The 115,343-nt window shown below is 71.3% G+C and carries 79 protein-coding genes, 6 pseudogenes and 1 riboswitch (2 of these 86 cut by a window edge); of the genes and pseudogenes, 47 read left to right on the forward strand and 38 right to left on the reverse strand.

Going from position 1 to position 115,343, the window contains the following annotated elements; translation table 11 throughout:
* Positions 1-2,020 carry the 5' portion of a type VII secretion protein EccCa gene (gene eccCa / locus ACSHXN_RS08175; RefSeq protein WP_356294920.1) on the reverse strand. 1,901 nt of this gene lie to the left of the window's left edge, so the window shows 2,020 of its 3,921 coding nt (coding positions 1-2,020); it begins with the start codon at positions 2,018-2,020; its stop codon lies off the left edge, out of view.
* A gap of 225 nt (positions 2,021-2,245) precedes the next feature.
* Between eccCa and eccD the strand changes: the two genes are divergently transcribed.
* The 11 genes from eccD to ACSHXN_RS08230 all read left to right on the forward strand — a co-directional run bounded on the left by eccD (position 2,246) and on the right by ACSHXN_RS08230 (position 28,657).
* Positions 2,246-3,646, forward strand: a complete 1,401-nt coding sequence (gene eccD, locus ACSHXN_RS08180) for a type VII secretion integral membrane protein EccD (RefSeq protein WP_356111321.1) — start codon at positions 2,246-2,248, stop codon at positions 3,644-3,646.
* Positions 3,647-3,677: 31 nt separating this feature from the next.
* Complete coding sequence (gene eccB, locus ACSHXN_RS08185) at positions 3,678-5,261, forward strand: type VII secretion protein EccB (RefSeq protein ID WP_356294891.1); 1,584 nt, start codon at positions 3,678-3,680, stop codon at positions 5,259-5,261.
* Positions 5,262-5,376: 115 nt separating this feature from the next.
* On the forward strand, positions 5,377-5,718 hold the full coding sequence (locus ACSHXN_RS08190; protein WP_059128586.1) for a hypothetical protein: 342 nt from the start codon (positions 5,377-5,379) through the stop codon (positions 5,716-5,718).
* 49 nt (positions 5,719-5,767) lie between these two features.
* Complete coding sequence (locus ACSHXN_RS08195) at positions 5,768-6,091, forward strand: WXG100 family type VII secretion target (protein ID WP_059128587.1); 324 nt, start codon at positions 5,768-5,770, stop codon at positions 6,089-6,091.
* A 97-nt stretch (positions 6,092-6,188) separates the two neighbouring features.
* Positions 6,189-6,641: a type VII secretion system-associated protein gene (locus tag ACSHXN_RS08200; protein WP_355138891.1), complete on the forward strand. Its 453-nt coding sequence runs from the start codon at positions 6,189-6,191 to the stop codon at positions 6,639-6,641.
* A gap of 64 nt (positions 6,642-6,705) precedes the next feature.
* On the forward strand, positions 6,706-9,303 hold the full coding sequence (locus ACSHXN_RS08205; RefSeq protein WP_356294894.1) for an AAWKG family protein: 2,598 nt from the start codon (positions 6,706-6,708) through the stop codon (positions 9,301-9,303).
* Positions 9,300-9,812: a YbaB/EbfC family nucleoid-associated protein gene (locus ACSHXN_RS08210; RefSeq protein ID WP_356294897.1), complete on the forward strand. Its 513-nt coding sequence runs from the start codon at positions 9,300-9,302 to the stop codon at positions 9,810-9,812. The genes ACSHXN_RS08205 and ACSHXN_RS08210 overlap by 4 nt, the downstream gene beginning before the upstream one ends.
* The gene (locus ACSHXN_RS08215) at positions 9,805-10,158 is read left to right on the forward strand and encodes a hypothetical protein (protein ID WP_355138897.1); all 354 of its coding nucleotides are present in this window, start codon (positions 9,805-9,807) and stop codon (positions 10,156-10,158) included. Before ACSHXN_RS08210 ends, ACSHXN_RS08215 begins: the two co-directional genes overlap by 8 nt.
* 6 nt (positions 10,159-10,164) lie before the next feature.
* Entirely contained in the window at positions 10,165-26,502 is a 16,338-nt protein-coding gene (locus ACSHXN_RS08220) for a hypothetical protein (RefSeq protein ID WP_438302856.1), read from the forward strand.
* A 165-nt stretch (positions 26,503-26,667) separates the two neighbouring features.
* The gene (locus ACSHXN_RS08225; RefSeq protein ID WP_438302857.1) at positions 26,668-27,372 is read left to right on the forward strand and encodes a type VII secretion system-associated protein; all 705 of its coding nucleotides are present in this window, start codon (positions 26,668-26,670) and stop codon (positions 27,370-27,372) included.
* Positions 27,373-27,460: 88 nt separating this feature from the next.
* Entirely contained in the window at positions 27,461-28,657 is a 1,197-nt protein-coding gene (locus ACSHXN_RS08230; RefSeq protein ID WP_356294903.1) for an RICIN domain-containing protein, read from the forward strand.
* Positions 28,658-28,820: 163 nt separating this feature from the next.
* Here ACSHXN_RS08230 and ACSHXN_RS08235 read toward each other — a convergent pair whose 3' ends face one another.
* Positions 28,821-32,162 carry a GH92 family glycosyl hydrolase gene (locus tag ACSHXN_RS08235; RefSeq protein ID WP_356294905.1) on the reverse strand — a complete coding sequence of 1,114 codons (3,342 nt, stop codon included), beginning with the start codon at positions 32,160-32,162 and terminating at the stop codon, positions 28,821-28,823.
* A gap of 824 nt (positions 32,163-32,986) precedes the next feature.
* On the opposite strand from ACSHXN_RS08235, the gene ACSHXN_RS08240 reads away from it, so the two are divergent.
* Positions 32,987-33,613 (forward strand): DUF1345 domain-containing protein, encoded by a 627-nt coding sequence (locus ACSHXN_RS08240; RefSeq protein ID WP_355138905.1) that lies wholly within the window; start codon positions 32,987-32,989, stop codon positions 33,611-33,613.
* A 344-nt stretch (positions 33,614-33,957) separates the two neighbouring features.
* Positions 33,958-35,561: pseudogene (locus ACSHXN_RS08245) on the forward strand (hypothetical protein).
* Between the two features lie 60 nt (positions 35,562-35,621).
* Here the strand turns inward: ACSHXN_RS08245 and ACSHXN_RS08250 are convergent.
* A complete protein-coding gene (locus ACSHXN_RS08250) occupies positions 35,622-37,409 on the reverse strand; it encodes an FUSC family protein (protein ID WP_356294907.1) in 1,788 nt (595 codons plus the stop codon).
* A gap of 715 nt (positions 37,410-38,124) precedes the next feature.
* On the opposite strand from ACSHXN_RS08250, the gene ACSHXN_RS08255 reads away from it, so the two are divergent.
* Entirely contained in the window at positions 38,125-40,416 is a 2,292-nt protein-coding gene (locus tag ACSHXN_RS08255; protein WP_355142217.1) for an FdhF/YdeP family oxidoreductase, read from the forward strand.
* 127 nt (positions 40,417-40,543) lie between these two features.
* Positions 40,544-41,470, forward strand: a complete 927-nt coding sequence (locus ACSHXN_RS08260) for a LysR family transcriptional regulator (protein ID WP_355142227.1) — start codon at positions 40,544-40,546, stop codon at positions 41,468-41,470.
* A gap of 120 nt (positions 41,471-41,590) precedes the next feature.
* On the opposite strand, the pseudogene ACSHXN_RS08265 reads toward ACSHXN_RS08260, so the two are convergent.
* Positions 41,591-42,160, reverse strand: a pseudogene (locus tag ACSHXN_RS08265) (M20/M25/M40 family metallo-hydrolase); the annotation flags it as partial.
* A gap of 172 nt (positions 42,161-42,332) precedes the next feature.
* On the opposite strand from ACSHXN_RS08265, the gene tmpA reads away from it, so the two are divergent.
* Positions 42,333-43,970 carry a 2-trimethylaminoethylphosphonate dioxygenase gene (gene tmpA / locus ACSHXN_RS08270; RefSeq protein WP_438302858.1) on the forward strand — a complete coding sequence of 546 codons (1,638 nt, stop codon included), beginning with the start codon at positions 42,333-42,335 and terminating at the stop codon, positions 43,968-43,970.
* Here the strand turns inward: tmpA and ACSHXN_RS08275 are convergent.
* The 6 genes from ACSHXN_RS08275 to ACSHXN_RS08300 all read right to left on the reverse strand — a co-directional run bounded on the left by ACSHXN_RS08275 (position 43,967) and on the right by ACSHXN_RS08300 (position 50,642).
* Positions 43,967-44,167, reverse strand: a complete 201-nt coding sequence (locus ACSHXN_RS08275; protein WP_356294913.1) for a hypothetical protein — start codon at positions 44,165-44,167, stop codon at positions 43,967-43,969. The genes tmpA and ACSHXN_RS08275 overlap by 4 nt on opposite strands.
* Positions 44,168-44,176: 9 nt before the next feature.
* Positions 44,177-44,683 (reverse strand): hypothetical protein, encoded by a 507-nt coding sequence (locus tag ACSHXN_RS08280; RefSeq protein WP_355142223.1) that lies wholly within the window; start codon positions 44,681-44,683, stop codon positions 44,177-44,179.
* Positions 44,683-45,462 (reverse strand): GntR family transcriptional regulator, encoded by a 780-nt coding sequence (locus tag ACSHXN_RS08285; protein ID WP_356111297.1) that lies wholly within the window; start codon positions 45,460-45,462, stop codon positions 44,683-44,685. Before ACSHXN_RS08285 ends, ACSHXN_RS08280 begins: the two co-directional genes overlap by 1 nt.
* A 114-nt stretch (positions 45,463-45,576) precedes the next feature.
* Positions 45,577-47,547: a phosphocholine-specific phospholipase C gene (locus ACSHXN_RS08290; RefSeq protein ID WP_438302859.1), complete on the reverse strand. Its 1,971-nt coding sequence runs from the start codon at positions 47,545-47,547 to the stop codon at positions 45,577-45,579.
* Between the two features lie 31 nt (positions 47,548-47,578).
* A complete protein-coding gene (locus ACSHXN_RS08295) occupies positions 47,579-49,342 on the reverse strand; it encodes an endonuclease/exonuclease/phosphatase family protein (RefSeq protein WP_438302860.1) in 1,764 nt (587 codons plus the stop codon).
* Between the two features lie 748 nt (positions 49,343-50,090).
* Entirely contained in the window at positions 50,091-50,642 is a 552-nt protein-coding gene (locus ACSHXN_RS08300; protein ID WP_438302861.1) for an HPP family protein, read from the reverse strand.
* 2 nt (positions 50,643-50,644) lie between these two features.
* On the opposite strand from ACSHXN_RS08300, the gene ACSHXN_RS08305 reads away from it, so the two are divergent.
* Together ACSHXN_RS08305 and ACSHXN_RS08310 are read left to right on the forward strand one after the other, a co-directional pair.
* Positions 50,645-50,875, forward strand: a complete 231-nt coding sequence (locus ACSHXN_RS08305) for a hypothetical protein (RefSeq protein ID WP_355133882.1) — start codon at positions 50,645-50,647, stop codon at positions 50,873-50,875.
* Between the two features lie 102 nt (positions 50,876-50,977).
* Positions 50,978-51,646, forward strand: a pseudogene (locus tag ACSHXN_RS08310) (phospholipase domain-containing protein); the annotation flags it as partial.
* A gap of 81 nt (positions 51,647-51,727) precedes the next feature.
* On the opposite strand, the gene ACSHXN_RS08315 reads toward ACSHXN_RS08310, so the two are convergent.
* The 4 genes from ACSHXN_RS08315 to ACSHXN_RS08330 form a co-directional block, all read right to left on the reverse strand.
* Positions 51,728-53,014 (reverse strand): nucleotidyl transferase AbiEii/AbiGii toxin family protein, encoded by a 1,287-nt coding sequence (locus ACSHXN_RS08315; RefSeq protein WP_438302862.1) that lies wholly within the window; start codon positions 53,012-53,014, stop codon positions 51,728-51,730.
* Between the two features lie 69 nt (positions 53,015-53,083).
* A complete protein-coding gene (locus ACSHXN_RS08320) occupies positions 53,084-54,019 on the reverse strand; it encodes a nucleotidyl transferase AbiEii/AbiGii toxin family protein (protein ID WP_438302863.1) in 936 nt (311 codons plus the stop codon).
* A gap of 245 nt (positions 54,020-54,264) precedes the next feature.
* Positions 54,265-54,942, reverse strand: a complete 678-nt coding sequence (locus tag ACSHXN_RS08325; RefSeq protein ID WP_438302864.1) for a hypothetical protein — start codon at positions 54,940-54,942, stop codon at positions 54,265-54,267.
* A gap of 159 nt (positions 54,943-55,101) precedes the next feature.
* On the reverse strand, positions 55,102-56,403 hold the full coding sequence (locus ACSHXN_RS08330) for an epoxide hydrolase family protein (RefSeq protein WP_438302865.1): 1,302 nt from the start codon (positions 56,401-56,403) through the stop codon (positions 55,102-55,104).
* Between the two features lie 732 nt (positions 56,404-57,135).
* On the opposite strand from ACSHXN_RS08330, the gene ACSHXN_RS08335 reads away from it, so the two are divergent.
* The 8 genes from ACSHXN_RS08335 to ACSHXN_RS08370 all read left to right on the forward strand — a co-directional run bounded on the left by ACSHXN_RS08335 (position 57,136) and on the right by ACSHXN_RS08370 (position 66,783).
* Positions 57,136-58,164, forward strand: a complete 1,029-nt coding sequence (locus tag ACSHXN_RS08335; RefSeq protein ID WP_438302866.1) for a LacI family DNA-binding transcriptional regulator — start codon at positions 57,136-57,138, stop codon at positions 58,162-58,164.
* A gap of 116 nt (positions 58,165-58,280) precedes the next feature.
* The gene (locus ACSHXN_RS08340; RefSeq protein ID WP_355133894.1) at positions 58,281-59,552 is read left to right on the forward strand and encodes an extracellular solute-binding protein; all 1,272 of its coding nucleotides are present in this window, start codon (positions 58,281-58,283) and stop codon (positions 59,550-59,552) included.
* A 9-nt stretch (positions 59,553-59,561) separates the two neighbouring features.
* The gene (locus ACSHXN_RS08345; RefSeq protein WP_355133896.1) at positions 59,562-60,518 is read left to right on the forward strand and encodes a carbohydrate ABC transporter permease; all 957 of its coding nucleotides are present in this window, start codon (positions 59,562-59,564) and stop codon (positions 60,516-60,518) included.
* Between the two features lies 1 nt (position 60,519).
* The gene (locus ACSHXN_RS08350; RefSeq protein WP_355133898.1) at positions 60,520-61,413 is read left to right on the forward strand and encodes a carbohydrate ABC transporter permease; all 894 of its coding nucleotides are present in this window, start codon (positions 60,520-60,522) and stop codon (positions 61,411-61,413) included.
* A 6-nt stretch (positions 61,414-61,419) separates the two neighbouring features.
* The gene (locus ACSHXN_RS08355) at positions 61,420-62,493 is read left to right on the forward strand and encodes a glycoside hydrolase family 130 protein (protein WP_355133900.1); all 1,074 of its coding nucleotides are present in this window, start codon (positions 61,420-61,422) and stop codon (positions 62,491-62,493) included.
* Positions 62,490-63,710, forward strand: a complete 1,221-nt coding sequence (locus ACSHXN_RS08360) for a Gfo/Idh/MocA family protein (protein ID WP_356112231.1) — start codon at positions 62,490-62,492, stop codon at positions 63,708-63,710. Before ACSHXN_RS08355 ends, ACSHXN_RS08360 begins: the two co-directional genes overlap by 4 nt.
* Positions 63,707-65,413 carry a glycoside hydrolase family 13 protein gene (locus ACSHXN_RS08365; RefSeq protein WP_438302867.1) on the forward strand — a complete coding sequence of 569 codons (1,707 nt, stop codon included), beginning with the start codon at positions 63,707-63,709 and terminating at the stop codon, positions 65,411-65,413. The genes ACSHXN_RS08360 and ACSHXN_RS08365 overlap by 4 nt, the downstream gene beginning before the upstream one ends.
* Positions 65,410-66,783: a phosphomannomutase/phosphoglucomutase gene (locus ACSHXN_RS08370; RefSeq protein ID WP_383355577.1), complete on the forward strand. Its 1,374-nt coding sequence runs from the start codon at positions 65,410-65,412 to the stop codon at positions 66,781-66,783. Before ACSHXN_RS08365 ends, ACSHXN_RS08370 begins: the two co-directional genes overlap by 4 nt.
* A gap of 95 nt (positions 66,784-66,878) precedes the next feature.
* Here the strand turns inward: ACSHXN_RS08370 and ACSHXN_RS08375 are convergent, their stop codons facing one another.
* The 6 genes from ACSHXN_RS08375 to ACSHXN_RS08400 all read right to left on the reverse strand — a co-directional run bounded on the left by ACSHXN_RS08375 (position 66,879) and on the right by ACSHXN_RS08400 (position 71,735).
* Positions 66,879-67,589 (reverse strand): alpha/beta fold hydrolase, encoded by a 711-nt coding sequence (locus tag ACSHXN_RS08375; protein WP_355133908.1) that lies wholly within the window; start codon positions 67,587-67,589, stop codon positions 66,879-66,881.
* 27 nt (positions 67,590-67,616) lie between these two features.
* The gene (locus ACSHXN_RS08380) at positions 67,617-68,486 is read right to left on the reverse strand and encodes an alpha/beta fold hydrolase (protein ID WP_355133910.1); all 870 of its coding nucleotides are present in this window, start codon (positions 68,484-68,486) and stop codon (positions 67,617-67,619) included.
* A gap of 878 nt (positions 68,487-69,364) precedes the next feature.
* The gene (locus tag ACSHXN_RS08385) at positions 69,365-69,916 is read right to left on the reverse strand and encodes an SRPBCC family protein (RefSeq protein WP_438302868.1); all 552 of its coding nucleotides are present in this window, start codon (positions 69,914-69,916) and stop codon (positions 69,365-69,367) included.
* Complete coding sequence (locus tag ACSHXN_RS08390) at positions 69,913-70,545, reverse strand: TetR/AcrR family transcriptional regulator (RefSeq protein WP_355133914.1); 633 nt, start codon at positions 70,543-70,545, stop codon at positions 69,913-69,915. Before ACSHXN_RS08390 ends, ACSHXN_RS08385 begins: the two co-directional genes overlap by 4 nt.
* Positions 70,545-71,234 (reverse strand): hemerythrin domain-containing protein, encoded by a 690-nt coding sequence (locus ACSHXN_RS08395; protein ID WP_355133916.1) that lies wholly within the window; start codon positions 71,232-71,234, stop codon positions 70,545-70,547. The genes ACSHXN_RS08390 and ACSHXN_RS08395 overlap by 1 nt, the downstream gene beginning before the upstream one ends.
* 162 nt (positions 71,235-71,396) lie before the next feature.
* Complete coding sequence (locus ACSHXN_RS08400) at positions 71,397-71,735, reverse strand: hypothetical protein (protein WP_355133918.1); 339 nt, start codon at positions 71,733-71,735, stop codon at positions 71,397-71,399.
* A 508-nt stretch (positions 71,736-72,243) separates the two neighbouring features.
* Here ACSHXN_RS08400 and ACSHXN_RS08405 point away from each other — a divergent pair.
* Positions 72,244-73,446 carry a cytochrome P450 gene (locus tag ACSHXN_RS08405; RefSeq protein WP_355805417.1) on the forward strand — a complete coding sequence of 401 codons (1,203 nt, stop codon included), beginning with the start codon at positions 72,244-72,246 and terminating at the stop codon, positions 73,444-73,446.
* 169 nt (positions 73,447-73,615) lie between these two features.
* On the opposite strand, the gene ACSHXN_RS08410 is transcribed toward ACSHXN_RS08405, so the two are convergent.
* A complete protein-coding gene (locus tag ACSHXN_RS08410) occupies positions 73,616-74,836 on the reverse strand; it encodes a cytochrome P450 family protein (protein WP_355133922.1) in 1,221 nt (406 codons plus the stop codon).
* 324 nt (positions 74,837-75,160) lie between these two features.
* Between ACSHXN_RS08410 and ACSHXN_RS08415 the strand changes: the two genes are divergently transcribed.
* From ACSHXN_RS08415 to ACSHXN_RS08445, 7 genes are all read left to right on the forward strand, one after another.
* A complete protein-coding gene (locus ACSHXN_RS08415) occupies positions 75,161-77,266 on the forward strand; it encodes an MMPL family transporter (protein WP_355133924.1) in 2,106 nt (701 codons plus the stop codon).
* 36 nt (positions 77,267-77,302) lie between these two features.
* Entirely contained in the window at positions 77,303-78,559 is a 1,257-nt protein-coding gene (locus ACSHXN_RS08420; RefSeq protein WP_355133926.1) for a sensor histidine kinase, read from the forward strand.
* Positions 78,556-79,221, forward strand: coding sequence for a response regulator transcription factor (locus ACSHXN_RS08425; RefSeq protein WP_355133928.1), 666 nt, complete (start codon positions 78,556-78,558; stop codon positions 79,219-79,221). The genes ACSHXN_RS08420 and ACSHXN_RS08425 overlap by 4 nt, the downstream gene beginning before the upstream one ends.
* A gap of 216 nt (positions 79,222-79,437) precedes the next feature.
* Entirely contained in the window at positions 79,438-80,295 is an 858-nt protein-coding gene (locus ACSHXN_RS08430; RefSeq protein WP_355133930.1) for an alpha/beta hydrolase, read from the forward strand.
* Positions 80,296-80,407: 112 nt separating this feature from the next.
* A complete protein-coding gene (locus tag ACSHXN_RS08435; protein ID WP_438302869.1) occupies positions 80,408-81,217 on the forward strand; it encodes a serine/threonine protein kinase in 810 nt (269 codons plus the stop codon).
* 134 nt (positions 81,218-81,351) lie between these two features.
* Complete coding sequence (locus ACSHXN_RS08440; RefSeq protein ID WP_438302870.1) at positions 81,352-81,753, forward strand: PPOX class F420-dependent oxidoreductase; 402 nt, start codon at positions 81,352-81,354, stop codon at positions 81,751-81,753.
* A gap of 277 nt (positions 81,754-82,030) precedes the next feature.
* Complete coding sequence (locus tag ACSHXN_RS08445) at positions 82,031-82,612, forward strand: histidine phosphatase family protein (RefSeq protein ID WP_355133936.1); 582 nt, start codon at positions 82,031-82,033, stop codon at positions 82,610-82,612.
* Between the two features lie 87 nt (positions 82,613-82,699).
* On the opposite strand, the gene ACSHXN_RS08450 is transcribed toward ACSHXN_RS08445, so the two are convergent.
* Both ACSHXN_RS08450 and ACSHXN_RS08455 read right to left on the reverse strand, forming a co-directional pair.
* Positions 82,700-83,452: a CbtA family protein gene (locus tag ACSHXN_RS08450; protein WP_438302871.1), complete on the reverse strand. Its 753-nt coding sequence runs from the start codon at positions 83,450-83,452 to the stop codon at positions 82,700-82,702.
* Between the two features lie 20 nt (positions 83,453-83,472).
* Entirely contained in the window at positions 83,473-83,694 is a 222-nt protein-coding gene (locus ACSHXN_RS08455) for a CbtB domain-containing protein (RefSeq protein WP_355133940.1), read from the reverse strand.
* A gap of 36 nt (positions 83,695-83,730) precedes the next feature.
* A riboswitch (cobalamin riboswitch) is annotated at positions 83,731-83,853 on the reverse strand.
* A 560-nt stretch (positions 83,854-84,413) separates the two neighbouring features.
* Here ACSHXN_RS08455 and ACSHXN_RS08460 point away from each other — a divergent pair.
* Together ACSHXN_RS08460 and ACSHXN_RS08465 are read left to right on the forward strand one after the other, a co-directional pair.
* A complete protein-coding gene (locus tag ACSHXN_RS08460) occupies positions 84,414-85,376 on the forward strand; it encodes an alpha/beta fold hydrolase (RefSeq protein WP_438302872.1) in 963 nt (320 codons plus the stop codon).
* 182 nt (positions 85,377-85,558) lie between these two features.
* Entirely contained in the window at positions 85,559-86,047 is a 489-nt protein-coding gene (locus tag ACSHXN_RS08465; RefSeq protein WP_355133944.1) for a cupin domain-containing protein, read from the forward strand.
* 114 nt (positions 86,048-86,161) lie between these two features.
* On the opposite strand, the gene ACSHXN_RS08470 is transcribed toward ACSHXN_RS08465, so the two are convergent.
* Entirely contained in the window at positions 86,162-86,554 is a 393-nt protein-coding gene (locus ACSHXN_RS08470) for a cupin domain-containing protein (RefSeq protein WP_355134136.1), read from the reverse strand.
* Between the two features lie 487 nt (positions 86,555-87,041).
* Here ACSHXN_RS08470 and aceE point away from each other — a divergent pair, with 487 nt between their 5' ends.
* Together aceE and ACSHXN_RS08480 are read left to right on the forward strand one after the other, a co-directional pair.
* Positions 87,042-89,729, forward strand: coding sequence for a pyruvate dehydrogenase (acetyl-transferring), homodimeric type (gene aceE / locus ACSHXN_RS08475; protein ID WP_355133946.1), 2,688 nt, complete (start codon positions 87,042-87,044; stop codon positions 89,727-89,729).
* Positions 89,730-90,245: 516 nt separating this feature from the next.
* Positions 90,246-91,142, forward strand: coding sequence for an RNA polymerase sigma-70 factor (locus ACSHXN_RS08480; RefSeq protein ID WP_355133948.1), 897 nt, complete (start codon positions 90,246-90,248; stop codon positions 91,140-91,142).
* A gap of 490 nt (positions 91,143-91,632) precedes the next feature.
* Here ACSHXN_RS08480 and ACSHXN_RS08485 read toward each other — a convergent pair whose 3' ends face one another.
* The gene (locus ACSHXN_RS08485; protein WP_356112205.1) at positions 91,633-91,908 is read right to left on the reverse strand and encodes a hypothetical protein; all 276 of its coding nucleotides are present in this window, start codon (positions 91,906-91,908) and stop codon (positions 91,633-91,635) included.
* A gap of 464 nt (positions 91,909-92,372) precedes the next feature.
* Between ACSHXN_RS08485 and ACSHXN_RS08490 the strand changes: the two genes are divergently transcribed.
* Complete coding sequence (locus ACSHXN_RS08490) at positions 92,373-92,795, forward strand: OsmC family protein (RefSeq protein WP_355133952.1); 423 nt, start codon at positions 92,373-92,375, stop codon at positions 92,793-92,795.
* A 110-nt stretch (positions 92,796-92,905) separates the two neighbouring features.
* On the opposite strand, the pseudogene fdxA reads toward ACSHXN_RS08490, so the two are convergent.
* A pseudogene (gene fdxA, locus ACSHXN_RS08495) lies at positions 92,906-93,267 on the reverse strand (ferredoxin); the annotation flags it as partial.
* 322 nt (positions 93,268-93,589) lie between these two features.
* Between fdxA and ACSHXN_RS08500 the strand changes: the two are divergent.
* The 3 genes from ACSHXN_RS08500 (at position 93,590) to ACSHXN_RS08510 (ending at position 96,827) form a co-directional block, all read left to right on the forward strand.
* On the forward strand, positions 93,590-95,290 hold the full coding sequence (locus tag ACSHXN_RS08500) for an L-aspartate oxidase (RefSeq protein ID WP_355134138.1): 1,701 nt from the start codon (positions 93,590-93,592) through the stop codon (positions 95,288-95,290).
* Positions 95,291-95,654: 364 nt separating this feature from the next.
* Entirely contained in the window at positions 95,655-96,251 is a 597-nt protein-coding gene (locus tag ACSHXN_RS08505; RefSeq protein ID WP_383355536.1) for a YceI family protein, read from the forward strand.
* A gap of 174 nt (positions 96,252-96,425) precedes the next feature.
* Positions 96,426-96,827, forward strand: coding sequence for a hypothetical protein (locus ACSHXN_RS08510; protein WP_383355533.1), 402 nt, complete (start codon positions 96,426-96,428; stop codon positions 96,825-96,827).
* A gap of 125 nt (positions 96,828-96,952) precedes the next feature.
* Here the strand turns inward: ACSHXN_RS08510 and ACSHXN_RS08515 are convergent, their stop codons facing one another.
* The 5 genes and pseudogenes from ACSHXN_RS08515 to ACSHXN_RS08535 all read right to left on the reverse strand — a co-directional run bounded on the left by ACSHXN_RS08515 (position 96,953) and on the right by ACSHXN_RS08535 (position 101,618).
* Entirely contained in the window at positions 96,953-97,795 is an 843-nt protein-coding gene (locus ACSHXN_RS08515) for an alpha/beta fold hydrolase (RefSeq protein ID WP_438302873.1), read from the reverse strand.
* A gap of 186 nt (positions 97,796-97,981) precedes the next feature.
* Positions 97,982-98,933, reverse strand: a pseudogene (locus tag ACSHXN_RS08520) (alpha/beta hydrolase).
* A gap of 173 nt (positions 98,934-99,106) precedes the next feature.
* Entirely contained in the window at positions 99,107-100,732 is a 1,626-nt protein-coding gene (gene qcrB, locus ACSHXN_RS08525; protein WP_438302874.1) for a cytochrome bc1 complex cytochrome b subunit, read from the reverse strand.
* A 56-nt stretch (positions 100,733-100,788) separates the two neighbouring features.
* Positions 100,789-101,259: a hypothetical protein gene (locus ACSHXN_RS08530; protein ID WP_438302875.1), complete on the reverse strand. Its 471-nt coding sequence runs from the start codon at positions 101,257-101,259 to the stop codon at positions 100,789-100,791.
* Between the two features lie 71 nt (positions 101,260-101,330).
* The gene (locus ACSHXN_RS08535; protein ID WP_355133964.1) at positions 101,331-101,618 is read right to left on the reverse strand and encodes a WhiB family transcriptional regulator; all 288 of its coding nucleotides are present in this window, start codon (positions 101,616-101,618) and stop codon (positions 101,331-101,333) included.
* A gap of 477 nt (positions 101,619-102,095) precedes the next feature.
* On the opposite strand from ACSHXN_RS08535, the gene ACSHXN_RS08540 reads away from it, so the two are divergent.
* The 5 genes and pseudogenes from ACSHXN_RS08540 to ACSHXN_RS08560 all read left to right on the forward strand — a co-directional run bounded on the left by ACSHXN_RS08540 (position 102,096) and on the right by ACSHXN_RS08560 (position 108,715).
* Complete coding sequence (locus ACSHXN_RS08540) at positions 102,096-102,965, forward strand: sigma factor-like helix-turn-helix DNA-binding protein (RefSeq protein ID WP_355133966.1); 870 nt, start codon at positions 102,096-102,098, stop codon at positions 102,963-102,965.
* A 557-nt stretch (positions 102,966-103,522) separates the two neighbouring features.
* A pseudogene (locus tag ACSHXN_RS08545) lies at positions 103,523-104,401 on the forward strand (sigma-70 family RNA polymerase sigma factor).
* Between the two features lie 362 nt (positions 104,402-104,763).
* Complete coding sequence (locus tag ACSHXN_RS08550) at positions 104,764-104,961, forward strand: hypothetical protein (RefSeq protein WP_355133968.1); 198 nt, start codon at positions 104,764-104,766, stop codon at positions 104,959-104,961.
* Positions 104,962-105,182: 221 nt separating this feature from the next.
* On the forward strand, positions 105,183-105,770 hold the full coding sequence (locus ACSHXN_RS08555; protein ID WP_355133970.1) for a hypothetical protein: 588 nt from the start codon (positions 105,183-105,185) through the stop codon (positions 105,768-105,770).
* Between the two features lie 485 nt (positions 105,771-106,255).
* Positions 106,256-108,715 carry a SpoIIE family protein phosphatase gene (locus tag ACSHXN_RS08560; RefSeq protein WP_355133972.1) on the forward strand — a complete coding sequence of 820 codons (2,460 nt, stop codon included), beginning with the start codon at positions 106,256-106,258 and terminating at the stop codon, positions 108,713-108,715.
* Positions 108,716-108,807: 92 nt separating this feature from the next.
* Here ACSHXN_RS08560 and ACSHXN_RS08565 read toward each other — a convergent pair whose 3' ends face one another.
* From ACSHXN_RS08565 to dgoD, 7 genes are all read right to left on the reverse strand, one after another.
* Positions 108,808-109,152 (reverse strand): hypothetical protein, encoded by a 345-nt coding sequence (locus tag ACSHXN_RS08565; protein WP_438302876.1) that lies wholly within the window; start codon positions 109,150-109,152, stop codon positions 108,808-108,810.
* Between the two features lie 387 nt (positions 109,153-109,539).
* Positions 109,540-110,895, reverse strand: a complete 1,356-nt coding sequence (locus ACSHXN_RS08570) for an NAD(P)/FAD-dependent oxidoreductase (protein WP_355133976.1) — start codon at positions 110,893-110,895, stop codon at positions 109,540-109,542.
* Between the two features lie 305 nt (positions 110,896-111,200).
* A complete protein-coding gene (locus ACSHXN_RS08575; RefSeq protein WP_355133978.1) occupies positions 111,201-112,178 on the reverse strand; it encodes a sugar kinase in 978 nt (325 codons plus the stop codon).
* A gap of 10 nt (positions 112,179-112,188) precedes the next feature.
* Positions 112,189-113,094 carry an SMP-30/gluconolactonase/LRE family protein gene (locus ACSHXN_RS08580; RefSeq protein WP_355133980.1) on the reverse strand — a complete coding sequence of 302 codons (906 nt, stop codon included), beginning with the start codon at positions 113,092-113,094 and terminating at the stop codon, positions 112,189-112,191.
* Positions 113,091-113,726, reverse strand: a complete 636-nt coding sequence (locus ACSHXN_RS08585; RefSeq protein WP_355133982.1) for a bifunctional 4-hydroxy-2-oxoglutarate aldolase/2-dehydro-3-deoxy-phosphogluconate aldolase — start codon at positions 113,724-113,726, stop codon at positions 113,091-113,093. The genes ACSHXN_RS08580 and ACSHXN_RS08585 overlap by 4 nt, the downstream gene beginning before the upstream one ends.
* A gap of 26 nt (positions 113,727-113,752) precedes the next feature.
* Positions 113,753-114,550 (reverse strand): hypothetical protein, encoded by a 798-nt coding sequence (locus ACSHXN_RS08590; RefSeq protein WP_438302877.1) that lies wholly within the window; start codon positions 114,548-114,550, stop codon positions 113,753-113,755.
* A protein-coding gene (gene dgoD, locus ACSHXN_RS08595) for a galactonate dehydratase (RefSeq protein ID WP_355133986.1) crosses the window boundary here: on the reverse strand, positions 114,544-115,343 show its 3' portion. Its footprint extends 346 nt past the window's final position; 800 of the gene's 1,146 nt are visible here — the last part of the coding sequence; its start codon lies beyond the right edge, outside the window; its stop codon occupies positions 114,544-114,546. The genes ACSHXN_RS08590 and dgoD overlap by 7 nt, the downstream gene beginning before the upstream one ends.

A 115,343-nucleotide genomic window follows, 5' to 3' on the forward strand; every position in this document is an offset into this window, starting at 1 on the left:
GGAACCGGGTGAGCGCCTCGACACCGCTCTTCAGGAAGCCCGAGCCGGGCTGTGAGGGCAGCTGGTAGGCGTCCGGCACACCGAGCACACCACGGCTCTCCATCGCCGAGAAGGTGCGCAGGCCGATGCGGTACGACAGATGGCTCTCCAGCTGGTGCATGCGCCCTTCGTCCAGGCGCTGCGAGGCCAGCAGCAGATGCACTCCGAGGGACCGTCCGAGGCGGCCGATCATGACGAACAGGTCCATGAACTCGCGGTGTGCGGCGAGCAGTTCGCTGAACTCGTCGACGACCACGAACAGGCTCGGCAGCGGGTCGAGAGCGGCCCCGGCCGCGCGCGCCTTCTCGTACTCCAGCGCCGAGGTGTAGTTGCCCGCCGCCCGCAGCAGCTCCTGACGGCGTATCAGCTCACCGTGCAGGGCGTCCTGCATGCGCTCCACGAGGGCGACCTCGTCCGCCAGGTTGGTGATCACCGCTGAGGTGTGCGGGAGTTCGTCCAGGCCGAGGAAGGTCGCGCCGCCCTTGAAGTCGACCAGGACGAAGTTGAGGGTCTCGGAGGAGTTGGTGAGGGCGAGGCCGAGGACCAGGGTGCGCAGCAGTTCGCTCTTGCCGGAGCCGGTCGCCCCGATCAGCATGCCGTGAGGGCCCATACCGCCCTGCGCGGACTCCTTGATGTCCAGTTCGACGGGGGCGCCGTCGGCACCGACGGCGACCGGCACCCGCAGCCGGGCCGCCCCGATGCTGCGCCGCCACAGCGTCTCCGGATCGTGGCGGTGCAGATCGGGGATGCCCAGCAGGGTGGTCAGTTCCACGTCCGTGGCCAGCGGCTCCGCCGCCTCGGCGGTCAGGCTCATCCGGTACGGCGCCAGCATCCTGGCGAGCGCCTCGGCGCCCTTGGGTCCGACCCCGTCGGGCCGGCCCAGCGTCGTGGTCTGCTCCTTGCGGCTGCTGTCGGTGCGCACCAGGCGCAGCGAGTCGGGCCGCACGTCGAGCCGCAGCGTGGTGCGGCCCGGACGCCAGCGCAGGGCGCCCGAGAGGTCGACGACGACGGTGTTGCGGAATCCGGGCCCGTCCAGCCGATGCCCCGCCGGCACGGTGACACCGTCCACCACGATCACGGTGAACGGCTCGTCACGGCCCGGCAGCGCGTCGGGGTCGAAGACGGGACGTTCGGTGAACTCCGCCCCGAGCAGGTCCTCCAGGTCGTTGAAGGCCGACGCCACCATACGGGCGGGTCCGGCACCGTCCTGCTCCTGCGGATGCAGATTGTGCGGCAGCCACTTGACCCACTCCCACTCCGCCCGCCGCTCGTCCGCGACGCACAGCGCGATCCACAGCTCCTCCGGCGGATGGAAGAGCGCCAGTTGGCACAGCGCGGCGCGCACCGCGGACCGTACGGCCTTCTCGTCGCCGCGCAGCAGCACCCGTGCCCAGGACCGCAGGTAGAGCGCGATCGGCTGGTCCGGGACGGTGCTGTAGGCCCGTACGAACCGGCGCAGCGCATGCGCCGACAGCGGGTCGAGGTCCTCCACCGGCTTGGTGGACAGCGGGGTCAGCCGCATACCCAACTGCTGGTCGCCCACGGCGATGCGGACCTCGGCGAAGTCGTCGTCCTTGGGCCGGCGCTCCCACAGCCGGGTGGTGCGCACCATCGAGCGCAGGGCCGTGGGGGCCGGGTGGCGCCAGGCCAGCGCTTGTTGCTGTTCGATCACGGCCCGATGAACTTTGCGGCGGGTCTGGGACAAGTAGCGCAAATAGTCACGCCGTTCGCCACGCAGTCGCTGTTTGCGATCGCTCCCCTTGCGCATCACCTGCCCGACCATCATGGCCCCCGCGGCCAGCACCATCATGCCGAGCGCCATGTAGGTGAAGACGCTGGCCGAGGCGCCGGGCCTGACGAAGATCAGCATCATGGAGACGGACATCATCGCCATGGGCAGATAGGTCCACACGGCCGCGTTGTCCGGCACCGTCTCCGGAAGCGTGGGTGGCTCCTGGAGGTTCAGCTCTCCCTGCGGCATCTGAGGCCCGCGGCGGCGGGCGGGGCGGCGGAACAGGACAACGCTCAACGAACCGGCTCCTTAAACGGCGATGCCGTGTGCGGACGGTGTGCCCGATCGGGCAGGCGACCAGCGGATGACCCCCGGGCAGTTCACAGCCACCACGGCGGCCCCAGTAGTCTGCATGGGCAACACACGTACGTCCAAGTCGTCTCGGATGCCTCCCGGGAAGCGTGGCCCCCTTTCATGACTGACAGCTCGGTGGCCGGTCTGTGCCGCCTCACCGTCCGTGCCCCCGCCAAAGTGCTCGACCTCGCGGTGCCCGCCGACGTCCCCGTCGCCGATCTCCTTCCGATCCTGCTGCAGTACGCGGGCGAGGAACTGGAGGAGAGCGGCCTCGAACACGGCGGCTGGGTGCTGCAACGCCCCGGCGGCCGCCCGCTGGACGAGGAAGGCACGCTGGAGACCCTGGATCTCAAGGACGGCGAGGTCCTCCATCTGCGCCCGCACACCGAGGCACTGCCCGAGGTGCGTCTGGACGATCTGGTCGACGGCATCGCCGGTGTCACCCGGGACACGCTGCACGGCTGGAGCACCGAGTCGAGCCGCCGTCTGCTGCGCGCCCTGGTCGTCGTCACCGTACTGACCGGCCTGGGAGTCCTGGCCTGGCCCGCCGGCCCGGCCGCGGCCCGGGCCGTCACGGCGGGCATGGCCGGTCTGCTGCTGCTCGCCGGTGCCGCCTCCGCCGGGCGCGCGGTGGGCGACGCGGCGGGCGGGGCGACGCTCGGGTTCCTGGCCGCGCCCAGCCTGGCGCTGGCCGGCTGGCTGCTGCCGGGCGGTGAGATAGCCGGCCCCGACGCCCACCATGTGCTCGGCGCCCGGCTGCTGGCCGCGGGCGCCGCGGGCGCCGGTGGCGCGGTGCTCGCCCTGGCGGCGGTGGCCGTGTACACCCCGTTCTTCCTCGCCGGTGCCGTGGTGTCGGTCACCGCCGCGGTCGCGGGCGTCCTGATGAGCGTGCTGGACCTGTCCGTCGACGCAGCCGCGGCGGCGGTCGCGGCGGTCGTCGTGCTCTTCGGCGGTTTTGTGCCGGCCCTGTCCTTCCGGCTGTCGGGCATGCGGATGCCCGCCCTGCCGACGAGCCCTCAGCAACTCCAGGAGGGCATCGAGCCCTACCGCGGCTCGGACGTCGCCACCCGCACGGAACTGGCGAGCGGCTGGATGACCGCGCTGTACGGGGCAACCGGTGTCGTGTGCGCGGGCTGCCTGGTCGCGCTGGCCCGGCGGCCCAGCCTGCCCGAGGCACTCACCGCGCTCGCCCTGTCGCTGCTTCTGCTGCTGCACGGGCGGGGCATGGTCAACGCCGGGCAGCGGCTCACGCTGCTGGTGCCGGGCGCCTGGGGCGTGTTCCTGCTGGCCGTTCAGGGCGCCGCCACGCTGGATGCGGCCGAGCGGCCCACCCTCGTCGCGGGGCTGCTCGCCCTCGCCGCCGTACTGGCGATCGCCTCCTGGACGATCCCGGGCCGGCGCATGGCCCCGTACTGGGGCCGCGCCGCCGAACTGTTCCATTCCCTGCTGGCGATCGGCCTGTTGCCGCTGACGCTGTGGGTGCTCGGCGTCTTCGGCGCACTGCGCGCGATCAACGGCTGACCGGCGGACCAGAGGGGATCGGAGAGGCACCATGCAGTCCAAGCGCGACCAGGTGCAGGCGCACGCCTTCGTCATGAGCCGGCTGACCTCCGGCATGCTGCTGGCCGACCCGGACGCCCCGGAGAGCCCGCTCGGGCGGACCACCCGCGGCGTTGTCATCGGCACCGTCATCGCCGTGGTGATCGCGGCGGCCGCCGTGGTCTACGGGCTGATCAACCCCGGGGGCAACGACTCCTGGCGCACCGCGAACAGCCTCATCGTCAACAAGGAGACCGGGGGCCGCTTCCTGTACGTGGGCGGCCGGCTCAGGCCGGTGCGCAACTATGCCTCGGCGCTGCTGATCGGCGGCGCCGACCTCAAGACGACCGATGTGCGCACCGCCTCACTGCGCGACACCCCGGTCGGCGCGCCCGTCGGCATCCCGGGTGCCCCGGACTCCGTACCGGAAGCCGGTGACCTGGACGGCGGCCCCTGGCAGGTCTGTTCGGCCGTCGCCACGGTGGACAGCAACGCGGGCACGGGCACGGCCGCGCTGACCACGCTGGTGGCCGGCGCCCCCACGGACGGCACGGGGATGGGCGCGGACCGGGGCATCGTGGTGGCGGGGCCCGACAGGGCGACGTACCTCGTGTGGCGGGGCAGCCGGCTGCGGCTGGACAAGACGTCGGGCGCCGCCGTGTCCCTCGGCTACGGATCGGTGACCCCGCGCCCGGTGTCCGCGGCCTTCCTCGACGCCCTCGTCTCCGGACCCGACCTGGCCGCGCCCGCGGTGCCGGGCCGCGGGTCCTCGGGGCCGTCGCTGGACGGCCGGACCGGCAGGGTGGGCCAGGTGTTCCAGGTGCGGGTGCCCGGCTCCGACTCCCAGTACTACCTGCTGCGCAGCGAGGGCCTGGTGCCGCTGACCGACACGGGCGCCGCGCTCGTGCTCGGCGACCCGGCCACCCGCAAGGAGGCCTACGGCGGGTCGGCGCCCACGGCCGCCGTCATCGGTGCGGCGGCGCTCAAGGAGCACGCCGCACCGGGCAGCGAGGGGCGCTCCCCCGCATCGGCGGGCCTCCCGGACTCCCCGCCGCACGCGGTCGACGTGCCGGAGGGCTCGTCGGCCTGTGCCAGGGTGCAGCCCGGTGACGGCGGTACCCGGGTCACCACGGTGCTGGTGCCGGCGGGCTCGCTCGCCCCGGTCGTCCAGGTGGACTCCCAGCAGGTGACGGCGGCCTGTGTGCGGGTGGACGCCACCGTCGTGCGTCCGGGCCACGGTGTGCTGGTGCGGGCGCTCGGCGGGAACGGCACGGCGGTCGGCGACACGACGTACCTGGTCGCGGACAACGGTGTGAAGTACCGCGTGCCGACGCCGGCGGCGCTCCAGGCACTCGGGTACGCACAGGGCGATGTGGAGGCGCTGCCCTCGCCCCTGCTGTCGATGCTGCCCTCGGGGCCGGACCTCAGTCAGCAAGCGGCCGTCGGCGGGACCGGCGCGGTGACCACTCCGCCGGGCTGCGCGCCGGGCGGAGATCACCTCGGCGTGACGCCGGGCGGTCGCCTCGGCGCGGCGGTCGGCGGTGGACTCGGCACGGCGGCCGGGGGTTCTCTGGCCGCCGCATTGCCGGAACGTTAAGGAAGTTGAACAACGACATGCGCAAGGAACACATTTTCGCGGTGCGTTGCTCCACAACCTGAAGCAACTCTAATCTCACCAGAAGCAGATCATTCGTTCGACGGAAAGGCGAACCATGGCAGGCGATGGCCAGCAGTCAAGCGAACAGGCCACTCGGAACGGCATCCAGGCTCTGGAGTCGGCCTTCTCCGGGATCATGAAGTCACGGCAGGACGTGGACGGCACCCGCGCCACCCTGTCCAGCGGCTACCAGGGCAGCGACGGCGGCCAGTACGGACAGCTCCTGCAGCAGTGGGACGAACAGGTCAACGTCATCCTGCGGAACCTGGAGGACATGGTCGACAAGCTCAACACGAGCCTGGTGGAGCACGGCAAGACGCAGGGCTCCTCCAACGACGCGATCAACCAGGCGTACAACTCCTCCGACGCGGTCTTCCACCAGCTCACCGGGTCCTGACCCGGCCCCGCACCACGTCCCTGCACCGACGACCGAGACGAGACCCCCCATGTCCGACAACCTGACCGACGGCTACATCTACGTCGACTACCGCCACATGGAGAACGCGGCCGACGACATGGTCCAGCAGACCAGGGCGATCGCGACCACGCTGTCCTCGCTCGAGGCGGAACTGAGTGAGCTGAAGAAGACCTGGTACGGCTCGGACGCCGAGGTCTACACGCAGAAGCAGGCGGCCTGGGACCAGGCGGTCAAGAACATGGAGCAGCTGCTGAACTCGCACGCGAGCCTCCTGACGGACATCTCCGGCAACTACAAGTACAGCGAGAACTCGCTGTCGCAGATGTGGTCCGAGGTCCAGATCGGCCGCTGAGCCGCCGCACGCACCGACACCCCGCCGTTCGCCGTCCGGCCCCAGCGTCGCGACGGCGGACCCGGCACATCAGCAGCACGCAGAGCAGGAGGATGCCGTGGCGGACCTGACACATCTGGATTCCCGGGGACTCCAGGCGTTCCTCGACGGGGACGTGGCCGATTTCGTCACCGCGCTGGAGCAGATCCGCAAGGACGACCCCGCGGGCGCACAGGCGCTCAAGAGCCTCCTGGACGGCCGCAACACGCCCGACACCCTCCAGGAGAACCCCTTCCTGGCCATCGGGCTCATGGCCGGCACCGACGACGTGCACGGCGCCAGCCTGATCTCCAAGGTGAAGGACGAGGCCCAGTCCGTCGACGACATCTTCGCGGCGCAGCGGACCCTGTTCAAGGACATCGACTCCGACGTACGGGAAACCATCAGGACGCTGCTGAAGACCCAGGGCAGCAGCCTGACGTCGATCGACGGGGAGAAACTGCTCGACATCTTCTCCGACGTCGACAGCGACCTGAGCGACACGGGTGGTTCGCAGAGCAACACCCACTAGTCACCCGGCCTCTGCCGGGCGGCGCCCGCCCACCCGTCCCCCCACCTCCGCGGAGCCATGAGCGATGCCAGCCACCAACGACGCCGACGACTACTGGGGCAAGGCCGTCACCCTCTACACCGGCTTCCCCATGCCCAGCCGGAAGACGCTGTTCGACAAGCTCAAGAGCAAGGAGGGCATCCCGCTCTTCCGCATGGACATCCAGTCCATGGGCGTCAGGGCGGTGACCGCCGAGGACTACTCGGCCATCAGCGGCTGGATGAAGCACGACGGCGAGGACTACGACCTCGTCTTCTACACCGCGGGCGGCGACGGGGCGCACAGCGGTGTCGAGATGCACCGGGCGAGGATCGTCCTGATCGGCGTGCCGGTCGACTCCAACAGCAGGGCGCGGCTGCTGGACGCCGGTGAGATGATCTCGGGCGGCGCGTTCACCGGCCACTACGGCGACCAGTGGGACTCGGGGCCCATGTCGCAGTACGTCAGCGGCGCCAAGGCGGCGCTCGACAAGCTGCTCGCGGACCACACGACCCGCGGCTTCTCGTACTCCGGGCTGCCGGTGGCGGACGCCGAGGCGGTGGATCTGAACTCGTTCGAGCGGACCGCTCTCGCCTTCGACCGTGCGGCCAAGTTCTTCATCGACCACGCGAAGATACTCGAGCAGTGGGAGACCTCGCTCGGCAGCGAGCAGGCATCATGGAAGGGCCAGGCGGCGGGCGTCTTCTGGCACCTGGTCCATCAGTTGCGCAAGAACTACGACAGTTATGTGGAACAGCTCGGCGGCGCCGACTACCACGCCGCCCACACCACGGTGAACGGCGTCTCCCCCAAGTCGAAGTTCGGCGACACCCTGGCGATGGCCCAGCAGCAGCTGGTCGCGGAGATCACCAACCTGCAGAACGCCTGGACCACGTGGGCGGGCTCCCGGGAGCACGATCCGCACCGGTCGGTGCTGGAACTGCTGGACGAGCTGTCCGCATGGGTGCTGACCAACAACGTGCCCTACATCGACGAGACCACCTCGTACGGCGGCGAGACGACCGTCACCAGCTACTCGACGCGTGCGGGGTTCCTGGAGAACCACCCCGTCTACGGCAACCTCAACGACATCCAGTCCTGGAAGAAGCTCGGCGAGACCGCGGTCACGCGCTGGAACAACTATGTCAACCAGCAGTTGGTGCCGGTCGCCACGCAGTCGCTGTCGACGCTCAACGGCAACTGGATCGATGCGGGGACCGAGTTCGAGGACCCGCTGAAGACCAAGGACACCACGTCCCTGTCGGAGTCCTACCAGCAGGAGCAGAACCAGCTCAACCAGGAGCAGCTCAACCAGAATCAGCAGAACCTCAACGACATCCTGAACAACAACCAGCAGAACCTCAACGACGGTCTCAACAACCTCGGAAACAACCTCAACAACCTCGGAAACAATCTCAACGACGGGCTCGGCAACATAGGCGACGGGCTGAACAACGGCCTGGGCAATTTCACCAACGGGCTCAACAACAGCCTGGGGGACCTCGGGAACAACCTCGGGAACAACCTCCACAATCTGAGCTCCAACCTCAACGGGCCGCCCGGCTCGGGGCTGACCCTCAACGGCGATCCCGGGGGCCCGAACCCCCTGCTGAACAACCCGCTCAACCACCTGGGCCTCAACGACGGTGGGAACCCCCTCACCAACCCGGGCGGCGGCACCACGCGGCTCAACGCCGACGGCACGCTCACCACCGACTACCCGGACGGCAGCAGCACCACGTTCAACCCGGCGACCGGCGCGATGACCACCACCTCTCCCGGCGGCAAGGTCACCACCTCCCGGCTCAACGCGGGCGACAGCTTCACCAACCCGGACGGCTCGACGACGACGCTGAACGCCGACGGCACGCTCACCACGAAGTTCCCGGACGGGACGAGCACCACGGTCGACCCGGCCACCGGCTCGGCGACCACCACCCATCCCGACGGCTCGGTGACCACGACCGACCTCAACGCGGGCCTCGGCTCGGGCGCCGACGACCTCTCCCACCTCACGGACGGGCACTCCACGGGCGGCCTCAACGGGCTCGACGGTCTCAACGCCCCGTCGTCCCTGCACTCCGGCGGCCTGAACCCGGGATCCCTCGACTCCGCGTCCCTGCACTCCGGCTCCCTCAACTCGGGGTCCCTGAACTCGGGCCTGGACGGTCTCCACGGTGACGACCTCGCCTTCGAGGACTACGACAGCACCCCCTTCACCGGCGGCGCCCTCGGCGCTCCGGGCGGATCGGCCCTCGCCGCGGGCAGCGCCGCCGCCCCGCCCACCGGCGGCACCCCGCTCAACCCGGGCGGTCTCGGCGGGATGGGCGGCGCCGGCAACCAGTCGAACAACGAGCGCGTCCGCAAGGTGCTGGACGAGACCGGTGGCGCCTCGCTGCGCCGTCCGACCGTCTCCCGGGCGGCGTCGGGCGGGGAAGAGGAGGAGCGGGAGATGGTCCTGACCCGCGGCTCGACCCCCACCACCAGTTCGCCGTACTACCCGATGGGCGGCGGCGGTTCCCCGGCGGGTCAGGGGGCCCAGAGCACCGAGAGCGGTGACCGCGAGCGGTCCAGCTGGGTGCCCGAGGACGAGGACGTCTGGGGCACCGACGAGGGCGGCGCCCCGGCGGTGATCGGCCGATGACGGGGACGCGGGACGCGGGGGGCGCCGGCCGCAGGGAGTCTGCCGGGCCCCTGTCGGTGCAGCAACGCCTGGCCGAGGCGATGGCCGAGTTGGAGACCGTGCAGGCCGGTGTGGCGCGTGCGGAGGAGGAACTGCGCAACGCCACGGTCACCGTGCGGTCCCGGGACCGTGCGGTGGAGGTCACCGTCGGCCCGCAGGGCGAGCTGACCGGACTGAAGTTCCTGGACGGCAAGTACCGCACCATGGCCGCGGCCGAACTCGCCGCCAGCGTGCTGGACTCCGCCGGACAGGCCCGGACGCAGATGTCCCGCCGTGTGATGGAGACGTTCAAGCCCTTCACCGAACCCAGCACCACGGTGCCGGAGCTCACGGGGGTCGACGTCGACTGGGCGCGGATCTTCGGGCCCGGGGTGCTGGAGGAGCCGGAGGCCGCCGCGGGCCGCGGCGGCGACCGCCGGCTGCGGGACGAGATCGACGAGGACGCGGAGGACGAGGCGACCCATGGCTGACGAGAACTCCTACTTCGCCGACCCTGCCCGCATCCAGGGCGGGGTCCGGCAGATCGACCAGATCAGCTCCATCGCCCGGGAGATGATGAGGGACTTCGTGAACGAGGTGAACCTGACCCGGGACTGGCCGGGCACCAGTGACAGCTTCGCCAAGGAAGTCGTCCCGCAGGAGCACAAGGAGCGCGAGAGCACGAGCGACACCGGGCAGGCACTTGCCGATGCCGTCGTCTCCGTCGCCGACGGCACGACGGCCAACCTGAAGAACATCCTCACCACCCAGGGCGGGAACCTCGACGCCATCCACGAGTCGTCCGGCCGCGGGAACACCTCGGGTGGAAGGCACTGAGCCTCCATGGCGATCGAGGCCTCGCCCCAGCTCAACAACCTGCTGTTCGTCCTGATCGGCGAACGGCTGCTCCAGGCGAACGAGGACCAGGCGTACGCCAGCCATCTGCCGTACAAGCGGCTCGGCAAGCGGGTCCTGGAACTGTCCGACATCATCGAGCAGTCCGTCGTCGGCACGGGCAGGGCGCTGCCGCCCCGGGTCGGGAACGACTACGTGCGGGCGATGAACCTGTTCGTCAACGACGGCGGAACGAACTACCTCAAGGAGTTCGCCGACCAGCTGGACGAGATCGCGCAGGGGCGCGTCCAGACGTCGATGAACATCACCGAGTCCAAGTGGCAGATCATCGCCGAGCTGATCCGGCTGCTCATCGAACTCGCCATCATCCTCGTGATGTCCATCTTCAGCGGCGGCTCCTCCGCCGGTGATGCGGCCGTCGCCAGGGCCCGCAGCCGTGTGGTGATCCTCACGGTCATGGACACGCTGCTCAAGCGGACGCATCTGATGCCCACCCTGAGCGAGGCGTTCGAAGAGGCGTTCATGACCTTCGCGGTCCGGCTCGCCATGATGGTCGCAGGACCGGAGGGCCGCCGTCCCAAGGGCTTCGACTGGGCGCAGATCGCGCAGGACGGCGCCTTCGGCGCCTTCGCCTCGATCTTCCACGGGGCGTTCTCGAACGTCGGGAACGTCATCAGCAAGTTCTTCAAGAACAACCCCTTCGGGAAGGGCTTCGACAAGGACTTCGCCAACGACGTGGTCTCGAAGGTCGGCAAGAACGACGTCCGTGACCTCGGCGGCAGGAACTCCCACTTCTCACCGGACAAGGTGGCGCGGGACGTCGGCCGGGACGGCCGCGACTTCGTCGTGGAGGGCGGCTCGGAGGCCGCCGCCGAGTTCCTCGGCAGCGGCCTGTTCACGGGGAACTGGTCGACCAGTTGGGACACCTTCCTCGGCGCGGGCATCAGCGGCAAGGTCGAGAACACACTCAGCGCGGGAGCCGCGGGCTCCGGGAACTGGATCAGGAACACCTTCGGCCCGAACACGCCCGCATCGAACGGTGCGTCGGACGGCGGAGCGGACGGTGCCCGTGGAGGTTCCGAAGACCACGCAGGAGGGACCCGCGGCACGTCCGGAAACGGCCCCGGGACTTCGGTGCCGCTGTCCACGGGGGGTGCCTCGCTCCCACGATCCGGCTCCGGCACCCGTACGAACTCCCTGACCGGCACGCACTCCGACACCTCCGAGGACTCCGCGTTCACACCGCCGCCCACGCACACCAACACGGTCGGCACCGGGAACAACCCCGCCACGGGCGGTCGTACCGGCACGGTGGGGCACGGCGACACACACGACGAGCGCAGCGACGAGCACCGGCAGACGCGTGCAGATCAGGGCGACGGCGCCGAACGTGAAGAGGGATCCGACCACAGCGGCGAGGAGAGCCCCACCACCGGCGTCCTCACCGAGAGCGGCGACACCACCGCACCGCACAGCGCCACGACGCACAGCGACCAGCCGGCCGTCGACCACGCACCCGGCACCACGGGCTCGGCGTCCCCGCACCCCTCGTCCGCCGCGCACGGACCGCGTACGACGTCCTCCGACGAGGCCTCCCCGCACCCCGTCACCACCGAGGCCGCGGACGACCGGGGGGACACGACGCTCACCCCGGCGCCCCCGGTCGACTCGGCACCCCCGGTCACCCCGGCGTCCGCCGTCGGTCCGCCCCCGTCCGTCACGGCTCCGTCCCCGCCGACCGCGCACCCGGCGGCCGCACCGGCCGCCGGCAACACCACCCCGAGCGAACACGACGCCTGGCGGCGGCTGTTCACGCCCGACACCTCGCAAGCGTCACCACAGCAGCTGCTCGACGAGATCGCGGCCCACCGCGGCGGGGACCTGCCCTCGCCGGCCGAACTGGAGCTGCGCAGGACCGTGCACGAGCAGCTGGCCTCGCTGCCCGGGGTGACGGTGGTGGTGGACGACGCCGCGAACTTCGGCCACCAGGCGGCGGCCACCATGCTGATGGACTCGCTGCACGAGCTGGGCTACGAGGGGCGCATCACGGTCGTCGCCCCGGAGAGTGTCCAGGACCGGCTCCAGTTGCTGGTGCCGGCCGCCATGAACCAGCGGATCGACTGGCGCACGGGCACGTTCGGGTCGGGCACGGCGGGGTCGGGAGTCCAGGCCGAAGGCATCAAGGACTCCCTGGTCCTGGTGGCCGCGAGCGACCGTCTCGACCCGGACCCCAAAACCGCCAAGGAGTTCCTCGACTTCGTCGGCGCGGACCGGGCGATCGTCCTCAAACCGTACGCGTGGGGCCAGTCGCACCGGCTGCTCTACACCCGCCCCGGCGCGGAGGGGCCGGTCACGGTCCATAACCTGGAGGACGACGGAACCGGTACCCCGCCGATCCCCGGCGGCGCCCTGTACCGCTTCCATGTGCCGAAGCTGACCAGGCCCGAGCTGGACAGCCTGATCGCCGACCAGGTCGGCGGCGCACGCGGTGCGGGTCTGCGGGCCGTGGTGGACGCGGTCCTGAAAAGCCGGGCCGATCTGATGCCGGTCTACGGCCTGCACAACGTGGCCGCACCCGGCCGTGCCTCCGCCGTGAACACGCTGGCCTCCGGAGCGCATGCGGCCGGGCTCGGCAAGCCTTCGGTGGTGATCACCTTCGGCGACGCCACCGTGCCGTTCGCTCCGCGCCACACCGCGGACTGGCTGGATCACGCCGACCTCGACGACGAAGACCTGGCGGACCGTATCGCCGCCCTCGGCCCGGACCAGGTCCTGATCGTGAACGGCGGGAAGCTGCCGCAGGACGTGTTCCGGCAGGTGTACCAGCTCGGCACCCTGCCCGCCGTCCTGGAGGGTGCCAACACCAGCAACCTGGCACAGCTTCTCGGGCGCCCGTTCTTCTCCGTACTGACCCACCACACGCCGTACGACCGTCACGATCCGGACGCCGCCGACCGGCTCCAGGGCGTCACCGAGGCGATCGTGCGCGAGAGCGAGTGGGGTACCCGCTTGGAGAGCGCCCCGGGCTGGGAGGACCTCCAGACGACTCATACCGCACGGTCGGTGCTGGGCGCGCTCCCCTCGCAGGACGGGGGGCGGCTGCTGACCCAGGACGAGATGCTGCGGCTGACCGACGCCCTGCCGAAGGAACGCATCACCGGCATCCTCGGGGACGGCGACACCGTCCGGCGGATGGTGGACTTCGACTCGAACGATCTCGCGCAGGTCAAGCGGCAGATGCGGGATCCGGCCGAGCTCGTCCTCAACACGGACCGGCACAGGCAGCTGCAGGACGTGGTGGACGAGTTCCACTCCGGTCACGAGAAGACCGTGCGGGACGCGACCCGCACACTCTCGGTGGGTCCGACGGCGGAGCAGACGCAGGCCGTGGCGGACGCGATCAGGGACTCCGTGACCGAAGGAGCTCCGCTCCACGGCTACTTCCGGAACCTGGCGGCACAGGCCCGGGACCCGCGCAACGACCAGGTGCTCCAGGCGCTGAGGATCGCCTTCTCCGGCGCCCGCACCGACGCCTCCTCCGGCCCGCCGCGCCCCTTGCCGGCGGTCTCCGCCCATGACCCGGCACCGGGCCAGGAACAGCGGAGCGCGCCGCCGAGCCCTGTCCGTACGGAGTCGACGATCCCGCCCGGCCCGGCCACCGTCTCCGACGGCACCGTCGGCACCGTCGGCACCGGTTCGACACGGACACAGGGGCCGTCCCCCGTGTCCACCGTGTCGGGGGCCTCCGACGGTCCCGGTGATTCCCGTCTTTCCGGCGATTCCGATGATTCCGATGATTCCGACGAGGACTTCGGCGACTTCACCGATCTGCTCGGCTCGTCCGATGATTCCGACGAGGACTTCGGGGACTTCACCGATCTGCTGGGCTCGTCGGAGCCCACGGGAGACGTCACCGATCCGCTCGACTCCTCCGAGCCGACCACGGGCGTCCTCGTCGAGAGCGGCAGCGGCAGCACCGCGCACCAGGACACGTCCGACCACCCGGCTCCCTTCCTCGCCTCCCACCCCGTCGCGAACAGCGGGGACTTCGCCGCCGAGCAGTCGCTGACGGCCGCCCCGGCGGACTTCCTGGGGGCGAACGTCCTGTCCATGGACCTCGACGAGGGTCTGGCGCTGCATGCCCCCGGGCTCGACACGAACGCCCGCCGTGCGTTCGTCAGGGCCCTGGCCGATCCGGCCCTGGACCAGCACCGGTTCGTGCTGGTCCAGGACAGCCGCCGGGACCCCGGCGGGCGGCCCGTGTATGTGCTGGCACCGGCGGTCGAGTGGTACGCGCACCACTACGCGGACGTCAGGTCCTTCGATCTGCCCACGGACGCGCTGCCTCCGCTCCGTGCGGAACACGGCTATGTGGAGGCCGCCTTCGCCCCCTACCTCACGGGAGGGACATCCGACCCCGCGCGCAGCATCGGCCACACCTCGGTACCCCGCGACCCTCGCGACGGCTCCGGTCCCGGGCTGGTGGTGACGCCGGCCATGAACGGCTGTGCGTTCGTGGTGTCGGGCCACGCGGCACCCGACCGTTTCACCGTATGGCACTACCAGTCGCCGGAGTCGAACTTCCATCACACCGTCGACTTCCGGCGCGACATACGGCCCACCGACTGGTTCGGGCACGACGAGTACTACGGAGGCGACCACGCGGACGGCGGCGACCGGCTCTTCGAGGTCGCGAACATGCTGTGGCACGGTCCGAACGGCTGGGAGATCCTCAGCCAGGAGAACCACACCAGTGCCCGGGCGAAGGACTCCATCTCCTTCGGGGAGTTCCGCAGACGTCCGCTGGTGCTCGACCCCGGCCGGGAACTCCAGCACACGGTGCGGTTCTACCAGGCGATGGCGCGCAGCGAGCGCGAGCAGCACAACTGGCCGCTGCGGCAGCTGCGCAGAAAGATCCTCGACGTACGCCCGGCGGGCGGCGACCCGCAGCTGCCGGCCAACCTGTTCGACGCCGTGGATACGCAGATCGACCGCGAGGTGGCGGCGCTCGGGCGGGTCACCGACTTCGCCTCCCTCCGTGACCTCGCGGACCAGTTCAAGGCGCAGCGCGCCACGCTGCGCGATCAGCTCGAGAGCCTGATCGGCCAGGCGAGCGTCGTCGGCGGCAATGCCTCCAGGGAGCAGCGCGAGGCCGCCGTCAAGGTGCGTGATCTCGCTCAGCAGTTGGTGAACGAGTTCATCCACAACCCCGCGAAGAACTGGACGGAGCTGCTGCGCGACGAGGGCGCGGCACCGCACCCCCGGACGGTCGCCGGGCTCCATGTGGCCAAGGCCCGGGCCGAACGGGACGCCCCGGGTTCGCTCCTGAACGTACGTCGTGACGGCCTCGCCCGGACGAAGCCCTCCGGTGCGGAGGCGACGGCGGTGCAACAGGTCGTCAGCCGCCTCCAGAGCCATATCACCGACGAGATCAGGCGACTGGAGCAGGTCACCGACCTCGCGGCCCTGCAGCAGTTGGCGACGAGCCTCTCCCAGGGGCGCCGGAGTCTCCAGCGGGAGCTCGTGGGGGAGTACGCCGGCATGATGGCCGCGGCCGCCCAGCAGCGCATGTCGACGGCCGCGAGGCAGGCCATGACGGAGCGCCAGAAGCTGACGTCGCAGATGCTGGAAGTCTTCGTCAACAAGCCGTTCGACGACTGGATCACCAGCCTGAACCGTGCGACGTCGGCCCTCGCGGGTCCGGGTCCGGCGGACCCCACGGGAACGGCGGGGACCAGCGCACACCCCACGTCCGACGTCCTCACCGAGGGCAGGGGCACCGGCGGCCGCTCCGTTGCACCCACCCGTCTGGTGACCCGTCCCGTCACCCCCGAGGACCCGCCGGCCCCCGTCCCTGCCGTCCCTACGTCCTCTGTCCGCACCCTCGACGACCGCACGGTGGCCGACTCCTCGCTGCGCCGGATCACGCTCACGGGGAGCGACGGACGGCAGGTGGGCCAGGCCTCCTACACACCGGGTGACTGGGCGCGGCGCGAGCAGCGCATGCCCACCGTGCTCGCGGGCGGCACCTACTCCGACCACCGCACCGACCGTGCCGTCCTCGTCGGTGCACCGCACGCCCTGCCGTGGCGGGACGGCGGCGCCACCTTCTTCGCCGGACACGGCACGCCGACCCGGGTCACCCTTGCCCTTGCGGACGGGACCACCGTGCAGGTCACGGGCCGGGAACTCGCCCGCTATCTGGAACGCGGGGACCTCGGACCCAAGGACCGGCCGATCGTGCTGTACTCGTGCTCCACCGGCCGGCCGCCGGAGCACGGCGGGCTGTCCGTCGCCCAGCACGTGGCCAATCTGACCGGCCGCGTGGTCCACGCCCCCACCACCGAGGCCGGTACGGCCGTGGACAGCAAGGGGCAGATACGGACGATCCTCTATCTGGACCCGGACGGCACGCCGGGCGCCTGGACGGCCTTCACCCCCGAACCGTCGGGTGACGCCCTGGACGACCTGGCGCGGCACGCCGGACTGCACGACGGCCCGGAGGCCGCGGACCCCTGGGCCCGCAACCACACCCTCCAGCTGATCCGGACGCTGCGCGGCACCTTCGGCACCGGCATCGAGGGCTCCGCCGAGCACCATGCGCTGCTGCGCGACCTCGCGGCACTGGACGCGCTTCGCTGGAACCCGGGCCAGGACGGCTCCGCCGCCGGCCACACCGACGGCCGGATGACACCCGGCCTGCTGCGCCGGATCACCCGCGACCTGCTCGGTCTGCCCGGCACCGCGACGCCGGACGCGGGGCAGTACAGGACCGTGCTGTCCGAGGCGGGCAGGACCCACGACGCCGACCCCGCCGCGGCACTGCTCCGGCTGTCCGCGTCCCCCGTCCCCGCCGCCTCCCCGTCCGCGCCTCGTCCACCGGGCGAGAGCGCACCGGCATCCGACGCCCTGCCCGACGGCGGCGGGAACGGATCGCCCGAGGCGACCGCGGTCCGCACGGTGGCCCGGCAGCTCCCCGCGGCCGGCGGCCGGCCCCGGCTCGACGTGCTGAACGTGGCGGGCGACGGCGACTGCTTCTTCACCTCGGTGCTGGCGAGCGCCGCCCGGCAGCAACCGGCCTCCGAGGTGCGGAACATGACCGTGCGCAGGCTCCGCGACCATGCGGCGGACTGGTTCGCCGGCTCCGGACTGCGGGACGAGGAGCCCATGCGGATGGATCCGCTGGACGTCCTCGTGGGCGACCTGGACACCGCCACGCTGCGACGCGTACTGGGCGGCGTACCGCTGCCCGCCCTCACCCCGGGCCGGCAGGCCCGGGTGGACGGCGCGCCCCTGCAGGACCGGCACCGGATCGCCGACCAGCACCACGCCGAGCTTCTGCGCACTCGACTCCTGGCCGGCCTGTGTGCCGGTGACGCGACGGCGCAGGACCATTGGCGGCGTCTGCTGCAGACCGCCTATCCGCGCTGGGCGCGGACGGCTCCGGACCTCGCCGAGATCACCGGCACCACGACCGCCGGCCTGGTGGAGCGTGCCATCCGTGACGTGCGGCTGTGGGCGACGCCGTTCTTCGACCGCGCGCTGCCCGCGGTCGCGCAGAGCATCGGGCTCGACGTGGTCGTGGTCCAGGACGGACGCCAGGACCACCATCTGGCCGAGGGCGCCACCGGCCCGGTGTACGTCCACTACAACGGCCGGGACCACTACTCGGCCGTCGCGCCGGCCGCGGCTCCCGGCACACCGTCCTCGTCGCCGCCGAAGAAGAAGGTGCACTTCGCAACCGGTACCAAGGGCGGCCCGGCGGGCCGGTCCCCCACGTCCTCACCGGCGCAGAACCCGCCCGGGCCGCACGGGGCGAAGCCGGACGGAACCGGACCGCAGCAGCCCGGACCGGGCGAGAGCAAGCCGGGCAAGCCCAAGCCCGCCTTCTTCCGTATCGACACCGAGCTCGACACCCATCGTCCGCCCCGGCTCGACCGCTCGCTGCTGCCGCCTCCCCGGGACGGCCGCCCGGTGGTCTTCAGCGACGGCAGCCGGCTCCCCGCCCATCTGACGGGCGACGGCGAGGACGGCACGGCCGCGGGCAGTTACGGGCAGGCCCGGGTCACCCTGCGCGGCACCGACCAGGTCGCACGCGAGATCGGCGCGCGGACGGGACTCGACGAGTCGGCGGATCCCGGCGCGGGCGAGGCCCTGGCCGATCTGGAGCGGGCCCTGCGGAACACCCCCTGGGCCTTCCACGGCGACGGCTACGAGTCCCCGGCGTTCCGGGACGCCCGGGGCCGGGTGCGGGTGCTGCGGGTCACCACCCGGCCGCACGGCAACTGGGAGCGGTTCACCGACGGCTACGGCGCTCCGTTCAAGTTCGACGGGGTCCAGCGCAGTCAGGTCACCACCGGCGCGGGCAAGAACCTCAGCACCTCCGTGCGGATCGCCCCGAGTTTCGCCATCGGACCGCCCACGGGCGGGGCGCTCGCCGCCTACGGCCGCGTCGGTGGCGCCCTGGGTTATCACCGCTCGTACGACTACGGCATGCAGGAGCAGACCCTCAGCCAGGTCGAGACGCGGATGGGTGACGGGTCCCATCTGCACCTGGACGACGTCCAGTACGAGGTGCAGGTGGTCGGCCCGCGCTCCGGCGTCGCGCGCAGCGGGCTGCCACGGGCGTTCTTCACCGGCGAGAGCCACTTCACCTTCGGCGTGCGCAACGGGCTGTCCGTCCGGCTGTCGGACGGGGAGACCTCACCGTCGCAGGCGGGGCGCGTGCCCCGCACCATGACGCTCGGACCGTCGTCGGACTACCGCCTGGTGCACACCGAGGGCTACGGGCCGGTCAAGAAGATGCGGGACTGGGCCCTGAGACGGGCCGGCGCGGAACCGGGCACCGCCGCCTACGACGAGATCGCGGGGTTCTTCACGACGGAGAACTTCCACCGGATGGCCGACCGTCTCGCCCGGGACAAGGTGACCACACGCCAGTTGGTCGCCGACGACCCGCAACGCTCCCCCGTGGGCGCCTTCGTGGTCGAGCGGGTGGTGCCCGGCGAAGCGCGGCTGCTGACCGAGTCCGCCGCCGCGGAGATGCGCAACACCGTCCAGCGGGCGGTCAGGAACGAGCGCTCGCTGGGCAAGTCCTACAGCCAGGAGATCAACGCGGCCGTCGGTCCCAGCGCCACCTTCGCCGACTTCTTCGGCATGCGTGCCGGGCTGCGGGCCATGGCAGGGCTGGCCGGACGGTATGCGCGCACCACCACGCACACCGGCGTCTTCGGCGGCACCGGCAGTCGCAAGATCGTCGGTCAGGCCAAGAAGGTCCCCACCGACCTGTATCTGGTCCGCAAGACGGTCTATGTGCGCATGACCGGGGACACGGAGCCCACGCCGTTCACCACCTGGAGCCTCGACCGGATGACGCGCACCGAGGCGCGCCGCCACGCGGGCTGGGACGACGGCACCACCCTGCGCAAGCGCCACCGGAACGAGCCGCACGCCCCGGTCTATCTGACCAAGGAGGACCCGGCGGTCCTCGGGATGAGCCGCCCCGAGGCGTTCACCCACGCCGACGGTGCCCTGACCCGCAAGGACGGAACCGAGGGACCCGAGCGCACCCTGCTGGACACCTTCACCGATCAGGTCGTCCGGGCGGCGGCCCGCGCGTACCCCGGAATGGTCGCGCCCCTGGAGGACTTCGGCGATCCGTCCGATCCCCGCTGGCGTGACACCGAGCACTACCGGATGGCGCTCCAGAACACCCTGAACGTCATCAACACGCTGTCCCACCACAGCATGGCAGGCCATCTCGAGACGCTCGTCACCACCGGCCTGCGGATCGCTCTGGTCGTCCCCGGACGCTTCACCCGGTCCTACCGCTGGATCTGGATCGACGGCCGGCTGACCGACCGGCGCTACGAGGGCACCCAGAACGACCTGATCGTGCGCGGCAGCGCCCCGGGCACCGAGCGCCTGGACGGACAGCAGAACGTCGTGCGCGGTTACGAGGCCGGGGTGGACGTCTCCGTGTCGGTGCGGGACTCCGCCAAGGACGTCATCGGCCTGCCCCCCAACACCGGCACCCTCCAGGCGGGTCCGCGCTGGGGCCGGCAGACGGGCCGCAGGACCGGCTACGGCGCCACCGTCTCGTACGAGTCGCTGAGCATCGGGGCATCGCCGTCCCACCTGCACAGCTATCGACTCGAGTTGTCCGCGGTCAGCGGCGGCCACTGGCGCTTCCGCAACCTGTGGCGCGGCGTCGCCTCCCTCGGCGTGCTCGGCACGCACCATTTCGTACGGCGTGAACAGGAGAGCCCACTCGTCGGCGGCCCCGCGGGGAACCCGGTGACCGGCCGGGTGCTCCTCGCCGTGCCCGCCGAACACACCCCTGCCACCGATCCGCGCGCGGGGGCCGGGACCCCGAAGCCCGTCGAGGTCGAGCGGATGGACCCGGCTCGGGCCAAGGCACTTGCGACGGGAGACGTGCGCGGCGCCGGCCGGGAGCACGGCCCGAACCCCTTCGGGGACCTTCCGCACTATCCGCTGAGCGTGGGCGCCCACGGCGAACTGACCAAGGCCGCGGAGGACGTCATGCGTGACGCCTCGGGCGGTTCCTGGCACTTCGGGGAGGCCGGCGCCCCCGCCCATGACGCCATGCTGCGGCCGTTCCAGGCGCAGTACCTGACGGCCGACTTCGACCAGGCCTCGGGACCGGCCGGTTCGCGGATCACCGGCCTGTTCGGGAAGGGGCCCTACCTCAACCGGCTCGGCACACTCGTGCACCGCATGCGTGTGGTCAGTCCGCGGGTCGTCTCCAAGCCGGCCAAGATCGAGACGGAGCAGACGCTCGGCAGCGACCTCCAGGCGTCCGGCGCCGTCACCACCACCCAGAGCTTCACGGTCATCGGCAGCGCCGCGTTCCTCCACACTCATCCCACCGGCCCCTCGATCGCCGGTTCCTACGGGCTCGTCGGCCGCCGGGGCCGGTTGCGCGCGGTGACGCACAGCGTGAACCGCACCGTCACCGCCGACATCAACCCCGTCGACGAGAGCCACAAGGTCCTTGTGGCGGGCGACACCGAGCACGACGTCGCCGGCTCGGTGCGGGCCGACGGGCTGCTGTCCCCGCTGCACTCCCTGGCCACGTGGACGCGGGCTCACTGGGCGGGGCGCCGGCTGACCTTCTCCGGGGACTGGCTCGGCCATGTGTCGGAGAAGGCCGCCCACCGACTCGGCCTCCTCAGGGACCGGCTGGGAGAGGTCCCCCGGTACGCCGCGAGGGCCTGGAGCCAGCCCAAGTGGCTGCGCGACCATCCCTTCGGCTCGTACCCGGTGAACTCCCTGGACACCACCGCGGTGCTCGCCGACTTCGACGGCAAGCTGCGCGAACTGGGCGTCGACGACGCCAGCCGCGACCGTGTGCACTCCCTCGTCACCCCACGGGCCGTACGCGCCCTGCGGGAACAGCTGACCTCCACCGGCGCCGCGGCACGGACCCGGGTCGGCGGACCCGGGTGGCGCAGCGTCCGCGTCGGCGGGCGCACCGCCGCTCTCAAGGTGGAACTGGTCGCGGCGGAGCCGGAGTTCGACGGGCTCGGCCACAGCGCGGTCCTGAAGGACGGACGGCACGCCACCGAGACCACCGAGGACGCCGTGAGCAGCAGCGGCACCAAGGCCGTGGGCATGAGTGTCGGCGAGGCGGTGCGCACCGGCGACCCCGTCGCCCGGGCCGCCGGACCGACCTACGGCGAGCTGGGGTCGAGCACCCAGCAGACCACGACCGCGCGCTCCACGACCCGCTGGCGGTCCTCGATCTTCTACGCCAACGAGCCCTACGCCGAATACCTCACCGGCTACACCCTGCGGCTCACCCTGGATCTGGGCGGCGGCCGTACCGTCCACGCCGAGGGCGCGGTCGGCAGGATGCGCGAGCAGCTGCCGTTGAGCCTCAGCGTCCCGGCCACCGCCCCGGTGGACGGAGCCGCACAGGATCCCCTGGCGCCACCGGAGCCGGCCGCACCGCCGAAGACGGTCACCGTCTCGGCACTGGGCGGCACCACCGCGCAGGGCTTGGGGAAGGCCGTCGAAGCGTGGCGGGCCACCCCCCACCCGGACGGCACCAGCCGCCCGTTCCGGAAGCCGCCGATCGGCTTCGACGTGCGCCGGATCGTGGGCCTGACCGGCCTGCACGCCGCGGGGGACCTCGCCGTCGCCAGGGCGTACGGCGCCTCGGCCGGCCCCGGGGCCGGCAAGCGGCGGAAGCTGTCAGGCGCCGATCTGGACCGGGCCGTCGACAGGGCCCGCCGCACCCCGCTGACCAGGCCGGGCACCGCCTCGGCACTGGCGCTGCACGACGGCACGAGCAACGCCTCCCTGGCCGCCTTCTTCGGCGACACCACCACCGACGACGGATTCCAGGTGGCGGGGCTGACCGAGGACAGCTTCGTCGGGGGCGCGCAGGGCGAGTACCGGCTCTACTCGCGGCCGGACCTCGCCGGGGCCCGGCTGCTGGCGGTGGCTCCGGACGCCACGATGGAGAGCGCCGAACGGGACACCGCCGGAAGCGACGGTTCCGTGGCCCGCAGCGGCGCGCACGATCCCGCGCTGGGCGGCGGACCGCTGCTGGCCACCGGTGTGGCGGGCACGGCCGTCCCGGCCGTCGCGGGTTCAGACGCCACGGCCGCCGAGGCCGACGCCGCGCGGCTCGGCAGTGCCGAGGGCGCGCAGATCACGATCAAACCGAAGACCGGCCGCGCCTTCCTGTTCGCGATACCGACGAGTTGGCTCGGTGTCGCGGATGTGGAGCGCAGCTTCAAGGACAGCAGGCCCGGCGCCTGGCTCGGAGAGCACCTGGGCCCCTTCGGTTACGTCAAGCCCCGTCCGCAGGCGGTGGAGGCCGAGACGCAGGTGATCGCCTGGGTCCGCGAGGACGTCGCCCGTGAGCTGGGCCTCGTCTCGGACGAGACCTTCCCGCCCCAGGTCGCGGACGCCTGGTCCAAGGTCACCCGGGCGAGCGACACATGGGTGGGCGCGGACAAGAAGTACTGGCAGCACCGCCGGGCGATGCCGGAACTGCGCGAACGTCTCGGCGCCGGACGGCGTGAGCTGACCGCCGCCAAGCTCCGGCTCGCGACGGCGCTCGAGGCGGACCGCACCCGCGGGGCACAGCCGGACTCCGGACCGCGCCCCGCCGCGGCGGAGCGGCGGGAGGTACGCGAGACGGCCGCCGCATTGCAGGCGATCCGGCGCGAACTGCGTGTCACATACGACGCCATGAAGGCCGAGCTGGGCAAGGCGGAGTCGGCGGCCGAGGACTTCCACCGGGTCAGGGCCGCCACGGACCGGCTCACCCGCTGGCACCGGCTGCCCGCCGGGCCGCACGGTACCGACCAGCCGGAACGGCGCGCCGGTCTGACCGAACCGCCGGCCGTGGTGTTCGACAAGCCGCCCGCGAAGTCCGCCCCGGCACGCGAGCGTTACACCGAGACCGAGAGCGCCGGTGACGCCCCGGCGACGCTGACCTCGCCGACCGGTGCGGTGTACACGCTGCACGATGTGCCCGCCGACGGTGACGCCTTCCCTCATGCGCTGGCGGAAGGACTCCACCAGGCCGGCCCGGAACTGCTCGGTGGCCTGGCGGCGGCGGCAGACCGGCAGCAGATCGTGACCGGACTCCGCGCTCGGCTGGCCGCAGGCCTCGACGACCCGGGCAACGCGGACCTGCTCGCCTTCGTCTCCCCCGACACCCGGGACACCTTCAGCGCGGCCGAACTGGTGACCGCCGGGGTCGCGTTCGCACCGGTGGGACCCGAGCAGCAGGAGTTCGACGACACCGGCCATCTGCCCCTGCACGCGGATCTGCCCGAGGCACAGCGCGGGGCACTCGCCGCGGCCCAGGTGCGCCGCGGTGGCGACAGCGCGGACGACGCCGGCTGGGACCATGGCGCCGCCGACCTGCTTCCGGCCCTCGCCGCCCGGACCTTCGGGGTCCGGGTGACGGTGGTCCGGGCGGACGGCGGCTTCCTGGACTTCACTCCACCCGGGGTCGAGAAGGACGAGAAACTCCCGCACGTCGTACTGCATCTGAAGGACCGTCATTACCGGTTCGCGGTCCCTGACCGCGAGCCGGCCCGGGAGCCCGCACTGCCCGCGCCGCTGCCCCGGGACGAGCAGAGAGCACCGGCCGACGACGGGCCGCGGCGGCCCGCCCACGCCAAGGCACCCTGGACCACCGCGGAAACCGGCGCCTGGCAGCACGGCAGCGGACGCGACGGGCACGCGCTGACGGCTCCGGACGGCACCGTCCACGACCTCATGGAACCGTCGGGCGACGGCAACGGCTTCTGGTCCGCGCTCGCGTCGGCCGTCCACCCGAACCGGGAGGGCGACCCGGTCGCCCTCGTCGGCGGCTCCCCGCTGCCGCCGTCCGCCGTACTGGATCGTGATGCGGCCTTCACCCACGACGAGTTGGAGCGCGCCGGAGTCGCCCTGGACGCGGCGCGGGCCGAGGAGTTCCGGCGCTCCGGCGGAAGACTGCCCGGCGACCACGAACTGACACCACGTCAGGAGCGGGCGCTGATCCGTACCCAGCTTCACACGGGCCGCCGCTGGGACGATGCGACCGCCCGTACCGCGGTGGAGGTGGCGGCCGTCGCCCACCGGGTCCGCATCACCGTCGTCTCCGAGGACGGCCGCGCCGAGACCCATGTCCCGCCCCAGGCGCAGCCGGACCGCACGGTGACGCTGTACCGGCGCGGTGGGGAGTATCTGGCGGCCCTCCCGAGAACCACGGTGGCGCCGGTGGTCGACGCCACTCCCCGCGACGCCGACACGCACGAGGAGCCGAGCAGCAGCCCCCTCACCGAGAACGGCGACATCACCGAGGCGGACCTCACCGACGCCTTCAAGGAGCGGCTGAGCGCCCCCGCTCTCCTGGGCGCCGAGGTCACCCATGAGGACGTGGCTGGTCTCGGCCACGACGGCGCCGCCCGGGTCGCCTTCCAGCTCACCCGCGCCATCCCGCTCCGGGAGGCCGGACTCGGCGAACTCGACCGGGCCCGCCTGGTGCTGCGCAAACCGGAACTGGACCCCGAGTTGGCGGCGGCTCTGGGCAAGCGGCTGGAGGACACCGGGACGGAGCCGAAGCGGCTGCTCTGGCAGCCCGGATACGCCACCGGCGACCAGTTCGGCATCGCTGCCGCACTCATCGCGGACGAGAACCTCCATGTCGCGGTGATCACCGGTATCGCCGACCGGGCGCAGCAGGACAAGGGTCCGGACATCCACGACTTCTACCTGACCGGCGGCATCCCGGACGAGCGGGTCCACCTGGTGCGGCTCGCCGGGGGTGAGAAGCCGGCGAAGGCGGCCGAGGCCAAGGCCGCAGACATCATCGGCCGAAAGCTCACCGCCGACGACAGGAGGAACCTCCTGATCCCGGTGGGCTCCGGGACGACCTGGATCGGCAAGCATTTCACCGTGGAGGTCCGGCGCAAGGTGCGCGCCGCATGGCGGCTGGACGACGAGGGCTTCCCGGCCGCGGCCGGTGAGGCGGCCCGGAAGTGGCTCGCCGAGCGGCACATCGAGCCGTCCCCGGAGCGGGACACCGTCATCCTGTGGTCGCGCTTCAGCGGCAAGAAGGGCGACGTCCACGTCGAGCACGACACCGGCTACAGGGGTGTCCGGCAGATCCTGACCCGGCTGCGGGAGGAGTCGCGCACGGCCGGGCACGGTCCGCTCGTCATCATCGCCGGCGACGCCTACGCCGACCCGGCCCACGCCGGGAAGTACCCCGCGATGGAGGCGGAGTTCCGTGCGGAGGGGCTCGACGTGCACGACCTCACCGGGTTCTGGGCCAAGGGCGAGGCGAGCGAGCGGCAGGCGTGGGGCGGACACACCCGCATCGGTCAGATGCGGCTGTACGAGTACCTGCGGCGCGGCAGTCGCTCCACCCGCCATCTCGGCTTCCGCAGCGGCAATCTGGAGGCTCTGGCCCTGGCCGGCCACACGGTCCGGTACATGGAGGAACCCGGCAGCGAAGGCGGCGACCGGATGCAGAAATGGCACGCCGTGGAGAACTCCCTGCTCACCGAGGCGGGCGGTCTTGCCCCCGGCTATGAGCGGCTTCTCGTGCAGGCACCGCCGACCCGCTCGGGCAAATTCCTGGTCGGCCTCCGCCCGCCGCCCGGCGAGCGCAACGGCAATCCCGACCTGAAGCGGCCGCCGTGGGTGTACGGCGCCCCGAACCGTACCGGCAAGCCCGATGACCTCCGGAACAAGTTCAAGGGCTTCGAGCAGGGGGACCTCGACCGGATCGTGCGCTATCTGCTCGGCCGGGAGCCGGAGCCGCGGCGGACCGGAGAGGGGACCGGGTGAGGCTTCAGTGGCCCGGTTCCTGGGTGACACCACTGGCCATATGGTGTTCACCTCCACAACTTATGTATCAGGAGCACCACTTCGGAGGGGGACACCGGACGGCCGCTGCGGCCGGCCCCGGCCCGAGTCCGGCCCCGTCCCTCCCGACCGTGAAGGAGCCACGCAGTGAGCGACAGCCCAGCGCCGCGGCCCTCGTCCCCGGACTGCGCGGCACCCGGGCGAGCGGCGGACGGCCGAACACCGGAGCCGCCGGTCACGGCCCCGTCGTTGCCCGAGATACCGGCTGAGGTACGGGAGGCGGCCCGGCTCGCGCCCGATCACTGGCTCGGCATGGTCGATCCCGCCTGGCGCGGCGAAGGCCCCCCGCCCCGCTGGGCCTTGGTCGGGGAGTGGCGCTCCGGGATGAGCGGCGAGATCGAGGAGTGGCGTGACAACGAGGACTACCGTCCCTCGCCCACGGCACTGGGCTGGCCGGAGCCGACGGACGATGTGGACGAGGCGGTCCAGCGGGCCTCCACCGGATACGGCCCGGTCGACGAGGTCCCCCGGCTGCTGGCGGCCGCGGAGGTATCGGTGCTGCTCGGACCCGCAGGCGAACCGCTGGCCGCGCGCACACCGGACGGCGACGCGGTGATCCCGGTCTTCACCTCCGCCGGACATCTGCGGGCGGCCGGCCTGCTCGCCTCCCAGACCCTGCGGGTCGCCGAACTCGTCGGCCGGTTGCCGCAGGGACATCGGCTGTACCTCAATCCGACCGGCGCCGTCGGCATGGTGATCGAGACGGAGACGCTCCTCGCGGCACTCGCATCGGGCCACCCGGAAGCCGCTTCGGGGATCCCGGGGCCGACGCCGCAGCCGGCTGCGCGATGATCAGCACGCTCGACCCGCCGCACCCGCCCGCGGGTCACGTCGTACCGCCCACCACCTCCCACACCACCGTCTTCACCGGAAGGACGCCATGACGGCCTCCCAGCGCCCCAGTTCCCCGAACGAGCCGACGCAGGCCGAGACCGAGGAACCCCAGCAGACCGCCACGGCCACCGCGACCCCCGAGGCCCGGACCGAGCCGGAGCCGCAGGCCCGGGCGGCGGAGGCGGAGTCGGCGCGGAAGACGGCGCAGGCACCCGAGTCGGCACCGACCGGGTCCGACGAGGGCGGCGAACCGGAGCCCGGCGGCGCGGAAACCGCTGCCGGCACCGCCGAGGCCGAGGAGACCAGGTCCGAGGAGGAGCAGGCCACCGCCACTGCCACCGCCACCGCCGAGGAGGAGGCGACCGACGCCACGGCCGCCGAGACGGCGACCGCCGTCGCACCCGGGCGGCCCCACAAGAGCCTGCTGGCGGCGGCCGCCATCGTCGGCACGCTGCTGGTGTCCGTTCCGTTCCTGGTGACGACCGGCGGCGACGGCGGCAAGGACCGGGCCGCCCGGACCGGCGCCGCACCCGGCACCGTCCTCGGTGGCGAACAACCGGGTGGTGGTGTTCCCGGCGCATTCGACTCGGCGTCCCCGTCTCCCGACGGCTCGCCCAGCGGAGCCCACGTCACGAAGCCCGGAAAGCACATCACGGGATCGGGTACGACCGGCGGCTCCGGTGGTGCCGGCGGCTCTGCCGCTGGTGCGAAGCCCTCGTCCGGAACGTCGGAACACCATGCCTCGGCGTCCTCGTCCGGCGGCAAGAAGTCCACGACCACGGGCACGTCGTCGACCGGTCACAAGACGTCCACCGGATCCTCGGGTTCCTCCGGCTCCTCGGGGGGTTCCCCCGTCGTCGCCGGTGTCTCGATCTGGAGCCACGCCTCCGGCCGCTGTATCGACGTGTCCGGCGGCCGGGGCAACGACGGCACGCCCCTGGACATCTGGGACTGCAGTGGAACCGCCCGGATGAAGTGGCAGTTCATGTCCGACGGCACGGTGCGCGCCATGGGCAAGTGCATGGACGTGGCCTGGGGTTCCGGCGCCAATGGCGCGGTGATCCAGCTCGCGAACTGCAGCGGCAACCCCGCTCAGCAGTTCCGCCTCAATTCCGCCCACGACCTGGTGAACCCGCAGGCCGACAAGTGCGTGGACGTGAAGGACGAGGGCACGGGCAACGGCACCCGACTTCAGCTGTGGTCCTGCAACGGCCAGGACAACCAGAAGTGGAGCAGCGGCTGACGGGCACCGGACGGGCCTTGCACCCGGCTCGCCGGGCTCGCACGTCCGGGACGAAGTCCTGCCGATGCGCCTCCAAGAGCGGAAGGTTCCGCCCCGGTCGTGAGGACCGGGGCAAAACCCCCTCACGCCGTCGCTCCAGCGGCGTGCGGCGCCCTACGGCGGATCAGCCGCCGAAGCCGACGGCGAAGACGTGGTTCGTGCCGTCGTCCGCCGCCGCGAGCTCGACCGAAGCGACCTGCTTGGCCGGGTCGACCGGGATCCTGGTGGCGAAGACGTAGGTCGTCACCGAGTCCTGACCTCCGGAACCGGTGACGCGGTACGGCGTGGAGACCACTGTGGTGTCCTGGGACACCGGCTTGCTGCTTCCCGCGTTGAGCGTCCAGTCGGAGAACACAGCCGTCCCGGTCGACGTGGTGCCGTCCTCGTAGGTCACGGTCACCTGGCTCGAGGAGCCGGTCGACGGGGCGTTGGTGGCCGCACCGAGCAGGCCGAGCCAGGAGGCTCCGCTCGGCCCGGCGAGCGGAATGCGCTGGCCGGCGAGCTCGATCTCGTCGTCCTTGCCGCTGCCGAAGGCGGGCCAGGTGTACGTGATGCCGTCCGCGGTGCTCTGCGCACCGCCGTTGACACCCGCGGCCGCCAGCGCGTCCTTCGAGTAGGCCCATCCACCGCCGTCGAAGCCGCCGGTGAACCGGGTTCCGTCCGGATAGACCCCCTGCGTCGTGTAGTACGGCCACAGTTCGCCCGGTCGGGCCACCACCACGCGCAGCGCCACCGAGCCAAGGCTCGTGCCGGCGCCGTCGGTGAGCGAGAAGAGCACCGGGTAGACCCCCTCGGTGCCGCCCGCGGTCACCTTGATCTGCTGCTGCGCCGTGCCGTTCGCGCCGACGTCGAACGAGCCCGACGAGGCCGGAAGGCTCACCCCCGAGGGCGCCTGGGCGGTCCAGTGCACCGTCTGGGCTCGGCTGCCGATGTTCGAGACGTCGAGCGTCCCCGTGCCGCTGCCGTCGGGCGACAGGACCAGGCCGACGCCGGAGGGACCGGCCGAGGCGAGGACGTCCCGCTGGCCGGTGGAGTCCGACGGCGGGGCCGAGCCGTCCGCGGCGGCCCATCCGGTGTCGGCGTGCGTGCCGAGCGTGTAGTCGAGCGTGCCGCCGTTCTTCAGTGCGCCGAAGGTCGTCCAGGCCTTGTTCCACGCCTTTCCGTTCACCGCCAGCGACTGCACGTACGGCGCGTCGGACGCGGCCTGCGGGGCGTTGATGTTCAGCGTGCGCCCGCTCGGCAGCGCCACCTGGGCCCGGGTGAAGACCGGGCTGCCCAACGCGAGGACGTCCGTGCCCGGCGTCTGCGGGTACATGCCCAGCTCCGACCACACGTACCAGGAGCTCATCGCCCCCAGGTCGTCGTTGCCGAACGAGCCGACGGGCGCGTTGAAGTACAGCTTCTGCTGCGCCTCACGCACCGCCTGCTGGGTCTTCCAGGGCTGTCCGACGTAGTCGTACTCCCAGGGGATCTCCAGGCTCGGCTCGTTGCTCAGATTGGCGTCGGTCGCCGACGGGTCCGCGATGTCGCTCAGCAGGCTGTCGAGGTAGGAACTCCAGGCCTGCGCGCCGCCGCGGGCCGCGATGAGCGCCTTGAGGTTGAACGGAACCATCGGCGTGTACTGCGCCGAGGTCCCCTCGACGAAGCCGTTGGACGTGCCCGGCGCGAAGCCGGTCGCCCATTCGCCGTCGGCCTTCTTCGCCTGGAGGTAGCCGGTCTGCGGGTTGAAGACGTTCTGCCAGTCCTGCGCCCGGCTCGCGAACGTCGTGTAGACGTCGTTCCTGCCGAGCGACTTGGCGAGTGCCGCGATGGCGTAGTCCGCGCTGTCGTACTCCAGTTGCGTCGAGACCGGGCCGTAGAAGTTGCAGCAGCCCCAGTCGGCGCCGTCGATCGGCAGATAGCCCTTGGTGTCCCGCAGGGACTCGCCCGGCCGGTCGTTGTTGGGCCTGGTCGCCTCGTGGACCATCGCGTCCAGTGCGTGCGACACGTCGAAGTTCTGCGCGCCGAAGGCGCGGGCGCCCGCGATGATGCCGTCCGCCGGGTCGCCGACCATCACATAGCTCTCGCCGTTGTTCTGCGCCCACTTCGGCAGCAGCCCTGTCTGGTCGTAGCCGTTGAGCATCGAGGTGACGACGTCACTCGTGACCTTCGGCTCGACCATCGCCATCAACTGGGTCTGCGACCGGTAGGTGTCCCAGCCGGAGTAGTTGGCGTACTGCGCCTGCTGCCCCTTGGCCACCGTGTGGATCTGGTCGTCCATCCCCATGTACTGGCCGTTGTCGTCGGAGAAGACGTTCGGGTGGAGCAGCGCGTGGTAGAGCGCGGTGTAGAACTGCGTCTGCTGGTCGCGGGTGCCGCCCGCGATCCGCACCCGGTCGAACACCGCGTTCCACGCGGCGTGGTTGGCGGCGCGCATCGTGTCGAAGTCCCAGCCCTTGACCTCTTTGGTGAGGTTGGCACGGGCGTTGGCGTCGGAGGTGTACGAGATGCCGACCGCGGCCGTCACGGTCCGTGCGCTGGTGGTGTCGAAGGTGAGGTACATGCCGTTGGCGCCGGTGACCGGCGGGCCGGACTGCGTGCCGCCCTGCGTGCCCGCACCGCCGTGCACACTCGGGGAGGGGGCGGCCGGCACGGTGAAGTGCCGCTCGGCCAGCGAGTCCGGCGAACCCTTGCTCAGCGTCTGCTTCGGGCGCCCGAGTCGCAGCGCCTTGGCGTCGGGGTTGACCGTCGAGCCGACCCAGGTCCCACTGCCGGTGAAGGGATGGTCGAACTTGATGTCGAAATGGATCGTGTAGGTGTTGGCGGCACCGCAGAAGTGGCCGCTCTGGACCGCGCCGATGACCTCATGGTCGTTCACCACCTGGGCACGGGTGCCGTCGATCTGCGTGGCTCCGCCACTCAGCTTGAGCAGCAGGTGCGAGTCGTCGCTGCCGGGGAAGGTGAACCGGCCCAGCCCGGCACGGGTGGTGGTGGTCAGCTCCGTGGAGACGCCGTTGTCGTCCTTCACGCCGTAGGAGCCGAGGGCGGCATGCTCGTTGTCGTGGCTGAATCCCACGCTCGTGCCGCCCAGGTCGCCGGAGAGGGAGCCGGTGAGGGGCAGCAGGGGCACGTCCCCACCCGCCGAACAGCCGGGCCCGGACATATGGGTGAGGCTGAAGCCGGAGATCTTGGAGTCGTTGTACTCGTAACCTCCGCCCAGGGCGCGGTGCGGCGTGGTGTCCGGCCCCCACTGCATCATGCCGAAGGGCATGTCGGGCCCGGGGAAGGTGTCGACCTCGCCCGACGTACCGATGAGCGGGTTGACCAAGGATGCCGGATCCCCCACGAAGGCGGGAGCGGCGAAGGCGGACACGGCGCCGAGCGCCTGGAGCGGCAGGGCGGCCATGGCCAGTACGGACACGGCGGCGAGACGTCTGCGGAAACGGCTACGGAATCTGGGCGGTCGCAGGGACCTGGGATTTGCCATCACGTGCCTCCACGGCGGGGGTTGTGACCTCACGGATGACGTGCAGGTGCGTTTCCGCACCACATGGCGGTTGACATCGTTGTCAGAACCGATGGGCGAACCACCCTGACAACGTTGCCAGCGCATGCGGACACCGATCCAACGCCCCGGCTGACCCTGTGTCAACCAAGGCAACATCCTGTTAAGGCAAACCGATTCGGCCACTCGGGCCACCTGGGGCGCCCGGCCCGACGCGAACCCACATGGCGGCCCGTCGGCCGCCACCGGGCTCGGCACCTTCCGCCGCACCCCGGTCCGCCCGGCACCCGGAAGAGTGGCGCGCCGGTCCGGGCCGCCCCGTCGCACTCATACCTGACGAGGCTGTGCAGGAGTGCGACGTTCAGCCCGTAGCCGGCGATCTTCTTCATGTGCGCCCCGACGGTGTCCCCCCTCGGCCCTTCCCGACACGGCGTTGTCGCCGGGCAGACACCGGACGGCTTCGTCGTGGAGCAGGGACCGCAGCCGCTCCCGGTCCACGGTGGCCAGGGCGGTGTGGAACCGCCGCCCGATCCCGTACTTCTCGTCGCCGGAGAGGGACATGGCTCTTCTCGCGGATTCCCGCGGTCTGCCGCACCGACCGGAGGGCGGCACGCGTGGACCGGCTCGGGGTCACGCATCCCCGGCATGCCGGCCGGGTCACGCACGCGGAGCGCACCGGTGCCCCGCCCGGCACAGCGCCCTCCGCGTGCGTCGGGCACGGGGATCGCCCTCTCCGCGCCGTCCGCTACGCCGACTGCTTCGGCGTCCGGGTGCCGGGCTCGACGAAGCCGCTACGGTCGGGACGTATGAGCACGTGCTTGCCGGTCTCGGCCATTCCACGGCTCGCCTGCGCCGTGGTCGTCGGAGCGGTGGCGGGTGCCGCCGTCGGTGTGCCGACCGACGCACCGCTGGGTGTCCTGGCGGGCATCGCCGTGACGGCGGCGTTCTTCGTGGTGGCGGGCTGGATCGTCCTGTGGCCGATGGACGCCGCGGCGACTCGCCGCCATGCCCGCCGCGAGGATCTGCGGCCGGTCGCCGAGGAACTCGCCGTGGTCGCGGCCGCCGTCTGCGGGCTGGTCGGCATCGTGGTGCTGCTCCTCGGCAGTTCGGACCCCGCCCATGCCGCGACGGCGCTCGGCGGCGTGTTCATGGCCTGGGCGGCACTGCACCTGATGTACGCCACCCGCTACGCGTACCTCTACTACCCGGAGTCGGCGGGCGGGATCGACTTCAACTCCGAGCAGCCGCCCGCGTACCGGGACTTTCTCTACTTCAGCTACAACCTGGGGATGACGTACCAGGTCTCGGACACCGGTGTGTCCGGCTCGGCCATCCGCGCGATGGTGCTGCGCCACTGCCTCCTGTCCTACGTCTTCGGCACCAGCATCCTCGCCACGGCCATCAACCTCGTCGCGGGAATCGTCACCCACTGATCCGGACGCCGCGCGCCGTCGGTGATCGACCCCGGCCGGCCGGTCGCTGCCGCTCACCCTCCGTCACCCGGTGCTCCCCGATCGAGTGGCGGGCCCTGATCACCCGGCATAGCCTGCCGAAAGGCCCCTGTTGCCCTCGTATACCCGAATGGCTGAAAGGGTGGAGAGCCTTGAGCACCGACAAGGACGAGCGGGAAGCGCTGGAGCCCTCCGTAGGGCCGGTCCCCACGGAGGACCCGGAGTTCCACCCGTACCACCATCCGGCCGCGGGCTGGGGCGCGGCCAAGAGCGTGAGCCGTGTCCTCGTGCGCGAGCACGCGCTGCTGGACGGGCCTCGGGCGATCATGCGGATGAACCACGAGAACACCGGTTTCGACTGCCCCGGATGCGCATGGCCGGACGACACCAAGGGCCTGAAGCTGGACATCTGCGAGAACGGGATCAAGCACGTCACCTGGGAGATGACACCCAAGCGTGCCGGGCGCGAGTTCTTCGCCGCGCACTCGGTGACCGAGCTGTCCCGGTGGAGCGACTACGCGCTGGAGGACCAGGGCCGGCTGACCGAGCCGATGATGTACGACCCGGACACGGACCACCACGTCCCGACCCGGTGGAAGGACGCGTTCGAGCTGATCGGCAGTGCCCTGCGCGGGCTGGACAACCCCGGCCGGGCCTCATTCTACACCTCGACCGCCCTGCCGTAGGGGGCAGTCGGGAGCATAAACAAAGCCGTATCGAACCGAGTCAACAAGCTCGGTCGTTCACGGCCGAGTAGTTGACCTGGTGTCTGGGCCTCACACGGCACGGTGTCGACACCGTCCGGGAGATCGTCAATCTGCTTCTGCTGCGCGGCAACCTGGGGCGGGAGGGGGCGGGTCCCTCCCCCGTGCGCGGGCACAGCAACGTCCAGGGCAACCGGACCTGCGGCATCGACCACCGGCCCACCACGGAGTTCCTGGACCGGCTGGCCGAGGTCTGCCGGATCGATCCGCCCCGTGAGCACGGCCTGGACACCGTCGGCACCATCCAGGCGATGCTCCGCGGCGATGTGAAGGTGTTCGTGGGTATGGGCGGCAACTTCGCCCTGGCCGCGCCCGACACCCCGGTCACCCGGGCGGCGCTGCGCAACTGCGATCTGACCGTGCAGGTGAGCACCGAGCTGAACCGCAGTCACCTCGTGCACGGACGCCGGGCCCTCATCCTGCCGTACCTCGCCCGCACCGAGAAGGACCATCAGCGCAAGGGCGTCCAGAGCACGTCCGTCGAGGACTCGATGAGTATGGTGCACCTGTCCATCGGTATGAAGCGCCCCGCCTCGCCGCATCTGCTGTCCGAGCCGGCGATCGTCGCGGGCATGGCCCGTGCCCCCCTGCCCGCCAGTTCCACACCGTGGGAGTGGTACGTCGAGGACTACGACCGGATCCGCGACACCATGGCTCAAGTCCTGGACGGCTTCGAGGACTTCAACCGCCGAGTGCGGCTGCCCCTCGGCTTCCGCATCAAGCAGCCCGCCCGCGAGCCGGTCTTCCTCACCTCCTCGGGCGCCGCCGAGTTCTCCGCGGCCCGTCTGCCCGACGTCGTCCCCGCCCCCGGCACCCTGGCACTGGGCACCATGCGGTCCCACGACCAGTGGAACACCACCATCTACTCCGACAACGACCACTACCGCGGCATCAAGAACCTCCGCACGCTCGTCTTCATGAACCGGGGCGACATGCGCGAACGCGGAATCGCCGACCTCGGTCCCGTCGACATCACCAGCACCGCCAGGGACGGCAGCACCCGTTCCCTGAGCGGCCACCTCGCCATCCCCTACGACATCCCCCGGGGCTGCGCGGCCGGGTACATGCCCGAGATGAACGTGCTGTGCGCGCTCGCCGACCACAGCACCCAGAGCGACCAACCGATCATGAAACACGTCAAGGTCACCATCACCCCCGCCGGCTGAGCGAGGAGCCCGCGAGAGCGTAAGGCGGGCCCGGCGACGGCCCTGGCACCGCCCACGCCGTCACCGTCCCCGGGCGAGCCGTTCGAGCAGGCGATAGGCACGCTGCTCCACGGCGACGAGTTCGGCGGGATCGATCTCCGCCGACCACAGCTCCCCCGCCGCGGCGTCGTCGGCCTCACGCAGTTCCACCACCGCCATGGCGAGATGCGTCTGCACGACCGGGAACGCCGGCGCCGAGCGCTCGTCCAGCGCCCGCTCCGCATGCTCGGCGGCCTCCGTGCACGCGGCCAGCGCACGCTCGGCCCGGACCGCGGCACGGTCGTGGACCACCAGGAGTCCGCAGACCAGCCCGATGACGATCCCCAGAATGCTGCCGACCGCCCGGTCGAGGACGAGGGTCCCGGGAGGTTCCGGTGGTGCCGCCAGTTCGGTCAGGAGCAGTGCCAGCGGCGTGAGGAAGACGACGCCGAGACCGTAGTTGCGGGACACGACGTACTCCAGCAGGAACTCCAGAAGGACGATCACGAGGACGAGCGTTGCCGCATCCGGCCGCAGGGCCAGTACGGCCAGGGCGACGACCAGCCCGGCGACCGTGCCCACCGTGCGCTGGACGGCGCGCTGCGCCGCGGTGCGGACGTTGATGGAGTGCAGCACCGCCGCGGCGGAGATCGCCGCCCAGTATCCGTGCCCGAGGTTCAGGGCCACGGCCAGTCCGCCCGCCAGCCCGGTCCCGAGGACGATCCGCAGTGCGGGTACCACCAGCACCGAGACGTGGCTCGGACGGCCCTGGTGCCGCCCCACCAGCAGTTCGGCGGCGCGTGTCTCGGCGGCGCGGCCGGCGGCGGGATCGATCGGTTCCGGTGCGGTCCCCGTCGTGTCCCCGGCGGCTCCGGTCCGGGCGGCCGCGACGGGCATCAGCAGCTCCGGCAGCAGCGGGGGTACGCGGCGGCGCCGGTCCGTCAGAAGCCGGACCTGTCGGCGCAGGTGCCGCGCCAGGTCCGCGTGGTCAACGGGCGACCGGCGTGCGGAGCCGATCAGCAACGACCAGGAGAGGTCGGCGAGGCGCGCGCACACCCCGCCGCGGACACCTTGCCCGGCGCCGGTGGGCGGCGGCAGTCCGAGGGACACGTACGCCTGCAGGACGGCGGCGGTCGCCCGGTTCCGGGCCGGGCCGGCCCCGTGCCGCGCCTCACCGGACTCCAGCAGCCCGGCGAGCCGGCGCAGGGCCGCGGCCACGGCGAGGCGTTGCGGCCGGTCGGGCTGTACGAGCCGGCCCGACATGGCCAGCGCCCAGGCCACGGCGGCTCCCACCGCGGCCAGTGCGGTCTGCGGGAGGACATCGGCGACGTCGGGCGAGGCGTTGGCGGCCACGGCGAACGAGAAGAGCAGCAGCACCGCGCCGAGGCCGCTCTGCCGTGCGGCGTCACAGGCGAACTTCGCCGAACCGGCGACCACGGCCGTGGCCGCGACGACCACGACCGCGCCGCTTCCCCCCTCGCGGGGATGGGCCCAGGCGGCGAGCGTCGAACCACCGGCCACACACGCGGTCATGGCCAGCGCGGCCAGTGCGAGGACCCTGGCGCGCCGCGGGTAGGGCAGGTTGTGCCCGAACGTGGTGGTGAAGGCGCCGAGCATGACGTAGACGGCTTGGTCGGCCCGCCCGGTCAGCACCAACGGCAGCGCCGGCAGTGCCATGGCGAGTGCGGCGTGCAGGGCGCAGGCGAACGCCCCGTCCACCTGGTGCAGGGAGAGCGCGCCGCGCGGGGTCAGTACGCGCGCCAAGTCGGCCGCCGGACGCCGCCGGCCGCTCCCGGTCACCAGGAGGTGTGAAAGCTGCAGACGGGGCATGATCGGGGTATATCACTTGCTTCTGATGGTGGACTGTTCATCGTTCGCCGACTCCGCGGACGCCCGGTGGTGTGGGGCGCCGACCCGGATCGCGGTGAGCGTGGGGTGCACGTCGGGGGATCGTTCCGCCGATGTCGCCGATATCGATGGCCGGGCTTCCAAAAATCGGGAAAATTCAAGAAAAGACAATCGGCGCCGTTTCCCGAACCGCCCGCACGGAATTGTTCACCCCTCGATCACCATGCACGAATTTACCATGGCAGCCGGAACAGGAATTGCCTGTGACGCGATCGGCGGCGCCTGTCAGGACGTGTGCTCGCCCCCGCGGCCCGTCGCTCGGTCGCAGGACCGCTCGGCGCCATCCGCCCGGCCGCGCCCGGGCAGGAATGCCGCGTATTGCCCTGCCGGGCCGCCCCGGCCCGTGCCGTCGCCGCCCCCGTGGAGGAGACCGCCGCCGTGATAAGCGGCGCCGATCGGATCATCGAAGAGCCCTCTTTGACTTCCGGCCGGGTAGCGGCGGAAGCTGCACTCGCAGTGGGAGTCGGATATGCGCAGACGGCGCACGTGAATACGCACGTCCATGGCCCGTACGTCCGGCGCACTTTCCCGTTTCGGTGAAGGGGGAAAAGGTCGCCGCGGCACGGCCTGGGACGCGCACGCGCCGGATACGCACGGCCCGGCCGGTGGCCCAGCGTGGAAAGAGGCAGCCCGGATCATGAGCAGCATCGAGGACCCCAGCGACGATCTGTCGGTCACCCCGCCCAAGACCTGGGCGACGGGTCTGCCCGCGGTGACGCACGCCCTGGAGTACTCCCTCGGCCAGACGTCCGTGCGGCGCACCGCGCTGACGCTGCTGAACGTCAACCAGGCCAAGGGCATCGACTGCCCCGGCTGCGCCTGGCCCGAGCCCGCGCCGGGCAAACGCCACAGGAACGAGTACTGCGAGAACGGCGCCAAGCACATCAACGACGAGGCCACCTCACGGCGCGTCACCCGCGACTTCTTCCGCGAGCACTCGATCGCCGAGCTGGGCGGCATGTCCGACTACTGGCTCAACCAGCAGGGCCGGCTGACCGAGCCGATGGTGAGGCGACCCGGCGCGACGCACTACGAGCCGATCGGCTGGGACGAGGCGATCGGTCTGCTCGCCCGGGAACTGCGCGGTCTGGACTCCCCCGACGAGGCCCTCTTCTACGTGTCCGGCCGGCTGAACAACGAGGCCGCCTTCCTCCTCCAGCTCTTCGCCCGCGCGTTCGGCACCAACAATCTGCCGGACTGCTCCAACATGTGCCACGAGTCCAGCGGGTCCGCGCTGCAGGAGACCCTGGGCATCGGCAAGGGCAGCGTCTCGCTGGACGACATCCACGATGCCGACCTGGTCTTCGTCGTGGGACAGAACCCGGGGACCAACCACCCGCGGATGCTGTCGGCACTGGAGGAGACCAAACGCAACGGCGGCCGCGTGGTGGCGGTGAACACGCTGCCCGAGGCCGGGTTGATGCGCTTCAAGCACCCGCAGCGGGTGCGCGGCGTGATCGGCCGCGGCACGCCCATCGCCGACCAGTTCCTGCACATACGCGCCGGCGGCGATCTCGCCCTGTTCCAGGCCCTCAACCGGCTGCTGCTGGACGCCGAGGAGGCCGCGCCGGGCACCGTGCTCGACCACTCCTTCATCAAGAGCAGCACCACCGGCTTCGAGGACTTCGCCGCACAGGCCGAGAAGACCTCCTGGGACGATGTGCTGACGGCGACCGGGCTGTCCCGCGAGGAGATCGAGCGGGTGCACGCGAGCGTCCTGCGGAGCAAGAAGATCATCGTGTGCTGGGCGATGGGGCTGACCCAGCACAAGCACGGGGTTCCCACCATCCGGGAAATCGTCAACTTCCTGATGCTGCGCGGCAATATCGGCAGGCCCGGCGCCGGAGTGTGCCCGGTGCGCGGCCACAGCAACGTCCAGGGGGACCGCACCATGGGGGTGTGGGAGCGGATGCCGCAGAGGTTCCTGGACGCCCTGGAGCGCGAGTTCGGCTTCACCCCGCCCACCCGGCACGGCCTCGACTCGGTGAACGGCATCCGTGCCATGCGCGACGGGAGCGCCAAGGTCTTCGTCGGCGTCGCGGGGAACTTCGTACGGGCCACTCCCGACAGTGCGGTCACCGAGGCGGCGATGCGCAGCTGCCGGCTGACCGCGCATGTCTCCACCAAGCTCAACCGCTCGCACACGGTCTGCGGCGACACCGCACTGATCCTCCCCACGTTGGGCCGCAGCGACCGTGACGTCCAGGCCACGGGCGAGCAGTTCATCACCGTCGAGGACTCCATGAGCGAGGTGCACGCCTCCCGGGGGAAGCTGTCACCGGCCTCACCGCACCTGCTGAGCGAGGTGGCGATCGTCAGCCGGCTGGCGCGCAGCACGCTGGGGGACGAACCCTCCATCCCCTGGGAGGACTTCGAGGCGGACTACGGCACGATCCGCGACCGGATCTCCCGTGTCGTACCGGGCTTCGAGGACTTCAACACCAGGGTGGCGCGGCCCGGCGGCTTCACGCTGCCCAACCCGGTGAACGAGCGGGTCTTCCGCACCCCTAGCGGCAAGGCGGTCTTCACCTGCAACGAGTTCACCATGCCGCACGTCCCCGAGGGGCATCTGCTGCTGCAGACCCTGCGCTCGCACGACCAGTGGAACACCGTCCCGTACGCCCCGAACGACCGGTACCGCGGCATCCACAACGCCCGCCGGGTCGTGCTCGTCAACCCCGCCGACCTGGAGGCCCTCGGCATCGCCGACCGCGCCGAGGTGGACCTGGTGAGCGTCTGGCACGACGGAACGGAACGCCGGGCGGAGAACTTCCGGGCCGTCGGCTACCCCACCAGCCCCGGCTCCGCCGCGTCCTACTACCCCGAGACCAACGTACTGGTCCCGCTGGACAGCGTCGCCGACATCAGCAACTGCCCGACGTCCAAGGGTGTGGTGGTCCGTCTGGAGGCGGCACGCACACCCGCCTGACACGGACGCCGGCCACGGCCCCGTCCGGTACTGGCCCGGGCCTCGTCGGCCGACGCCGACGACGCGCGGCACGACGGGACGCGGGCCGTGTTTGGCGTTCGGTCCCGCCGTCCGGTACATCCATGAGGTGCTGTTCCGCCAACTCGAGTACCTGGTCGCCCTCTCGCGCGAGCGTCACTTCGCCCGCGCCGCGCAGGCCTGTTTCGTCTCCCAGCCCGCTCTCTCCGAGGCCGTCAGAAAGCTGGAGGAAGAACTGGACGTGCCGCTGGTCCGCCGCGGCCGGAAGTACGAGGGCCTCACGCCCGAGGGCGAACGCATCGTGGTGTGGGCGCAGCGGATCCTCGCCGACCGCGACGCCCTCAAGAACGAGGTCGGCGCCCTGCGCACCGGGCTGAGCGGCCGGATGCGGATCGGCTCGGTGCCCACCGCGTCCGGTGCCGTCTCGCTGCTGACGGGCCCGTTCTGCGCGGCACACCCGCTGGTGACCGTGGAGGTGATAGCGGACCTCCAGTCGGAGGAAATTCTCCGCCAGTTGCAGAACTTCGAGATAGACGCCGGCATCACGTATCTGCACAACGGCCTCTCGGAGCATTTCCAGGCGGTCCCGATGTACGAGGAACGGTATGTGCTGCTGACCACCGCCGCGGACGGCGCCGCCCGTTCGACGGCCACCTGGGCGGACGCCTCGAGGCTCCCGCTGTGCCTGCTGACCGAGGCCATGCAGGGGCGCAAGGTCCTGGACGGGGTGTTCGCGGAGGCCGGACTGCGGCCCTCGCCACGGCTCGAGACCGATTCGGTGGCCACCCTGTTCGCCCATGTCAGGACGGGCCGGTGGGCGAGCATCGTGCCGCACACATGGCTGCACGTCTTCGGGGTCCCGCAGGGGATGCGCGCGGTGCCGATGGTCGAGCCGGCCCGTTCGGTGCCGGTCGGTCTGGTGATCACCACCCGGGAGCCGGGATCGGTCATGGCCCGCGCCCTGGCGGACATCGCCCGGCACACCGATGTCGCCGCCGCGCTGGAGCGCCTTCCCGGGGAGTCCGGGACCCGGTAGCGCCGCCCGGCTTGCGCAAGGGCATGTACCCGCAGGGACCGCGGAAACCGCGTACGACGGCCGTCGGTACCGGTGTGTGCCCGCCGCGCCGGGGCGCCGGGCCGGGGGCCCGGACACGGCTCACCGCGTACCGGCCGTCCGGAGCACGGCGAGCACGAGGGTCCGTGCCACATCGACGATGTCCGGGATCCGTACCCGCTCCCGGGCGCCGTGGGCCAGCCGTACGTCGCCGGGACCGAACTGCAGGGTCGGAACGCCCGCCGCCGTGTACAGCCTCGGATCGCTTCCGTACGGCGCTCCGCGCTCGCGCGGTCCCGGGTTGCCGGTGGCGTCGGCGAAGGCGTCCCGGACGAGGTCGCGCAGCGGGTGGCCGGCCGGGAGCCGTCCTGGGGCGAACTGACCGCCGGGCCAGGTCACCTCCACCGGGTGGTCGCGCAGCCACGGGTCGGCCGCGCACACCTTGGCGACGTGCTCCTCCAGTTGGGCACGTGCGGCCTCGGGATCCTCGTCCGGACGAACCCCCAACCGCCCCTCGGCGACGAGGAGGTCGGGCACGCTGCTCGCCCGGTCGCCCGAGCGCAGGGTGCCCACCGAGAGTGCGTAGGGGACGCGGTACTCAGCCATCAGCGGGTCCGGGGAGGTGTTGCGCTCGGCCTCCAGCCCGGCCAGTGCCCGGTGCACCGGAAGGTAGAGGGCCGGGCGACGGCACCTTCAATCTCCCCGACCGGCCGTCGACTCCGGCGCCCGCGTGCCGCGGCGAGAGCGGGGTTCGCCGCATCGCCACCTTCCGGTCATCTTCCCGACGTGTGCGCCTGTGACCGTCGCAGAAGTTGGCTATACAACTTTTCCTCGAGGAGTGAACGTGTCCGCCCTGCCCACCTACCCGATCGGCGATCTGCCGGCGATGTGGCTCCGCGACAACTGCCCCTGCGCCGAGTGCCGCGATCCCCGCTCCGGACAGAAGCTGTTCCAGATCACCGCCCTGCCCGCCGGGCTGCGGGTGGGCTCGGCAAGCGCCGCCGTCGGCACCGCCGAGCCCGCCGTCGAGGTCGTCTGGGAGCCCGACGGGCACCGTTCCGTGTACCCGTCGGCCTGGCTGGCAGCCAACCGCCCCGGCCGTACCGACCACGGCGACCTGCGCACCGAGCACGGCAAGGAGCTGTGGACGGCCGGTGACATCGCGGGACGGCTGCCCGCGGCCGACTGGGCGGACTACCTCGGCAAGCCGGGCGTGCGGGCGCGGATGCTGGAGTCCGTGCTGCGGCTGGGTTTCATGCTGCTGCGTGCGGTGCCGCAGCGCGAGGACCAGGTGCTCGAGGTGGCGGAGACCTTCGGCTACGTCCGCGAGACCAACTACGGGAAGCTCTTCGACGTCCGCGTCGAGCCCGACCCGAACAACCTCGCCTTCACCTCGGTCGCCATCACCCCGCACACCGACAACCCGTACCGCGACCCGGTGCCGACGCTTCAGCTGCTGCACTGCCTGGTCAACGACGCGGACGGCGGCGACTCCGGTCTCGTCGACGGCTTCGCGGCGGCCGCGATGCTGCGCCGCGAGGACCCCGAGGCGTTCGAGGTGCTCACCCGCACGCCCGTCCCCTTCGTCTTCCGCGACGCGGGGACGGAGCTGCGCGCCGACCGCCCGCTGATCGCCACCGACTCACTGGGCCGGGTGCGCGAGGTGCGCTTCAACAACCGTTCGATCAGCACCCTGAGGCTGCCTTCCGAAGCGCTGGAGTCCTTCTACGCGGCCTACCGCACCTTCGCCGAGCTGCTGCTCCGCCCGGAGCTCCAGCTCGACCTGCGCCTCACCCCGGGCGACTGCCTGGTCTTCGACAACACCCGGCTGCTGCACGCCCGCACGGCGTTCGCCCAGGACGGGGCCCGCCACCTCCAGGGCTGCTACGCCGACCTGGACGGGCTGGCCGGCACGCTGGCGGTACTGCGCCGCGCGGACACCCTGGAGCCGCTGGTCGAGATGTTCGCCGGGGCGGGGACGGCGGAGTACCTGGGCGAGCCCGTCACCATGGCCCAGCACATGCTGCAGGCGGGGGCCAGGGCGGAGGCCGCCGGTGCGCCGCCGCACCTGGTCGCCGCCGCGCTGCTGCACGACCTCGGACACGTCGACGGCGAGGTCGTCACCGGTCTGGACCTGATGGCAGGGACGGACAACCGGCACAGCCACACCGGCGCCGACCTGCTGGGCCGCTGGTTCGGGCCCGAGGTCACCGAGCCCGTGCGGCTGCACGTGGCAGCCAAGCGCTATCTGTGCGCGGTGGAGCCGGACTACTACGACCAGCTGTCCGAGGCGTCGAAGTACACGCTGAAGGTCCAGGGCGGTGTGATGACTGCGGAGCAGGCGGCCGAGTTCGCCGCACTGCCCGGCGCCGCCGACGCGGTCGCCGTCCGCCGCTGGGACGAGGAGGCGAAGGACCCGAACGCCGACACACCTCCGTTCGAGCACTTCCTTCCCCTGCTCACGGCGCTGGCGCGCGGCTAGCGGGAGGCGAGGCGACGCGTCTCGGCGAGGTGGCAGCCGGCGTACCGGGCAAGGGCGAGCGCGTCCTCCGGTTCGTCCGCCCGCACGCGGATCCGGCGCACCAGGCCGACGCCGTTCAGCGCGACGCCCTCGCGGGCGAGGACGAACAGGAAGGCGAGGAAGGCTGACCGGGCGGGACGCGGCCGGGAAGGAACCACCGAACCCGCTCAGGACGCGCCGGGATCGCGGCGCTCCAGCGTGCGGATCCGTTCGGACGCGAGCCGGCGGATGCGCTTCGTGCGTCCCTTCGTGGCGAGGCGGTGGAGGACCGCGGGTTCGTCCGAGGAGTCCGCGAGGCCCAACTGGAGCCAGTCCGACCAGGAATCCTGGACGGACGGGTCGTCGAGCAGCGTGGTCACCGAGTCGCCCTGGAGTACGGCGAGTTCCCGAGCGCGGCGTGTGGCGTAGGCGCGACCGCGGTCGGCACCCAGCCGGTCGATCCAGGACGGACGGTCGGAGGGCGGAAGAGTGGCGAGAAGGTGCAGGACGATGCCGAGGGAAATGCTGTCGTCGGGCTCGACGGCCACGACGTCGAACAGATCCGGCAGCTGGGCGGGGTCGTCCAGGGCCCGGCGGTACACGGCCCATCGGTCGTGCTCGTCGGAGGGGTCACCGGCGTCGACACCGAGGCGACCGGCCAGAGCGGCCAGGACCGCATCGAGATCCGCGGGCATCAGGCCGTCCCCGTGCCCGGTCTGTGGCGCCGGCCCAAGGTGGAGGTGGCGACGGAGTTGTGGACCGTGAAGGAGATGGTGCCGGGCAGATAGCGGTCCTCGGACCACTCCACCGGGACCCCCGCCGGATCCGTGGTGCGGCGGCGCTCGCGCAGCAGGACCTGGCCCGGCGGGCAGTCCAGCAGCCGGGCGTCGTCGGCGTCGGCCCACGCGAGGTCGATCGTGTGGTCGGCGTCGGTGAAGAGCACGCCGTGCGCGACCAGGGCCTCGGTGTGCGAGACAGTGTCCGGCGGCAGTTCGGCCACCAGCGCACCGACCCGGGCCGGGTAGAGCGACCGCTCGACCATGACCGGCTCTCCGGACAGCGTCCGCAGCCGCAGCACCAGATACACCTCCGCCCCTTCCGCCAGGCCCAGTTGGTCGGCCTCGACGGGCTCGGCGGGCCGGCGCACCACCCGGTCCACCCGCCCGCCCGGCGTCTCGCCGGTGGAGCGCGCCCAGTTGGTGAAGCTCAGCAGTTCCGAGAAGCTCTGTGCCCGGGGCCCACCGAGCACCGTGCGCCGGGTGCCGCGCCGGGAGGTGACCAGTCCGTCCGAACGCAGCACGGCCAGCGCGTGCCGGATGGTGCCCCGGGAGACGGCGTAGCGCTCGGCGAGCGTCCCCTCCGGGGGCAGCTTCGCGCCGATGGCGTACTCACCCGCGATGATGGCCTCGCGGAGTTCGGCGGCGACCTTGCGGTAGCGAAGGTCGCTGTCCGGGGTGCCCTGCTCCTGCCCCACCGTCTCTCCTGGACTGCTCGTGTCGTGCGGGCCGTCCGCGCGGCCGGCTACCGACCCTACCCGGCGGGGGGTCGGGCCGGGCCGCGGCCCGGCCCGACCCCCCGCCGGCGCGCCTCACAGGGAGTGGACGGTTCCCGCGTACCGCTGCAGGAATCGGGTCCCGGTGCCCGCCGTCACGGTGACGTCGTAGCGTCCCTCGTCGGTGCGCCACGTCACCCGGGTGCGGTCGCCCGCCTTGACCCAGACGGTCTGCTCCTTGCCGGCGAAGTCGTTCGGCGTGAGCGTGAAGGCCACGTCGGAGCCGCCGTCGTTGCGGAGGTCGAACTCCACCGCCGCGTCCGCCGGCCGCCCGGAGCGCCGAAGGGCCGCCGTGACCGTCGGCACCGCGACATCGTCCTGGCCCTCGCGGACGAGGGTGCCGGAGAACCGGCGGACGAACCCGTCGGCGCCGTACACGGAGAAGTCGTAGCGGCCGTCGGTGGCCGCCGAGTCCCAGACGTACGTGCGCGACGAACGCGGCGGGACCGTGAACGGCGTACCGGTGAAGGGCAGGGCGACGTTCGGCAGCACGGTGAAGTGGTAGCCGACGCTGCCGTCGTTGGTGAGCGTGCAGGTGACCTTGCCGGTGGCGCGGTCGGCCTTCACGTCCGCCCAGGGCAGGTAGGGCAGCGGGCGGTGCGGGCGCGCGCCCTCCTCCTGCCCCGGCATGGACTGCTCCGTGGGGAGCTTCACGCCCGGCAGGGAGTTGCCGGCGTCCGCCTTCGCCATGAGCGCGACCGTGTCCGGGAGCACCGGGATGCTGTAGTCGGGCTTGGTGAAGTCGAAGCAGCTGGTCAGGTCACCGCAGACGGTGCGCCGCCAGTCGGAGATGTTGGGCTCCTTCACGCCGGTCACGTGCTCGAGGAACCGCAGCACCGACGTGTGGTCGAAGACCTGGGAGTTGACCCAGCCGCCGCGGGACCACGGCGACACGACCCACAGCGGCACCCGGCTGCCCAGGCCGATGGCCTTGCCGTTCGCGAACTCGTCCTTGGTGCCCGGCTCGGGGAACGGCGGGATGACGTGGTCGAAGTAGCCGTCGTTCTCGTCGTACATGAGGAGGAAGACGGTGTGCTTCCACACCTCGGGGTTGGAGAACAGCGACTGCAGCGCCGAGTTGACCCAGTGGGCGCCGTAGTCGGGGCTGGCCGCGGGGTGTTCGCAGAACAGGTAGGGCGCCACCAGCCAGGAGACCGTCGGCAGGGTGCCGTCCTTGCAGTGCTGGTCGAACGCCGTGAGGTCGAACTTCGTCATGGCGTTGATGTAGCGCGGGTCGTCCTTGGGGAACTCGTGGAACTGCTTGAAGTACGACAGCGCGTTGTCGTCGTAGTCGCCGTTGCGGTCGTCCGAGCCATCGGGGTTGTGGTAGACGCGCCAGCTGATTCCGGCCTGCTCCAGGCGTTCGGCGTACGTCGTCCAGTCGGCGACCGGGTTGCCGGTGACCGGCGTGTTGTCGGTCCAGGGGCCGGTGGTGCCGTCGACGCCGGGGCCCGCGGTGCCGGTCCACAGGTAGAGGCGGTTGGGGTCGGTGGGGCCGTTCAGCGAGCAGAAGTAGCCGTCGCAGAGCGTGAAGGAGTCGGCCAGGGCGTACTGGTAGGGGATGTCCTCACGGGTGAAGTACCCCATGGTGCGCTCGCCCTTGGCGGAGACCCACTTGTCCATGGCGCCGCCGTTGACGGCGCTGTGGCCGCTGTCCCAGTCGTGCGGGAGGCCGCCCGCGTTCTGCGCGTTGTACTTCGTGGTGTCCATGCGGAAGGGCAGAAGGTAGCCCTCCTTGCGTCCGCGGTCGGGCTGGCGGAACACCGTGTCGCCGCCCGCGAGCGCGGTCGCCTGGCGGTCGCCGAAGCCGCGTACACCGCTGAGGGTGCCGAAGTAGTGGTCGAAGCTGCGGTTCTCCTGCATCAGGATGACGACGTGCTTGACGTCGGTGATGCTGCCGTGCCGGGGGTCGCGCCCTGCGGCCTCCGCCGTGCCGGGGAGTCCGGCCGCGACGGCGGCTCCGGCTGCGGTGGTGCCTATGAAGGTGCGGCGGCTGATCTCGGTCATGGGTGCAAGGTCCTTCAGGTCGTTCGGGGGGTCAGCCGCGGGCGGGCAGGGAGAAGGTGGCGACGGCGGCCGCGTGGTCCGAGGGCCAGCCGTTGGCGGAGGTGCCCGGCACCGGCCGGGGCCAGCCGGTGAACAGGCTGTGCGCCTCCAGCACCTTCAGCCGTCCCGCGTACTGGATCTGGTCGATCCGGTCCTGGGGCTCCTTGCCGCCGTCCTCGCGCTGCGGTCTGACGGGGGACCAGGTGATGCCCGGCGCCTTCACGGGGTTGGAGCGGGCGTCGCGGAACGCGTCGACGAGGCCTGCCTGTTCCAGCGCCTCGGTGACGGGCCAGCGGAAGCGCCCCACGCCTCCGTGCGCGGATGCCGTCCGGTTCGTCCAGTCGTGGTGCGACGGCGAGGCGAGACCGGCTGCCAGTACGACGGGGTTGCGGGAGGCGACGTCCGCCCGCATCGCGGCCACCAGCGCCTGCGTCTGCCGGTAGCGCGTCGTCCCCCGCTCCGCGGACTCCACCTGTGCGGCGGTCCGGCCCGCCAGCAGCGCGTACGGGCCGTAGTCGGCCTCGTCCAGCTGGGCGGTCCACAGGCGCACCGTGGTGTCGCCCGGCAGGTGCAGGGTCGCGGCGGCGGCCGGGAGCGCCGCGGTGGGCGCGACGAGGCCGGTGAGCGGGTAGCGGCTGACGATGCCGAGGCCCCCGGCCTGGTGCACCTGCCAGCCGAGCGCTCCGGCGAGCCTCGCGGCCCCGTCGTCACCGCATTCCTGGACCGCGACGACGTCCAGGCCCTGGGTGAGCACAAGCCTGAGCTGCTTCTCCAGGAACCCGTCGACATGGGTGCCCGCGTCCCAGAGGTTCAGCGTGGCGACCTTGAGCCGGAGCCGGTCCCTGGAGGCACGCACCGGCACCTGGACGGTGACGGTGTCGCTGCCCACGGCGCTGTCGGTGACGGCGGCCACCACCCGGCCGGGTGTCCGCGGCGCGAGGGCCGGGGCCTTGCCGCTGACCGTGCCGTCCGCGGCCACCGACAACCACGGGTCGCCCGCGACACGTGTGAAGGTCGCGCTGCCGGCCGCATTGCCCTCGGGCCTGATCCACAGGCCGCCCAGCGGCACGGAGAAGGACGCGCCGGCGGTCTGCGGGGCGGTGGTGAGGGCGTCCACCACCGCGTGCGGGCGCGGGATCACGGGGCGGACCGCGAAGCTGAACGGGGTGGTGCGGGCCAGGATGCCGTAGCCGTCCTTGGCCAACAGGTAGGCGGTGTACGGCCCGCCGCTCAGCCCCGAGGTGTCGATCGTGATGTCGCCGGAGGCTCCGGGGGTGTACTCCCAGGCGAGGGAGGCGCCGTTCCCGGGCACCCGGCTGCCGTCGTAGACGCCGACCCAGTTCTTGGCGTCGGGTGCGTCGGTCGTCCAGTGGAAGGAGAGCTTGTCGCCCTCGTACGGGGCGGTGGTCTTCAGCTCGAGCGAGTCGCCCGTGGGGGCGCCTTCGAAGGTGAACGGCTCGGTCTTGGCGAGCACGCCGTAGCCGTCCTTGGCGAGCAGATAGGCGGTGTACGGGCCGTCGCTCAGTCCCGAGGTGTCGAGGGTCGTCTGCCCCGATGTGCCGGAGACGTACGTCCAGACAAGGGAACCGCCGCCGTTGCCGGGCAACCGGTCACCATCGTAGACGCCGATCCAGTTCTTCGGGTCGGGGGCGTCGGTCGACCATTTGAAGGTCAACTTGTCGCCGCGTTGCGGGGGCGTCGTGGAGCCGATCGTGATGCTGCTCCCGGACGCGGCGACCTGTGAGAGGGGTGGCATGGTGTTGGGTCCTCTCCGCCCCGGGTACCGTCGCGGCGGCACCCGGGCGAGCAAAGTTGTCTATATAACTTCGCTCCCAGCAAGCCGTCCCACGGCGACGGGCCCGTGAACGACGGGTTGCCGCCGACCGGGAAACAGACGGAAATCTGAAGATCCTGTGTCCGGGCCGAACGGCACCTGCCAGCCCTCGGCACCTCGATCGAGCAGCGACATCCGGGGGCTCGCACGCCCCGCAGCGGCCGTCGGAAGCGGAAACGGCCGTCTCTTCACGACGACGGACTCGCACGAGTGCGCCGTCGGGCAACCTGGGACGGCGCACGCGGCGCTGTGCACACAGCCGCACGCGTGCGGATGCGTCGGGAACAGGCGTGCAGCCGGCCTGGTCGCCGTGCGCCGAAGGAGTGGGGGTCGTGATACACGGTCCGTCACCGGGCGGCATGTTCGCATTCCTGCCGGCGGGTCGGCGGCAGCGGGCCGGAAGGCCTTGCGGTCACACCGGAGGCGCAGCCGACGCTCTGGGCCGAGGTACGCGAGGCGGCCCGCAAGGCCTGCCTCGTCACCACCGATGTCAACGCAGCGGTCACCGAACGGGCCCGCCTCCTGGGACTGCTGACGGGACCGCGCAGCCTGCACCTGGGCGTGCCCCTGCTCACCGGGCTCACCGCGCCGCTCCCGGTCGAGTCGTGGGACCGCCTCGGAGACGGTGCGGGCGGGTCGCCTTCCTCGACCGTGTCACGACCGCGGCGGCTCACCACCAGAACACGGGATAGACCTCGCGCCGCAGACGGGCGGAGACCATCTGCACCGCGACGAGCAGCGCGGCGCCGGCGGCCAGCAGGGGGACGAAGCGGGTGGCATGCGGTTCGGTGAGCATGATCATGACGGCGGTCGCCATGGCCGGCGGATGGGCCGCTCTGAGCACCAGCACAAGTCCGCAGGCGACACCGCAGGCCACCACGGCGGCCCAAGGGCCGCGCCATCCAAGGGTGAGCACGGCGAAGCAGACGAGGCACGACAGCATGTGGCCGCCGATGATGTGGCGGGGCTGCGCGAGAGGCGATTCGGGGGTCGCGGTCACGATCGCCATCGTGGCCGCGAGCGGCGGCACGAGCACCGTCTGGTGCATGAGCGCCCCCAGGGCCACCAGCACGGCCAATCCGACCGATGTGGTGAGGGCAGCGGCGACGGTGCGCGGAGGCAGGCGCGACGCGCCGGGACTCCGCCGGCGGACCGGAGAGCGCTTCGTCGGGCGGGGCGGCGCATCCACGGCTTCCTGCGTCCTGGGCACGTCATATGCCATGAATGCGACGTTCCGGCCCGGGCGTGGAGACGACGATCTCGGAGCAGCGCGATCTCTCCGGACTGCCGGGCGAGGACTGGACCTGGGCGTTCGGCATCAGCACGGGAACTCCTCGGCACGGTCCCCGCTTCCGGCCACGGCGGCTCGTCGTCCGTGAAGACGGGGATCACGCCCAGCATCGTGACCTCGCGAGCCGGTACGTGTCCAAGACCGCCCACTTATCGCCCGATTGAGCGCCTTTATCGAATGGGCCCCCCGACACGACCCCGGCAGCGGACGGTGTCCAGCGGCGCCGCGAAGGGAAGCGCACTCGGAGCGCAACGGGGCCCCGGCGGATGCGCGCGGTAACCCCCGTGGCATTCACCGGCGTTCCGGCCACCGGCAACCGCGTCCCCGCCGTGCGACGACCGCATCACGCCGAGCAGAATGCCCTGCCGTATCAGCCGAACCCCTACGTCAGCCGGTTCGACCACCATGCGAACGGCCGGATCCTGGTCTGGATCGACATGGCGAACCAGGGCGTACAGGCCACCGAGTCGGTGCCCTTCTCGGTCTACACCGGCGCCTGCCGCAGCGGCGGCCCGTGGCAGTACACCGTCGGCCCCTGCAACAGCGCCACGCACACCGACGGACAGGTGGAGGACTACTTCAACGTCGGCAGCGGCTACGGCAACGGGCTCCACGACCTGACCGTCGTCGGCCCCGACCGCTTCCTGCGTCGTTTCACCGGCAACGCACTCGGGCCGGCCGAGGACATCGAGGTCGGCTGCTCCTACGCCGCAGCGCCGACCACCGGCAAGCAGGCGGTCCGGTTCCGCATGACCAACCGGAGCCCGGCGGACGTCACCTTCACCATCACGTCCGGCAACTACCGCGGTGACGGCCGGACCCACCGGATGACCGCCGGAAACTTCGTGGACAACTCCTTCAACGCCGTTGCCCACAACGGCGGTCGGTACGACTTCACGGTCATGGTCAGCTCCGGCACCACCTTCTCGCGCCGCTTCGTCGGGCACCTCGAGACGGGCGCCCCGAGCGTCACCGGCCGAGCCGGAGGTCCGCACCCCGGGAAGGGGGTGCGGACCTCAACACCGCGCCGCGGGACTTGGCGTCACCGTCTTCTGCAGCCGTTCGAGTTCTCTGTCGAGCCAACCGCCGCTGCGCCGATGCGACTCGGCCAGCCAATGCCAGGAGGGGTCGTCGAACACGACGGAACGTGCGTCCTCCAGGGTGTGGCGATCGGCACCGAGGAGTTCCCGCGTGACGACGATGGCCGTCAGCAACGGGAGACCGGCCGCGTGCATCTTCTCCTGCACGGCGCGCATGCTCGTCCGCTTCAGCAGTTCCCGGCAGTCCCGGATCCGGGGCTCCAACCACCACACGTGGCGGGCGTACCCGTCTTCCCCGTGCCCCACCGCCTCGACGCTTCGGAACGTCGGTGCGAGCGCGGCGACCAGGCGGTCGACGAAGTCGGCGACACCCTCGGTGATGTCGGGGTATTCGGTGATGAAATGTTCCCACTCGACACAGCCCTTGAGGCCGGCGATCTCACGCAGCCCCACCGGCCGGCACCCGTCGGGCCCCGCGTCCAGGAAGACGTGCCGCAGCAGTTCGTCACGCAGCGGCGTGTGTTCGGCCAGCAGAACGGCGTCGTAGAGGTCCTTGCCCTGCGGATGCATGTCGCTCACCAGCCACATGAGTTTCCAGGCCAGTGACAACTCGGCCGTGGCCGCGCTCAGTACGGCCTGCGGGTCACCCGACGCCGAGGGGAGCAGGACGGGTTCGGGGTCGACGGGAAGATGCTCGTTGAAGACGAAGTCGAGTTGTACGACGCCGCCGGGCAACCCGTCGGAGCTCCACGGCAGTACCAGGCGCCGTCCTGGGACCCGGTCATACGTCCAGATGTCGTCGCTGACCGCTTCCTCCGCGTCGATCCGTACCACTCCGGCACCGTGCAGCGCCGCCCTCTCGGCGGCCCGGGCCACACCCTCGAGCATGGCGTCGGTCCGCTCCTCCTCGATCCGCCACGACGCCGGGGCGACGACGAAGTCCAGGTCGCCCGGCTCTCGTGCGGCATCCCCGAACCAGGCACGGAGCAGCACGCTGCCGCGCAGCACGAGCGAGGCCGCCCATGGGGAGCCGGAGATCGCCGAGAGCACCAGCTCGATCGCGGCGCGGCGAGCCGCATGCCAGGCCAGTTCGACGTCAGGGTCGGTGAACCGGGGATCCGAGGCTCGATAGGCCTGGGAGTACTGCTTGAGCGCAGGGTCGAACACCGGCCGCTGCACGACGCGGTCGTCCTTGACGGGACGCAGCGTCGGCGGCAGGTCGAGGCGCGCCCGGACCTCGTCGTCCAGCGGGACTCGAGGCACTGCGCGACTCCGCCGTCCGAATCCCTCCCAGGAATCAGTCATCACACACACGCCTCTCCCGCGCGACCGTCATCGATCGTGGCATCTCCGTTGCACACCGCGCACCTGAGGGGTGCCACCGGTGCGTCCGGTGGCCGGTGCAGGCCGGTGCTCCGTGAATATCGTTCCCAACGCTCGGCCCAGTCGGTGGAGCCAGTCCTCCCCGGTTCCCGTCACCCACGGGTGCCTCTCCTGGAACTCGGCCCAGTCCACCTCCCAACGGGCCACCGTGGCCGGGTCGAAACCGTCGGCTCCGGCGTCCGAAACGCGACCGAAGACCCTGCGGAGCAGACGCGGCGAGAGCCACGCTCCCTCGGCCTCCGCGAGGAGCACCGCGTCATACAGATCCTTGCCCTGTGCCGTCCGGCCGTCGCGGCTGTCGCAGTACAGCCACAGCACCTTCCAGGCGAGGGACAGGTCGCGGCTCGCCGTTCGTACCGCCGTGGGCCTGCCCCCGTCGCCGCGCGGTACCAGTGTCCACACCGGGGACTCGGGAAGCCACTCGCCCCGGGCGAAGTCGAGACGCACTTCGCCGGGCGGCAGGCCTTCCGTGTGCCATGGGACGACCAGTCGCACCCCTGGCGTGTCGTATTCCGTGTACGTCCAAGTGCCGTCCACGCGCGCCTCCTTCGCGGCGAGGAGCAACCCCGGGGCCGCCTCCGGCCACCGCTCCACGCGGTCGAGCAGGTCCAGGTACGGAGGGCCGGCATCGGCGGCCTCCTGCTCGTGCAGCCAGTGCAGACCCTCCGGAGGCAGCACCGGCCGCTGCCCACCTGTGTCGAACTCCTCGTAGGTCCACATCTCGTAGCGTGCCGCGCCGTCGGCGGCCTCGGGCCACTGCTGCACCGCGTCGGCTCCGTCGATGTACGGATACGGGTCCAGTGGATCGATCCCGACGGCGTTCTCCAGGACGACCCAGTCGAGGTCCGCCGGTTCACGCGCCGCGCTCCCGAGCCACGCCTGCATGACCATGCTCCCGCGCAGTACGAGAGTTCCGCTCCAGGGAGCGTCGGCGACAAGGGCGAGTACGTGGTCCAGGGCCGCACGATGGGCTGCTCGGCGGTCGACGCCGTTCCGCCTCCGGACCTCCGGGGACGCCGGCTCGCGCTGCGCCGCATCGTCCACCCCGCCCCGGCCCGGGTCCACAGCCGGCGGGACGTCACTCTCACCGCCCGGCGGAGGCACAGGTGCGGCGGGTGGTTCCGGTGCCGTCATACGAGCCTCGGCCCGCCCTTGAACCAGCCGGCGTCCACGGCGGGGTTGTCGTCGTACACGACGAACTCCTTCTCCACCTCCGCCGCCTCGTACCCGGCCGCCGCCAGCACGCGAAGGAGCACGTCGAGGCGCCGGGCCGCCTCGGCCCCGCCGACGCCCCGGCAGCGCTGGGTGACGAAGCGCTCGTGCCTGCCGTCGGCCGACGTCCGGCGGGCGTTGCGGGAGACGTGTGCCGAGTGCGGCGCGGCCAGCGCCCGCACCGCGGCCACTTGGGACTCGCCGGCCAGGACCAGCTTGGCGTGGTGTTCGAAGTAGCAGTGGCCGGGCAGGTCCGCGGCCTCGCCGTCCGTCTCCGGGACGTCGGCGTTCCACGGCGCGGCCTCGATCTTCAGCCGTACGACTCGGAACCCGTCGTCGTGCAGCCGTTGCGACCATTGCCGTGCCGTCGCCAACTGCCCGGCCAGGTGCCCCCGCCCCGGACAGGTCAGCATGGGCTGGTCCGGTGTTCGTCCCCGGTCGAGAACGATGCGCGTGTACTTGATTCCGTGGTGTTCCGCCCAGCGACGTATCGCGTCGTCCCCTTCTCCGCAGTTCACCGCCCGGACCGTCAGATGGGTCTCGAACTCCCCCGCGAACTGTCTCACCACGCTGTCGCCGCCCCGCTGTTCGTTCACGAGCGCCGACCGTACCGCTCCCCTCGGACAACGGCGTACGCAGGCCGACGCACCCGTCGGTGGCTGCTCCGCAGCGTGCCGGGTGGGTGTTCCGCGGTGCGCGGGACCCGCGGCATCACCTTCGATGCCGCGGGTCGGCACCCCACCGGGATCCGGAGGTCAGCGCAGTGACCTGAACGCCGCCCGCAGTTCGTCGGAGAAGATCTCCGGGACTTCCCAGGCCGCGAAGTGACCGCCTCTGGGTGCTTTGTTGAAGTAGATCAGCTTGTGATAGCTGCGCTCGGTCCAGCTCCGCGGCGCCTGGTAGATCTCGCCCGGGAACACCGAGACGGCGGCCGGGAGGGAGACCGAGACGGCGTTGAAGTTGTTGGCGTTGTTCTCCCAGTAGAGGCGGGCGGAGGAAACCGCGGTGTTCGTGACCCAGTAGAGCGTGATGTCGTCGAGCATCTCGTCCTTGGTGAGCACCCGGTCCGGATGGCCTCCGCTGTCGGTCCACGCGGCGAACTTGTCGTACATCCAGGCGGCCAGTCCGGCCGGCGAGTCCGTCAGTCCGTAGCCGACGGTCTGCGGGCGGGTGACCATCATGGCCGAATAACCCGAGCCCTTCTTGTAGAAGTCGGCAAGCTTTTCGTACGCCGCTTTCTCGTCGGCGGACAGGCCGGCCGGAGCCGGGTAGCCGCATTCGAGTTTCTGCGCGATGTCCGGAGGGACGGTGGCGGGGAAGTTGACGTGGATGCCGAGCAGTCCCGGGGGTTTCTGGACCGCCATCTTGTCCGAGACCACCGCGCCCCAGTCGCCGCCCTGGGAGACAAAGTGCTTGTATCCCAGTCGCTCCATCAGTACCGCCCAGGCGCGCGCGATGCGTGCGGGGTTCCAGCCCGTGGTCGTCGGCCTCTCCGAGAAGCCGTAGCCGGGCATCGAGGGTATGACGAGATGGAAGGCGTCCTGCGCGCCTCCGCCGTGGGCCGTGGGGTTGGTGAGCGGGTCGATCAGCTTCAGGAATTCGAGGATCGAGCCCGGCCAGCCGTGGGTCAGGATCATCGGCAGAGCGTTCGCGTGACGGGAGCGGATGTGGAGGAAGTGAATGTCCAGCCCGTCGATCCTGGTCATGAACTGCGGCAGGGAATTCAGCTTCGCCTCGATGGTGCGCCAGTTGTAGGCCGTTCCCCAGTACCGTGCCAGTTCCTGCATCGTCGCCAACTGCACGCCCTGGGACTGATCGTGGACGGTCTCACGGTCGGGCCAGCGGGTCGCGATGATACGTCGACGGAGTTCGGCCAGTTCCCGCTCCTCGACATGAACACGGAAGGGGCGGATGCGTGCGCTTTCCCGTGCACTTCCGCTCGTCGCGGACGGTGTTCCGGAGAGCGGGCCGAAGGCTCCGGTGGTTGCCACGGTCATCGCGGCGGCCGAGAGGGACATGAACTCTCGGCGAGAGCGCCGCTGGGATGTCTCGGACATGGCTGATCTCCTCGAGCTGTTCCAAGATTTTTTCGAGAAGGAGCTCTCGACGGGCTCGCATTCCTCATCGGCGACAGCAGAAATCCGGCACAGGATTCGTCCGGCCCGGGGAGCCACCGGCCGGATCCGGGCCGGGACCGGCGGCAATGAGATGCCTACGCCCACATCGGGGATCACCGTTACTGCACGTTACGATATGTAGCCTTCCGTGAAGCCGCAACTCGAACGAAACCGCGAACCGGAAGCCGCGTACGCCGGCGCCGAGCGGGTTCCGTCCGACACGCCCCTCGGAGGGCGAGCAGCCCGCCCCGGACGTCCGGGCACACATCGAGACACCGGGCCGGCCCCTCGACACCCACCAACCGCGCCATTTCGGCCACCCCGGGATGCGGGCAATCGCCGTCGCCCCTCGAGTCGCCGACGCGCGCGGCGAGACTCCGGGGTTGGCCGCGGCACAGACCGCCCTTAAAGGACATTTCCTGATAAATGCTGACCAACTGGGTTTATAAATATGGGCTCTTGACTTAACGGGGGGTGGAGCCGAAGCTATGACCGCCTTTTAAACCGGTTCAAGTCCCGGTCGCGCTCGCCTGCAACGGTGGCGTGGTCAGGGGCATGTCCTGCCCTGCTCTGTAGGCGGCGCCGTCCAGGTGCGGTCCCGGATGCCCTTGCGGCGATAAGAACCGGCCATATGTCGTCGCTTGCCCAGCTGGCAGAAACCGGAGGTCACCCATGGCCCGTCGTCCCACGATCGCGGATGTCGCGGAGCTGGCCGGGGTGTCCCGGGCGACCGTCTCCTTCGTCCTGAACAACCGCCCCGGTGTGGCACTCGCCACTCAGGAGCGGGTCCGGTCCGCGGCCGAGAAGCTGGGATGGACCCCGAGTCGCAGTGCGAGAGCACTGTCCACGGGCCGTGCCCGTGCCGTCGGCCTGGTCCTGGCCCGCGAACCGGACCTCATCGGCACCGACCCGTTCTACCCGGCCTTCATGGCCGGTATCGAGTCGGTGATCTCCGAGACGGGTGACGGGCTGATGCTGCAGATGAGCCGCCCCGGCGACGAGGTGGAGACCTACCGCAGACTCGCCGCCGACCGCAGGGTCGACGGTGTCTTCCTGACCGACCTGCGCCTCGACGATCCGCGGCCCGACCTGGTGGCGGAGCTCGGTCTGCCCGCGGTCGCGGTGGGCGCCATCGAGTCGGACAGGGACCTGCCGGCGGTGAACCTCGACGACCGTCCCGTGGTCCGCGACGCCGTACGCCACCTCGTGGAGCTGGGACATCGCGACATCGCCTACGTGGCCGGTCCCGAGGAGTTCGTGCACGCACGGCGCCGCCACCAGGCATGGGCGGACGCACTCGCCGAAGCGGGCCTGCCCCGCGGGACGTCACTGCCCGGAGGCTTCACGGCCGAGGGCGGGGCGCGTGCTACCCGGGCACTGCTGGACCTGCCCACTCCCCCGACCGCGATCGTCTACGGGAACGACCTGTCGGCCACCGCCGGTATGGCGGTGGCCCAGGACGCGGGCCTGCGACTGCCCGACGACCTCTCCGTGGTGGGCTTCGACGACGTACCCCTGGCCTCCTGGACCAGTCCGACGCTGACGACCTGCCGCGCCAACCCGGTCCTGTGGGGCCGGGCCGCGGCCCGGGCACTGGTCGAATTGATCGAGCACGGCAGCACGGCCGACGTCGAGTTGGACCCGGCCACGCTGGTCGTACGCGGCTCGACCGGCCCCGTTCCCGTCCGTGGAAGCCGATGACCGCCCCTGACGGCGGCCCCCAGACCCCTCCCCCCTCCCGGAAGGCGGCCGGCGAACGCTTCTCAGCGACGTCGTACCCGCCGGCTGACCACCCCCAGTGAGAAACGGAACCTCCAATGAAGAAGGCCCTCCTCGCCCTGCTGCCGGCAGCGGCGCTCGCCCTGACCGCGTGCGGCGGCGGATCGGACTCCGGTGCCGCGGCGAACGACTCCCGTGGCCCCATCACCATCTGGTACTCCAACAACGCGCAGGAAGTCGCGTGGGGCAAGAGCATGGTGGCGTCCTGGAACGCCGCCCACCCCAAGGAGAAGGTGAGCGCGCAGGAGATCCCGGCCGGCAAGAGCTCCGAGGAGGTCATCGGCGCGGCGATCACCGCCGGTAACGCGCCGTGCCTGGTGCTCAACACCGCTCCGGCGGCCGTGCCCGGCTTCCAGAAGCAGGGCGGCCTGGTCGCGCTGGACGACTTCCCCGACGGCAAGCAGTACCTGCAGTCCCGTGTCGGCGACCGGCTCGGGCAGTACGCCTCCCCGGACGGCAAGTACTACCAGCTGCCGTGGAAGAGCAACCCGGTGATGATCTTCTACAACAAGGAGCTCTTCAAGAAGGCCGGCCTTGACCCCGAGCACCCCAAGCTGGCGTCCTACCAGGACTTCCTTGACACCTCGCGCAAGCTCGTGCACAGCGGGGTCGCCAAGGCCGCCATCTGGCCGGCGCCGACCTCGGAGTTCTACCAGTCCTGGTTCGACTTCTACCCGCTGTTCGCGGCAGGCACCGGCAAGCAGCTCGTCGAGGACGGCAAGGCGCAGTTCGCCTCGCCCGAGGGCCTCAAGTCCGCCGAGATGTGGAAGACCATGTACTCCGAGGGCCTCGCCCCCAAGGAGACCTTCAACGGCGACGCCTTCGCCGAGGGCAAGGCCGCGATGGCCACCGTCGGTCCCTGGGCGGTCTCCGTCTACGGCGACAAGGTCAAGTGGGGTGCCGTGCCGGTGCCGACCGCCGACGGCGCGGCCGGCAAGGGGACCTTCAGCGACGAGAAGTCGATCGGCATGTACTCCTCCTGCAAGAACCGGGCGACCGCCTGGGACGTCATGAAGTTCGCCACCGGCAAGGAGCAGGACGGCAAGCTCCTGGAGGCGACCGGCCAGATGCCGATGCGCCAGGCGCTGGCGTCGGCCTACCCGTCGTACTTCGCGTCCCACAAGGACTACACGGCCTTCGCGCAGCAGGCGGAGCACACCGTCGAGGCGCCGAACGTGCCGAACTCGGTCGAGATCTGGCAGACCTTCCGCGACGCCTACACCAAGGCCGTCATCTTCGGCAAGGGCGACCTCACGGGCACCTTCAAGGAAGCCGCGGGCAAGGTCGACAAGCTGGCAGAGAACCAGTGACGCGCTGCCATGACCTCCACCACTCATGACACCCACGGTCCCGGGCGCACCGCGCCCGGGGGCGGGAGGACGCCCTCGGGCCGATCGTGGCGACTGCGGCTCGGCGGGCACCAGCCCATCGGGATGCTGTTCGTCTCCCCGTACGTGCTGTACCTGGCCGCGATCTTCATCTATCCGCTCGGCTTCGCCGTGTGGATGTCCTTCCACGACTACTTCTTCGCCGCCCCGGGCGTTTCGGTCGACCGGCCCTTCGTCGGGCTGGAGAACTACACCACGGTCCTGACCGACCCCGACGTCTGGCGCTCCTTCCTCAACATCGCCGTCTTCCTCGTCATCAACGTGCCGCTGACGGTGGTGGGCTCACTGGTCCTCGCCAGTGCGCTGAACAAGAAGCTGCCGTTCCGTTCCTTCTTCCGGACGGCGTACTACATCCCCTACATCACGGCCAGTGTGGCGGTCGTCGGTGTGTGGATCTTCCTGTTCAACTCCAACGGGCTGGTCAACCAGGCACTCGGCCCGCTGGCTCCGGACCCCTCGTGGCTGGTGAACTCCCATCTGGCGATGCCGGTCGTCGCGGTCTTCGTCGCCTGGAAGCAGTTGGGCTTCTTCGTGGTGCTGTATCTCTCGGCGCTGCAGAACGTGCCGAACGAGCTGTACGAGTCGGCGGCCCTGGACGGCGCGGGCCGGTTCCGGACGTTCCGGTCGATCACGGTGCCCGCGGTGCGTCCCGCCACGCTGCTGGTCCTGGTCCTGGCCACGATCACCGGAGCCAACCTGTTCACCGAGCCCTACCTGCTCACCAGCGGTGGCGGACCGGACGGAGCGACGACCTCACCCGTGCTGCTGATGTACCAGCGGGGTCTCCAGCAGGGGCACCCCGATGAGGCCGCCGCCATCGGCGTGATCCTCGTCGTACTGATCACGGCCATTTCGCTCGTCTACCGCCGATTCCTGGAGAGGGACTGAGATGGCCGCAGACATCACACCCTCGGTCACGAGGAAGCGCCGGCGCACGGCGCGCGCCACGGGTTCCGCGTCCAGGTCGCTGTGGTCGAAGCTGGCGCTGCTCGTCGGGGCGTTCGCCTTCCTCTTCCCCTTCTACTACATGGTCGTCGGCTCCTTGCAGAAGGAGCCCGACTCGAGCCCGAGCGGAGCGTTCCCCGATCCCGGGAACCTGAGCCTGCACAACTACGCCGCGATCAACTCGGCCATCTCGCTGGGGCGTTCGCTGGTGAACTCCGGGATCTTCACCGGCGGTGTGATCGTCTGCACCACGGTCTTCGGACTCCTCGCCGGATACGCGCTGGCGCGGCTGCAGTTCCGGGGCCGGGGCACCACCTTCGCCCTGGTGCTGCTGGTGCAGGTCATCCCCTTCCAGCTGCTGATGATCCCCCTGTACGTGCTGATCGTGCGCGACTACGGCCTGGCCGACTCGTATCTGGGCATGATCCTGCCCTTCGCGATCAACACCACCGCCGTCTTCATCTTCCGGCAGTTCTTCCTGCAGCTGCCGCCGGCGATGTTCGAGGCGGCGCGTATGGACGGGGCCGGCGAGCTGCAGATCCTGTTCCGCATCGCGCTGCCGCTGTGCAAGCCGGCCCTGCTCTCGGTGGTGCTGCTCAGCTTCACCGGGCCCTGGAACGAGTTCCTCTGGCCGTTCCTCGTCACCAAGCGGCAGGACATGCAGCCGCTGGCCGTCTCCCTGGCCAACTACATCAGCACCGTCGCCTCGGCCGCCGCCAATCCGTTCGGCGCCATCCTCGCCGGGGCGTGCGTGCTCGCGGCCCCCGCGGTGGCGCTCTACATCGTCTTCCAGCGCCGCTTCACCTCCACAGACCTCGACTCAGCAACGAAGGGCTGAACCCCCGTGTCCCACAGCACCACCACCCCCATCCCCTACCGTCTCACCCGGGTCGGCGTCGTGATGTCCCCACTGCCCGGCGAGTCCGAGGAGGTGGAGGGTGTACTCAACCCCGCCTCCGGCCGCACCCCCGACGGCAGGCTCCACCTGCTGCCGCGGCTGGTCGCGGAGGGCAACGTGTCCCGGGTCGGCCTCGCGGAGGTGACCGTCGAGGACGGTGTGCCCACCGGGGTCGAGCGCCGCGGTGTGGTCCTCGCCCCGGACGAGGGCTGGGAGCGCGGCAAGAACAACGCCGGTGTGGAGGACCCCCGCACCACCTGGATCGAGGACCTCGGACGGCATGTGATGTCGTACGTGGCGTACGGTCCGCTCGGCCCCAAGCCGGCGCTCGCCGTCTCCGAGGACCTGGTGCACTGGGAGCGTCTGGGCCCCATCCAGTTCGAGTACCAGCCCGACCTGGACACCGACCTCAACCTGTTCCCGAACAAGGACGTCGTGCACTTCCCCGAGCCCGTGCCGGGCCCGGACGGTGAGATGTACTTCGCGATGCTGCACCGCCCGATGTGGGACCTCGGCTGGTTCCGCCCCGGCGAGGGTGTGCACCTGCCCGCCGGTGTGACCGACGAGCGCCCCGGCATCTGGATCTCCTACGTCCCGGTCGCCGAGGTCAAGCAGGACATCCGCGCACTGGCCCGGCCGCGCCACCACCGGCTGGTCGCGCTGTCCGAGCACCCCTGGGAAGAGCTCAAGATCGGTGCCGGCCCGGCGCCGATCCGTGTCGAGGAGGGCTGGCTGCTCATCCACCACGGGGTCTCCGGCACCATCGAGGATCCTTTCGCCCAGGTGCAGACGGTCCACTACGCCGCCGGTGCGATGATCCTCGACCCGGCCGACCCGGCCCGGGTGCTCGCCCGCACCACCGAGCCGCTGATGGCCCCGGAGACCGAGGAGGAGCGTTCCGGCACCGTGCCGAACGTGGTCTTCCCGACCGCCATCGAGGAGATCGACGGCGTGCGGTACGTCTTCTACGGCATGGCCGACGCGCACATCGGCGTGGCCCGCCTGGACCGGGCCGAATGACCGTCGCCCCCGACGCGGGTCTTGCGCTGGTCGGCTGCGGCGGCTTCGGCGCGTACGTGCTGGACGCGGTGCGCGACATCCCCGGTCTGCGGGTCGTCGTGTGCGCCGACCCCGACGGGGAGCGCGCCCGCGTACTGGCGGAGCGGCACGGCGCGCGTGTTGCCACGTCCGTCGAGGAGGTGGTGGGGATCCCGGAGGTCGACGTGGTGGTCCTCGCCACCCCGCCGGCCGCCCACGCGGACGGTGCCGTGACCGCTCTGCGCGCGGGCAGGCACGTGTTCTGCGAGAAGCCGGTCGCCGTCACCCTCGAGGCCGCCGCACGTGTCGCGGAGGAGGCGGCCCGTGCGCCCGGTGTGTTCGCGGTCGACCATGTGCTGCGCTACAACCCGATCCTTCGGCTGCTCCAACGGCTGGGCGAGGAGGGGTTGCTGGACCCGTTGCGGCGGTTCCTGTTCGAGAACGACGCCTCCGACGAGGATCTCGGCCCGGATCACTGGTTCTGGGACCCGGCGCACAGTGGTGGCATCCATATCGAGCACGGTGTGCACTTCTTCGACGCGGCGGCCGCCCTGATGGGCAGCGACCCGGTCGCGGTCCACGGCACCGCGGTACGGCGGGACGGCGGTCCGGTGGACATCGTGGTGGCCACCGCGACCCATCCCGGCGGGAGCGTGGCGACCCACACCCACTCCTTCACGCACGCCCACCGCGCCGAGCGGCAGTTGATGCGCCTGGACTACGGCTTCGCCGAGGCCCGGGTCACCGGCTGGATCCCCACCTTCGCGACGGTCACCGCCTGGACCGATGAGGCGGGCGCCGCCCGCTGGGCGCAACTGCCGGAACGGGCGGATGAGTTGCTCGCGGTGCCCGGGTTGCGTCCGCACGGAGGCGAGCGGTTCACGGTGTCCGTGCAGCGTGACGCCGGCTCGGACCGCCCGGCCGTCGGCCGGGGCGTGCGGCGCGTCGTCCCGCATCGGGTGGACGTCGTGATCGACCTGGGCGGCGAGGAGCGCAAGCCGCACGTCTACGCCGAGAGTGTGCGGGCGGCCATGACCGACCTGCTGCACTGCGCTGCGCACGGCGGTACCCCGGTGGCCGACGCCCGCGCCGGTCTCACCGCCGTCGCCGTGGCCGAGGCCGCGACCCGGTCGGCGGAGAGCGGCCGCACCCTGCCGGTGACCGTCCCCTCCCGCACCTCCGCGGGGGCATCGACATGACCACGGTCCCGACCCCCGGCACGGGCGGCCCCCTCGCGGGCCCGGACTCCCCCCGGCCCGGCACCAGCGGGCCGGGAGTGCCGGACCGCGCCGGACCGTGGTGGCGCGACGCCGTCTGCTACCAGATCTACCCGCGGTCCTTCGCCGACAGCGACGGGGACGGCGTCGGGGACCTGGCCGGTGCCGCGGCGCGGCTCGGGCATCTGCGCCGACTCGGGGTCGACGCCGTGTGGATCACCCCGTTCTATCCGTCGCCGCTCGCGGACGGCGGCTACGACATCGCGGACCACACCGCGGTGGCGTCCGACCTGGGAACGCCGGCGGACTTCGACGCCCTGGTGGAGCGGGCCCATGAGCTGGGTATCAAGGTCCTGGTCGACCTGGTCCCCAACCACACCTCCGACCGGCACCCCTGGTTCCGCGAGGCGGTCGCCGCCGGGGCGGGCTCGCGGGCCAGGGAGCGCTACGTCTTCCGGCCCGGTCTCGGTACGGACGGTCGACTGCCCCCGAACGACTGGCAGTCCGCGTTCGGTGGTCCCGCATGGACCAGGACCCGCGAACCCGACGGGTCTCCCGGCGAGTGGTACCTGCATCTGCACGCGCCCGAGCAGCCGGACCTGAACTGGCGTGACGGCGAGGTCGTCGCCGACTTCGAGCGGATTCTGAAGCACTGGCTGGACCGCGGCGTGGACGGCTTCCGGGTCGATGTCGCCCACACCCTGTTCAAGGCGGAGGGCCTGCCCGACGCAGGTCCCGGCCAGCACCAGGACATCCGTCGCAACCATCTGATGCCCTACTACGACCAGGAGGAGCTGCACCCGCTCTTCAGGACGTGGCGCACCCTGCTGGACACCCGTCCCGCCCCCGCCGGCGCCGTACCGCCCGGCGAACGCGTGATGGTGGCGGAGGCCGGCATCTTCGAACCCGACCGGCTGGCTCGCTACGTCAGCCCCGGCGAGATGCAGCAGACCTTCAACTTCGCCTTCCTGGAGTGCCCGTGGGACGGTGCGGCGATGCGGGACGTGATCGAGCGGTCCGCGGCCTCCATGCAGGCGGTGGGGGCGCCGGTCACCTGGGTGCTCTCCAGCCATGACGCGGTCCGTCCGGTCTCGCGCTACGGCGGCGGCCGGGTCGGCGAGCGCCGGGCGCGTGCCGCGGCGCTGCTGATGCTGGCGCTGCCCGGTGCGGCGTACGTCTACCAGGGGGAGGAACTCGGGCTGCCGCAGGCCGAACTCCCCGACGGCCGGCTGCGTGACCCGCTGTGGGAGCGCTCCGGCCACCGGGAGCGCGGCCGGGACGGGGCCCGGGTGCCGCTGCCCTGGGAGGGTGAGGCCCCGCCGTACGGCTTCAGCACCGCCGCTCCCGAGGACTGCTGGTTCCCCCAGCCCGAGGACTGGGCGGGACTGACCGCTGCGGCCCAGGAGAACGACGGCGGTTCGGTGCTGGCGCTGTACCGCAGGGCGCTGCGGCTGCGGCGCGACCACCCGGCCTCGGACGCGGCACTGAAGTTGGAGGGTCCCGACAGCGGCGCGTGGTTCGCCTTCGAGCGCGGCGCAGGGCTGCGGTGCGTGGTGAACTTCGGCCCACAGCCACTGCCGCTGGACGACCGCGCCGAGGTGCTGCTGTCCAGCGCACCGCTCGAAGGCCGCTGCATCCCACAGGACACGGCCGTATGGCTGAAGCACAAGGAGTACGACCAGTGAGTGACAGAACCGGCGTCGACCTCTCGGGCCTGGTGAAGGCCTACGACATCCGCGGAACCGTTCCCGATCAGCTCGACGAGGACCTCGCCCGGCTGTTCGGCGCGGCCTTCGTCGAGACGACCGGCGCGGAGGCGATCGTCACCGGACACGACATGCGTCCCAGTTCCCCCGGTCTGGCACGCGCCTTCGCCGAGGGCGCGGCCGGGCGCGGCGCCGACGTGACCGAGATCGGCCTGTGCTCGACCGACGGGCTGTACTTCGCCAGCGGCACACTGCAGCGCCCCGGCGCGATGTTCACCGCGAGCCACAACCCGGCCCGCTACAACGGCATCAAGCTGTGCCGGGCGGGCGCGGCACCGGTCGGCCAGGACACCGGTCTGCGGGAGATCCGCGCCCTTGTGGAGCGTTGGTCGGCCGACGGACTGCCCGGAAGCGGACGTGCGCAGGGCTCCCTGACCCGGCGGGACATGCTCGGCGACTACGCCGCCCATCTCCTGGGACTGGTCGACCTGTCCGCCGTGCGCCCGTTGAAGATCGTGGTGGACGCGGGCAACGGCATGGCCGGCCTCACCACCCCCGCGGTCTTCCGCGACCTGCCGGTGGAGGTCGTCCCGATGTACTTCGAACTGGACGGCACCTTCCCTAACCACGAGGCCAACCCGCTGGACCCGAAGAACATCGTCGACCTCCGGCACCGGGTGCGCGAGACCGGGGCCGACATGGGCCTGGCCTTCGACGGTGACGCCGACCGCTGTTTCGTCGTGGACGAACGCGGCGAGGCGGTGTCGCCGTCCACCGTGACCGCCCTGATCGCGGCCCGGCTGCTGACCGGCCACCCGGGAAGCACCGTCATCCACAATCTGATCACGTCACGGGCGGTGCCCGACGTGGTGCGCGAACACGGGGGCACTCCGGTGCGCACCCGCGTCGGGCACTCCTTCATCAAGGCCGAGATGGCCCGCACCGGGGCATTGTTCGGCGGAGAGCACTCGGCGCACTACTACTTCCGCGACTTCTGGTCCGCCGACACGGGCATGCTGGCGGCCCTGCACGTCATCGCCGCCCTCGGCGCCGCTACCGGCCCGCTGTCCGCGCTGGTCGCCCAGTACCAGCGCTATGCGGCGTCCGGCGAGATCAACAGCGTGGTCGGCGATCAGCAGCACACCGTCGCCGCGGTCCGCGAGGCGTTCGCCGACCGGGACGGTTCGACCGCCGACGAACTCGACGGCCTGACGATCAGTGCCACCGACTGGTGGTTCAACCTGCGGCCCTCCAACACCGAGCCCCTGCTGCGGCTCAACGTGGAGGCCCGCGACGCGGACACCGTGGCCCGGCTGCGGGACGAGGTACTGGCGATCGTCCGGGCCTGAGCGGGCGTCAGCCGTGGACGCGGCCCGACGGCCCTGTCACACGGAGGAGGGCGGAAGCCGGTACGGACACAGGCTCCCGCCCTCGTCGCCGGCTCTCAGGCAGGGCGCGTCCCCTCGATCGCCTCGACGATCAGCCCGGTCACCAGGTCCGGCGCGGTGACCAGCGGCATGTGGTCGGTGTGCGCCGGCCGCACCGTCGCGTTCATTCGTTCCGCCATGAAGCGCTGGGTGTCCGCCGTGATCATGCGATCCTCCTCCGCGAGGAAGTACCAGGCCGGACGGTCCTTCCACGCGGGCCTCCCCACGGCGGTGCCGATGGACGCGGCGGCGATGGGTCTCTGCACGGAACGCAGCAGATACTGCTCCTCGCGGGAGGCGTTCTGCGCGAACGCCTCGGCGAACGCGTCGTCCGGAAGCCGGACGAACCCGTCGGAGTCCGGTGTGAGGTGCGGGGCTTTCGGGTGGGGCGTTCCTCGGTAGAACACATCGGCCACGGTCTCGCCCTCGTCGGGAGCCAGTGCTGCGACGTAGACCAGTCCCCTCACCAGGTCGGCCGGCAGCGAGCCGATCACGGCTCCCGCGTAGGCATGCCCCACCACGAGAGCCGGTCCGCCGGCCCTCCGCACGGTCCGCTCGAGGGCGGCGGTGTCGTCGCCGAGGGACGTCAGCGGCAGCGGAGCGGCGCATGCGTCCACGCCCTCGTCCCGCAGCCGCCGGATCACCGGCCCCCAACTCGACCCGTCGGCCCACGCCCCGTGGACCAGCACGACGGGAGTCCTGCGCTCAGTCGGCGAATCGCCGTTCATGTCCGTCCTTTCCGTCCGCGCCTCCGTTCAGGCCTTGAGGGTCCTGGCCAGGAAGTCGGTGATGAGCGCGGCTGCCTCGTCGAGTGCGCTCTCCAGGAGGAAGTGGCCTCCCTCCAGGAGGTGGATCTCGGCGTCCGGTACGTCCTGGGCGAAGGCCTCGGCTCCCGCGGGCCCGAAGATGGGGTCGTTCTTCCCCCATACCGCGAGCAGCGGCGGCCTGTGCTCCCGCAGATAGGCGTGGAGGTCCGGATACAGCGGCGGGTTCGTGGCGTAGTCGCGGAACAGCTTGAGCTGGATCTCGTCGTTGCCGGGACGGGAGAGCAGCTGGTGGTCGTGGTGCCAGGTGTCGGGGCTGACGACACTCTCGTCGGCCACGCCTGTCAGGTACTGCCACTTGGTGACATCGAGGGTGAGCGCACCGCGGATCGCCGCCTCGGTCTGCGGGGTCTGCTCACGCTCGTAGGCCCGGACCGTCTTCCAGAACTCCTCGACGAACCCCTCGTCGTAGCCGTTGCCGTTCTGGGTGATGACGGCTGTGACCGCATCCGGGTCGTTCAGCGCCAGTCGCCAGCCGATGGGTGCGCCGTAGTCCTGGACGTACATGGCGTAGCGGCTGATGCCGAGGTGGTCGAGCAGTCCCCTGGTCAGGTCGGTCAGAGCGTCGAAGGTGTAGTCGAATTCGCCGGCGCTCGGCGCGTCGGACAGGCCGAAGCCGAGGTGGTCCGGCGCGATCACGTGGTACCGCTCGCCCAGGATCGGGATGAGGTTGCGGAACATGAACGAGCTGGTGGGGAAGCCGTGCAGCAGCACGACGGCGGGTGCGTCGTGCGGCCCTGCTTCCCGGTAGAAGATCTGCCGGCCTCGAACGGTCGCGTACCGGTGGTGAACAGTCGCCATGGGTAACCCCTTGATTAGCTTTTGATGGTTAGATCCAAGCGGATGAGACTTAACCTGTCAACCTCACCATGATGGTTAGGTGAGCATTGGTGCCGCAGACCGGAGGTCCCAGGAGGCGGGCTCATCGCCGCACTCGAGGGCGACACGGATTCGTGCCGGGTCCACAACGGCCCGAGGCATTCGACCGCTTCGGGGGAGGGCCGAGGCCCGTCCCATGCGGTGCCTTCGTTCGCCGGCGGATCACCAGGGAGACGGCAAGCCCTCGCGCCCCGTGCCCGAATATCGGCGACCGGGCCAGGGGCCCCAAGGCACCATTGGGGTGAGCGGCCCCGAACCCGGCCGCTTCCCGCTCGTGGGCGATGCCGTCGCGCGCCGTTCCCGTGCGCGGACGAACCCCGCGCCGCGTTCGCGCAGTTCGGCGGCGATCCGCGCCGCACGGGCATGGCTGCGCCGGGCAGGGCGGTCGGCTGAATCCGGCTCCGGCGCGACCGGCCCTCCTCGGGGCTGCGGGCGCGCCCGGCCGGGTCGGCGAACCGGCGGCAGCAGACGCTGCACACCGGACCGGTGCGGGGGTCCGGCGGCCGAGCGGTGCGACCGCGACGGGTCACTGCACCCGGGTGCCGGCCGGGTCGGACCGCACGGGGGCCGCAATGTCGTCGAGGCGCAGCCGAGGCCGTATCGGCGGCGGACCGCGCCGTGCGGAGGCCGGCGGCACCGACGGCAGCGCCCGGGCCGTGCCGAGCGGCCACCGGCCCCTCCACCGGCCGCCGGAAGAGGCCACGCCGACGCGGGCGGCCCGGCCGCGATGCCCCCGCATCACGGCCGGGCCGCCCTCAACTCCGTGTCGTGCCGCCCCCCGGTCACCACGACACGCTCTTTCAGCGTCGCGTCACAGCGCCCTGCGGGTCGCGGGCGGCGATCGCCCCGAGCCGGCGCAGGTCCTCGGTGAGCGCACCGCTGCGGTCGACATGGGTCTGCACGAGCCGCCCCACGACCCAGCGGAACCAACGCGGCGTGCTTCTCATCCGGTAGGTCTGCACCACCCGGGTCCCGGTGCCGACCGGCTCCAGAGCGATGGTCCAGTCCGTGCTGTCGGGGAACAGCGGGGTCGGGACGGTGCGCCACGTGATGAGGTGCGGGGCCTCGAGCGCGATGATCTCGCAGGCCCGGCTCCACCGCAGCCGCCCGGCCCGGTTGTGCCCGCGGAACCGCACTCCGGGCGCCGCCGCGGTCGCCCCGCGCAGCCAGACGACCCGGTGGCATTCATGACTCCACTCACTGGTCCGGGTGACGTCCTCGACGACACGCCAGACGGCCTCGGCCGGCGCGTCGACGATCACCTCCGTCCGGCATGTCCGGGCCACACTCCGGCTCTCTTCGATACCGCCCACCCCGTACTCCCCCCTCGAGCCCACGCCCATCGGTGTCATGTGTCGAGCAGCCGGTCGATGACACCGGCCGCCCACTCCTCGTACTGCTGCGGCGTCCAGCCCGAGATGCCCGTGAGCAGGTGGTAGACCTCGACGCCGAGGACCGCCCACGCCCCGTCGCGCTCCTCGACGGTCACCTCACGCCCCGCGACCCGGGTCATGCCCTGCTCGATGCTGATCCGCCTGCGCTGCTGGTTGTCACGCAGCCTCTGGGCCAGATCGCCGTTCGAGGCCGCCGCCTCACGGAGTGCGAGATGCACACCCGCGGTCCGCTCGTGGATGGCGGTGACCAGCCGGGCGGCCGCCGCGATCCGCTCCTGCCGGGTCCCTGAGCCGAGCAGGGCGAACTCGGGCCGCTCCGCCAGCGCCTCCGGCTCCGCGTCGCCGACCACGGCGACGTCCAGGGCCGCCATCAGCAGATCGCTCTTCGACCGGAATCCCGCGTACACCGTCTCGACCGAGACACCCGCCTCGCGGGCGACGTCACGCATCCCGGTCGCCGCCCAGCCGCGTTCCGCGAACAGGCGCACGGCCGCGGCGAGCACCGCCGCCCGTGTCTCCCCGGCCTGCTGTTCGCGGCGTGGTGAGCGGTACTGACGTCGCGCCCGAGGCGCCTGCTCCGCCGCCATCAGCGCTCCACGACACTCTGCGCCGGGAGCTGCGGTCGCCACCAGGCCGCCACCCGGCGGCGGTAGGCCCGGGCGAAGCCGTGCAGCAGGACGAACCGCGGCAGCGGCGGCACGAGGTGGACCACGAGCCGGTACCCCTCGGGGTCGAGGCCGTCGAGCAGCCAGTGCCCTTCCAACCCCAACTGCCCGAAGGACTTGGGCTTCACGTTGTACTTCTGGTCCCAGGCACGCCAGTCGGCCTGGGAGAGGTTCGCCGACACGACCGGCATGCCCTGCTCCACCTCGCGCTCCAGGTGCGGTACGAGCACGGCGGTCAACGCGTCGAGTGCCGCGAGGAGTTCGACACGTGAGTCGTCGGTGGCCGATCCCGCGTACCGCCGGGCGGCGACCGTCAGCGCCCCGGCCGCCGGCTCGATCCGGCGGTGGTCGGCGTCCAGCGAGTCCAGGAGCGCAATCGCCGCCGGGTCGCGCTCACGGACCAACGGCCACAGGCCCTCGTCCTCGCCGGTGTGGTGCGCGTGCAGAACCTCCATCAGCCACACGACGTGCTCGCCCAGTGCGCGCGCCCGCCGGTGTTCCGGATACGGCTCGGCGGTCAGCACCGTACGAGCACGATCCAGGTCACGGCACAGTGCACCGTGCACGATCCCCATCATCCGCGTGTCCGCCCGGCTCGAATCCGTTCCCATCCCGCCCTCCCCCTGGTTGCCTCGAGATCGAGACTAGAACGGGACTGCTTTCTCTACAAGCCCGTTCCAGTGAAATCTGGGACAGCGGACGCCACCGATCCGCGCAGTGACCACGAGGCGGGCCGCAGATCCACGAGCGCCGGCCGCGCCACGGCCCACGGCTCAGGACCACGGACGGTCGGGCGCACCGTCGACACGACGCACGCCGTCGTTGTCGTCCATCCAGCTCGGGCGCGCGGCCAGGAAGGACAGACCCTCCTCCTGACGCCCCGTCATGATCCGTAGCCTCGCCCCTTCTTCGTCGGTCAGCGCGGTGAACCACGTCGTCAGGTCGTCGTCGCCGGTCGTCCAGTCGACGCGCTCGTGGAAGCGGTGGAACCAGTACGTTCCGCAGGAGGCACACTGCTGCAGCGACTCCATGTCGTGGTGCGACTCGTACAGGGTGCGCACGACGCCCAGTTCGGGGGTGCGACAGCAGTCGATGAAGTCAGGTGTGTTCACGGAGTCCCTGGTCCTTTGCCTCGCCGATCGTTCCCGTCGACGATCAGTCGACCAGATCCGGGCGGACGCCGGGAGATCCCGGATGTGCCGGGGACGGCCGCCGTGGCCGACGACCGGGAGCGCCCCGGGCGCAGGCGCGCGGCGGCTCCCGTGACGACCGCCCGCGGCCATCGCCCCGAGGCCGGGGTCGACGCGGTGCGAGGTCGCGGCCGGCGTGGAGCCGCGCGTGGCGGACGTTCGTCTTCATCGAGCAGGCGTGCGTGCGGCGGTGGAGGCCGCCCCGGACTCGCCTTGCGGACCCGCTCCGCAGGGGGCGATGCTGAAGAGGAGGCCTGCCGGCTGATCGTACGGACCGAGCGCGGAGGGCCTGAGGAGCCTGCGGCCACCGCGGCCGGCGGGCTCCCGACGAGGCCTGGAGCCGATCTCAGCCGGAGCGAACCGTGTGTCGAGTTCGTTCCGCCCATGCCTGATCACCGGCCCCGTGCCGTCGGAGCCCAGAGGAGACGCCATGACGTCCGGCACCATCTCCGCGCAGATCACCGACTACGCCAATCGAGCCGATCCGTACCCGCTCTACGCGGAACTGCGCAGGACACCGGTCCGGCGGGAGGACGACGGCACCTACCTGGTCAGCACCTACCACGAGGTGCGGAGCCTCGCCAACGACCCGCGGCTGAGCAACGACACGCGCAACCGTCCACCGGGCCGCGCCCGCACGGCGGAAGCGGAGGACACCGGCCTGCCGCCGAGCTTCATCTTCACGGATCCACCGGTCCACGACCGGCTGCGCACCACCGTCAACCGGCCGTTCGGCCCCCCGCACAGCCCCGGATTCCTCGACGACCTTCGCGGAGACCTGGCCGAGGTCGTCACCGAACTGCTCGACTCCTTCGAAGGCAAGGACCAGGTCGACATCGTCGACGACTTCGCCTACCCCCTTCCCGTCACCGCCATCTGCAAGGTCCTCGGCGTGCCGCGCGAGGACGAACCGCGCTTCCACGGCTGGGCCGACGCCCTGGCATCGTCACTCGATCCGCAGGCCGGCGAGGAAGGCGGGAAAAAGGGGCAGCAGGCGCGCCAGGACCTGGGCGCCTACCTGGCCGACCTGATCGAGGCAAGACGCCGCCACCCCGGTCCCGGGATACTCGGCGCGCTCGCCCCCGACATGACACCGGAGGACCTGGAGGCCACCGCGGTACTGCTTCTGGTCGCCGGCCACGAGACCACCGTCAACGCGATCACCAATACGACCCTCACCCTGCTGCGCCACCCCGACGTCCTCGACCGGTTCCGGAAGGACCCGGACCTGGCCGTCCCGCTCATCGAGGAAGTGCTGCGGTACGAGCCCCCCGTCCAGTTCGTCCCGTGGACCACCGCCCTGGCCGACATCGACGTCGCCGACACCACGATCCCCAGGGGCTCGCCGGTCTGGCTCATGCTGGCCGCGGCCAACCGCGACCCCCAACGCTTCAGGGACCCCGACCGGTTCGTCCCCGACCGCGAGGACAACGAGCACCTGGGCTTCTACACCGGCATCCACTACTGCTTCGGCGCCCCTCTCGCCCGTATCGAACTGTATTCGGCGGTGCCCGAACTGTTCCGCCGGGTCACGTTGTCCCGGCTGCTCGAGGACCCCCCGCCGTACCGTGCCAACGCCGTGCTGCGCGGCCCTCGCCACCTTCCCGTAGCGATCGAGGGGCTCAGGGCCTGAACACCGCTGCACTCGGCCGGCCGACCCGGAGAGTGCGTGCGCCCGCAGCGTCGGGGCCGAGGAAACGCACCGTTCGCAGGGAGGGTGCGCGGAACCCGCCTCCGGCCCGGGAAGCTTCCGAAGCGGGCCCACGGAGGACGGCCCGGGCCACGGCGCCCCGCGTCTTCTGTCAGCGCAACCGGACGGGCAGCCGCTCCGGTCCCCTGATGAGCATGCCGCCCCGCCAGGTGATCGTGGCGGGATCGGCGTCGAGCGCGAGGGCGGGGCAGCGCCGCAGCAGGGTGCCGATCGCGATCCGCCCCTCCAGTCGTGCCAGTGGCGCACCCAGGCAGTAGTGGACTCCGTGTCCGAAGGCCAGGTGCCCGCGTGCGTCACGCCGGATGTCGAAGCGCTCGCCGCCGGGGAAGCGCGCCGGGTCACGGTCGGCGTCGGCCAGAGCCACAAGCACCAGTTCCCCACCGCCCGGTATCACCGTGCCGCCGACCTCGACGGGCGTGGTGGTGAAGCGGTAGGTCGGTGTCTCCACCGGCCCGTCGTAGCGCAGCATCTCCTCGATCGCGTTCTCGAGCAGTGAGGGATCGGCGCGCAGGGCCGCGAGTTGTCGAGGGTGGGTCAGCAGGGCCAGTACACCGTTCGAGACGAGATTGACGGTCGTCTCGTGTCCGGCGACCAGGAGCAGCCAGACGGTGCCCAGCAGTTCACCGGCCGACAGCCGGTCGCCGTCCTCGTCCGTGACCCGGATCAAGGCGCTGAGCAGGTCGTCCTGCGGGTCCTGCTGTTTGCGGGCGATCAAGCCGGCGAGGTACTCGCTCGCCGCGGCCGCCATGGCCATCCGTTCATTCGCGTCCCGGGACGTCAGGGCGGTGTTGGACCATCGGCGGAACGCCTCGCGATCCAGGGACGGAACGCCGATGAGCTCGCAGATGACGGCGATGGGCAGCGGGAACGACAGCACTTCGACCAGGTCGGCCCGCCCGCCGGGGCGGGCCAGCGCGGCGTCCAGAAGCCCGTCGGTGATCTCCTGCACCCGTGGCTCGAGGGACCGCACCCGGGCCGGCGTGAACTCCTTGGCGACCAGTCTGCGCAGTCGGGTGTGGTGCGGCGGATCGGAGTTCAGCATGTGCCGGCCGGCGGCGATGTTCGACACACCGAGGTCCGGGGAGGCCCGGGACCATTCCTTGGACAGGCTCGGGTCCGCCAGCGCGGCGCGCCCCGCCTCGTGCCCCACGACGAGCCATGCGTCCGCGCCCTCGGGTATCCGCACCCGGTGCACCGGCCCCTTGGCGCGCAGTGCCGCGTAGACCGGGTAGGGATCGCGGGTGAAGTCGTCGCCGAGACCGGCGAGGTCCACCGGATCACCGGCACCCCATAAGTCCTTCGCATCTGCCACGTGCAGTCCGTCCTTCTGGTGGGCGAAACGCCGATCCGGTCTGCGGGTGCAAACGTATCCTCGAAGACGCCTCGATGCAGCGGCCGATCCGGCCAAACAAGGGCCGGCGGAGCGTCGGGCGACGGCGGTCACCGAAGGAGCCGGCGAACACGGTGCCCACCGGGTGGGGCCGTGCCCGTGTCGCGGTACTCCCCGGGGAGTAGCCCGGGCCGCACACCGCCCCACGCAGTACCCCTCGACTCGCCCTCAGGCTCGACGACGTGCCGCCCGGCTGCCGGAAGTCTGGGAACACACCCGGATACCACGGCGGAGGGAGCCCGAGACATGGGGGCGGCAGCGATCACGAAGCGGGGCGGACGACGGCCACGAGCCGTGCCATGGGTGGTGCTCGGGCTGTGGCTGGTCCTCTTCCTGCTGGCCGGGCCGTTCGCGGGGAAGTTCTCCGGAGCCCAGCAGAACGGGGCCGTCGACTATCTGCCCGACAGCGCGGACTCGACCCGGGTGGCCCGTGTCCAGAACGCGTTGCCGGGCGGCGAGTCGACCGATCTCCTCCTCGTCTACCACCGCGACGGCGGGCTCACCGCGGCCGACCGGCAGCGGGCCGCCGACCAGGTGTCCGAGATCGGGACGACGTACGAACTGACGGGCAGGCCGAAGCCGATCCGGTCGCAGGACGGCGGCACCGTGATGTACGCGGTGTCCAGCACTCAGCCCGGCCAGGACGAGGACGCACGCAACGCCTTCGTGGACGGCGTCCGCGACCTTGCGCGCGACACCGGCGGACTCAGCGTCGAGGTCGGCGGGCCCGGGGCCCTCACCACCGACATGAGCAAGGTGTTCGGCTCGCTCGACGGCACCCTGCTGTACGCGACGCTCGGTGTCGTCACCGTGCTGCTGATCCTCATCTACCGCAGCCCGTTCCTGTGGCTGGTGCCGCTGGGCGTCGCCGGGGCCGCCGCGGGCATGGCGATGGCCGGCGCGTACGGTCTCCACGAGGCCTTCGGCATCACCATCAGCGGTCAGAGCGGCGGGGTGATGACCGTCCTCGTGCTGGGTGCGGGTACCGACTACGCGCTGCTGCTCATCTCCCGCTACCGCGAGGAACTGCGCCGCCACGAGCGGCCGTACGACGCCGTGCGTGCCGCGCTGCGCGGCTGCGGTCCGGCGATCCTCGCCTCGTCCGGCACCGTGGCGGCGGGGCTGCTGTGCCTGCTCGCCGCCGACCTCAACAGCAGCAGCGGCATGGGTCCCGTCGCCATGGTGGGTGTGCTGTCGGCACTCGTCGCGATGACCACGTTGCTGCCCGCCCTGCTCGTCCTGCTCGGGCGCCGTGTCTTCTGGCCCCTGATCCCCGCCTTCGGCAGCGCACCGCAGTCCCGCCGTTCGTTGTTCACCGCTGTGGGCTCCCTGACGGCACGCCGCCCCCGCATCGTGCTGGTCGGCGGGGCCGTGCTGCTCGGCGCTCTCGCCCTGGGCACGCTCAACCTGCCCGGGAGCCTCAGGCAGGCGGACTCCTTCACCGAGAGGCCCGAGTCGATCTCCGCCATGCAGACGCTGGCCCGCGCCTACCCCGAGCGCAGCAGCCAGCCGATCACCGTCGTCGCCCCGGCCGACCGTGCCTCGGCCGTGCTGGACAAGGTCCGTTCTACGGACGGGATCGCCGACGCGACCGCCGGCCGCAGCGGCGGCGGCTGGACCGAGATCTCCGTCCACGCCGACGCCGCCCCCGAGACACCCGGTGAGACCCGCACGATCGAGGCACTGCGCGCCGGCCTCGACCGGTCCTACGGCGCCTATGTCGGCGGGCCCAGCGCGCAGCAGCTCGATCTCGCCGACAGCCAGGCGCGGGACCGCCGGGTCGTCGTACCGCTCGTCCTCGCCGCCGTGTTCGTCATCCTCGTGGGGCTGTTGCGCAGCCTCGTGGCACCGCTGATGCTGCTGGTCGCGGTGGTCGCGGTGTGGGGCGCGGCGCTCGGCATCGGCGGGCTGGTGTTCCACCCCCTGCTCGGCTTCGAGGGGACGGATCCGGGGCTGGGTCTGCTCTCCTTCGTCTTCCTGGTCGCCCTCGGCGTGGACTACGGCATCTTCCTGATGCACCGCATGCGCGAGGAGTCCCTGGCGGGCGCGGAACCGCAGAGGGCTGCGCTCACGGCCCTGCGCACCACCGGAGGGGTCATCGCCTCCGCGGGCGTCGTCCTCGCCGCGACGTTCGCCGTCCTCACCACGCTGCCGCTGGTGGGCCTGGTCGAACTGGGCTTCGTGATCGCGGTCGGCGTGCTCCTCGACACGTTCCTTGTCCGTACGTTCCTGGTGACGACGGCGAGCATGCTGCTGCGGCGGAGGGTGTGGTGGCCCGGCCGGCTCTCGCGCGAGCCCGAGCGGCCGGCTCCGCCGAAGGAGCCGCAACCCGTGACGGCCTCCTCGCACTGACCGACCGGTGCCCCTCCCTCCCGGAGGGGCACCCGCATGGCGGAGGATGAGCCCGTGCAGGCAATCACGACAGCGGTACGGCCCCGCCGGGGCGAGCGCATCATCGCCGTGCTCAACCGGGACCCGAGGACCGCTCCGCACGGCATGCGCAACGACGCGCTGCTCGCCGTGGCACTCGCCGTCTCCGCCGTGTGCCTCGGTCTGTTCACCGACCTGGCCCGCCGCCCCGACGCGCTCGGCTGGACGCTGCTGCTCGCCGCCCACGTGCCGATCGTGTGGCGGCGGCGCCGTCCGCTGCTGGTGCTGGCGGCGGTAGTGGCGCTCGTCGCGCCGTACCACGCCCTGGACAACAACCACGGCGCGCCGCTCCCCGCCTCGTTCGTCGCCCTGTACACGGTCGCGGTCACCGGCCGTCCCCTGCGCACGATCCTGACGGGCACGGCAGTCCTCGGGATCGTGGTGAGCGTGATGCTCACGGTGAACGCCCATCAGGCCCTCGGGCTCCTGCGCGTCTCCGGCTGGGTGATCGCGGTGCTCTTCCTCGGTGTCGACGTCCGCTACTACCGTCAGTACGTCGCCTCGATCGTCGAACGCGCGGAGCGCGCCGAACGCACCCGCGAGGAGGAGGCGCGCCGGCGGGTCGCCGAGGAGCGGGTGCGGATCGCACGTGATCTGCACGACCTGCTGGCGCACAGCATCACCGTGATCGGGGTGCAGACCTCCGTGGCCGTCCATGTGCTGGCCGCCGATCCCGAGCGGCTCGACCGCGAGGCGATCGCCCGGGCACTGGACGACATCGCCGAGACCTGCCGCACGGCGCGCGGTGAACTGCGCACCACCCTCGATGTGCTGCGCGAGCAGGGCGCGGAGGGCGAGGCGCGCGGACCGTTGCCCGGCGTCGACGGCGTCACCGACCTCGTGGGCGCGGCTCGGCTCGCCGGCGCCCGAGTCCAGCAGACCGTCCGGATCCACCATGTCCCGCCCGCCGTGGGTGCCGCCGCGTACCGCATCGTGCAGGAGGCGCTGACCAATGTCGTTCGGCACGCGGGTCCGGAACCGGTCGTCCGTGTCGACCTCCAAGAGAAGGACGGCGCCCTGCACCTGTCCGTGACCGACGACGGCACCGGGCCCACCCCCGGCGGAGTCCCGGGCCACGGGCTCGTCGGCATGCGGGAGCGGGCCCGCAGCGTGGGTGGCACCATCGACGCCGGGCCACGGGCGCAGGGGGGCTTCGAGGTGGCCGCCGTCCTGCCGCTCATGACCACCGCCGCCACTCCGGAAGGGGCCGGATGAGCATCCGTGTGCTTCTCGCGGACGATCAGACCCTGGTCCGCGCCGCGTTCGCCATGCTCGTCGAGTCGGCCCGCGACATGGAGGTCGTCGGACAGGCGGGCACGGGCAGGCAGGCGGTGCAGCTGGCCCGCGAGGCACGTGCCGACGTGGTCGTGATGGACATCCGCATGCCCGACCTGGACGGCATCGAGGCGACCCGGCTGATCGCCGCCGACGAGGACCTGGCCGGGGTGAAGGTGCTCGTCCTCACCACCTACGACACCGACGAGAACATCGTGGAGGCGCTGCGCGCCGGTGCCTCCGGCTTCCTGGTGAAGGACACCAGGCCCGCCGAACTCCTCGACGCCGTCCGCACGGTGGTGGCCGGTGAGGCACTGCTGTCACCGGGGCCGACGGCCCGGCTGATCGCCCGCTTCCGCCGCAGTCCCGTCGCGCCCACGACGGGTGGACCCGAATGCCTGTCCGACCGTGAACGCGAGGTGCTCACTCTTGTCGCACGCGGGCTGAACAACACCGAGATCGCCGAGTCCTTGGGGCTGAGCCCGCTGACCGCCAAGACCCACGTCAGCCGGATCATGGGGAAGCTGAGGGCACGGGACCGGGCGCAGCTGGTCATCGTGGCGTACGAATCGGGGCTGGTGACGCCGGGGGCCGGCAACTGAGTCGGCATCCCCCGTAGGGCGTGACCGGCGCGGACGTGATCCACGGCGCCCACGGGTCCGGCCCGGGGCGTCACCCGCCCGGCCCATCGCAGAGAGCCTTCCGCACCGTCGGGCACTTAGTGTCGCGGCAGGGGCCGATGTGAAGCCCGGCCGCGGAATGCGCTACGACGCGGGTGCGCCGAGGTGGAGCAGGAGACCGAAGGAGAGCCGCCGCCCATGCATGTCTTCGGATCACGACGACGCCTGATACGGATCGCACTGTGCGCGTCCACCGCCGCTTTCGCGGCCACCGCCCTGACGATCGGCGGCGGTACCGGGGCCGCCGCGCAGCTCACCGGTTCACCGGCGGCGAAGAGCGGCAAGCCCACCGTGGTGCTGGTGCACGGCGCCTGGGCGGACACATCGAGCTGGAGCGGCGAACTCCGGATTCTGCGGCGCAAGGGGTACGCCGTCCGTTCCATCGCCAACCCGCTGCTGGGCCTGACCAGTGACGCGCGCACGGTCGCCGGCTTCCTGCGGAGCATTCCCGGCCCCGTCGTCCTGGTGGGCCATTCCTACGGCGGCTCGGTGATCACCAACGCCGCGGCCCAGAGCGGGAACGTGAAGGCACTCGTCTACGTCGACGCCGCCGCTCCCGCCGTCGGGGAGACCACCGGTTCGCTGAGCGGTTCCACATCCGCCCTCAACGCACCGGCGAGCACGCTGTTCGACTCGGTGCCCTACGCCGATGCCCCGGCCGGGGCCGCCAATCTCTATCTCAAGAAGGACGTCTTCCTCAAGAGCTTCGCCGGCAGCCTGCCGGTGCAACAGGCCACGGAACTCTGGGCCTCGCAACGAGCCGCCTCGAGCGCCGCGTTCAGCACCCCCTCCAAGTACGCGGCATGGAAGACCATCCCCTCCTGGTACTTCATCAGCAGCGGGGACCGGATCATCACGCCCGAGTCGGAGATGAGGATGGCCCGGCGGGCCGGCTCGAAGGTCACCACGTTCCAGGGCGGCTCGCACCTCACTCTCGTCTCCGACCCGGAGCCGGTCGCCCAGGTCATCGAATCGGCCGTCAGCGCCGTGAAGTAGGCCGGCCGTGCCACCACGCGCCGCCGTCCGAGGAGGTACGGCGGGGTGAGGCGACGCGGGCTCGGGTGCTGCGGCCTCCCGCTCGGGGCCCTTGACCGGCATGATGCACGAGATGACGACGCACCCGTTTCGGAACGTCACGCACGCGGCGCGACTCGCCCCCCTCCTCGACCGGTCGGGCACCGTGTTCCGGAGGTTCGACGAACAGGACTCGGGCTGTGTGTCGTACGGGCTACTGGCGGACGGACGGCGTTGGTTCGTGAAGACCGCCACGACCCCCGAGGGGGTCTCGTCGCTGCGGCGCGCGGTGTCGCTGCACCGCAGCGTCTCGCATCCGGCCGTCGTCCCGCTGGTGCACTCCTTCACCACCGACGACGGCCTCGTGCTCGTCCACCCGTGGACGAGCGGCGAGGTCCTCTACCGTCCGACCCGCTCGCGCCATGGGGGTCGCACGGCTCCCGGAAGTCCGACGGTGCGCTTCAGAGCGCTGCCGCTTCCCCGTGTTCATGCCGCTCTCGACGCCGTCCTCGACGCCCATCTCGCCGTGGGGGCGGCCGGATTCGTCGCGGTCGACCTCTACGACGGCTCCATGCTGTACGACTTCGACGAGCATCGCATGGTGCTGTGCGACCTGGACGAGTACCGGCGGGGGCCGTTCGTCCTGGACGCGGACCGGTTGCCGGGGTCGACGCGCTACATGGCGCCGGAGGAGTTCGTGCGCGGAGCGCGAATCGACCTCCGTACCACCGTGTTCACCCTGGGCCGGGCACTGCGCCTGCTGCTGGACGCCGGGGACGACGAGAAGCAGTGGCGCGGGACGCCTGAGCAGCTGGAGGTCGTCACCACGGCCACCGCACGCCTTCCTCAGGACCGGTTCGCGTCCGTCCGCTCCCTCGCCGACGCCTGGCGGTCGGTGGTCTGAGCCCGGGGCCCGAGCCGGCGGCGGGAGTCGCTGCTTCGGCGCGGGCACCCGCGATACCGGGCCCGGGGAGGGCCGCGTCTCCCGCCGTGGTTAGCGTGGCCCCTGCATGTACCGAACCGACTCCGGAGGACCCCGTGCCCGTAGCCCTCGGCGAGGACGTGGTGGCGCTGCTGCGCCGCCCCATCACCTGCTACATCGCCACGACCATGCCCGACGGATCGCCCCAGCTCACTCAGACATGGGTCGACACCGATGGCGAACACGTCCTGGTCAACAGTGTCGAGACGCATCAGAAGACCCGGAACATCGCGCGCGATCCGCGTGTCGCCGTCGCTGTCGCGGACCCCGCCGAGCCGGCCTCCTACATCCAGATCCGCGGCCGTGTGGTGCGTGTGACGACCGAGGGGGCATCCGAACACATCGAGTCGCTCGCACAGAAGTACCTCGGCGGCCCCTACCCCTGGTTCGGCGGCCGCGACCAGGTCCGGGTGATCTATGTGATCCAGCCCGAGCGGATCAGCAGCCCTCGCGGCTGACCGTGCCGTCACCGGCGCCGCCCGCGCGTGATGCGCGGTCCGCCGGGTGATGTGTGAGCCGTCCGTCCGGCGGGACGGTCCCACGCCGGGAGGATCACGCCGGCCGGACCCGTGCCGCGGCACCCATCGGTCCTGGCTGCCACATCTGCGAGAGCACGGACGCCGAAGGCAGGGCTCGCCCTGTGGCCGGTGGACGGCCCGGGAGCGACGTTCTCCGGTGACCGCATGGGCCGTACCCAATACAGTCCCGCACCCGATGACAGCAGCAGGAGCGAGCGTGACCAGCCGATTGTTCTTCGTCTCCCCCGCCATGAGCGCATCACTGCGGCAGGCCCGCTTCGACGACGGCTGCTCGATCGACGACGGCGGGGCGGAACAGGCCCGCTCGGCGGCAGGGGCGCTGCCCTCGGCGGTCCGTGTGCTCGTCTCGCCCGGCGTGCGCTGCCGGGAGACGGCCGCTGCGCTGGGCCTGGACGGCGTGGCGACACCGGAGTTGGCCGGTCTCGATGCGGGTCGCTGGCGAGGCCGCACCCTCGATGAACTGGGGGCCACCGAGCCGGAGGAGGTGGCCCGCTGGCTGACCGACCCCGCCTGCGCGCCCCACGGGGGCGAGTCGGTGCAGGACCTGTGCGCACGGGTCGGCCGCTGGCTGGCCACCGCCCGGGAGACGGCCGGCCGTACGCTCGCCGTGGTCGAGCCGGAGGTCGTACGGGCGGCCGTCGTCCGGGCACTGGACCTGCCGCTGACGGCGTTCTGGCGCCTCGACGTCCCTCCGCTGACGGCGACCGAGCTCAGCGGCCGGGCCGGACGCTGGAACCTGCGGCTGGGCCGGACGCTGGCGGGGCCGGACGCCGCATAGTGCCGTGCTGCCGTGCGCGCCGGTGCCGGACAGCACGACAGGGCCCCGAGGCGGTGCCTCGGGGCCCTGTCGTGCTGTCCGGCGGTGTCAGTGAGCGGCCGGAACCGCCCGCCCCGACGTGGCCCCCGCGGGCTTCGGGTTCAGCAACCGCTGGGCCAACTCGCCGAAGACCAGACCGAATCCGCCCCAGAGGACGATCTGCATGGCCAGTGCGGAGAGCCGGAACCGCCACAGCAGCGTGGCCGGGAAGTCCTTGGGCACCTCGTTGACGACCGGCAGGAAGGCGTACGCCAGGCCGATCGCGACGGCGAACGCGGCCACCGCCATGACGGTGGCGTACCACGTGCCCAGTGAGGGTGCGAGCCGCTTGCCCAGGACGGTGGCGCCGACCGCGAGGAGCACGCTGAGCACCATCATCAGGAAGTACAGGGTCGTCCGCTTGCCGATGGTGTCGGGGTCGCCGACCGACGGCGGGTTCGCCGGGTACTTCAGGAACGGAACGACGTACACGGCGAGCAGCGCACAACCGGACAGCAGCAGGGCGGTCGCCCGGGGGCTGAAACGGCCTGCACGGCCCAGCGCGAAACAGAAGGCGAGCGCCCCGATGCCGCCGAAGGCCACCCCGTAGACCAGGACACCGGTGGCGAGACCGGCGGTGGACTGCAGGGAACGGGAGACGACTTCCATCTCGTGCTCATGGGAGTGGGCGTCCTCGAAGCCGATCGCACTGTCCACGTTCGGCTCGCCGAGGAAATAGGCGACGACGAGGGCGAGCACGCCGGCGGCCAGGCCGGCGAGCATGCCCCGCACGAGAAGATTCCTTACGGTTGCGGAGTTCATGGGGTACGGCGTCCCTCGCGTCAGTGGCAGGGGAAGCCGAGCAGGTGGCGGGCGTCGTGCACCCACTCGTGGACGTCCGTGCCGTTGAACACGGAGGTGGCGCCCTGCTCGGCGCCGACGAAGTAGAGCAGGATCAGCATCAGGATGCCGAAGAACACCGCCCAGGGAGCTATCGCCTTCAGCGGCAGCGTGGCGGGAACGACGGGGGTGGTGGCTGTCGGCTGGGCGACGGACTGCGCCATGGCAGGGCCTCCTCTGGGAGTTCGCGTCCCATCTCGGTGGTGCACAGGACGACGGCCACGGGTCTGACTCACCGGGCTCCCAGGGGTGCCCGGCATACAGTGGCGCGACCGTGCCGGATTTCCACCGGCTTCCGTCGTACCGTCGTCGATATCGGACAGACCGTACCGCGTGACACGGGCATGGCCAAGACCGCATCCACCTGGCGTGATCTTCCTCTCCACGCTCGGCGGACGATTCCGTGACACCTGGGGAGGCTGTGGCGGAACGTCCCCGGCGGCCCATCGGCGCACGGGGCCGACGATCTCTCGCGGCGGGCGACGGTGCCCGGGGCCGTGGCCGGACACCGCACGGTCCCGGGCGCCACCCATCGGGGGATCGTGTGGCGCCCGGGCGCTGCACCTGCGGGCTCTCATCGCAGGGGGTGCGTTCCGGACGCCTGTCACGGGGGAGTGTCCATCGGCCTCCGGAACGCTGTGATCAGCCTATCAAACATGTGACCATCTGCTGTCCGAGCCCACACCGACGGCCAAAACCGTGTGACGCTCAGCCGATGCACCACGTTCCGGCGCTCCATTACGGGCGCGGGGAAGTACCCATCTGAACAGGGGATTTCGACGGGGAGGCGGCAGCGCGCGCTCCCCTGAAGCAGTCCGCATCGGTGCAACACAATTCACAGTGTCTTGAGAATGGGCGGCCGTTGGCACACTATCTGGTGACTGTGAACCTCTCGCCTGAGTCAACTCCTCTTCCCTCCCCCGCGACGGACCCCGGATCGCCGCTGAGTCCCGGCACGCACACGGTCGCCGTACGGTACGGGTCCTCCCTCATCGAGCAGCGCTACCACGTCGCCGGCACGGGGCCGGTGTGCATCGCCCACTCCGGGGGGCCCGGCATCGGCTGGGACTATCTGCGCATGCCCCTGCTCGAGCGGCACCTGACCATGGTGTACATCGAGCCCGTCGGTACCGGTGCGTCCGGCCGGCTGCCCGACCCGCGGGGCTACAACCTGGCCGCCTACACCCACTTCCTGCACGCGGTGATCGAGCACCTCGCGCAGCCCGAGGTCGCCCTGCTCGGCCACTCGCACGGCGGGTTCGTCGCCCAGCGGTACGCGCTCGACCATCCCGCGCGGGTCGCCTCCCTGATCCTTTACGACACCTCTCCGGTGACGGGCGAGGAGTTCTGGGCGTCCGCGGTCGCCAACATGGAGCGGTTCGCCCGGCGCCACGCGGCCGGGCACCCCGAGGTGGCCACCTACGTCGCCGGGCTCACCGCGCGGCTCGACCGACTGACCGACGACGGCGCGACAGCGGTGCTGCGCGCCATCGCTCCCACCTACTTCTTCGACTACTGGGGTCGTGAGGAGGAGTTCGGCCCCGCTCGCCAGGGCCTGCGCATGTACGCCGCACCCTCGGCGGGCGAGGGCCCGCCCTTCGACGTGCGGGAGGACCTGCCCGGCATCACGGCGCCCACGCTCGTCCTGGTCGGGGACACGGACTTCATCTGCGGCCGGCGTTGGGCACGGATGATCCACGAGGCCGTGCCCGGAGCGGAGCTCGTGGTCCTGACCGAGACCGGGCATCTGGGGCACGTCGAGCGTCCGGAGCAGTTCGCCGCAGCGGTGGCCGCGTTCCTCCGGCCGGCCGGCCGATACCGGCGGCCTCTCCAGCCCCCCGCCTGAGGGGCATCGGCGGCACCCCGCCGCAGCGAGACCGCGGCCGTCGAGGTGTCACACATGTGCGGGCTGATCGGTCTCTCCTGTGGGGTGTGCGGCGGGCGGGCCCGGGCGGCCCGCCCGCGGCGGCCACGGCTGCGGGCCGCGCATGTCCCGTCAATGCGTCGCGACGCGACAGGGAAGGGATGATGTGCATGTCGTACCCCGAGCAGGTGTACACGGGCGAAGACGGCGAGATCAACGCGCGTTTCCGGCCGGCGAGCACTCCGCCGGATCTCGGCACCGCAGGCCAGGACGCCATTCACTACCTGGCGACCACGACCACCACGCGAGGTGAGTTCGGGCTGTACCGGGTCGAGATGAGCGCGAGGTCGGGTGGTCCCAGGACCCACTTCCACAAGACGATCTCGGAGTCCTTCTTCATCCTCGACGGCACGGTGCGGCTGTTCGACGGCGCCGAGTGGGTCGACGCGCAGCGGGGCGATTTCCTGCACGTGCCGCAGGGCGGCCTGCATGCCTTCCGCAACGACTCCGACGCCCCGGCCGAGATGCTTCTGCTCTTCACGCCGGGGGCGCCGCGTGAGGCGTACTTCGAAGGGCTCGCACAACTGGCACAGGCAACGGACGAGGAGCGCGCGAGGTTCTTCGACGAGCACGACTCGTACTTCGTCGAGTGACCGGCGGGTCGGCACGCCGATGTCACCCGGCACCGCGACAGGGCGCGGGTGTGCCCTGCCACGGAGCCGGGCCGTGTCGGTGGCAGGCCGCCTGCCTGGGCGGAACAGCGCAGATCAGTGCGCGGCGCGGGGGGCACGCAGATGGGCCCGCTGTGCCAGCTCCTCCTCGTCGACCACCGTCAGCATCGGCTGGCCGGGCGCACACAGCATGGTCACCACAAACCGGCACCGCGCGTCCGTCCGGGCATTGCCGTCCTGGTAGTGGATGACGTCGCCGCCCGGTTCCCAGAAGGTCTCACCGGCCCTGACCACACGTTCCGGCTCGCCTTCCAGCTCGAAGCGCATCTCGCCTTCGAGTACGTACCCGAAGGCCGGCCCCGAGTGGCGGTGCGCAGGGGTGCCCGGGTCACCAGGAGGCCATTCGACCAGGATGGTCATCCCCGAGGCGTCCTCCGGGATGAAGGGCGGCTTCACGTCCTGGAGCGTCGTCACCGCGGTCTTCCACACTTCGGATCGCGGCCTGCCGCCCGCCGCACCCGTCGAGTCGTTGCTTGACACCGTGTTGCACCTCCGTGTTGTTTCCCTGCACCTATGCATGTCCGTTCACGGGCAGGCGGTGAGGTCGAGCTGCCAAGATCCCCCGCTCGGCGGTGATGCCGCCCGTACGTTCGAGACCGATGGGGCCTCCCCCGCCGTGGGACGGTCCGGCGGTCGCGGGCTGCTGCGTCCCGGCCCCCGGGCGAGCCGACCGCATCCGGTGTCACAACAACGGCGTGCCGTCTGTCCTATCTGGTGCGCGCGGCCGGCTCCGCCCCTCATCAGGACTGGAGCGCGGGTGTCGTAGCCGACGCATGCCGGCTGGGTGGTCCGCGCGGCACCGAGGCGCGCGGGGGGCGGGGGCGGCCACCCGCACCCGCCCGTTCTTCGCACACACCTCGGGGACGCCGTGCCCACCGTCCGACCGTCCCTCCCACACTTCGACAGGAAGACTGCAATGAGTGTTCCGGCCCGGCCCACCGATTCGTCCGCGACGAGCGAGCTCGACCAGCTGCCCGACCGTGACGCCGAGGAGACGGAGGAATGGCGGGCCTCCCTCGACGCCGTCATGAGGCATACGGGGCCCGAGCGTGCCGTGTACCTGCTGCGGCGTGTGCACGAGTACGCCGCCAGGTCCGGGGTGACGCTGCCCGGGCTGCTGTCGTCCGACTACATCAACACCATCCCCGTCTCGTCCCAGCCGGTCTTTCCGGGCGACATCGACATGGAGTCCCGTATCACCGCGCTGAACCGGTGGAACGCGGCCGCCATGGTCACCCGCGGCTCCCGGCTGGGTCTGGGCGGCCACATCTCGACCTACGCGTCGGCGGCCTGGCTCTACGAGATCGGGTTCAACCACTTCTTCCACGGCAAGGACCAGGACGGTTCAGGGGACCAGCTGTTCCTCCAGGGCCACGCCTCGCCCGGCATCTATGCGCGGGTGTTCCTGGAGGGGCGGCTCCACGAGGAGCAGTTGGACGGCTTCCGGCGCGAGGCCGGCGGCCACGGCCTGCCGTCGTACCCGCACCCCCGCCGCCTGCCGTGGCTGTGGGAGTTTCCGACCGTGTCGATGGGGCTGGGCCCGCTCGCGGCCGTCTACCAGGCCAGGTTCAACCGCTACCTGCACAGCAGGGGCATCAAGGACACCTCCGGTTCGCATGTGTGGGCCTTCCTCGGCGACGGCGAGGCGGACGAGCCCGAGTCGACGGCCGCGCTGCAACTCGCCGCGCGCGAGGGCCTCGACAACCTCACCTTCGTCGTCAACTGCAACCTTCAGCGGCTGGACGGTCCCGTCCGGTCGAATTCCAAGATCGTGCAGGAGCTCGAGGCCCGGTTCCGCGGTGCGGGCTGGCATGTGGTGAAGACCCTGTGGGGCGAGGCGTGGGACGGGGTACTGCGGCAGGACACCGACGGATCACTCGTCCGTCGTCTCGGTGAGGTGCCCGACGCCCAGCTCCAGACCTACGCCGCACGGGACGCCGCCTACATACGGAAACACTTCTTCACCGGGGACGCCTTGTCCGGGATCGCCGCGGGTCTGAGCGACGCCCGGCTCACCGATCTGTTCGAGAACTCCCGCGGCGGTCACGAACCGCTCAAGGTCTATGCCGCCTACCGGGCCGCCGTCGAGCACAAGGGGGCGCCGACCGTCGTCCTCGCCCAGACGGTGAAGGGGCACACGCTGGGTTCGGACTTCGAGTCCCGCAACGCCAACCACCAGATGAAGAAGCTGACCATGGCCCAGTTCCGCCGGATGCGCGACACACTGGACCTGCCCATCCCGGACAGCGCGCTCGCCGGTGATCTCGTGCCGTTCTGGCACCCCGGTGAGAACTCGGAGGAGGTGCAGTACCTTCGCGACCGGCGTTCCGCTCTGGGAGGTCCGGCCCCGATACGCAAGGTGGTGGCCAAACCGCTGGAGCAGCCGCCGTCCGGGCCCTTCGAAGCCCTGCGCAAGGGCTTCGGCAAGCAAGAGGTGGCCACCACCATGGCGCTCGTCCGGCTGGTCAAGGACCTGATGCGCGTCGAGGGGACGGGGCGGCGCTGGGTACCCATCGTCCCCGACGAAGCACGTACCTTCGGGATGGAGTCCCTGTTCCCGACGGCCGGGATCTACTCCCCCGCCGGCCAGACCTACGAGCCCGTCGACGTCGACCAGCTGCTGCACTACAGGGAGGCCGAGGACGGCCAGCTCATCGACGAGGGCATCACCGAAGCCGGGTCACTGGCCGAGTTCACGGCCGCGGCCACGTCGTACGCCACCCACGGCGAACCCATGATCCCGTTCTACATCTTCTACGCCATGTTCGGGTTCCAGCGGACGGGTGATCAGTTCTGGGCCCTGGCCGACCAGATGGGCCGCGGGTTCGCGATCGGTGCCACGGCCGGCCGCACCACGATGACCGGCGAGGGACTGCAGCACGCCGACGGGCACTCGCACCTGCTGGCGTCCACGAACCCCGCCGCCGTGAGCTACGACCCGGCCTTCGCCTACGAGATCGCGGTGATCGTCAAGGAGGGGCTGCGCCGGATGTACGGCGACCGGCCCGAAGACATCTTCTACTACCTGACGGTCTACAACGAGCCCAAACGGCAGCCGGCCATGCCCGCCGGACCCTCGGTCGAGGAGGGGATCCTCCGGGGCATCTACCGGTTCACGGAGGCCGAGCGCCGGGACCCGGGGCCGGAGATCCAGTTGCTGGCCTCGGGCACGGCCATCCACTGGGCGCTTCAGGCCCAGGAGTTGCTCGGGTCCCAGTGGGGAGTCCGGGCGGACGTCTGGTCCGTGACCTCCTGGACCGAGCTGCGCCGGGATGCACTGGAGGCCGATCGGGCACGGCTGCGCGGTGAGGAGCGCACCCCGTATGTGACGGCGGCGCTGTCCGGCGCGCGAGGGCCCGTACTGGCGGTCAGCGACTGGATGCGGCAGGTACCCGATCAGATCAGCCAGTGGGTCGAGCAGGACTACTCGTCGCTGGGAACGGACGGTTTCGGACTCTCCGACACCCGCGATGCCGTACGCCGCTATTTCCGTGTGGACGCCGAGTCGATCGTCGTCGCGGCGCTGGACCGGCTGGCCCGGGCCGGCGCCGTCGACCCGCGGACGGTGGTCGAGGCGCGCGAGCGCTACGGCTGGCAGGGGTGAGCACCGTGCCGTCGGCGCGGAGTGCCGGTAGGGCGCGGACGCCGCACGTTGTCTGACGGCGGTGCGTGACCTGGTGGGGGCGGCGGAGTTCGCCGGCGTTCCGCTCACCGACCGGCCCTGACGGCACCGATGTGCCGGGGGGCCGCGCCGAATGCGGCGCGGCCCCCCGTCGTGTCCGCGCCGAAGACCGACGGCGGCGCCGGGGCGTCGCCGGTGCCGTCGGCGTCCCGGCCCCGCCCGGGGTGCCTGCGCACCCGTGCGAGACGGTCGCGCACCGGCCGGCGGGTGCTCCGTGTACGGAGCGGACGAAGGCAGGGACACAGCGTCCCCCCGAACCCGCGCAGTGGTCCTCGCCGCGAGCGGTCCATCCTCGAAGTGGAACACACCGTCGTGCGCAGACAGTGGGATGTCCGCCGCCGCCTCCTGCCGGTTCGGCTCCCGCGGGGCACCCGTGGGGACGGCGCGCGTGCCGCTGTGACGGCTTGTAACATGGTGCTGCACAGCTGGAGGAGACGTATGCGCGCCGGTGATGATGCAGGCACCCTCGAACAGGCGACGAAGGATTTCATGGCAGCGCGTCCCCGGCTCTTCGGTATCGCGTACCGCGTGCTCGGCAGTGTGGTGGAAGCCGAGGACATCGTCCAGGAGGCGTGGCTGCGGTGGCAGAACGCGGACCGCTCCGACATCCACGAGCCGGTGGCCTTCCTGTCCACGATCACCACGCGCCTGGCGCTCAACTCCGCCCAGTCCGCAAGGACGCGGCGCGAGTCGTACGTCGGGCCGTGGCTTCCGGAGCCGGTCGACACCAGCATGGATCCACAGTTGGGCGCCGAACGGGCCGAGGCGCTCGACCTCGCGGTTCTCCACCTGCTGGAGAAACTGAACCCCGTGGAGCGCGCCGCCTACGTGCTCAGGGAAGCCTTCAACTACCCGTACAAGCAGATCGCGGAGATGCTGGAGACGAGCGAGGCCAATACGCGCCAGCTGGTGAGCCGCGCCCGGAAGCATCTGTCGGCGGAACGCAAGGAGCCCGTCAGCTCCACCGCTCACCGCCGACTGCTGGAGGTGTTCCTCACCGCGGCGCAGACCGGTGATCTGGCGGCGCTCGAGCAGCTGCTCACCGCGGATGTGATCAGCTACTCCGACGGCGGAGGGATGCGCGGGGCGAGCAGGATTCCGGTCATCGGGCGTCCGCACGTGTCCAAGTACCTCGTCGCCTTCGCCCCGCGTTTCTGGCCTCAGCGGGAGATCCGCTGGGTCGAGGCCAACGGCCGGCCGGCCGCCCTGGTCATGGCCGACGGCGAGGCGGTGGCGCTGCTGTCCCTCGACGTCTCGGAACGGGGCATCGAACGCCTCATGTGGGTGCTGAGTCCGTCGAAGCTGGCTCCCTACGTCGCCTCGCTGGAGGGCTGAGACGCCCGTCCCGGCACCGCCACCCCGCGCGGCACACCGTCGCGGTCCGCTCCGGCCCCGCACGCCCCGTCACCGGCGGGCCTCGGGAGAGGCAGGCTCGGGCGGACGGGGCCCCGGACATCGGTCCGCGCCTGCCCGCCGAACGGGGAGGCAGCGGCCGGGGTACGAAGCCCGAGCAGCTCTTCGCAGCGGGCTGTGCGGCCTGCTTCCACGGGGCGCTGAGCCGGCGGGCGCGACAGGACGGGCTCGGCCCCGACGCGGTCCCGGTGGAGGCGACCGTGGCGTTCGGCCGCGCTCCGGTGGGGGGGCCACGCCGTGTCGGTCGGCCCGGTGGTCAGGTGGCCCGGCGTCGTCCCCGCCGCCGCCCCGCTGCGGGAGAGGGCCTGCTCCCCGCTCCCGGTTCCTTCGGCCGGGGTTGCGGGACGGCGCCGCACCACGGCCCTTCACGTGACCGAGTCGCCGAGCGGCACCCCGCGCAACAGTGCCGTTCTCACTGGCGGGGCGCCTGAACCGCTGTCGTGATGCGGTCCGTCTCGACCCACACCGTCGTGACGCCCTGCTCGGACACGCGGTGGATCGGCACAGCGGCGTGGCGCAGGACGGCGGAGATCTTCTCGTCGCCGGGCAGTATCAGCCCGTACATCTCCTTCCAGCCGCCGTCGACGGCATGGTGGCCGAGACGTTCCAGGAGACGTGTGCCGAGCCCGCTGTTCTGCCATGCGTCCTCCACGAGGAGCGCCGCTTCCGCTCTCTGTCCGTCCGGCATCAGATGCCCCAGCGCGACGATGCCGCCGGCCGGGCTCCCGCACCGCGAGGTGCACGGAGCCCGGGCGGGTGAGCAGCGCGCACAGGTACGAACCGGGATCACCCATGGCCCTGTGGTACCGGCTCCACAGGGTGTGCAGGGAGCACCTGCGGTGCATGGCCGCGGCGCGTTCGATGTCCTCGGGCCCGATGCGGATGATCCGGGGTTCGTCGGGCATGGCTCCCTGTCCCGCAACCGTGCACGGACGTCCTGCGCGTTCGGTACGGCTCGTGCGGCAGTGGTGTGAAGGTTCGGTCCTTCTGTAGGACCGGGCAGCTCCTCACCGTGTGACAGCTTCCCTGTCACATCCGGAAGATCCTCACTGTCTTAGCGGTGGCGGGACGGGCACAACGCATCCCGGCGCACCTCACCACCGAAGGTGATCACGAGCCGCACCGTGGTGCGGCCGCCAGAGAGGAAGATCGATGAACGCACGCCTCGTGTCAGTGAGCGAAGGCCGGCGGCTCGCCGGCTCCATCGAGATCGGCCCTCACACGCTGACCGCGGACCCGCACGGCCCGGCCGGCGAGGACACGGATCCCACGCCCGTGGAACTGCTCCTCGCCGCGCTGGGATCGTGCACCTCCACGGCCGTCCGGGCGGCCGCGGACCGGCACGGCTGGCTTCTCGACCGGGTTGATGTGACGGCCCAGTTCGATCCACAGGGACAGATCGTCAGGCACATCCGCCTGACGGGTGATCTGGACGCCGTCCAGATCCAGCAGCTGCTCGCCGTGGCCGCTCGGTGTCCTGTGCAGCGTCTGCTGACCCGCGAGGCCCGGGTCGTCACCGTGCCCACGGTCGCGGCGAGGCCGGGGGCGACCCGCACTCGGCCGCAGCCGCAATGAACCCGCCCCCACCGCCCGTCAGGGCGTGCGGTGCGTCAGGACGGGAACCACAGATCGGCGTCGGCGGCCTCCTCCTTGCGGATGCTGAAGGCGGCGATGCCCTTCTTGTGTACGGTCTGCGGCGGCAACCGCGCCACCAGGCGGTGATCGCCGTGCACGACGTACGGCTCCGGCTGCCGAGCCGAAGTCGCCTCGAAGTACTCGGCGTTGACGGTCGTGTACGGCGCCCAGTGCTGCGGCAGGTCCTCCTCGGCGAAGATGGCCTCGACCGGGCAGACGGGCTCGCACGCACGGCAGTCCACGCACTCGGAGGGATTGATGTAAAGCGTCCGGTTGCCCTCGTAGATGCAGTCCACGGGCATTCGACGAGGCAGGCTCTGTCCTGGACGTCGACGCAAGGCTGTGCGATGACGTACGTGTCATGTCCCTCTCCTCCGCCCGACGGGGACGACGTGAACCGGCCGGCCCGCACGGGCAGCCGTCCGGCCCGAGGTATGACCGGGCAGCACATGATGGTGTGACGGCCGTGGCCCCGCCTTCGGAGCGGACATCGACGACACGGGGCTGTCGGACCCGGACGCGCCCCCTTTACCGTCCCCTGCCGGGAGGGCCCGGCACGGACGGCAACGATGTGTACTCACACGGTTTCCCGCTGCGCCGACGGCCGCGGCAGCAGGTCACAGGCCTGTCGACGGCACGAGGTGTCACAGATGCCGGGACAGCTTTGTCCTAGTCAGTGACAACCACAACGATCGGAGCGGACCGTGGCAATCACCGAACGACGTCTTTCCACCATGGTGCTGGTGATCGGCACCGGGGGTGCCGGGTTGCGCGCGGCGATCGAGCTGGCCGAGGCCGGTGTCGACGTCCTCGCGGTCGGCAAGCGCCCCAAGGACGACGCGCACACGGCACTCGCGGCCGGGGGGATCAACGCGGCGCTGGCCACCATGGACCCCGAGGACAGCTGGCAGCAGCACGCGGCCGACACCCTGAAGGAGAGCTACCTGCTGGCCGACCCCCGCACCGTGCAGATCGTCACCCAGGGCGCCGCACGGGGCATCGACGACCTGGAACGCTACGGCATGAACTTCGCCAGGGAGTCCGACGGCCGGATCTCCCAGCGCTTCTTCGGCGCGCACAAGTACCGGCGCACCGCGTTCGCCGGCGACTACACGGGCCTGGAGATCCAGCGCACCCTCATCGGGCGCGCACAGCAGCTGGACATCCCCGTACTCGACGGTGTCTACATCACCCGTCTCCTGGTGCACGACGGAGCCGTTTTCGGCGCGTACGGCTTCGACCTCACCCACGGAACCCGCTACCTGATCCAGGCCGACGCGGTCATTCTCGCCGCAGGCGGCCACACCCGGATCTGGCGGCGCACCTCCTCACGCCGCGACGAGAACACCGGCGACTCCTTCCGCCTGGCCGTGGAGGCGGGTGCCCGCCTGCGCGACCCCGAACTCGTCCAGTTCCACCCGTCCGGGATCATCGAGCCGGAGAACGCGGCCGGCACCCTGGTGAGCGAGGCCGCCCGCGGCGAGGGCGGCATCCTGCGCAACGCACTCGGGGAACGCTTCATGACCCGCTACGACCCCGCCCGCATGGAACTGTCCACCCGCGACCGCGTGGCCCTGGCCTCCTACACCGAGATCAAGGAGGGCCGCGGCACCGACAAGGGCGGCGTCTGGCTCGACGTCTCCCACCTGCCCCGGCAGACGATCATGAACCGGCTCCCCCGGGTCTACCAGACCCTGCTGGACCTGCAGATGCTGGACATCACCCGCGATCCGATCGAGATCGCACCCACCGCGCACTACTCCATGGGTGGCGTCTGGGTGCGCCCCGAGGACCACAGCACCGAGGTGCGCGGCCTCTACGCCATCGGCGAGGCCTCCAGCGGCCTGCACGGCGCCAACCGGCTCGGCGGCAACAGCCTCATCGAACTGCTGGTCTTCGGCCGCCTCACCGGCCAGGCGGCCGCCGCCTACTCGCAGTCCCTGACCGCCCAGCCGCGGTCGGCCACGGCGGTGGCGGAGGCCCGCGCGGAGATCGACGACCTCCTCGCCGCCGACGGGCGGGAGAACGTCCGCGCCCTGCAACGCGCGATACGCAACACCATGACCGAGCATGCCGGCGTGGTACGGGACGAACAGGGCCTGCGCACCGGGCTGGACGAGCTCGCCACGATCGAGAAGAGGATGGAGGACGTCGGTGTCCACCCGGACATCGCCGGCTACCAGGACCTCGCCCACGCCTTCGACCTCAAGTCCGCCGCCCTGGCGGCTCGGGCCACCCTGGAGGCGGCCCTCGAGCGTCGCGAGACCCGCGGGTGCCACAACCGCAGCGACTACCCCGACATGGATCCCGCTCTGCAGGTCAACCTCGTGTGGTCCCCCACGGCCGGCGTCACCCGCGAAAACATTCCCCCCGTCCCGGACGAGATCACCACCCTCATGGAAGAGGTCTCGACGGACGGAAAACTCGCAGAATAGCCCGGGCGGAATGTCCGACTCCCCGGGACACCTGTCCCAACTGGAACCTCTGCCGCGCCCTTCCTGATTCAGCCGTTATGTCCACTGCCGGTGCGCGTCGGCTCGAAGTCACCCTGACCGGTGAGGGCCCGGCCGAGGTGGTGAGGGCAGTCGCGGGCTCCGACGCCAGGTCGCCGAGATCCGGTCCGCCGTGCGGACCGCGTGTCGGCAACGGGAAGCCCGGTGGCCCCTGCCCACAGCAGGGGCCACCCCTTCACGCCTGTCTCGGGGCACCCGGCCACCGAGTTCGACTGCGTCCGCGCCCGCGCCGCGTGACGGAAAGCGTGGCCCAGCCGACAGCCGCCCATGAAAGACCCCGCTCACCATGTTCCGTCGCAGGGAAGTCACCGTTCTGCCTGCCGGTCGTCCTGAAGGTCCGACCGGCATCTACATCGTCGACCCGGTCCGCAGCACGATCGGGTTTTCCGTCCGGCACACCTCGATCGCCCACGTGCAGGGGAAGTTCACCGCCTTCGAGGGGATCCTGAAGCTGGACGGGTCCCGCCCCTCCCGCTCGGAGATCCACCTCAGTGTCCAGACCGGCAGCCTCGACACGGGCTCGCCGGAACTGGACGCGCAGGGCACCGGCCCGGACTGTCTCGACTCGGCCACGTTCCCGCTCATGGCCTTCCGTTCCACCGGGATCCGCGACGCGGGCGACGAGCGGTACCGCGTGTCGGGACACCTGCGGATCAAGGATCTCGAACTGCCCGTCCACATCGACGTCGAGTGCGGCCCAGCGAGCCGGGCCGTCCACGGCCAGGACCGCGTCGGCTTCGTGGGCACGACCACCCTGCACCGTTCCGAGCGGGGACTCGGCGCGGGCCCGGCCCCGGCGCCCGGCGGTTCCCTGATCAGCGACACGGTGCGGCTGACCCTCGGCATCTCCGCCGTACGGGTGCGCCGGGCGGAATCCGCCTGAACCGGAAGCCGCCCCCGTGACATCCGCGTCCTGGCGTCGAGGGTGTGCCATGTCACAGAACGGGGTGCCACTCAGTCAAGTGTGCAGTAGGAGGAACCGCTCCAGCCCAACGCATCTGGACGGCCCGCCGCGTCACCGACGTGATGGCCCGAGGCGGAATGGAGATGAAGCACCATGTTGCTCCAGGCAGACAGGCACCTCGTGCAGGGCGCATCCGCGGTCACCATCAACGCCGGGACGGTACCGGAGGCCGGCTCGGCCTTCGGCACCGGGCGTGATCCCGCGGACAGTACGCGTGCACTTCGTCGCCCCCGTCTCGCGGATCACGAAACGTGGCTGGTGGGGCTGCGGTTCCACGCCGACGGCAGGCCCCTGTGGCTCTACTACGTCGTCGACGGGGCCGTCGACACGCATCAGGCGGTGCGGACGGCCGCCCGGCGGGCCCACGGCGATCCCCGACGGACGGCTCGTGGTGGGGTCCAGGCCGCGGCCGACCGCGTCGAGGTCCAGCGGATCGTGTGTGATGCGATCGGCCGCCGCACCCTGGCCCCTGCCGTCCCGCCGTCCCGGCCGTGACCCGGGGAGCATGCCCTCGACCTGCCGGGCGCCGAGGGCGTACCCGCCCGGACCGGTGCACGGACGACGTCGATCCCGGTCGGGCGGGGCGGCACCCGGCCGCCCCGTCGTGTCGCATCCGCCGGTCAGCCGATCGTGCGCGCCGCCTTCTTGATGATGTCGGCGACGGCGTCGGGGTGGGAGACGCTCACGGCGTGGGAGGCCCGTACTTCCGTGATGTGCGACTTGGCCCGTTCGGCCATGAAGACCTGCGTCCGCACGGGAATGTTGAGATCCTCGGTGGCCACCAACGCCCAGGACGGGATGGTCTTCCAGGCGGGCTCGGATGCGCCCTCCCCCAGCGCGGACGCCGTCACCGGACGCTGGGTGACCGCCATGAGGTCGGCGGTGTTCTTCGGGACGTCCGCGGCGAACTGGTGGTGGAACCTGGTCTGCTCGATGTAGTAGTCGGATTCCTCGGAGCCGTCGGGCAGGGGGATCGGAACCGGACGCAGAGCACTGCCGAGGGTGCTGCCCGGGAACCTCTCCGAGAGGGACAGCGCGCTCTCCCCCTGGTCGGGAATGAACGCGGCCACGTAGACGAGTGCCTTGACGTTGCCGACGCCGTGGGCGGCATCGGTGATGACCGATCCGCCGTAGGAATGCCCGGCGAGTACGACCGGGCCGTCGATACTCGCCAGGAGGTGTTTGAGGTAGGCGGCGTCGCTGCCGAGCCCGCGCAGCGGGTTGGCCGCGGCCAGCACCGGATAGCCCTCGCGCTGCAGCTTCCTGACGACACCGTGCCAACTGGTGGAGTCGGCGAACGCACCGTGGACGAGTACCAGGGTCGGCTTGCGCCGCGGCGGCGCGGAGGACTTGCCGGCGCTCGCCGGCCCGATCGACGCGGCCAGGAGCGCCGCGGCGACCGTCGTGGTGGCCATGATCGACAGCGGGGCGCGGAAACGTCCGTAGAGCGAACGATGATTCATCAGGAGCCCTTTCGAGGCAGGGGTGTCGGCCGTGTCCGCACAGGTGGGGACGGCGCGTGCGACAGGACGCTGTGGCACGTCATGGAGAGACGGGCAAAGTGGGCGGAGCGCAACCGCCCGCCGCCGACGGCTGGGACGGCTTCGGCAGCGGGCGGTTCACGTGCCGGGACCGAGGTGCGTCGGGCCTCACTCGTCGTTCAGAGCGGTGCGCAGGGCGCGGACAGCCTGCTCGACCGCGGCGGTCGCGGCCTTCGTGGGCCTGAGGGGGTTGAGCATCATGAAGTCGTGCAGGGTGCCGTTGACCCGGATGCTCGTGGTGGGAACGCCGGCTCGGGTGAGCTTGCGGGCGTACGCCTCGCCCTCGTCCCGCAGCACGTCGTTGTCGTCGACGATGACGAGCGCGGGCGGCAGCCCCGCCAGGTCCTCCAGGGTCGCCCGCAGCGGCGAGGCGGTGATCTCCGCCCGTTGGCCGGGGTCGGTGGTGTAGCAGTCCCAGAACCAGGCCATGGCCCTGGCCGTGAGGTAGGGCCCGTCCGCGAACTCCCGGTAGCTCTCGGTGTCCTGGGCCGCGTCGGTGACCGGGTAGTACAACGACTGGTGAACGAAGGTCACCTCACCACGCCGCTTGGCCATGTGAGTCAGTGCCGCGGTCATGTTGCCCCCGACGGAGTCACCGGCGACCGCCAGGCGGGAGGCGTCCAGGCCTTCCTCGGCACCGTTCGTGGTGATCCATCGCGCGGTCGCGTACGCCTGCTCGACGGCGACCGGGTACCTGGCCTCCGGTGAACGGTCGTACTCGACGAACACCACGGCGGCGTTCACCCCGACGGCCGGCTCCCGCACCAGACGGTCATGCGTGCCGGCGTCGCCGATCACCCAGCCCCCCGCCGTGCATATAGAGGACGACCGGCAGCATGCCCGTGCTGCCCACCGGCTTGACGATGCGTACCGGCACATCGCCCACCTCGGCGGACACCGTGATCCACTTCTCCTCCGCCGCCGGCTTCTCCACGGGTGCCGCCTGCAGGTCGGCCAGGACCTTGCGAGCACCCTCCGGACCGAGCTCGTACAGGAACGGCGGGTTGGCCGTCGCGTCCGCGAGTTCCTGCGCTGCGGGCTCGAGCACGGGCTTGGACATCGCTCAACTCCTTGGTTCGGCATACCTTTTGTGCGCTTTCACCGTTATGACCGCACATCGCGGGAAAATGTGACAACCATGGGAAGCGGTGCAGGAGACACCGTGTCCCCCTCGCACGGTGACCGTGCCGACCAAGAGCACGGCGGAGCCACCGCTGTGCACACGGACCGGCGTCAATGCCTGCCGGTGATCTCCTTGTACTCCGCCTCGGTGGGTTTGGCGATCTGCGCGTCTGCGCCGTAGAAGTCCCGGCTGAGCCTGGCCCGCAGGCGTCGGGTGATGCCGCGTCCGGTCGTCGGGCCGCCCACGCCGTCCGACGGGCCGGGCCCGATCGGCCTGTACTGCTCGTGCTGCGTGAGGACGTGCAGCCGTTCCCGGCCGAGCGGCTCGTGCACCTCGATGAACTCACCGTCCGGCAAACGCTTGATGATGCCCGTCTCGCGGCCGTGCAGCACCGTGTCGCGGTCCCGGCGCTGGAGGCCGAGTGCCACGCGTTTCGTGATCACGAAGACCGTGCCCGGCACGACGAAGAGGCCGATGCGGACGGCCCACGACACCGATTCGACCGAGACCTCGAAGCGTGTGGCGATGATGTCGTTCGCCGCGCCGATCAGGGACACCAGGTAGAAACTGATCCAGGCGACACCGAGCGCTGTTCGCACCGGACGGTTGCGGGGCCGGTCGAGGATGTGGTGGGCACGGTCGTCGTCGGTCACCCAGGCCTCGAGGAACGGGTACAGGCCCAGGGCGACGAAGAGACCGACGCCCACCAGCAGCGGCACCAGGTTGTCCAGGGCCAGGGTGTGCCCCCAGAAGTCGACTTCCCAGCCGGGCATGACCCGCAGCAGTCCGTCCGCCACACCCATGTACCAGTCGGGCTGGGAGCCCGCCGAGACCTGGTCGGCACGGTAGGGACCGTACAGCCAGACGGGGTTGATCTGCGCGACCGCGGCCATCACGAGGATGGCGCCTGCGACCAGGAAGAAGTAGCCCGCGGACTTCACGGCGTACACCTTGAGCGGCAGGCCGACGACGTTCCTCTCGGTGCGTCCCGGACCCGGATACTGGGTGTGCCTGTGGCGGAGAGCCAGAATCAGATGCGCGGCGAGCAGTCCCACCATGAGGGCCGGGATGAGCAGTACGTGGATCGTGTGGAAACGCGCCACCAGGTCGTTCCCCGGGAACTCGCCCCCGAAGAGGAACATCGAGAGGTAGGTCCCGACGATCGGGACGGACAGGATCGTTCCGTTCACGACGGCGAGTCCGGTCCCGGAGAGAAGGTCGTCCGGAAGGTCGTAACCCGTCAGTCCGCCGAACATCCCGAGGACGAGCAGCAGGAATCCGAGCACCCAGTTGAGTTCGCGGGGCCTGCGGAAGGCACCGGTGAAGAACACGCGCATCATATGGGTGAGCAGCGCGGCGACGAAGACGAGTGCTGCCCAGTGGTGGGCCTGCCGGATCAGCAGCCCCCCGCGGACGTCGAAGGATATGTGCATGGTCGAATCGAACGCCTCCGACACCATCTGACCCTGCAACGGCACATAACTGCCGTGGTACTCCACCTCATTCATCGAGGGATGGAAGTAGAAGGTCAGATACACACCCGTGACGACGATGACGATGAAGCTGTAGAGACAGATCTCCCCCAGCAGGAACGACCAGTGGTCGGGGAAGGCTCTGCGCGCCCTCCCCCTGACCGCGCTGTACACACCGAGGCGGCTGTCGGCCCATTCGGCAACTCTTTCGCCCCTGTCCCGTCGGCGCACTTCGCCTTCATTTCCCCGACTCGTGTCACCCATGATCCGGCCACCCTTCGTAGATCGTCCAGAAGGAATGCGTTCGATCCCGTCGATTTTCAGCACGCACGTTCTTCGGCACGGATCTCCTTCATGAAACGGTCGTCTTCGTTTTCGAATTCGAGGGCTACTTCACGGAAATCCCTGAGCAGACCATCGGCCGGAACGCCGGCGAGACCGTGACGGGCGACCCGTGAAAGTTTCGTCCAGCCCGCGTGCGAGACATTCGGGTGACCTTCGGCGGGCAGCACGAGAACGCGTCCGCCCGGATTTTTCCCGACTGCCCGGTGGAAGAAGTGGGCGAAGTCCTGCGACGACTCCCGCAGGTCGTCACGTCGGGGCATGAACGCGGTGGTCGTCGTAGGGCCGGACAACGGGCGACCGCAGTCGGGTGCCACCGTCGGAAGCAGGTGCGCCCGGTGATCGTGGATCCGTCCCCTCGCGTCCACGGGTGCGGCGCAGCCCGGTGCGGTGAGCGCGGTGGCCGCGTTCGCGCTCCCGGTGATGTCTGCCAGGCCGGTCTCGGCCACGGTTCCTCCTTGGAGCTGCGGGTGCGGGCACCGTCTCGTCCCGGGCCGGCAGGGTCGCGTCGTGTGGTCCTTCATGCCGCTGTGGTGACCGCGTCCCTGCCCGGGCGGGCACGCCGACTCATCGCACGGCGTTCGCTCTCCGTGGTTCCGCCCCAGACGCCGTCCGCCTGCCCCGACTGCAGAGCCAGGTCGAGGCACTGCTCCACGACGGGGCAACGGCCGCACACGGCCTTGGCCTCGTCGATCCGGGCAGGCGCAAGGCCGCTGTTGCCCACGGGGAAGAACAGATCGGGGTCCTCACGCCGGCAGGCCGCCCGTTCGCGCCAATACGTGGCGTAGTCACCTCGTTCAGCGGCCATGGGAACGGGAACCTTCCGGGCGCGTCGTCGGGCGGCAGGTTCCGAACTTGATCATGGGCTGACTCATCTCTGCGAAACGGTGCCGGGGGCCGCCATAGGAGACCGGGCGACCGCCGCATGTGTGACACGCGGTGGAGTTGCAGCGAGCGCGCCATGAAGACGTGTGCGCTCCGCGCTCGGCACAGCCGGGCCCGCGACCCGACAAGAAGGGCCGGTGTCCGCATTCCATGGGGTCGCGTCGCAAAGACCCATGTCACAAGTGCCGCGGCTACCCGGTCTAACAGTTCGAGCCGAATGAATTCGGGAGGTGGTGTCGTGCGGGGGACTCGGCCGCCGGCGGCTGCGGCCCGGTCCGGGACACCTGGGCGTGCACGGGCGACGCATCACCGGAACGCCCGGGTCACCGATGCCTTGCCGACCGTCGACGGGGTGGACACGTCCGACTGCGTCGAGTGAAGCCTGCAAGGGGGATGCCGTATGGACCACGATGACGTCGCACCGATCGCGGAGCTGCTCGAGGAGCGCCGGCATCTGCTGGAGGTGGCCTACTGGATGCTGGGGAGCCCCAGCGAGGCGGAGAGCGTCGTCGACGAGACCTACCGTCGCTGGTACTTGCTGCCGGACGCGGCGCGCAGGGGGATCACCGCTGCCGGGCCCTGGCTCGCGAAGACCGCCGGGGGGATCTGTCTGGACCGGCTCGTCCTGCCCGAGTGGGCGGACGACCGGGCCCTTCCCGGGGGCACTCCTGACGGGCCCCGGGCGACCGAGCCTCCTCCGGCCACGCCGGAGGAGGTCGGCTCGGTCGGACTCGACGCGCTGGACTCCCTGCCGCCGACCGAGCGGGCGGCGTTCGTGCTCAACGACGTCTTCGGGATGAGTCCCGGCACGGTCGCCGACATCGTGGGACGCACGGAGTCGGAGTGCGCCGAACTCGCCGACCGGGCGCGGCGCTACCTCCGGATACAGCGTGCACGGCCCACGACGCCCAAGGAGCACGACATCCTCGTCCGCGCCGTCCGCCAGGCCTGTATGAGCGGGGACGCCGAACTGCTCGCGGCACTGCTGTCCCCGGACGCGACGGCATCTTTCGACGGCGGGGGCAAGGTCCGGGCATCAAGCAGGCCGGTCAGGGGCGGCCGGCAGGTCGCCGACAGTCTGCTGACCCTCCTGGCCTGCCGCTCGCGCACCACCTTGTCGACCCACTCCGTCAACGGCCGTACCGGACTCGTCGCCCGCTACGACCACCAGGTCGCCGCCGTCCTCACCTTCGACATCGCCGACCACCTGGTCGCACAGGTCTGGATCGTCCTCAACCCCGACAAGCTGCACTCCTGGAACCGTACGTAGAGGTGTCGTCACGGAGGGCACCGGCTCTCGCCCGGAGTACCCACTCATCGGCCGAGAAAGTGCCAATGTTCTAATGACACTGTTGGGAACGTTTCCACGGCACCGGCTGTGGATTCGTGCCCATTTCCACCTGTATGAGGCAGTCTTGCTCAGAAGCCTGCTCGATCGAACGGTCAAGCTGTGAACCTGCGGAAACACGGTGTGTACGCCCACAGGCTGCCGCCACCGACAGCAGCCGGAGAGGCCTTCCGCCCCGGCCCCGACACCTCACCGGAACCGGCCCCGGCCACTGGAACACCTGCAAGGGGAGCAGCCGTGACGCGCAGTGCCCACTGTCCCCGCGCCGCGGCGGTGCGCCGGGCAACACCCTTCGCCCGCCGGCACATCGGCCTCGGGAAGCACGTCCGGGGCACGCATGCTGTCACCGCCTGCCTGAACGCGGTCCCGGCGTGATTCCGACGTGCGACGGTTGCGACAGCGGGAGCGGGGACCGCAACGTCACCCGTCCCGAGCCGTCCCCCGCCTCCGGCGCCCTCGCAGAGGCGGTCTCCGTCTTCGTGCAGCACCGGCCGCGCCTCTTCGGAATCGCCTATCGCCTGCTCGGCAGCGTGGTGGAGGCCGAGGACGTGGTCCAGGAAGTCTGGCTTCGCTGGCAGCGCACGGACCGCTCGGCGGTGCTGAGCCCGGTGGCCTTCCTTTCGAGCACCACGACCCGCTTGGCCATCAACGTCGCGCAGTCCGCGCGGGTGCGCCGGGAGACCTACATCGGGCCGTGGCTGCCCGAACCCGTCGACACGAGTTCGGACCCGGAGGTGGGCGCGCAGCGTGCGGAGGCGCTGGAACTGGCCCTGCTGCTGGTGCTGGAGAGGCTGAACCCCACCGAACGCGCAGCGTACATACTCCGCGAGGCGTTCGACTACACCTATCCCGAGATCGCCGCCATCCTTCAGCTCAGCCTGGTCAACGTGCGGAAAATAGTGAGCCGGGCCCGCAAGCATCTGACGGCCGAACAGCGGGAGAGTGTGGACACGGCCGAGCACCGACGCCTCCTGGACGCCTTCGTCTCTGCCGCACAATCGGGGGACGTCGCCGCTCTTGAAGCCCTTCTCGCCCCGGACGCCGTCAGTCCGTCCGACGGGAACGGAATCCGGGGCGCCGCACACGAGCCGGTTCTCGGACGGGCACGTGTGGCCGATCTGTCGACGGCCACACGGTAGTTCTGGCGTGGTGCCGAACCCGTGGTGATCGAGGCCCCCGGCCGCGCGGGTGCGCTGCTCCACCGCGACGGTGTGCCGAGCACCGTTCTGACGATGGCCGCCTCGAGGGAGGGCGTCCACAAGGTGATGTGGGCATGGAATCCCCGAAAGATCGCCGCGTTCCTCGATTCGCGTTCCCGCCGCACCACCGAGCTCGGCCCCGTGGCGGACAGTGGGTGACCACGGCAGGGCAGAGCCGCTGCACAGCGCCGGGGACGGGCGGCTGTTCACCGTCCGCGGCACCCGGCACACCGCCCCTGCGCTCCCCGGCGGTTGGACGATCCCGGACGTGCGGGGCCGCGCGGCAGGGCCGCCGCGTCACTCGCACGTCGTCTGTCACAGCTCTCCCGGCTGTCCGGTCAATGCGGATGGCGACTCGTGCGGCTGCCCGCGCGGGCCCTCACGGCGAGGAAGGGAGTACGTATGAGCTCAGCAGCCAGGGACCACCGATGCATCCAGGCGTCGACGGCCTCCGCCTCCCCGGAGGCGCCGGCTTCGGGGCCGAGCCGTCACCCGGTGCCGTCCGCAGGCCGGAAGACCGCATGATGCCGCGTCACCCCGACAGACATTCCGATCCCGCCGCTGCCAGTGTGTCGCTGGCGGCCGAGGCCGCGCTGCTCGAAGGGCGTCTGAGCATGCTGCGAGAGGCGATCGACACCGTCGACGCACGCATCGAGGCGATCTCCGATGCGCTGCGACAGCTGCGTTCCACGTCACCGGCCTCTTCCGAGGCCGGCTGAACAGTGGCAATCATGGGTGTGACAACAATCCGATGAAGAGCGAACCACACCCAGTGTCCCGGGCCGGGCGAGTATTTTGTGAAACCGTGGGCCCTTCATCCCTCTCCGCTCCGAGTGCCGCACTGCATATGATGTCGGCTGGACCCGTTCCCGCGTCCAGGCCGGGCGGCGCAGCAGGCGAGCCGAGGCGCGGCAGGAAGGGCTGAGGATGAGAGGAACACATGGTCTCCGTAACCCGCGCGGCACACGACATCGAGATCACCGCCGAGAGCCTTCAAGAGGATCTGGCCCGCCTGCAGATCCAGAAGCAGGCGCTGGAAAGGGAACTGGCCGCGGTCGTGGCGCATCTCGGCTCGGTGCAGCGGGCTCTCGGCGCCCTGCAGGCCGTGATGGTCGACCCGGCCGGCGCGAAGGCCCCCACCGGCGCGGGCGGTGCTGCGGTTGCCCGGCCGGCCTCGATCCCCGCCGTCGGGCAGAAGGGCGCGGCCTCCACCGAACCGGGGGAAGCCGCCGCGGCATCAGCACCCCGGACGCAGCGGACCGAGAGCGGCACCGGCGAGGACCGCACCGTTCCCGCCGGCGCCGACACGGACGCGCAGAAGAAGTACGGCATGCTCACCGAGCAGATCATGGAGTACTTCGCCACGGTCGGCGACTCCGACGTGCGGGCCCGTGACGTGGCCGCGGCGCTGGGTCGCGACACCGACAGCGGAAGCATCAACGCCGTCCGCAGCACCCTCGATCGCCTGGTCGGTACCTCCCGCATCCAGCGCACGGGCCGGGGCCTCTACCGCGCCAAGCGTTCCTAGGGCGCAGGCGCCGAATTCCCGGACCGTGTGGGGCCGGGTCCATGAACGCCGTGCCCCGTACCACCGGACGACTCGGCGGTCGCCGAGCGTCCTGCCGTTCCACCGCCTGCCTGCCCCACAGGGTCCCGTCACCGGTCACCGCCGGCACCTGTGTCCGGCTCCGTCCTCCTGACCCACGCACCGAAGACGCGGATGTTCCGCAGGACCGGCTTCCGCCTGCCCGTGAACCGGACCTGGCCGGCGGCTCGATGCCGTCCCCTCGCCTTCTCCGGTCGCCGACGTGCCCGGACGGGATGGCCCCACGCATCCGCACCAGTCACGGCGGCAGCCCCTCTGTCACAGACCCGGACGCCACTCGGTCAAGGGAACCAATAGGCGCAAATCGGGCTGTGTTCGTGCCCCGTCCGACTCCGTGACCGAGAACGGGGAGATGGCGCGAAGTGCCGATGCCACCGCTCCGTCACACACCTGAGGGCAGCAGATTGATGATCGACACCGAGAAGGTAACCATCAGTAATCGGCAGAACACGCGGGTGCCGGCCGAATCGGCGGTCGCCATGTGCGACGGGACGGGCACGGTGGTCGCCTGGACGGAGGCCGCCGAGCGGCTGCTCGGGTACTCCGCCGTCGAGGTGGTGGGCCGGTCCGTGGCGCTCGTACTGCCATGCTCCGACGAAGCACCGACGGCATCGGAGTTCCTAGAGCGGTGCGGCGCGCAGGACGGCTGGTCGAGCACGGCCGCGGTGCGCCACCGGGACGGCCGCCTGCTCAACGTCGTCCTGCGGGTGTCGATGCTGTGGGGACGGGACCGCGCGATCCAGTGGCTCGTCTCCGTGACCGACGTCGGCACGCCCGTTCCGGATTCGTCGGAAACCATGGGCAGAATGCGGGAGTCGCATCTCACCCGGGCACCGATCGGCATCGTCGTCCGTGACACACAACTGCGGTGCATCTGGGTGAACGACACGATGGAGAACCACGACGGCATCTGCCCGGAGCGACGGCTCGGCAACCGATTCACCGACGCACTGCCCGGTTTCAAGGCGGAGGCGCTCGAGGAGGTGATGCGCCAGGTACTGGAAGGCGGCACCACCAGCCTCCACGAGTACCGGATGTGGCTGGCGACCAGTCCACGCCGGGATCACTCCATGGCCGCCTCGTTCTTCTGTCTGCTCGGAGCCGACGGTGAAGCGACGGGGGTGTGCACCATCAGCGTCGACGTGACCGAGAACCGGCAGGCGCGCGAGCGTCTCGCCGTCCTCACCGAGGCCAGTACGCGCCTCGGCGCCTCCCTGGACGTCATGCAGATCAGCCAGGACCTTGCCGAGCTCGCCGTGCCGCTGCTCGCCGACTACGTCGTCGTCGACCTCGAGCAGTCGGTCCCGTTCGGCGAGGGACCCCCGACCCGCAGCGGCCCCGTCGACAGCCGGCTCCCCGCTTTCCGCCGTGCCGGTCTTGCCTCGATCCACCACGGGGTCCCCGAATCCCCTTGGGTGCGCGGGGAGCCCGTCACCGTTCCGGCCGGTTCGCCCTTCACCGACGTCCTGCGCACCGGGCAGTCCCATCTGGAGCCGATACTGAACACCGCTCCGGGCACCTGGATCGACGAGGACCCGGTCCGCGCGCAGATGATCCAGGAACATGGCATGCACTCGCTGATGATCGTGCCCATCCGCGCCCGGCGCGCCCTGCTGGGCATGGCGTTGTTCATCCGTACCAAGGACCCGGTGCCCTTCCAGGAGGTCGATCTGCTCCTGGCCGAAGAGCTCGTCGGTCGTGCCGCCCTGGCGCTGGACAACGCCCGCCAGTTCACGCGTGAGCACACCGCGGCGCTCGCACTCCAGCGCAACCTGCTCCCCCACCGATTGAGGGGAGGCACGGCGGTGGAGGCGGCCTCCCGCTACCTGCCCGCGGACATCGACAGCGGCGTCGGAGGCGACTGGTTCGATGTGATCCCCCTGTCCGGCGCCCGGGTGGCCCTCGTCGTCGGCGACGTGGTCGGACACGGCATCAACGCCGCCGCGACCATGGGCCGGCTCCGGACCGCGGTGCAGACGCTCGCCGACATGGAGCTCCCTCCCGACGAACTGCTCGCCCACCTCGACGACACGGTCCAGCGGCTCGCCGAGGAGGACGCCGACGACCCGAACCACACCTTCACCGTCGAAGGCGCCACATGTCTGTACGCCGTCTACGACCCGGTGACCCGTACATGCAGCATGGCGCGGGCCGGGCATCCACCGCCCGCGATCGTCGACCCGCAGGGCGATGTCACCTTCCCCGACCTTCCCAGCGGAACCCCGCTCGGTATCGGGCTGGGAATCCCCTTCGAGGCCGTGGAGATGGAACTGCCCGAGGGAAGTCTGCTCGCTCTGTACACCGACGGCCTGATCGAGTCCCGCGACCACGACATCGAGACGGGAATGGACCGTCTGGCCACCGCGCTCACACAGTCGAGCCACTCCCTGGAAGACCTCTGCACGCGCGCGACGGAGAGCGGACCGGGGCATGCACCGTCCGACGACGTCACGCTGCTCCTGGTGCGGACCCGCTCACTCGATCCGGACCGGGTCGCCTCCTGGACGCTGCCGAGCGACCAGACCGCCGTCCGCAGTGCCCGCCACATGGCGGCCCACCAGCTCACCGAATGGGGCCTGGAAGGTCTCGAGGACCCGACGACTCTGATCGTCAGCGAACTGGTCACCAACGCACTGCGCCACAGCACCGGCCCGATCGGACTGCGTCTGATCCAGCATCAGGTCCTGACCTGCGAGGTGTTCGACACCAATGTCTCCTCCCCCCGCATGCGGCACGCACAGGCCACCGACGAGAACGGCCGAGGACTCTTCCTGATCGCCCAGCTGTCCCGCAGATGGGGCACCCGTTCCGTGTCGGACGGCAAAGTCGTCTGGGCCGAGGCCGACCTGGAGCCCTCACCCGTATGAGCCCGCGCGGCAAAAGCACCCGGCCGCCCCGTGCGGACGCGGACCTCGGTCCGAGGACCGGTCCACGACCGGTCGGGCTCCCCGGGAGCCGGTCAGGCGCTCATGCCCAGGACGACGGCGACGCACAGGCCCATCATGACCGCGGTCAGCAGCGCCGTCGCGGCCAGCATGCCCCTGCGCCGGCGCGTGAGGCGGGTGCGGTACCGCGCTTCCGCCGCGGTGATGCTGTCGGCGATGTGCCGGGTCACCAGGTGCGCCACGTAGGTCTGCTCCTCGACGTACCACCGCTCGATGTCGCCCGTCTGCTCCCGGGTCAGGTCGGGCATCCGCGCGGTGAAATCCGCCACGCGCCGCTGTGCCGCCTGCACATGGGCCTCCCTGTACAGGATGTTCTCGATGTCGCTCAGGCCGCGTGCGGCCTCCTCACTCGCGTTCATGGTGTGCTCCAGTGGGTACGGAGAGCCCCGCCCGGTCGTACCGGGTCGGGGCAGGCGGAAGATCAGGAATGCACGGCGGTCACCGGGGCCCGGCGTCTTCGGAGTCCGCACCCCCACAGTCGGACCACCGTCGCGAGCCGTGTCCGGGCAGCCGGCTCGACGGTACGGCGCACAGGGCCGCGGCGGGGGTGGACCGCGCATCGCCCGTCCCGGGCCGCCCCCGCCGCGGCCCGCCCGGGGCGACTCCACGGACCCCACCGGGCGGGCACACGCAGGGCTCAACCGCTCGTCGCCGCTCACCACGGGAGGCGAACGGCGCACGCTCATGCCATGACCGCACACACGCCGGTACCGCTCGTCGGCCGAGGCGACCGGCCCCCGGCGTACTCAGACGGCGGTGGGGTCGCTCTCGCGGTTCTCGCCGGTGCGCTGCGGAACACCCCTGGCGACGAAGGCGTCGCGCGGGTGCTGCACGGAGGCGAGGGAGACGAGATCCCGGCCGAACGCGGCGGCGGTGAGCCAGACGGCGAGGACGCGGACCTTGCGCTCCCACGAGGGAACGGCCAGGACGTGGTAGCCCCGGTGCATCAGCCAGGCGGGAAGTCCCTTGATGACCAGGCGCTTGTACTGGAAGATGCCCCGCCCCAGACCCAGCGTCGCCACCACTCCCAGACTGCTGTGGCGATAGTCCCGGACCCTGCCCCCGCGAAGGTCGGCCACGATGTTCTTGGCGAGTCGCTTGCCCTGCCGCACGGCGTGCTGCGCGTTCGGCACCGTGTGCGCCCCGGGCACGCTCGAGGCCAGGTCGGGGACGGCCGCGTCGTCCCCGGCCGCCCACACCTGAGGTACGGGATCACTGTCGGTGCCCACTCGGAGATCGGCCCGGACCACGAGCAGACCGCGCTCGTCGACCGGCAGGTCCGTGTGGTTCTGCACAACGGGGTTCGAGGCGTTGCCGGCGGTCCAGACGATCAGTTCCGAGTCGAACTCCGTTCCGTCGGAGAGCACGACGTGCCCGTCCACGGCGGAGACCAGTTGGGTGTTCAGGTGCACGTGGGCGCCGCGGCCCTCCAGGGAACGCACCACCCAGGCACCCGGCTTGTCGCCGACCTCGGGCAGGATGCGGCCCCGGGCCTCGACCAGATGGAAGGAGAGGTCGTCCATGCTCAGTTCCGGATAGGACTTGAGCATCGCGGTCGCCAACGACAGCAGTTCACCGAAGCCCTCGACACCGGAGAACCCACCGCCCACGAAGGTGACGGTGAGCAGCCGCCGGCGTTCCGCACCGGGCGGCAGCGTCGCGGCCTGGTCGAACGCGGTCATCAGCCGGTCGCGGACGGCCACCGCCTCTTCCACGTGCTTCAGTCCGATCGCCTGCTGCGACAACCCGGGGATGGGGAACGTGCGGGTCACGGCGCCGGCGGTGACCACCAGGGTGTCGTAACGCAGGTGCTGGTCGGGGCCGTTGACGGGGCGGACGGTGGCCGTCCGGTCCGCGTTGCGGATCTCGGTCACACTCCCCGCGATCAGCCGGGTCCTGCGCAGGTGCCGCCGCAACGACACGGCGGCATGACGCGCCTCGACCGAGCCGGCCGTCACCTCGGGCAGGAACGGCTGGTAGGTCATGTAGGGGCGCGGGTCGACGACAGTGACCCGCGCCTCACCCGCACGCAGCTTCTTCTCGAGGCGCCATGCGGTGTAGAAGCCCGCGTAGCCGCCACCGACGATCAGAATCTCACGCATGCTGTCCTCTGTTCGTTGTTCGTCACCCTTTAGACAGGGCGGCTCGGGGTGGTGTGACAGGCGGAGACGGTGAAAAAGGTCACCGGGTCGCCGCGCAGGTGCGGCGCCCGCTCGGGCGTCCGCCGTCCGAAGGCGCGGCCGCACGAGCGGGTGGCCGATACGACTGTGCCCGGCGTGGGCGAACCGCACCCGCGCCGGGCAAGGACGAGCCGTGCATCGGCCGGGGAACGCCCAGTCGTTGCGCCGTCGGCGTGGGTGTCCCCGGCGGCGGAGCAAGGTGTGCGAACGCCGGCCGCTTCGGAGGGTCAGTCGATCACGGCGGCGCGCCAGGTCTCCTCGTCGGCGTCCAGGAGCGCCGATACGAGGCCCGGGTCCGGCAGCGGGCCGTGGTCGGCGGCCACTCGCAGGGCCGAGGCCGCGGTCAGATGGCCGAGGCGCAGCGCGCCGTCCACGGGCAGCCGCCGCAGCAGGCCGCTGAGGAATCCGGCCGCGAACGCGTCGCCCGCGCCGACCGGTTCGGCGACGCGCACCTTCAGGGCGGGCACGCTGTGGACGGCGTCCCCGACGAAGGCGGTGGCGGCGCGGTCCCCGTCCTTCACGACGAGGACATGCGGGCCGGACAGGAGGTCACGCACGCCCTCGGCGTCGGTGATCCCGTCGCCCCACAGGGCCTGGGCCTCGTCGAGACCCACCAGCACGATGTCGGCGAGGTCCGCGAGCGGGCGCAGCACGTCCGCGCCGGAGCGGCCGGCCCACAGGGCGGGGCGGTGGTTGACATCGAAGCTGACGGGCCAGGGACGGTCGGGGCGCAGGGCCCGTTCGACCAGGGCGCGGCAGCCGGACGACAGGGCGGGTGTGATCCCGCTGAGGTGCACGAGCGCGGCATCCGCGAGCGCCGGGTCGTCGAGCACATCGGGGGTGAGGGCCGAAGCGGCGGATCCTGCGCGGTGGTAGTGGACCCGGGTGCCCTGTGCGCCCGGGTCCTTGAGCAGCAGTCCGGTGGGGCGCTCGGGGTCGGTGCGTACGCCGCTCACGTCGACGCCGCCCGCGGCGATCCGGGCGCGCACGCGTCGGCCGAAGGGGTCGTCGCCGACCGCGGAGACCCAGCGGGCGGGGATGCCGTGGTCGGCGAGGTAGAGGGCGACGTTCGACTCGGCGCCCGCGACGTCGACGCGGAGCAGGTCGGCGCCGTCCAACGGTCCGAGCGGGTCGGGCGCGAGGGCGGCCATGGTCTCGCCGACGCAGACCACGGGGCCGTGACGCAGTGGCCGGTGGGTGCTCATGATGGGTTTCCTAGCGTGTGTCGGCGCGGTCCGCCGGCTGCGCGGCGGCGGGGACCGCCGGGCGGTACGGTGCGGCCGGGACGCCGGGGACGTCCACCCGGACCGCGAACACCGCGCCGTCGAGGGGTCCAGGATCGGTCAGGCCGATACACGCACTGGTGACCAGCAGCGTACGGCCGTCGGGACCGCCGAGGCAGAGTCCCGCGGGCTGCCCTGCGGGCAGGTCGACCATGCGGTCCAAGGTGCCGTCGGGGTGGTAGCGGTGGACCTGCCCGGTGCCCCAGACGGCGGTCCACAGGCCGCCCTCGACGTCGGTGGTCATACCGTCGGGGCTGCCGGACTCGACCGTGACGAAGGTCTCGGGAGCGCCCGGGTCGCCGCTCGCCGGGTCGACCGGGTAGCGGCGGATGACGCCGCGGGCGCTGTCGGCGAGGTACATGAGGGTGCCGTCGGTGCTGAAGGCCGGGCCGTTGGGGATCGTGACGTCCCGCAGGACACGGGTGACTCGGCCGTCGCGGTCCAGGCGGTAGAGGGAGCCCGCGTCCTCGGTGCCCTCGTACGCCATGCTGCCGGCCCAGAAGCGCCCGTGCGGGTCGGCGACTCCGTCGTTCATGCGCATCGCCACGGCCGCGTCGTCCTCGGGGCGCGCGATCCAGTCGACGCGGCCCTCGGGGTCGATACGGCAGATGCCGGTGCCCGCCGCCGCGATCCAGTGGCCCGGGCGCCCCTCCACCGGTGCCACGGCGCCCAGGGGGCAGGGCAGTCGAGTGATCGGGACGAGGGGTGCGTCGGGCTCGTCGGGCAGGGCGAACAGCCGGCCGCTGAGGATGTCGGTCAGCACGGTGCGGCCGTCCGTCCAGCGAATGCCCTCGCCCAGTTCCAGGCGGTCGGTCGCGAGGACCGCGGGGGTCGTCACGGGCGGACCTCCGAGCGCACGACGTCCAGGAACGCGCGGGCGCGCTCGCGCAGGGCGGTGGGATCGCCGCCCGCGGCGGCGTCGCCGACCAGGGGCGAGCCGACGCCGACGGCCGTCGCTCCCTCACGCAGGTAGTCGGCGGCCGCGGTCGCATCCACTCCCCCGACCGGTACGAACGGCAGGTCCGGGAAGGGGCCGCGCAGGTCCTTCAGATAACCGGGGCCCCCGGCGCTGCCCGCAGGGAACAGCTTGAGGGCGTCCGCGCCGAGCCGCCGTGCCTGGAGGATGTCGGTGGGGGTCATCACACCGGCGAGCACGGGGAGTCCGAGTTCCCGCCCGGTGGCGATGCCGTCGCTGACCGCCGGCGTGACGAGGAACGCGGCGCCCGCCTTGTGGGCGGCACGGGCGTCGTCGGAGCTGAGCACGGTTCCGGCCCCGAGCGTCGCGTCGGGGCCCAGCGCGGCACGGGCCCGCGCGATGACGTCGAGCGCGTCGCGCCCGGAGAGGGAGACCTCGACGAGGGTGACGCCCTCCTCGGCGAGGGTGAGCACGGTGTTCAGCGCGGCGTCCGGATCGCTGCCGCGGACGATGGCGAGCAGCCGGTGCGCGCGCAGCGCGGCGAGCAGGTTCATCCGGCATCCCTTCTGGTGACGGGGGTTCAGGGTCGGCGGGTCGCGGTGACGGTGAGCCGCCAGACGACCTCACCGGTCGGCGGTACGACGGCGGTGTCCCCGTCGTCCGCCGCGGCACGGTCGAAGACGCGGCCGAGCATCGGCTCGACGCCGATCGATCGGTAGGGCGCGTCCTGGGGGAAGCCGCCGAGGTTGCGCCAGAGGGCCACGGCGACCGGCTGGCCGTCGGCCTCGACGGACAGGTGCAGGGTATCGGCGCCGTCGTGCACGGCCACCTGGGGGGTGAGGACGACCGCTCCGACGGCGCTCCCGTCGTCCGGGCCGAGCCGGTCGAGGGGCACGCCGTCGACGGTGGGCCAGACTCCGGCGGTCCAGCGGTCGCCCTCGTCCGGGTAGAGCCGGGTCACCGCGGGTCCGACGGCGCCGATCCGGGCGGCCTCGGAGAGGTCCAGCAAGGCGTGGGCGGCCCACACGAAGCGGTAGCCGGGCTCGGCGGCGAGCCGGTAGTCGGCGACGACCGCGTTCTCGCGCTCGCGGATGCGCCGGGTCAGGCGGAAGTCGGGGCACTCCACGACGTCCGCCTCCCCCGCTCTGCACCAGGGCCGCGACCAGGCGTCGCCGTGGTCGGGCAGTCCGCGCACGGTGGGCACGCACTCCTCCAGCCCTCCGGCGTCGGCGAAGGGGTCGCCGGGCCGGACCGCACGGCGGCGGGGCTCGTCGCGGTGCCACAGCCACTCACGGCCGCCGGCGGTGAGCGATGTCCAACGCCCGCCGCGGTCCGCGTCGGTGAGGACGCGGACGGGCAGCGGCGTGGCGCTCACCATTCGGCGAAGGAGCCGTCGGCGTGCCGCCAGACGGGGTTGCGCCAGGCGTGGCCTGACCGGTCGGCGGCACGCACCGCGTCCTCGTCGACGGTGACGCCGAGTCCGGGCAGTCCGGTGCGGTGCGCCTGGCCGGCGACGAAGCGGAAGGGCTCGGTGTCGACCAGGTAGGACAGCAGGTCGGCGTCCTTGTTGTAGTGGATGCCCCGGCTCTGCTCCTGGATGAGGAAGTTGGGTGTGGCGAAGGCGACCTGGAGGCTGGCGGCGAGCGCGATGGGGCCGAGCGGGCAGTGCGGCGCCAGATGGGCCCCGAAGGTCTCCGCCAGCGAGGCGATCCGGGTGACCTCCGATATCCCGCCGGCGTGCGACAGGTCCGGCTGGGCCACGGCGACGCCCGCGGTCAGAGCGGGCAGGAAGTCGGCCCGCCCGTACAGCCGTTCACCGGTGGCGAGCGGCACCGGCGAGGCGGAGACCAGGCCCGGCAGCAGATGCGCCTGGTCGGGCAGGACGGGCTCCTCCACGAACATCGGGTGCAGCGGGGCTATCTCGTGCAGTACCCGGCGCGCGTTGGCGGCAGCGAAGCGACCGTGGAAGTCGACGGCGACGTCCCGGTGCGGGCCGAGGGCCTCGCGGGCGGCCGCCACCCGCTCGACGACGGCGGCCGTGTCGGCTGGACTGCCGATCGGCGGGGTGCGCCCGGCGGCGTTCATCTTGACGGCGGTGAACCCGGCTTCGACCTGGGCGGTGACCTCCTCCTTGAGCCGCTGGGGCTCGTCGCCGCCGACCCAGGCGTACA

The sequence above is a fragment of the Streptomyces sp. HUAS TT11 genome (assembly GCF_051553595.1).
GTDB lineage: Bacteria > Actinomycetota > Actinomycetes > Streptomycetales > Streptomycetaceae > Streptomyces.

Excerpts from the sequence above, each read along its gene's own strand:
- eccD (WP_356111321.1), top strand. The coding sequence starts at position 2,246 with ATGACTGACAGCTCGGTGGCCGGTCTGTGCCGCCTCACCGTCCGTGCC.
- eccB (WP_356294891.1), top strand. The coding sequence starts at position 3,678 with ATGCAGTCCAAGCGCGACCAGGTGCAGGCGCACGCCTTCGTCATGAGC.
- ACSHXN_RS08190 (WP_059128586.1), top strand. The coding sequence starts at position 5,377 with ATGGCAGGCGATGGCCAGCAGTCAAGCGAACAGGCCACTCGGAACGGC.
- ACSHXN_RS08195 (WP_059128587.1), top strand. The coding sequence starts at position 5,768 with ATGTCCGACAACCTGACCGACGGCTACATCTACGTCGACTACCGCCAC.
- ACSHXN_RS08205 (WP_356294894.1), top strand. The coding sequence starts at position 6,706 with ATGCCAGCCACCAACGACGCCGACGACTACTGGGGCAAGGCCGTCACC.
- ACSHXN_RS08210 (WP_356294897.1), top strand. The coding sequence starts at position 9,300 with ATGACGGGGACGCGGGACGCGGGGGGCGCCGGCCGCAGGGAGTCTGCC.
- ACSHXN_RS08215 (WP_355138897.1), top strand. The coding sequence starts at position 9,805 with ATGGCTGACGAGAACTCCTACTTCGCCGACCCTGCCCGCATCCAGGGC.
- ACSHXN_RS08220 (WP_438302856.1), top strand. The coding sequence starts at position 10,165 with ATGGCGATCGAGGCCTCGCCCCAGCTCAACAACCTGCTGTTCGTCCTG.
- ACSHXN_RS08230 (WP_356294903.1), top strand. The coding sequence starts at position 27,461 with ATGACGGCCTCCCAGCGCCCCAGTTCCCCGAACGAGCCGACGCAGGCC.
- ACSHXN_RS08235 (WP_356294905.1), bottom strand. The coding sequence starts at position 32,162 with ATGGCAAATCCCAGGTCCCTGCGACCGCCCAGATTCCGTAGCCGTTTC.
- ACSHXN_RS08240 (WP_355138905.1), top strand. The coding sequence starts at position 32,987 with ATGAGCACGTGCTTGCCGGTCTCGGCCATTCCACGGCTCGCCTGCGCC.
- ACSHXN_RS08250 (WP_356294907.1), bottom strand. The coding sequence starts at position 37,409 with ATGCCCCGTCTGCAGCTTTCACACCTCCTGGTGACCGGGAGCGGCCGG.
- ACSHXN_RS08255 (WP_355142217.1), top strand. The coding sequence starts at position 38,125 with ATGAGCAGCATCGAGGACCCCAGCGACGATCTGTCGGTCACCCCGCCC.
- ACSHXN_RS08280 (WP_355142223.1), bottom strand. The coding sequence starts at position 44,683 with ATGCCCGCGGATCTCGATGCGGTCCTGGCCGCTCTGGCCGGTCGCCTC.
- ACSHXN_RS08290 (WP_438302859.1), bottom strand. The coding sequence starts at position 47,547 with ATGACCGAGATCAGCCGCCGCACCTTCATAGGCACCACCGCAGCCGGA.
- ACSHXN_RS08295 (WP_438302860.1), bottom strand. The coding sequence starts at position 49,342 with ATGCCACCCCTCTCACAGGTCGCCGCGTCCGGGAGCAGCATCACGATC.
- ACSHXN_RS08300 (WP_438302861.1), bottom strand. The coding sequence starts at position 50,642 with ATGGCATATGACGTGCCCAGGACGCAGGAAGCCGTGGATGCGCCGCCC.
- ACSHXN_RS08305 (WP_355133882.1), top strand. The coding sequence starts at position 50,645 with ATGCGACGTTCCGGCCCGGGCGTGGAGACGACGATCTCGGAGCAGCGC.
- ACSHXN_RS08320 (WP_438302863.1), bottom strand. The coding sequence starts at position 54,019 with ATGCAGGCGTGGCTCGGGAGCGCGGCGCGTGAACCGGCGGACCTCGAC.
- ACSHXN_RS08330 (WP_438302865.1), bottom strand. The coding sequence starts at position 56,403 with ATGTCCGAGACATCCCAGCGGCGCTCTCGCCGAGAGTTCATGTCCCTC.
- ACSHXN_RS08335 (WP_438302866.1), top strand. The coding sequence starts at position 57,136 with ATGGCCCGTCGTCCCACGATCGCGGATGTCGCGGAGCTGGCCGGGGTG.
- ACSHXN_RS08340 (WP_355133894.1), top strand. The coding sequence starts at position 58,281 with ATGAAGAAGGCCCTCCTCGCCCTGCTGCCGGCAGCGGCGCTCGCCCTG.
- ACSHXN_RS08345 (WP_355133896.1), top strand. The coding sequence starts at position 59,562 with ATGACCTCCACCACTCATGACACCCACGGTCCCGGGCGCACCGCGCCC.
- ACSHXN_RS08350 (WP_355133898.1), top strand. The coding sequence starts at position 60,520 with ATGGCCGCAGACATCACACCCTCGGTCACGAGGAAGCGCCGGCGCACG.
- ACSHXN_RS08360 (WP_356112231.1), top strand. The coding sequence starts at position 62,490 with ATGACCGTCGCCCCCGACGCGGGTCTTGCGCTGGTCGGCTGCGGCGGC.
- ACSHXN_RS08365 (WP_438302867.1), top strand. The coding sequence starts at position 63,707 with ATGACCACGGTCCCGACCCCCGGCACGGGCGGCCCCCTCGCGGGCCCG.
- ACSHXN_RS08375 (WP_355133908.1), bottom strand. The coding sequence starts at position 67,589 with ATGAACGGCGATTCGCCGACTGAGCGCAGGACTCCCGTCGTGCTGGTC.
- ACSHXN_RS08380 (WP_355133910.1), bottom strand. The coding sequence starts at position 68,486 with ATGGCGACTGTTCACCACCGGTACGCGACCGTTCGAGGCCGGCAGATC.
- ACSHXN_RS08385 (WP_438302868.1), bottom strand. The coding sequence starts at position 69,916 with ATGACACCGATGGGCGTGGGCTCGAGGGGGGAGTACGGGGTGGGCGGT.
- ACSHXN_RS08390 (WP_355133914.1), bottom strand. The coding sequence starts at position 70,545 with ATGGCGGCGGAGCAGGCGCCTCGGGCGCGACGTCAGTACCGCTCACCA.
- ACSHXN_RS08395 (WP_355133916.1), bottom strand. The coding sequence starts at position 71,234 with ATGGGAACGGATTCGAGCCGGGCGGACACGCGGATGATGGGGATCGTG.
- ACSHXN_RS08405 (WP_355805417.1), top strand. The coding sequence starts at position 72,244 with ATGACGTCCGGCACCATCTCCGCGCAGATCACCGACTACGCCAATCGA.
- ACSHXN_RS08415 (WP_355133924.1), top strand. The coding sequence starts at position 75,161 with ATGGGGGCGGCAGCGATCACGAAGCGGGGCGGACGACGGCCACGAGCC.
- ACSHXN_RS08420 (WP_355133926.1), top strand. The coding sequence starts at position 77,303 with ATGGCGGAGGATGAGCCCGTGCAGGCAATCACGACAGCGGTACGGCCC.
- ACSHXN_RS08425 (WP_355133928.1), top strand. The coding sequence starts at position 78,556 with ATGAGCATCCGTGTGCTTCTCGCGGACGATCAGACCCTGGTCCGCGCC.
- ACSHXN_RS08430 (WP_355133930.1), top strand. The coding sequence starts at position 79,438 with ATGCATGTCTTCGGATCACGACGACGCCTGATACGGATCGCACTGTGC.
- ACSHXN_RS08435 (WP_438302869.1), top strand. The coding sequence starts at position 80,408 with ATGACGACGCACCCGTTTCGGAACGTCACGCACGCGGCGCGACTCGCC.
- ACSHXN_RS08450 (WP_438302871.1), bottom strand. The coding sequence starts at position 83,452 with ATGAACTCCGCAACCGTAAGGAATCTTCTCGTGCGGGGCATGCTCGCC.
- ACSHXN_RS08455 (WP_355133940.1), bottom strand. The coding sequence starts at position 83,694 with ATGGCGCAGTCCGTCGCCCAGCCGACAGCCACCACCCCCGTCGTTCCC.
- ACSHXN_RS08465 (WP_355133944.1), top strand. The coding sequence starts at position 85,559 with ATGTGCATGTCGTACCCCGAGCAGGTGTACACGGGCGAAGACGGCGAG.
- aceE (WP_355133946.1), top strand. The coding sequence starts at position 87,042 with ATGAGTGTTCCGGCCCGGCCCACCGATTCGTCCGCGACGAGCGAGCTC.
- ACSHXN_RS08480 (WP_355133948.1), top strand. The coding sequence starts at position 90,246 with ATGCGCGCCGGTGATGATGCAGGCACCCTCGAACAGGCGACGAAGGAT.
- ACSHXN_RS08485 (WP_356112205.1), bottom strand. The coding sequence starts at position 91,908 with ATGCCGGACGGACAGAGAGCGGAAGCGGCGCTCCTCGTGGAGGACGCA.
- ACSHXN_RS08490 (WP_355133952.1), top strand. The coding sequence starts at position 92,373 with ATGAACGCACGCCTCGTGTCAGTGAGCGAAGGCCGGCGGCTCGCCGGC.
- ACSHXN_RS08500 (WP_355134138.1), top strand. The coding sequence starts at position 93,590 with ATGGTGCTGGTGATCGGCACCGGGGGTGCCGGGTTGCGCGCGGCGATC.
- ACSHXN_RS08505 (WP_383355536.1), top strand. The coding sequence starts at position 95,655 with ATGTTCCGTCGCAGGGAAGTCACCGTTCTGCCTGCCGGTCGTCCTGAA.
- ACSHXN_RS08510 (WP_383355533.1), top strand. The coding sequence starts at position 96,426 with ATGTTGCTCCAGGCAGACAGGCACCTCGTGCAGGGCGCATCCGCGGTC.
- ACSHXN_RS08515 (WP_438302873.1), bottom strand. The coding sequence starts at position 97,795 with ATGAATCATCGTTCGCTCTACGGACGTTTCCGCGCCCCGCTGTCGATC.
- qcrB (WP_438302874.1), bottom strand. The coding sequence starts at position 100,732 with ATGGGTGACACGAGTCGGGGAAATGAAGGCGAAGTGCGCCGACGGGAC.
- ACSHXN_RS08535 (WP_355133964.1), bottom strand. The coding sequence starts at position 101,618 with ATGGCCGCTGAACGAGGTGACTACGCCACGTATTGGCGCGAACGGGCG.
- ACSHXN_RS08540 (WP_355133966.1), top strand. The coding sequence starts at position 102,096 with ATGGACCACGATGACGTCGCACCGATCGCGGAGCTGCTCGAGGAGCGC.
- ACSHXN_RS08550 (WP_355133968.1), top strand. The coding sequence starts at position 104,764 with ATGATGCCGCGTCACCCCGACAGACATTCCGATCCCGCCGCTGCCAGT.
- ACSHXN_RS08555 (WP_355133970.1), top strand. The coding sequence starts at position 105,183 with ATGGTCTCCGTAACCCGCGCGGCACACGACATCGAGATCACCGCCGAG.
- ACSHXN_RS08560 (WP_355133972.1), top strand. The coding sequence starts at position 106,256 with ATGATCGACACCGAGAAGGTAACCATCAGTAATCGGCAGAACACGCGG.
- ACSHXN_RS08565 (WP_438302876.1), bottom strand. The coding sequence starts at position 109,152 with ATGAACGCGAGTGAGGAGGCCGCACGCGGCCTGAGCGACATCGAGAAC.
- ACSHXN_RS08570 (WP_355133976.1), bottom strand. The coding sequence starts at position 110,895 with ATGCGTGAGATTCTGATCGTCGGTGGCGGCTACGCGGGCTTCTACACC.
- ACSHXN_RS08575 (WP_355133978.1), bottom strand. The coding sequence starts at position 112,178 with ATGAGCACCCACCGGCCACTGCGTCACGGCCCCGTGGTCTGCGTCGGC.
- ACSHXN_RS08585 (WP_355133982.1), bottom strand. The coding sequence starts at position 113,726 with ATGAACCTGCTCGCCGCGCTGCGCGCGCACCGGCTGCTCGCCATCGTC.
- ACSHXN_RS08590 (WP_438302877.1), bottom strand. The coding sequence starts at position 114,550 with ATGGTGAGCGCCACGCCGCTGCCCGTCCGCGTCCTCACCGACGCGGAC.